This is a genomic window from Pseudomonas sp. S2_E02 (assembly GCF_054668355.1).
Genome location: NZ_CP162761.1, coordinates 5462844 through 5578186 on the forward strand (window position 1 = coordinate 5462844; position 115343 = coordinate 5578186).

Annotated in this window: 99 protein-coding genes and 3 tRNA genes (2 of these 102 cut by a window edge); 61 read left to right on the top strand and 41 right to left on the bottom strand. The window is 59.2% G+C overall.

Translation table 11 applies throughout. The features are described from left to right. The 6 genes from dnaJ to AB4O01_RS24400 all read left to right on the top strand — a co-directional run. Positions 1 to 71, top strand: partial view of a molecular chaperone DnaJ gene (gene dnaJ / locus AB4O01_RS24375; protein ID WP_016986506.1) — the 3' end only. Its footprint begins 1054 nt before the window's first position; the window shows 71 of its 1125 coding nt (coding positions 1055-1125); its start codon lies off the left edge, out of view; the stop codon is at positions 69 to 71. A 9-nt stretch (positions 72 to 80) separates the two neighbouring features. Continuing rightward, positions 81 to 887: a 4-hydroxy-tetrahydrodipicolinate reductase gene (gene dapB, locus AB4O01_RS24380; RefSeq protein WP_194933442.1), complete on the top strand. Its 807-nt coding sequence runs from the start codon at positions 81 to 83 to the stop codon at positions 885 to 887. Positions 888 to 1144: 257 nt separating this feature from the next. Beyond that, positions 1145 to 2281: a glutamine-hydrolyzing carbamoyl-phosphate synthase small subunit gene (gene carA / locus AB4O01_RS24385; RefSeq protein ID WP_007915228.1), complete on the top strand. Its 1137-nt coding sequence runs from the start codon at positions 1145 to 1147 to the stop codon at positions 2279 to 2281. Between the two features lie 125 nt (positions 2282 to 2406). Further along, positions 2407 to 5628, top strand: coding sequence for a carbamoyl-phosphate synthase large subunit (carB, locus tag AB4O01_RS24390; RefSeq protein ID WP_007915231.1), 3222 nt, complete (start codon positions 2407 to 2409; stop codon positions 5626 to 5628). Further along, positions 5625 to 6101, top strand: a complete 477-nt coding sequence (gene greA / locus AB4O01_RS24395; protein WP_003221530.1) for a transcription elongation factor GreA — start codon at positions 5625 to 5627, stop codon at positions 6099 to 6101. Before carB ends, greA begins: the two co-directional genes overlap by 4 nt. 28 nt (positions 6102 to 6129) lie before the next feature. Then, positions 6130 to 6534: an MFS transporter gene (locus AB4O01_RS24400; RefSeq protein ID WP_093435749.1), complete on the top strand. Its 405-nt coding sequence runs from the start codon at positions 6130 to 6132 to the stop codon at positions 6532 to 6534. A gap of 9 nt (positions 6535 to 6543) precedes the next feature. Here AB4O01_RS24400 and AB4O01_RS24405 read toward each other — a convergent pair whose 3' ends face one another. Continuing rightward, positions 6544 to 6852, bottom strand: coding sequence for a YhbY family RNA-binding protein (locus AB4O01_RS24405; protein WP_003221534.1), 309 nt, complete (start codon positions 6850 to 6852; stop codon positions 6544 to 6546). A gap of 101 nt (positions 6853 to 6953) precedes the next feature. Between AB4O01_RS24405 and rlmE the strand changes: the two genes are divergently transcribed. The 17 genes from rlmE to AB4O01_RS24490 all read left to right on the top strand — a co-directional run bounded on the left by rlmE (position 6954) and on the right by AB4O01_RS24490 (position 23025). Beyond that, positions 6954 to 7583, top strand: a complete 630-nt coding sequence (gene rlmE / locus AB4O01_RS24410) for a 23S rRNA (uridine(2552)-2'-O)-methyltransferase RlmE (RefSeq protein WP_007915237.1) — start codon at positions 6954 to 6956, stop codon at positions 7581 to 7583. 202 nt (positions 7584 to 7785) lie between these two features. Beyond that, complete coding sequence (gene ftsH / locus AB4O01_RS24415; RefSeq protein ID WP_016986501.1) at positions 7786 to 9693, top strand: ATP-dependent zinc metalloprotease FtsH; 1908 nt, start codon at positions 7786 to 7788, stop codon at positions 9691 to 9693. An 8-nt stretch (positions 9694 to 9701) separates the two neighbouring features. Beyond that, entirely contained in the window at positions 9702 to 10553 is an 852-nt protein-coding gene (gene folP, locus AB4O01_RS24420) for a dihydropteroate synthase (RefSeq protein ID WP_093435757.1), read from the top strand. Positions 10554 to 10569: 16 nt separating this feature from the next. Further along, the gene (glmM, locus tag AB4O01_RS24425; RefSeq protein WP_007915247.1) at positions 10570 to 11907 is read left to right on the top strand and encodes a phosphoglucosamine mutase; all 1338 of its coding nucleotides are present in this window, start codon (positions 10570 to 10572) and stop codon (positions 11905 to 11907) included. A gap of 65 nt (positions 11908 to 11972) precedes the next feature. Beyond that, positions 11973 to 12728, top strand: a complete 756-nt coding sequence (tpiA, locus tag AB4O01_RS24430) for a triose-phosphate isomerase (protein ID WP_016986498.1) — start codon at positions 11973 to 11975, stop codon at positions 12726 to 12728. Between the two features lie 4 nt (positions 12729 to 12732). Beyond that, positions 12733 to 13119 carry a preprotein translocase subunit SecG gene (gene secG, locus AB4O01_RS24435; RefSeq protein ID WP_016986497.1) on the top strand — a complete coding sequence of 129 codons (387 nt, stop codon included), beginning with the start codon at positions 12733 to 12735 and terminating at the stop codon, positions 13117 to 13119. Between the two features lie 21 nt (positions 13120 to 13140). Then, positions 13141 to 13226 (top strand) — tRNA-Leu (locus AB4O01_RS24440). Between the two features lie 97 nt (positions 13227 to 13323). Further along, positions 13324 to 13400 (top strand) — tRNA-Met (locus AB4O01_RS24445). Positions 13401 to 13539: 139 nt separating this feature from the next. Next, a complete protein-coding gene (gene rimP / locus AB4O01_RS24450; RefSeq protein ID WP_007915250.1) occupies positions 13540 to 13998 on the top strand; it encodes a ribosome maturation factor RimP in 459 nt (152 codons plus the stop codon). 47 nt (positions 13999 to 14045) lie between these two features. Next, the gene (nusA, locus tag AB4O01_RS24455) at positions 14046 to 15527 is read left to right on the top strand and encodes a transcription termination factor NusA (RefSeq protein ID WP_093435760.1); all 1482 of its coding nucleotides are present in this window, start codon (positions 14046 to 14048) and stop codon (positions 15525 to 15527) included. Between the two features lie 27 nt (positions 15528 to 15554). Beyond that, a complete protein-coding gene (infB, locus tag AB4O01_RS24460; protein WP_095119526.1) occupies positions 15555 to 18086 on the top strand; it encodes a translation initiation factor IF-2 in 2532 nt (843 codons plus the stop codon). A gap of 159 nt (positions 18087 to 18245) precedes the next feature. Next, positions 18246 to 18647 (top strand): 30S ribosome-binding factor RbfA, encoded by a 402-nt coding sequence (rbfA, locus tag AB4O01_RS24465; protein WP_093435767.1) that lies wholly within the window; start codon positions 18246 to 18248, stop codon positions 18645 to 18647. 4 nt (positions 18648 to 18651) lie between these two features. Beyond that, positions 18652 to 19569: a tRNA pseudouridine(55) synthase TruB gene (gene truB, locus AB4O01_RS24470; protein ID WP_093435771.1), complete on the top strand. Its 918-nt coding sequence runs from the start codon at positions 18652 to 18654 to the stop codon at positions 19567 to 19569. 143 nt (positions 19570 to 19712) lie between these two features. Continuing rightward, positions 19713 to 19982, top strand: a complete 270-nt coding sequence (gene rpsO, locus AB4O01_RS24475; RefSeq protein WP_003177875.1) for a 30S ribosomal protein S15 — start codon at positions 19713 to 19715, stop codon at positions 19980 to 19982. A gap of 193 nt (positions 19983 to 20175) precedes the next feature. Beyond that, positions 20176 to 22281, top strand: coding sequence for a polyribonucleotide nucleotidyltransferase (gene pnp / locus AB4O01_RS24480; protein WP_007915263.1), 2106 nt, complete (start codon positions 20176 to 20178; stop codon positions 22279 to 22281). A 127-nt stretch (positions 22282 to 22408) separates the two neighbouring features. Further along, positions 22409 to 22484: transfer RNA gene (locus tag AB4O01_RS24485), tRNA-Thr, on the top strand. Between the two features lie 241 nt (positions 22485 to 22725). Continuing rightward, the gene (locus AB4O01_RS24490) at positions 22726 to 23025 is read left to right on the top strand and encodes a DUF6388 family protein (RefSeq protein ID WP_016986493.1); all 300 of its coding nucleotides are present in this window, start codon (positions 22726 to 22728) and stop codon (positions 23023 to 23025) included. A 51-nt stretch (positions 23026 to 23076) separates the two neighbouring features. On the opposite strand, the gene nadC is transcribed toward AB4O01_RS24490, so the two are convergent. Continuing rightward, the gene (nadC, locus tag AB4O01_RS24495; RefSeq protein WP_077571044.1) at positions 23077 to 23925 is read right to left on the bottom strand and encodes a carboxylating nicotinate-nucleotide diphosphorylase; all 849 of its coding nucleotides are present in this window, start codon (positions 23923 to 23925) and stop codon (positions 23077 to 23079) included. A 386-nt stretch (positions 23926 to 24311) separates the two neighbouring features. Between nadC and AB4O01_RS24500 the strand changes: the two genes are divergently transcribed. From AB4O01_RS24500 to AB4O01_RS24520, 5 genes are all read left to right on the top strand, one after another. After that, positions 24312 to 26492, top strand: a complete 2181-nt coding sequence (locus AB4O01_RS24500; RefSeq protein ID WP_460089856.1) for a DUF1631 domain-containing protein — start codon at positions 24312 to 24314, stop codon at positions 26490 to 26492. A gap of 64 nt (positions 26493 to 26556) precedes the next feature. Further along, the gene (gene ampD, locus AB4O01_RS24505) at positions 26557 to 27117 is read left to right on the top strand and encodes a 1,6-anhydro-N-acetylmuramyl-L-alanine amidase AmpD (protein WP_460089857.1); all 561 of its coding nucleotides are present in this window, start codon (positions 26557 to 26559) and stop codon (positions 27115 to 27117) included. Beyond that, complete coding sequence (gene ampE / locus AB4O01_RS24510) at positions 27114 to 27953, top strand: regulatory signaling modulator protein AmpE (RefSeq protein ID WP_093435791.1); 840 nt, start codon at positions 27114 to 27116, stop codon at positions 27951 to 27953. The genes ampD and ampE overlap by 4 nt, the downstream gene beginning before the upstream one ends. A gap of 227 nt (positions 27954 to 28180) precedes the next feature. After that, positions 28181 to 30211, top strand: coding sequence for a methyl-accepting chemotaxis protein (locus AB4O01_RS24515; protein ID WP_460089858.1), 2031 nt, complete (start codon positions 28181 to 28183; stop codon positions 30209 to 30211). 243 nt (positions 30212 to 30454) lie between these two features. Continuing rightward, positions 30455 to 30844 carry a hypothetical protein gene (locus AB4O01_RS24520; RefSeq protein ID WP_093435799.1) on the top strand — a complete coding sequence of 130 codons (390 nt, stop codon included), beginning with the start codon at positions 30455 to 30457 and terminating at the stop codon, positions 30842 to 30844. On the opposite strand, the gene AB4O01_RS24525 is transcribed toward AB4O01_RS24520, so the two are convergent. Further along, positions 30845 to 31621, bottom strand: coding sequence for a TatD family hydrolase (locus AB4O01_RS24525; RefSeq protein WP_460089860.1), 777 nt, complete (start codon positions 31619 to 31621; stop codon positions 30845 to 30847). A 3-nt stretch (positions 31622 to 31624) separates the two neighbouring features. Beyond that, positions 31625 to 32620 (bottom strand): catabolite repressor/activator, encoded by a 996-nt coding sequence (gene cra, locus AB4O01_RS24530; RefSeq protein ID WP_093435805.1) that lies wholly within the window; start codon positions 32618 to 32620, stop codon positions 31625 to 31627. A 308-nt stretch (positions 32621 to 32928) separates the two neighbouring features. Here cra and ptsP point away from each other — a divergent pair, with 308 nt between their 5' ends. The 4 genes from ptsP (at position 32929) to AB4O01_RS24550 (ending at position 40202) form a co-directional block, all read left to right on the top strand. Beyond that, a complete protein-coding gene (gene ptsP, locus AB4O01_RS24535) occupies positions 32929 to 35790 on the top strand; it encodes a phosphoenolpyruvate--protein phosphotransferase (RefSeq protein WP_116256438.1) in 2862 nt (953 codons plus the stop codon). After that, positions 35790 to 36731: a 1-phosphofructokinase gene (pfkB, locus tag AB4O01_RS24540; RefSeq protein ID WP_093435812.1), complete on the top strand. Its 942-nt coding sequence runs from the start codon at positions 35790 to 35792 to the stop codon at positions 36729 to 36731. The genes ptsP and pfkB overlap by 1 nt, the downstream gene beginning before the upstream one ends. Positions 36732 to 36742: 11 nt before the next feature. Next, on the top strand, positions 36743 to 38476 hold the full coding sequence (locus AB4O01_RS24545) for a PTS fructose-like transporter subunit IIB (protein ID WP_460089861.1): 1734 nt from the start codon (positions 36743 to 36745) through the stop codon (positions 38474 to 38476). Between the two features lie 184 nt (positions 38477 to 38660). Beyond that, positions 38661 to 40202, top strand: a complete 1542-nt coding sequence (locus AB4O01_RS24550; protein ID WP_460089862.1) for an alkaline phosphatase D family protein — start codon at positions 38661 to 38663, stop codon at positions 40200 to 40202. Positions 40203 to 40440: 238 nt separating this feature from the next. Here the strand turns inward: AB4O01_RS24550 and AB4O01_RS24555 are convergent, their stop codons facing one another. Both AB4O01_RS24555 and AB4O01_RS24560 read right to left on the bottom strand, forming a co-directional pair. Further along, positions 40441 to 42969, bottom strand: a complete 2529-nt coding sequence (locus AB4O01_RS24555) for a PepSY domain-containing protein (RefSeq protein WP_460092313.1) — start codon at positions 42967 to 42969, stop codon at positions 40441 to 40443. A gap of 235 nt (positions 42970 to 43204) precedes the next feature. Then, entirely contained in the window at positions 43205 to 45526 is a 2322-nt protein-coding gene (locus AB4O01_RS24560; RefSeq protein WP_460089863.1) for a TonB-dependent receptor, read from the bottom strand. A gap of 207 nt (positions 45527 to 45733) precedes the next feature. Between AB4O01_RS24560 and AB4O01_RS24565 the strand changes: the two genes are divergently transcribed. Then, the gene (locus AB4O01_RS24565) at positions 45734 to 46414 is read left to right on the top strand and encodes a Fe2+-dependent dioxygenase (RefSeq protein ID WP_093435829.1); all 681 of its coding nucleotides are present in this window, start codon (positions 45734 to 45736) and stop codon (positions 46412 to 46414) included. Continuing rightward, positions 46411 to 47166, top strand: a complete 756-nt coding sequence (locus AB4O01_RS24570; RefSeq protein ID WP_460089864.1) for a tetratricopeptide repeat protein — start codon at positions 46411 to 46413, stop codon at positions 47164 to 47166. Before AB4O01_RS24565 ends, AB4O01_RS24570 begins: the two co-directional genes overlap by 4 nt. A gap of 270 nt (positions 47167 to 47436) precedes the next feature. Here AB4O01_RS24570 and AB4O01_RS24575 read toward each other — a convergent pair whose 3' ends face one another. The 5 genes from AB4O01_RS24575 to AB4O01_RS24595 all read right to left on the bottom strand — a co-directional run bounded on the left by AB4O01_RS24575 (position 47437) and on the right by AB4O01_RS24595 (position 52672). Beyond that, positions 47437 to 48600 (bottom strand): type III PLP-dependent enzyme, encoded by a 1164-nt coding sequence (locus AB4O01_RS24575; RefSeq protein ID WP_007915304.1) that lies wholly within the window; start codon positions 48598 to 48600, stop codon positions 47437 to 47439. Between the two features lie 635 nt (positions 48601 to 49235). Beyond that, entirely contained in the window at positions 49236 to 50393 is a 1158-nt protein-coding gene (locus AB4O01_RS24580) for an osmoprotectant ABC transporter ATP-binding protein OsmV (RefSeq protein WP_047291222.1), read from the bottom strand. Further along, positions 50390 to 51043 carry an ABC transporter permease gene (locus tag AB4O01_RS24585; protein ID WP_093435835.1) on the bottom strand — a complete coding sequence of 218 codons (654 nt, stop codon included), beginning with the start codon at positions 51041 to 51043 and terminating at the stop codon, positions 50390 to 50392. The genes AB4O01_RS24580 and AB4O01_RS24585 overlap by 4 nt, the downstream gene beginning before the upstream one ends. Before the next feature lie 12 nt (positions 51044 to 51055). Further along, a complete protein-coding gene (locus AB4O01_RS24590) occupies positions 51056 to 51961 on the bottom strand; it encodes a glycine betaine ABC transporter substrate-binding protein (protein WP_460089865.1) in 906 nt (301 codons plus the stop codon). A gap of 21 nt (positions 51962 to 51982) precedes the next feature. Next, positions 51983 to 52672, bottom strand: coding sequence for an ABC transporter permease (locus tag AB4O01_RS24595; protein ID WP_460092315.1), 690 nt, complete (start codon positions 52670 to 52672; stop codon positions 51983 to 51985). A gap of 357 nt (positions 52673 to 53029) precedes the next feature. On the opposite strand from AB4O01_RS24595, the gene AB4O01_RS24600 reads away from it, so the two are divergent. The 3 genes from AB4O01_RS24600 (at position 53030) to AB4O01_RS24610 (ending at position 57102) form a co-directional block, all read left to right on the top strand. Further along, on the top strand, positions 53030 to 54613 hold the full coding sequence (locus AB4O01_RS24600) for a peptide chain release factor 3 (RefSeq protein ID WP_093435841.1): 1584 nt from the start codon (positions 53030 to 53032) through the stop codon (positions 54611 to 54613). A gap of 865 nt (positions 54614 to 55478) precedes the next feature. Continuing rightward, positions 55479 to 56678 carry an MFS transporter gene (locus AB4O01_RS24605; RefSeq protein WP_460089867.1) on the top strand — a complete coding sequence of 400 codons (1200 nt, stop codon included), beginning with the start codon at positions 55479 to 55481 and terminating at the stop codon, positions 56676 to 56678. Between the two features lie 160 nt (positions 56679 to 56838). After that, complete coding sequence (locus AB4O01_RS24610; RefSeq protein WP_460089868.1) at positions 56839 to 57102, top strand: hypothetical protein; 264 nt, start codon at positions 56839 to 56841, stop codon at positions 57100 to 57102. A 213-nt stretch (positions 57103 to 57315) separates the two neighbouring features. On the opposite strand, the gene AB4O01_RS24615 is transcribed toward AB4O01_RS24610, so the two are convergent. The 10 genes from AB4O01_RS24615 to AB4O01_RS24660 form a co-directional block, all read right to left on the bottom strand. Further along, on the bottom strand, positions 57316 to 58296 hold the full coding sequence (locus AB4O01_RS24615) for a peptide ABC transporter ATP-binding protein (RefSeq protein ID WP_007917625.1): 981 nt from the start codon (positions 58294 to 58296) through the stop codon (positions 57316 to 57318). Beyond that, the gene (locus AB4O01_RS24620; protein WP_093435852.1) at positions 58296 to 59264 is read right to left on the bottom strand and encodes an ABC transporter ATP-binding protein; all 969 of its coding nucleotides are present in this window, start codon (positions 59262 to 59264) and stop codon (positions 58296 to 58298) included. The genes AB4O01_RS24615 and AB4O01_RS24620 overlap by 1 nt, the downstream gene beginning before the upstream one ends. A gap of 10 nt (positions 59265 to 59274) precedes the next feature. Further along, entirely contained in the window at positions 59275 to 60198 is a 924-nt protein-coding gene (locus tag AB4O01_RS24625) for an ABC transporter permease subunit (protein WP_134174556.1), read from the bottom strand. Between the two features lie 11 nt (positions 60199 to 60209). Continuing rightward, positions 60210 to 61220 carry an ABC transporter permease subunit gene (locus tag AB4O01_RS24630; protein ID WP_075947650.1) on the bottom strand — a complete coding sequence of 337 codons (1011 nt, stop codon included), beginning with the start codon at positions 61218 to 61220 and terminating at the stop codon, positions 60210 to 60212. 73 nt (positions 61221 to 61293) lie between these two features. After that, entirely contained in the window at positions 61294 to 62889 is a 1596-nt protein-coding gene (locus AB4O01_RS24635) for an ABC transporter substrate-binding protein (protein WP_093435859.1), read from the bottom strand. A 77-nt stretch (positions 62890 to 62966) separates the two neighbouring features. Then, on the bottom strand, positions 62967 to 64403 hold the full coding sequence (locus AB4O01_RS24640; RefSeq protein WP_123594510.1) for an OprD family porin: 1437 nt from the start codon (positions 64401 to 64403) through the stop codon (positions 62967 to 62969). 175 nt (positions 64404 to 64578) lie between these two features. Then, positions 64579 to 66177 (bottom strand): ABC transporter substrate-binding protein, encoded by a 1599-nt coding sequence (locus tag AB4O01_RS24645; protein ID WP_093435865.1) that lies wholly within the window; start codon positions 66175 to 66177, stop codon positions 64579 to 64581. A 301-nt stretch (positions 66178 to 66478) separates the two neighbouring features. Next, on the bottom strand, positions 66479 to 68104 hold the full coding sequence (locus AB4O01_RS24650; RefSeq protein ID WP_093435868.1) for an ABC transporter substrate-binding protein: 1626 nt from the start codon (positions 68102 to 68104) through the stop codon (positions 66479 to 66481). 260 nt (positions 68105 to 68364) lie between these two features. After that, positions 68365 to 69966: an ABC transporter substrate-binding protein gene (locus AB4O01_RS24655; RefSeq protein WP_460089870.1), complete on the bottom strand. Its 1602-nt coding sequence runs from the start codon at positions 69964 to 69966 to the stop codon at positions 68365 to 68367. Positions 69967 to 70512: 546 nt separating this feature from the next. Next, positions 70513 to 71658 carry an integrase core domain-containing protein gene (locus AB4O01_RS24660; protein ID WP_116256756.1) on the bottom strand — a complete coding sequence of 382 codons (1146 nt, stop codon included), beginning with the start codon at positions 71656 to 71658 and terminating at the stop codon, positions 70513 to 70515. Positions 71659 to 72223: 565 nt separating this feature from the next. On the opposite strand from AB4O01_RS24660, the gene AB4O01_RS24665 reads away from it, so the two are divergent. Further along, positions 72224 to 72580, top strand: coding sequence for a DUF6124 family protein (locus AB4O01_RS24665; RefSeq protein WP_099757991.1), 357 nt, complete (start codon positions 72224 to 72226; stop codon positions 72578 to 72580). Positions 72581 to 72751: 171 nt separating this feature from the next. On the opposite strand, the gene AB4O01_RS24670 is transcribed toward AB4O01_RS24665, so the two are convergent. Then, a complete protein-coding gene (locus AB4O01_RS24670) occupies positions 72752 to 73468 on the bottom strand; it encodes an SIMPL domain-containing protein (protein ID WP_016984326.1) in 717 nt (238 codons plus the stop codon). A 313-nt stretch (positions 73469 to 73781) separates the two neighbouring features. Here AB4O01_RS24670 and AB4O01_RS24675 point away from each other — a divergent pair, with 313 nt between their 5' ends. From AB4O01_RS24675 to AB4O01_RS24690, 4 genes are all read left to right on the top strand, one after another. After that, positions 73782 to 75044 (top strand): ATP-binding protein, encoded by a 1263-nt coding sequence (locus tag AB4O01_RS24675; RefSeq protein WP_093435878.1) that lies wholly within the window; start codon positions 73782 to 73784, stop codon positions 75042 to 75044. Beyond that, positions 75037 to 75597 carry a response regulator transcription factor gene (locus tag AB4O01_RS24680; protein ID WP_003221630.1) on the top strand — a complete coding sequence of 187 codons (561 nt, stop codon included), beginning with the start codon at positions 75037 to 75039 and terminating at the stop codon, positions 75595 to 75597. The genes AB4O01_RS24675 and AB4O01_RS24680 overlap by 8 nt, the downstream gene beginning before the upstream one ends. Positions 75598 to 75693: 96 nt before the next feature. After that, positions 75694 to 77421 (top strand): ABC transporter ATP-binding protein/permease, encoded by a 1728-nt coding sequence (locus tag AB4O01_RS24685; protein ID WP_093435882.1) that lies wholly within the window; start codon positions 75694 to 75696, stop codon positions 77419 to 77421. Positions 77422 to 77611: 190 nt separating this feature from the next. Then, positions 77612 to 78361, top strand: coding sequence for a FadR/GntR family transcriptional regulator (locus AB4O01_RS24690; protein WP_175559635.1), 750 nt, complete (start codon positions 77612 to 77614; stop codon positions 78359 to 78361). A gap of 3 nt (positions 78362 to 78364) precedes the next feature. Here AB4O01_RS24690 and AB4O01_RS24695 read toward each other — a convergent pair whose 3' ends face one another. Together AB4O01_RS24695 and AB4O01_RS24700 are read right to left on the bottom strand one after the other, a co-directional pair. Beyond that, on the bottom strand, positions 78365 to 78721 hold the full coding sequence (locus AB4O01_RS24695) for a hypothetical protein (RefSeq protein ID WP_460089871.1): 357 nt from the start codon (positions 78719 to 78721) through the stop codon (positions 78365 to 78367). Between the two features lie 152 nt (positions 78722 to 78873). Then, positions 78874 to 79254 carry a hypothetical protein gene (locus tag AB4O01_RS24700; protein WP_460089872.1) on the bottom strand — a complete coding sequence of 127 codons (381 nt, stop codon included), beginning with the start codon at positions 79252 to 79254 and terminating at the stop codon, positions 78874 to 78876. Positions 79255 to 79550: 296 nt separating this feature from the next. On the opposite strand from AB4O01_RS24700, the gene kdgD reads away from it, so the two are divergent. The 5 genes from kdgD (at position 79551) to AB4O01_RS24725 (ending at position 86217) form a co-directional block, all read left to right on the top strand. Then, positions 79551 to 80462, top strand: a complete 912-nt coding sequence (gene kdgD / locus AB4O01_RS24705; protein WP_093435890.1) for a 5-dehydro-4-deoxyglucarate dehydratase — start codon at positions 79551 to 79553, stop codon at positions 80460 to 80462. Positions 80463 to 80537: 75 nt separating this feature from the next. Then, a complete protein-coding gene (locus tag AB4O01_RS24710; RefSeq protein ID WP_099757994.1) occupies positions 80538 to 81983 on the top strand; it encodes an aldehyde dehydrogenase family protein in 1446 nt (481 codons plus the stop codon). Between the two features lie 100 nt (positions 81984 to 82083). Further along, positions 82084 to 83448, top strand: a complete 1365-nt coding sequence (locus AB4O01_RS24715; protein WP_034154459.1) for an MFS transporter — start codon at positions 82084 to 82086, stop codon at positions 83446 to 83448. An 11-nt stretch (positions 83449 to 83459) separates the two neighbouring features. Continuing rightward, the gene (garD, locus tag AB4O01_RS24720) at positions 83460 to 85013 is read left to right on the top strand and encodes a galactarate dehydratase (RefSeq protein ID WP_034154460.1); all 1554 of its coding nucleotides are present in this window, start codon (positions 83460 to 83462) and stop codon (positions 85011 to 85013) included. A 262-nt stretch (positions 85014 to 85275) separates the two neighbouring features. Next, on the top strand, positions 85276 to 86217 hold the full coding sequence (locus AB4O01_RS24725; RefSeq protein ID WP_099757996.1) for an AEC family transporter: 942 nt from the start codon (positions 85276 to 85278) through the stop codon (positions 86215 to 86217). 108 nt (positions 86218 to 86325) lie between these two features. Here AB4O01_RS24725 and AB4O01_RS24730 read toward each other — a convergent pair whose 3' ends face one another. The 6 genes from AB4O01_RS24730 to gatC all read right to left on the bottom strand — a co-directional run bounded on the left by AB4O01_RS24730 (position 86326) and on the right by gatC (position 91545). Next, complete coding sequence (locus tag AB4O01_RS24730; RefSeq protein WP_093435910.1) at positions 86326 to 86706, bottom strand: carboxymuconolactone decarboxylase family protein; 381 nt, start codon at positions 86704 to 86706, stop codon at positions 86326 to 86328. Then, the gene (locus AB4O01_RS24735; RefSeq protein WP_460089873.1) at positions 86703 to 87764 is read right to left on the bottom strand and encodes a calcium/sodium antiporter; all 1062 of its coding nucleotides are present in this window, start codon (positions 87762 to 87764) and stop codon (positions 86703 to 86705) included. Before AB4O01_RS24735 ends, AB4O01_RS24730 begins: the two co-directional genes overlap by 4 nt. A 46-nt stretch (positions 87765 to 87810) precedes the next feature. Continuing rightward, positions 87811 to 88185, bottom strand: a complete 375-nt coding sequence (locus AB4O01_RS24740) for a septal ring lytic transglycosylase RlpA family protein (protein ID WP_093435918.1) — start codon at positions 88183 to 88185, stop codon at positions 87811 to 87813. Positions 88186 to 88333: 148 nt separating this feature from the next. Next, entirely contained in the window at positions 88334 to 89779 is a 1446-nt protein-coding gene (gatB, locus tag AB4O01_RS24745; RefSeq protein WP_099757997.1) for an Asp-tRNA(Asn)/Glu-tRNA(Gln) amidotransferase subunit GatB, read from the bottom strand. A 10-nt stretch (positions 89780 to 89789) separates the two neighbouring features. Then, on the bottom strand, positions 89790 to 91241 hold the full coding sequence (gene gatA, locus AB4O01_RS24750) for an Asp-tRNA(Asn)/Glu-tRNA(Gln) amidotransferase subunit GatA (RefSeq protein WP_093435926.1): 1452 nt from the start codon (positions 91239 to 91241) through the stop codon (positions 89790 to 89792). A gap of 16 nt (positions 91242 to 91257) precedes the next feature. Next, positions 91258 to 91545, bottom strand: a complete 288-nt coding sequence (gatC, locus tag AB4O01_RS24755; RefSeq protein WP_007901429.1) for an Asp-tRNA(Asn)/Glu-tRNA(Gln) amidotransferase subunit GatC — start codon at positions 91543 to 91545, stop codon at positions 91258 to 91260. A gap of 211 nt (positions 91546 to 91756) precedes the next feature. Here gatC and mreB point away from each other — a divergent pair, with 211 nt between their 5' ends. From mreB to tldD, 8 genes are all read left to right on the top strand, one after another. Further along, on the top strand, positions 91757 to 92794 hold the full coding sequence (mreB, locus tag AB4O01_RS24760) for a rod shape-determining protein MreB (RefSeq protein ID WP_002555108.1): 1038 nt from the start codon (positions 91757 to 91759) through the stop codon (positions 92792 to 92794). A gap of 177 nt (positions 92795 to 92971) precedes the next feature. Next, entirely contained in the window at positions 92972 to 94078 is a 1107-nt protein-coding gene (gene mreC, locus AB4O01_RS24765) for a rod shape-determining protein MreC (protein WP_460092316.1), read from the top strand. After that, on the top strand, positions 94078 to 94569 hold the full coding sequence (mreD, locus tag AB4O01_RS24770; protein ID WP_034154468.1) for a rod shape-determining protein MreD: 492 nt from the start codon (positions 94078 to 94080) through the stop codon (positions 94567 to 94569). Before mreC ends, mreD begins: the two co-directional genes overlap by 1 nt. 37 nt (positions 94570 to 94606) lie before the next feature. Then, the gene (locus AB4O01_RS24775) at positions 94607 to 95203 is read left to right on the top strand and encodes a Maf family protein (RefSeq protein WP_460089875.1); all 597 of its coding nucleotides are present in this window, start codon (positions 94607 to 94609) and stop codon (positions 95201 to 95203) included. Positions 95204 to 95261: 58 nt separating this feature from the next. Next, positions 95262 to 96719 carry a ribonuclease G gene (rng, locus tag AB4O01_RS24780; RefSeq protein ID WP_034154470.1) on the top strand — a complete coding sequence of 486 codons (1458 nt, stop codon included), beginning with the start codon at positions 95262 to 95264 and terminating at the stop codon, positions 96717 to 96719. 75 nt (positions 96720 to 96794) lie between these two features. Then, on the top strand, positions 96795 to 100601 hold the full coding sequence (locus tag AB4O01_RS24785; RefSeq protein ID WP_460089877.1) for a YhdP family protein: 3807 nt from the start codon (positions 96795 to 96797) through the stop codon (positions 100599 to 100601). Positions 100602 to 100659: 58 nt separating this feature from the next. Next, a complete protein-coding gene (locus AB4O01_RS24790) occupies positions 100660 to 101520 on the top strand; it encodes a carbon-nitrogen hydrolase family protein (RefSeq protein ID WP_099758001.1) in 861 nt (286 codons plus the stop codon). A gap of 4 nt (positions 101521 to 101524) precedes the next feature. Beyond that, positions 101525 to 102967 carry a metalloprotease TldD gene (tldD, locus tag AB4O01_RS24795; RefSeq protein WP_034154473.1) on the top strand — a complete coding sequence of 481 codons (1443 nt, stop codon included), beginning with the start codon at positions 101525 to 101527 and terminating at the stop codon, positions 102965 to 102967. Positions 102968 to 103018: 51 nt separating this feature from the next. On the opposite strand, the gene yjgA is transcribed toward tldD, so the two are convergent. Beyond that, positions 103019 to 103543: a ribosome biogenesis factor YjgA gene (yjgA, locus tag AB4O01_RS24800; RefSeq protein WP_007915377.1), complete on the bottom strand. Its 525-nt coding sequence runs from the start codon at positions 103541 to 103543 to the stop codon at positions 103019 to 103021. A 108-nt stretch (positions 103544 to 103651) separates the two neighbouring features. On the opposite strand from yjgA, the gene pmbA reads away from it, so the two are divergent. From pmbA to AB4O01_RS24830, 6 genes are all read left to right on the top strand, one after another. Next, the gene (gene pmbA, locus AB4O01_RS24805) at positions 103652 to 104998 is read left to right on the top strand and encodes a metalloprotease PmbA (protein WP_093435945.1); all 1347 of its coding nucleotides are present in this window, start codon (positions 103652 to 103654) and stop codon (positions 104996 to 104998) included. Between the two features lie 251 nt (positions 104999 to 105249). Continuing rightward, complete coding sequence (locus AB4O01_RS24810) at positions 105250 to 105657, top strand: FagA protein (RefSeq protein ID WP_099758003.1); 408 nt, start codon at positions 105250 to 105252, stop codon at positions 105655 to 105657. After that, the gene (locus AB4O01_RS24815; protein ID WP_460089879.1) at positions 105638 to 107014 is read left to right on the top strand and encodes a class II fumarate hydratase; all 1377 of its coding nucleotides are present in this window, start codon (positions 105638 to 105640) and stop codon (positions 107012 to 107014) included. Before AB4O01_RS24810 ends, AB4O01_RS24815 begins: the two co-directional genes overlap by 20 nt. A gap of 27 nt (positions 107015 to 107041) precedes the next feature. Beyond that, positions 107042 to 107482, top strand: coding sequence for a hypothetical protein (locus AB4O01_RS24820; protein WP_016984162.1), 441 nt, complete (start codon positions 107042 to 107044; stop codon positions 107480 to 107482). A gap of 1 nt (position 107483) precedes the next feature. After that, positions 107484 to 108095: a superoxide dismutase gene (locus AB4O01_RS24825; RefSeq protein ID WP_116254665.1), complete on the top strand. Its 612-nt coding sequence runs from the start codon at positions 107484 to 107486 to the stop codon at positions 108093 to 108095. A gap of 30 nt (positions 108096 to 108125) precedes the next feature. Next, entirely contained in the window at positions 108126 to 109019 is an 894-nt protein-coding gene (locus AB4O01_RS24830) for a ZIP family metal transporter (protein ID WP_460089880.1), read from the top strand. Positions 109020 to 109113: 94 nt separating this feature from the next. Here the strand turns inward: AB4O01_RS24830 and AB4O01_RS24835 are convergent, their stop codons facing one another. From AB4O01_RS24835 to AB4O01_RS24880, 10 genes are all read right to left on the bottom strand, one after another. Continuing rightward, positions 109114 to 109389: an HPr family phosphocarrier protein gene (locus AB4O01_RS24835; RefSeq protein ID WP_186624820.1), complete on the bottom strand. Its 276-nt coding sequence runs from the start codon at positions 109387 to 109389 to the stop codon at positions 109114 to 109116. Between the two features lie 15 nt (positions 109390 to 109404). Continuing rightward, positions 109405 to 110262, bottom strand: a complete 858-nt coding sequence (gene rapZ / locus AB4O01_RS24840) for an RNase adapter RapZ (protein ID WP_038357533.1) — start codon at positions 110260 to 110262, stop codon at positions 109405 to 109407. Between the two features lie 2 nt (positions 110263 to 110264). Further along, complete coding sequence (gene ptsN, locus AB4O01_RS24845) at positions 110265 to 110729, bottom strand: PTS IIA-like nitrogen regulatory protein PtsN (RefSeq protein ID WP_093435969.1); 465 nt, start codon at positions 110727 to 110729, stop codon at positions 110265 to 110267. Between the two features lie 11 nt (positions 110730 to 110740). Next, positions 110741 to 111049, bottom strand: coding sequence for a ribosome hibernation-promoting factor, HPF/YfiA family (hpf, locus tag AB4O01_RS24850; RefSeq protein WP_116254663.1), 309 nt, complete (start codon positions 111047 to 111049; stop codon positions 110741 to 110743). 73 nt (positions 111050 to 111122) lie between these two features. Next, positions 111123 to 112616 (bottom strand): RNA polymerase factor sigma-54, encoded by a 1494-nt coding sequence (locus tag AB4O01_RS24855; protein WP_093435977.1) that lies wholly within the window; start codon positions 112614 to 112616, stop codon positions 111123 to 111125. A gap of 187 nt (positions 112617 to 112803) precedes the next feature. Beyond that, a complete protein-coding gene (lptB, locus tag AB4O01_RS24860; protein ID WP_008085069.1) occupies positions 112804 to 113529 on the bottom strand; it encodes an LPS export ABC transporter ATP-binding protein in 726 nt (241 codons plus the stop codon). After that, positions 113529 to 114074 carry a lipopolysaccharide transport periplasmic protein LptA gene (gene lptA, locus AB4O01_RS24865; protein ID WP_016984154.1) on the bottom strand — a complete coding sequence of 182 codons (546 nt, stop codon included), beginning with the start codon at positions 114072 to 114074 and terminating at the stop codon, positions 113529 to 113531. Before lptA ends, lptB begins: the two co-directional genes overlap by 1 nt. Continuing rightward, a complete protein-coding gene (gene lptC / locus AB4O01_RS24870; protein ID WP_038357537.1) occupies positions 114061 to 114633 on the bottom strand; it encodes an LPS export ABC transporter periplasmic protein LptC in 573 nt (190 codons plus the stop codon). Before lptC ends, lptA begins: the two co-directional genes overlap by 14 nt. A gap of 8 nt (positions 114634 to 114641) precedes the next feature. After that, complete coding sequence (locus AB4O01_RS24875) at positions 114642 to 115166, bottom strand: KdsC family phosphatase (protein WP_095049755.1); 525 nt, start codon at positions 115164 to 115166, stop codon at positions 114642 to 114644. Next, on the bottom strand, positions 115166 to 115343 hold the end of the coding sequence (locus tag AB4O01_RS24880) for a KpsF/GutQ family sugar-phosphate isomerase (protein ID WP_007912405.1). 797 nt of this gene lie beyond the right edge of the window; only the last 178 of its 975 coding nucleotides appear in the window; the start codon falls outside the window, past its right edge; its stop codon occupies positions 115166 to 115168. Before AB4O01_RS24880 ends, AB4O01_RS24875 begins: the two co-directional genes overlap by 1 nt.

A 115343-nucleotide genomic window follows, 5' to 3' on the forward strand; every position in this document is an offset into this window, starting at 1 on the left:
ACGACAATAGCCACTCGCCGAAAACCACCGGTTGGTTCGACGGCGTGAAGCGCTTCTTCGGCGATCTGTAAGGAGTCGGCATGCGACGTATAGCTGTGATGGGCGCTGCTGGGCGCATGGGCAAGATTCTGGTCGAGGCCGTGCAGCAGCGCGCGCCGCTGACCGGGTTGACCGCTGCCGTGGTTCGTCCGGGCAGCACGTTGATCGGCGTCGATGCGGGGGAGCTGGCCTCGCTGGGGCGTATCGGTGTGCCGCTGTCCGGGCATATCGAAGCCGTGGCTGAAGAGTTCGATGTGTTGATCGACTTCACGCTGCCGGAAGTGATGCTGAAAAACCTCGCGTTCTGCCGCAAGGCCGGCAAGGCCATGGTCATTGGCACCACCGGGCTGGATGCGGCGCAGAAGCAGGTGCTGGCCGACGCGGGCAAAGATATTCCGATCGTGTTCGCGGCCAACTTCAGTGTCGGTGTCAATCTGTCGCTGAAGCTGCTCGACATGGCGGCGCGCGTGCTGGGTGATGATGCGGATATCGAAATCATCGAAGCCCATCACCGGCACAAGATCGATGCGCCGTCGGGTACGGCGTTGCGCATGGGTGAAGTGATTGCCAGTGCGCTTGATCGTGATTTACAGAAAGTCGCGGTGTACGGTCGTGAGGGTCATACCGGCGCTCGTGAGCGTGAAACCATCGGTTTTGCCACTGTGCGTGGTGGTGATGTGGTCGGTGATCACACCGTGTTGTTCGCCTGCGAAGGTGAGCGCCTGGAGATCACGCACAAGGCGTCTAGCCGTATGACGTTCGCCAAGGGCGCGGTGCGTGCGGCGCTGTGGCTGGATGGTCGCGAGCCGGGTCTGTACGACATGCAAGACGTGCTCGACCTGCGTTGATACACTGCTGAACCCGGCGCAAACGCCCTGTTTGCGCTGGTTTTTCTCCGCTTGGCGACGACCTGTCGCATTCTCCGGCCTTTTCGGCTCTTTAGCGGTGGACCAAAAAAGCCTTTTTCTGTAAGCTACAGCTTTAGTGTGTCCACTAAAAGCGCGCAGAATAATTCAGTGAAGAAGCGGGGTGACGTGTCCATACGTCACTCCGCTTTTTTACAACCTGCGATCGCCCTTTCATGCGTTATTTACGGGAGGTCTTCTTGACTAAGCCAGCCATACTTGCCCTTGCTGATGGCAGCATTTTTCGCGGCGAAGCCATTGGTGCCGACGGTCAAACCGTTGGTGAGGTGGTGTTCAACACCGCAATGACCGGCTATCAGGAAATCCTTACCGATCCTTCCTACGCCCAACAGATCGTTACCCTGACTTACCCGCACATCGGCAACACCGGCACCACGCCGGAAGATGCCGAGTCCGACCGCGTCTGGTCCGCTGGCCTGGTTATTCGCGACCTGCCGCTGGTAGCGAGCAACTGGCGTAACACGATGTCCCTGTCCGATTACCTGAAAGCCAACAACGTTGTGGCAATCGCCGGTATCGACACCCGTCGCCTGACCCGCATCCTGCGTGAAAAAGGCGCACAGAACGGCTGCATCATGGCCGGCGACAACATCTCCGAAGAAGCGGCCATCGCCGCTGCGCAAGGTTTCCCGGGCCTGAAGGGCATGGATCTGGCGAAAGTCGTCAGCACCAAGACTCAATACGAGTGGCGCTCGACTGTCTGGGATCTGAAAACCGACAGCCACGCGACCATCGACGCTTCCGAGCTGCCTTACCACGTGGTTGCCTACGACTACGGCGTCAAGGTCAACATCCTGCGCATGCTGGTCGAGCGCGGCTGCCGCGTCACCGTGGTGCCTGCCCAGACTCCAGCCGCTGATGTGCTGGCACTGAAGCCGGACGGCGTGTTCCTGTCCAACGGCCCTGGTGATCCGGAGCCTTGCGACTACGCGATCAAGGCGATCAAGGAAGTCCTGGAAACCGAAATTCCGGTATTCGGTATCTGCCTCGGTCACCAACTGCTGGCACTGGCCTCCGGCGCCAAGACCCTGAAAATGGGCCACGGCCACCACGGTGCTAACCATCCCGTGCAGGATCTGGACACTGGCGTCGTGATGATCACCAGCCAGAACCACGGTTTCGCGGTAGACGAAGAAACCCTGCCAGCCAACGTGCGTGCGATCCACAAATCGCTGTTCGACGGCACCCTGCAAGGCATCGAGCGCACCGACAAGAGCGCGTTCAGCTTCCAGGGTCACCCTGAAGCGAGCCCGGGCCCGAACGACGTCGCGCCACTGTTCGACCGCTTCATCAACGAGATGGCCAAGCGACGCTAAGCGTTCGCCTTGAGACTGTAGAGAGAAGCCCTCGAGGGCGGCCCCGACACCGGTGGCCCCCTTGAGACTTCAGAAATCGATCAAGACGGCTTGCCGACTGACCTGCGGATTTGAGTGACAAACCCATGCCAAAACGTACAGACATTAAAAGCATCCTGATTCTCGGCGCTGGCCCGATCGTTATCGGCCAGGCCTGCGAATTCGACTACTCCGGCGCCCAGGCCTGTAAAGCCCTGCGCGAAGAGGGTTACCGCGTCATCCTGGTGAACTCCAACCCGGCCACCATCATGACCGACCCGGACATGGCCGACGCGACCTACATCGAGCCGATCAAGTGGCAGACCGTTGCCAAGATCATCGAAAAAGAGCGTCCGGACGCGGTGCTGCCAACCATGGGCGGCCAGACTGCTCTGAACTGCGCCCTGGATCTGGAGCGCGAAGGCGTTCTGGAGAAGTTCGGCGTAGAAATGATCGGCGCCAACGCTGACACCATCGACAAGGCTGAAGACCGTTCGCGTTTCGACAAGGCGATGAAATCCATCGGCCTGGCGTGCCCGCGTTCCGGTATCGCCCACAGCATGGAAGAAGCCAACGCGGTTCTCGAAACCCTGGGCTTCCCGTGCATCATCCGTCCGTCCTTCACCATGGGCGGCACCGGTGGCGGTATCGCGTACAACCGTGAAGAGTTCGAAGAAATCTGCGCCCGTGGTCTGGACCTGTCGCCGACCAAAGAGCTGCTGATCGACGAATCGCTGATCGGCTGGAAAGAATATGAAATGGAAGTTGTCCGCGACAAAAAGGACAACTGCATCATCGTCTGCTCGATCGAAAACTTCGACCCGATGGGCGTGCACACCGGTGACTCGATCACCGTAGCTCCTGCGCAAACCCTGACCGACAAGGAATACCAGATCCTGCGTAACGCCTCGCTGGCGGTACTGCGTGAGATCGGCGTCGAGACTGGCGGTTCCAACGTTCAATTCGGTATCTGCCCGAACACCGGCCGTATGGTCGTGATCGAAATGAACCCGCGTGTATCGCGTTCCTCGGCACTGGCTTCGAAAGCCACCGGTTTCCCGATCGCCAAAGTCGCGGCCAAACTGGCTGTGGGTTACACCCTCGACGAACTGTCGAACGACATCACCGGCGGCAAGACCCCGGCGTCCTTCGAGCCGTCGATCGACTACGTCGTCACCAAGCTGCCACGCTTCGCCTTCGAGAAGTTCGCCAAGGCTGACGCACGCCTGACCACGCAAATGAAGTCGGTCGGTGAAGTCATGGCCATCGGCCGTACCTTCCAGGAATCCCTGCAGAAAGCCCTGCGCGGTCTGGAAGTCGGCGTTTGCGGTCTGGACGAGAAGCTCGACCTGAGCAACCCGGAAAGCATGAGCGTGCTCAAGCGCGAACTGACCGTGCCGGGCGCCGAGCGTATCTGGTACGTGGCAGATGCTTTCCGCGCTGGCCTGTCGGTCGAAGACATCTTCGGCATGAACATGATCGACCCGTGGTTCCTGGTGCAGATCGAAGATCTGATCAAGGAAGAAGAGAAGGTCAAGACCCTCGGTCTGTCCGCTATCGACCGCGACCTGATGTTCAAGCTCAAGCGCAAAGGCTTCTCCGATCAGCGTCTGGCCAAACTGTTGGGCGTGACCGAGAAGAACCTGCGCACTCATCGCCAGAAGCTGGAAGTGTTCCCGGTCTACAAGCGCGTTGACACCTGCGCCGCCGAGTTCGCCACTGACACCGCTTACCTCTACTCCACCTACGAGGAAGAGTGTGAAGCTGCGCCGTCGGGTCGCGACAAGATCATGATTCTGGGCGGTGGTCCGAACCGTATCGGCCAGGGCATCGAGTTCGACTACTGCTGCGTTCACGCTGCTCTCGCCCTGCGCGAAGACGGCTACGAAACCATCATGGTCAACTGCAACCCGGAAACCGTTTCCACCGACTACGACACTTCCGACCGTCTGTACTTCGAACCGGTAACTCTGGAAGACGTGCTGGAAATCTGCCGCGTCGAGAAGCCGAAAGGCGTGATCGTCCAGTACGGCGGCCAGACTCCGCTGAAACTGGCTCGTGCCCTGGAAGCCGCTGGCGTGCCGATCATCGGCACCAGCCCGGACGCCATCGACCGTGCCGAAGACCGTGAGCGTTTCCAGCAAATGGTTGAGCGCCTGAATCTGCGTCAGCCGCCAAACGCCACCGTGCGCAGCGAAGACGAAGCTGTTCGTGCTGCCGCGAAGATCGGTTATCCGCTGGTGGTGCGCCCGTCCTATGTACTGGGCGGCCGTGCGATGGAAATCGTTTACAAGGAAGACGAGCTCAAGCGTTACCTGCGTGACGCGGTGCAAGTGTCCAACGACAGCCCTGTGCTGCTCGACCACTTCCTCAACTGCGCCATCGAAATGGACGTGGATGCGGTCTGTGACGGCAAAGACGTGGTGATCGGCGCGATCATGCAGCACATCGAACAGGCTGGCGTTCACTCCGGTGACTCCGCGTGCTCGCTGCCGCCGTACTCGCTGCCGGCGCACATCCAGGACGAGATGCGCGAACAGGTCAAGAAAATGGCTCTGGAACTGGGCGTTGTCGGCCTGATGAACGTGCAGTTGGCGCTGCAAGGCGAAGACATCTACGTCATCGAAGTCAACCCGCGCGCTTCCCGTACCGTACCGTTCGTGTCGAAGTGCATCGGTGTCTCCCTGGCCATGATCGCTGCCCGCGTGATGGCCGGTAAGACCCTGAAAGAAATCGGCTTCACCAAAGAAATCATCCCGAACTTCTATAGCGTGAAAGAGGCGGTGTTCCCGTTCGCCAAGTTCCCTGGCGTTGACCCGATTCTCGGCCCAGAGATGAAGTCGACCGGTGAAGTGATGGGCGTCGGCGACACCTTCGGTGAAGCATTCGCCAAAGCCCAGATGGGCGCCAGCGAAGTGCTGCCGACTGGCGGTACAGCATTCATCAGCGTGCGTGACGACGACAAGCCACTGGTTGCAGGCGTGGCCCGCGATCTGATCAACTTGGGCTTCGAAGTGGTAGCCACTGCCGGCACTGCCAAGCTGATCGAAGCCGCAGGTCTGAAAGTGCGCCGTGTGAACAAGGTGACCGAGGGTCGTCCGCACGTGGTCGACATGATCAAGAATGACGAAGTCACCCTGATCATCAACACCACTGAAGGTCGTCAGTCGATCGCTGATTCGTACTCCATTCGTCGTAATGCCTTGCAGCACAAGATTTACTGCACAACCACTATTGCTGCTGGCGAAGCTATCTGTGAAGCGCTGAAGTTCGGTCCTGAAAAAACCGTGCGCCGCTTGCAGGATCTACACGCAGGATTGAAGGCATGATCAAATACCCAATGACCGTCCAGGGCGCCAAAGCCCTGGAAGAAGAACACGCTCACCTGACCAAGGTCGTCCGTCCGAAGCTCAGCCAGGACATTGGTACGGCTCGCGAGTTGGGTGACTTGAAGGAAAACGCTGAATACCATGCTGCCCGCGAACAGCAAGGCATGGTCGAGGCGCGGATTCGTGATATCGAAGGCCGGATTCAGAATCAGGTCATCATCGATGTCACGACCATCCCGCACACCGGCAAAGTGATTTTCGGTACCACCGTCGAAATCGCCAATGTCGAGACTGACGAAAGCGTCACTTACCACATCGTGGGTGAGGATGAGGCTGACTTCAAACTTGGCAAGATTTCGGTCGGCTCGCCTTTGGCCCGTGCCTTGATTGGCAAGGAAGAGGGCGATGTGGTCGCCGTGAAAACGCCAAGCGGCGTGATCGAGTACGAGATTGTCGAAGTCCGTCACATCTGAAAAAGGGCGCCCGCTGCATGCGGGCGCCATGCTTTGGCAGCTGACCCAGATGCTTTGGGTTGGCGGTCTATGGCTGATTCATCTCGGTTTGCAGCCGGCGTTGGGCAAGATTGGCCTGGCACCGCTGCTGATCGATGAGGTGGCCAGTGCATTTGAAGTGCTGGTGGTAGGTTTTGCCGCCGTATGCGTTATTTTTCAGGCTTTGGTGCTGGTACAGGCCGAGGGCCTTGTCAGTCTATGGCGAGATTTTCGCGGTCAGGTGCTGCTGATGGCGTTGTATGCGTGTGCGATGTTTGTCGCAGTGCGTGTCGGCTGGCCGGATGCGCAGCGCTGGCAGGTCTTCAGTTATCTGGTTCTGGGTTTTTCCGGGCTGGTGCTGGTGATGCAGCCGGTGCCAGGATGGAGTGGCAGGGTGCGCGAAGCACACCCTTGACCTTTGTCATCACTTGAAGCGATGAACGTTCGACAGCTGCTTGTTGACGCTGAAGTTCTTGCGGTAAACCAGTGCCATCTTGCCGATGACCTGTACCAGGTCCGCTTTGCCGACCTTGCACAGTTCTGCGATATGCGCCAGGCGCGACTCGCGATCGAGGATGTTGAGCTTGATCTTGATCAGCTCGTGGTCCGCCAAAGCGCGTTCAAGTTCGGCTAAAACACCTTCAGTCAAACCGTTGTCAGCCACCGTCAAAACCGGTTTCAGGTGGTGGCCAATGGATTTGTACTGTTTCTTCTGCTCTGGAGTGAGCGGCATAATCTGACCCTTTCGTCTGGATTCTGTAAAATGGCGGCCATTTTACCCGAGGGCTCGTGGATCCGCCCAATTAATCACGACCCTAATCATCGAGGTGCCCAATGGCGCGTTCCAAGACAAGCCTTGGTTGGCTGAAACGACATGTCAACGATCCCTATGTGAAGCAAGCACAGAAGGATGGCTACCGCTCGCGTGCGAGCTACAAACTTCTGGAGATCCAGGAGAAATACAAGCTGATTCGTCCCGGTATGAGCGTTGTCGACCTGGGTGCGGCGCCCGGTGGCTGGTCGCAGGTGACTAGCCGGCTGATCGGTGGTCAGGGGCGTCTGATCGCCTCGGACATCCTGGAAATGGACAGCATTCCGGACGTGACTTTCATTCAGGGCGATTTCACCGAGGACGAAGTGCTCGGGCGGATTCTCGAAGCCGTGGGTAATTCGCAGGTGGACCTTGTGATTTCCGATATGGCCCCCAATATGAGTGGTACGCCTGAAGTGGATATGCCGAAAGCCATGTTCCTTTGCGAGTTGGCGCTTGATCTGGCGGAACGGATCCTCAAGCCGGGTGGAAATTTTGTGATCAAGATTTTTCAGGGCGAAGGGTTTGATGTTTACCTGAAGGACGCTCGCAAAAAGTTCGACAAGATCCAGATGATCAAACCAGACTCCTCTCGTGGCAGCTCACGTGAGCAATACATGCTGGCTTGGGGTTACCGCGGTCGTAGCGAGTAAAACGAGGTTTTTTGGTGGGGTGATAGGTTTTTCGTATTTCGCTCCGCGTGCATAAGCGAATATTGTGTAGAAAGTGTTTCACAAAGGGTTACAGACGGCGCCTGCCAGAGTTGTAGGTAATGTAGTAAGTTAGGCCGGTGAATATCATGCGAAGCGCGCGCCAGTAGCGGAGCTTGCTTCAGAGGGTAGTTAATTGAACGATATGGCAAAGAATCTGATCCTGTGGTTGATCATCGCGGCTGTCCTGGTGACGGTGATGAACAACTTCTCCAGCCCTAACGAGCCGCAGACCCTCAACTATTCCGACTTCATCCAGCAGGTCAAGGATGGCAAGGTCGAGCGCGTAGCCGTTGATGGTTATGTGATTACCGGCAAGCGCAATGATGGCGATAGCTTCAAGACCATTCGTCCGGCAATCCAGGACAATGGCCTGATCGGCGACCTGGTCGACAACCACGTTGTGGTTGAAGGCAAGCAGCCTGAGCAGCAAAGCATCTGGACTCAATTGCTGGTAGCCAGCTTCCCGATCCTGGTGATCATCGCGGTGTTCATGTTCTTCATGCGCCAGATGCAGGGCGGTGCCGGCGGCAAGGGCGGACCGATGAGCTTCGGCAAGAGCAAGGCGCGCCTGCTCTCCGAAGATCAGGTGAAAACCACTCTGGCTGACGTTGCCGGTTGCGACGAAGCCAAGGAAGAAGTCGGCGAGCTGGTTGAATTCCTCCGTGACCCGGGCAAGTTCCAGCGCCTGGGCGGTCGTATTCCTCGCGGTGTGCTGATGGTCGGTCCTCCGGGTACCGGTAAAACCTTGCTGGCCAAGGCGATTGCCGGCGAAGCCAAGGTTCCGTTCTTCACCATTTCCGGTTCTGACTTCGTCGAGATGTTCGTCGGTGTCGGTGCCAGCCGTGTTCGCGACATGTTCGAGCAGGCCAAGAAGCACGCTCCTTGCATCATCTTCATCGACGAAATCGACGCCGTCGGTCGCCATCGTGGCGCCGGCATGGGTGGCGGTCACGATGAGCGTGAGCAGACCCTCAACCAGTTGCTGGTTGAGATGGACGGCTTCGAAATGAACGATGGCATCATTGTTATCGCTGCAACCAACCGCCCAGACGTCCTCGACCCTGCGCTGCTGCGTCCGGGCCGTTTCGACCGTCAGGTTGTCGTTGGTCTGCCAGATATCCGTGGTCGTGAGCAAATCCTCAAAGTACACATGCGCAAAGTGCCAATGGGTGACGACGTCGCTCCGGCCGTTATCGCGCGTGGTACTCCGGGGTTCTCCGGTGCTGACCTGGCCAACCTGGTCAACGAAGCGTCTTTGTTCGCTGCACGTAGCGGCAAGCGCATCGTCGAAATGAAAGAGTTCGAACTGGCCAAAGACAAGATCATGATGGGCGCCGAGCGCAAATCCATGGTCATGTCCGAGAAAGAGAAACAGAACACCGCTTATCACGAAGCTGGCCACGCCATTGTCGGTCGCGTCGTGCCTGAGCATGATCCGGTCTACAAGGTATCGATCATTCCGCGCGGTCGTGCGCTGGGTGTGACCATGTTCCTGCCGGAAGAAGATCGTTACAGTCTGTCCAAGCGTGCGCTGATCAGCCAGATCTGCTCGCTGTACGGTGGCCGTATCGCTGAGGAAATGACCCTCGGTTTCGACGGTGTGACCACCGGCGCTTCCAACGACATTATGCGTGCTAGTCAGATTGCGCGGAACATGGTCACCAAGTGGGGCCTGTCGGAAAAACTCGGTCCGTTGATGTACGCCGAAGAAGAGGGTGAAGTGTTCCTCGGTCGCGGCGGTGGCGGTCAAGCTGCCAGCTTCTCCGGTGAGACAGCCAAGCTGATCGACTCCGAAGTGCGCAGCATCATTGATCAGTGCTACGGCACGGCCAAACAGATTCTCACGGACAACCGTGACAAGCTTGATGCGATGGCTGATGCGTTGATGAAGTATGAAACGATCGATGCTGAACAGATCGACGACATCATGGCGGGACGTACACCACGCGAGCCACGTGATTGGTCGGGGGGCACTGGTACACCACCACCTCCGGTGGTTCGTGACGAGCGTCCGGAAACACCGATTGGCGGTCCGGCTGCTGACGTTTAAGGTTTGAAATGACTTCTGTACAGTCCCTGACCCGGTTGCCTTGCGGCAACCGGGTTCTTGATTTGGCCCAGACGCATGTCATGGGTATTCTCAATGTCACCCCTGATTCTTTCTCCGACGGCGGCCAATACAGCCAGCTCGATGCGGCTTTGCGCCACGCCGAGGCTATGGTTGCAGCGGGTGCGACGCTGATTGATGTCGGTGGCGAGTCCACTCGCCCAGGCGCGCGCGCAGTGTCACCGCTCGAAGAGCTTGAGCGTGTGGCGCCGATCGTCGAGCTGATCAATCGCGAGTTGGATGTGATCATTTCGGTGGACACTTCTACGCCAGCCGTTATGCGCGAAACCGCACGATTGGGTGCCGGGTTGATCAACGATGTGCGGTCACTGCGGCGCGATGGCGCGCTGGATGCGGCGGCGGCTACGGGTTTGCCGGTGTGTCTCATGCATATGCTCGGTGAGCCTGGAGACATGCAGGACAATCCGCAGTATCAGGATGTCACGCGCGAAGTCGGTGATTTTCTAGCCGAGCGCATGGCGCAGTGTGCGGCGGCCGGTATTCCTGAGGGGCGGATCATTCTTGACCCGGGTTTCGGTTTCGCCAAAACCCTGCAGCACAACCTAAGCTTGTTCAAGCACATGGAAGCCCTCCATGCGTTGGGCCGGCCACTGCTTGTCGGTGTTTCCCGAAAAAGCATGATCGGGCAGGCCTTGAATCGTCCTGTCGGCGAGCGGCTGCATGGTGGTCTGGCACTGGCGGCGCTGGCATCGGTGAAGGGGGCGCGTATATTGCGCGTCCATGATGTAGCGGAAACGGTAGACGTGGTGCGCATGATCGCGGCCGTGGAATCAGCCGAATAAGAATGATGGAGCAGTTATGAGCAAGAAATACTTTGGTACTGACGGCATTCGTGGTCGAGTCGGTGAATACCCGATTACTCCTGACTTCATGCTCAAGCTCGGCTGGGCTGCCGGCATGGCGTTCCGCAAAATGGGCGCTTGCAAGGTGCTGGTCGGCAAGGACACGCGGATTTCCGGTTATATGTTCGAGTCGGCACTTGAGGCTGGTCTGACATCGGCGGGGGCTGATGTGATGTTGCTGGGTCCTATGCCGACGCCGGCCATTGCCTATCTGTCGCGTACGTTTCAGGCTGAGGCCGGTATCGTGATCAGTGCCTCGCACAATCCGCATGACGATAACGGCATCAAGTTCTTCTCCGGTAAAGGCACCAAGCTGCCGGATGAGCTGGAGCTGATGATTGAAGAGCTGCTCGATACCCCGATGACTGTGGTCGAATCGAGCAAGATCGGCAAAGTGTCGCGAATCAACGATGCATCAGGTCGCTACATTGAGTTCTGCAAAAGCAGTGTGCCAACCGGAACCAGTTTTTCCGGTCTCAAGATCGTTATCGACTGTGCGCACGGTGCGACCTATAAGGTGGCTCCGAGTGTCTTCCGCGAGTTGGGGGCAGAAGTCGTCGTGCTGTCAGCGCAGCCAAACGGTCTGAATATCAATGAAAACTGCGGCTCGACCCATATGGGTCAGTTGCAGGCTGCGGTGCTCGCCGAGCATGCCGACCTGGGTATCGCTTTCGATGGTGATGGTGATCGGGTGCTGATGGTCGATCACACTGGCGCCATCGTCGATGGTGATGAATTGCTGTTTATCATCGCTCGTGATCTGCATGAGCGGGGCAAATTGCAGGGCGGTGTCGTTGGTACCCTGATGAGTAATCTGGGGCTGGAACTCGCGCTGGCGGATCTTTCGATTCCATTTATTCGTGCCAATGTCGGCGACCGTTACGTGATTGCCGAGTTGCTTGAACGCAACTGGCTGGTCGGCGGAGAAAACTCGGGGCATATCGTTTGCTTCAATCACACCACGACCGGTGATGCGATCATCGCTGCGTTGCAGGTGCTGATGGCGCTGAAGGCCCGTAATGAAGGTTTGGCGCAAACCCGCCAGGCATTGCGCAAGTGCCCTCAAGTACTGATCAATGTGCGTTTTGGTGGTGGCGAAAGTCCGCTGGAGCACCCGGCTGTCAAGGAGGCCAGTGCGCGCGTCACCCAGGCAATGGCGGGACGCGGGCGCGTGCTTTTGCGCAAGTCCGGGACAGAGCCTCTGGTGCGGGTAATGGTCGAAGGCGAGGATGAAACCCAGGTTCGCAACTACGCCGAAGAGCTGGCAAAACTGGTAACTGAAGTTTCTGCCTGATACGGCTTGCAAGCCATGATTGTGTTGGGTAACATCTGCGCCCACTTTGACCGACGAGGTACAGCATGCGTCGCCCTATGGTAGCTGGTAACTGGAAGATGCACGGTACCCGCGCCAGCGTCGCTGAGCTGATCAACGGCCTTCGTCATCTGGCCTTGCCAAGCGGTGTTGATGTCGCGGTATTCCCGCCTTGCTTGTATATCAATCAAGTGATTGATGGCTTGAAAGGCAAATCGATTTCGGTCGGTGCGCAGAATTCTGCGGTGGAATCCATGCAAGGTGCATTGACCGGTGAGATTGCACCGAGTCAGTTGGTGGATGCAGGTTGTTCCCTTGTGCTTGTCGGGCACTCCGAACGCCGCCAGATAATGGGCGAGCGAGATGGGATGCTGAATCGCAAGTTTGCAGCGGCACAGGCATGTGGCTTGATTCCGGTGTTATGTATAGGGGAAACCCTTGAACAACGCGAAGCTGGAAAAACTCTTGAGGTTGTCGGGCGTCAGCTGGGCAGCATCATCGAGGAGCTGGGTGTAGGTGCTTTTGCCAAGGCAGTCATCGCTTACGAGCCTGTCTGGGCCATTGGTACCGGACTGACTGCAACGCCTCAACAGGCTCAGGATGTGCATAAAGCCATTCGCGAGCAGTTGGCGGCAGAGAATTCTGAAGTCGCACGAGGTGTGCGCCTTCTATACGGCGGCAGCGTGAAGGCGGCCAATGCGGTCGAACTGTTCGGCATGCCGGATATCGATGGGGGGCTCATTGGTGGAGCTTCCCTGAATGCAGATGAGTTCGGTGCGATCTGTCGCGCCGCGGGAAACTGAAAAAATGCTGGAAACAGTCGTAGTCGTTTTTCATCTGCTGGGTGCATTGGGCGTAGTTGCTCTGGTTTTGCTGCAGCAGGGTAAGGGTGCGGACGCTGGCGCGTCTTTCGGAGCAGGTGCTTCAAATACTGTGTTCGGAAGCCAAGGTTCCTCTACCTTTCTTAGTAAGTTTACTGCTATACTTGCCGCCGGTTTCTTCATAACCAGCTTGGGGTTAGGTTACTTTGCTAAAGAGAAGGCTCATCAGCTGACTCAGGCAGGTCTCCCAAATCCAGCAGTGTTGGAAGTGCCTAAGCAACAACAACCGGCTTCTGATGATGTCCCGGTGCTTCAAGAGCAAAAGTCGGCTACTCCAGCGACTGACGTACCTCCAGCTCAAGAGCAGAAGTAAGAAGGGTTTCAACGTAGTTTTGCCGAGGTGGTGGAATTGGTAGACACGCAACCTTGAGGTGGTTGTGCCCATAGGGTGTAGGGGTTCGAGTCCCCTTCTCGGTACCAATTAGTCAGGAGAGCCCGCTGTTGCGGGCTTTCTTGCAGGTGGAAGGTTACATTGACCCTATAAGGGATCGGTCGTATACTTCCGCCCCAGCTTTGTCGCGGGGTGGAGCAGTCTGGTAGCTCGTCGGGCTCATAACCCGAAGGTCGTCGGTTCAAATCCGGCCCCCGCAACCAGTTTAAGGAGCCCCTTTTAAGGGGCTTTTTGTTAGCTGGACACTTTCAACGCCGCTGTTCGACGGCGTTTCAAGGATGGGCGTTAAGCCCATTTTTTTATTTTGCAAAGCATGCACATATCATGCACTAGGGGGTTCAGGTGTCGAGCAAGCTAGAAGAGTTGCAGGCCTTGCTGGCCCCGGTGGTCGTGGCCCTGGGCTATGAATGCTGGGGTATCGAGTTTTCGGCTCAGGGTCGTCACTCGATGTTGCGCGTTTATATCGATAAAGAGGGTGGCGTGCTGGTGGACGATTGCGCCATTGTCAGCCGTCAGATCAGCGGTGTACTGGATGTTGAAGATCCAATTTCCGTTGAATACACCCTCGAAGTTTCCTCGCCTGGCATGGAGCGCCCACTGTTCACTCTTGAGCAGTTTGCAAAATTTGCCGGTGAACAAGTGAAGATCAAGCTGCGCTCGCCTTTTGAAGGTCGACGCAACTTTCAGGGCCTTCTGCGCGGTGTAGAAGAACAGGATGTCGTGGTGCAGGTAGACGACCATGAGTTCCTGTTGCCGATCGATATGATCGACAAGGCCAACATTATTCCCAGTTTTGACTGAGACGCGGATCCCGCGGATCCAATGGCTTGCGAAAGGCGAGGCGTACGATGAGCAAAGAAGTACTGCTGGTTGTTGAGTCGGTATCCAATGAAAAGGGCGTACCGGCAAGCGTAATTTTTGAAGCGCTGGAGCTGGCTCTGGCCACTGCTACCAAAAAGCGTTTTGAAGACGAAGTAGACCTGCGTGTGGAGATTAATCGCCACACCGGTTCTTACGAAACTTTCCGTCGCTGGACGGTCGTTGAAGAGAATGATCTCGACGATCCGGCCATCGAAACCTGGCCAACCAAGGTTGCTGAAACGCATCCTGGCGCCAAGGTTGGCGACGTCGTTGAAGAAAAGATCGAATCCATCGAGTTCGGCCGCATCGCTGCACAGACTGCCAAGCAGGTCATCGTGCAGAAAGTTCGCGAAGCCGAGCGCGCTCAAGTGGTCGACGCCTATCGCGAGCGCCTGGGAGAAATCATCTCCGGCACCGTGAAAAAAGTCACCCGCGACAACGTGATCGTCGATCTGGGTAACAACGCTGAAGCGTTGCTGGCCCGTGAAGACATCATTTCTCGCGAAACTTTCCGTGTCGGCGTGCGCCTGCGTGCGCTGCTCAAGGAAATCCGCACCGAGAACCGCGGCCCGCAGCTGATCCTGTCGCGTACCGCGCCGGAAATGCTGATCGAGCTGTTCCGCATCGAAGTGCCGGAAATTGCCGAAGGCCTGATCGAAGTAATGGCAGCGTCCCGTGATCCGGGTTCGCGCGCCAAGATCGCCGTCCGCTCCAAGGACAAACGCATCGACCCGCAGGGCGCTTGCATTGGTATGCGCGGTTCGCGCGTCCAGGCAGTGTCGGGCGAGTTGGGCGGTGAGCGTGTTGATATCGTCCTGTGGGATGACAACCCGGCTCAGTTCGTGATCAACGCCATGTCCCCGGCTGAGGTTGCGGCAATCATCGTTGACGAAGATGCCCATGCAATGGACATCGCCGTTGGCGCAGACAATCTGGCTCAGGCCATCGGTCGAGGTGGTCAGAACGTGCGTCTGGCGAGCCAGTTGACTGGCTGGACCCTGAACGTGATGACCGAATCGGACATCCAGGCTAAGCAGCAAGCAGAAACCGGCGACATCCTGCGCAACTTCATCGACGAGCTGGAAGTCGACGAAGAACTGGCTCAGGTGCTGGTAGATGAAGGCTTCACCAGCCTGGAAGAGATTGCCTACGTACCGTTGGAAGAAATGCTCAACATCGACGGCTTTGACGAAGATATCGTCAACGAGCTTCGCGCTCGTGCCAAGGATCGTTTGTTGACCAAAGCCATCGCTACTGAGGAAAAGCTGGCAGACGCCCATCCGGCCGAAGACCTGCTCTCGCTTGAGGGTATGGACAAGGATTTGGCGATGGAACTGGCGGTGCGCGGCGTAATTACCCGCGAAGACCTGGCCGAGCAGTCTATTGACGACCTGCTCGACATCGACGGCATTGACGATGATCGTGCCGGCAAGTTGATCATGGCCGCCCGAGCCCACTGGTTCGAGTAATTAGGCGCGGCCTGAGGAGAGAAGTGCATGACGCAAGTCACGGTGAAACAACTGGCCGATGAGGTCAAAACACCGGTAGAGCGCCTGTTGCAGCAGATGCGTGAGGCAGGTCTGCCGCACACCGCCGCCGAAGAAAATGTGACTGACAGTGAGAAGCAGTCCCTGCTGACTCACTTGAAAAGCAGCCACAAGGCGAAAGTGGAAGAACCACGCAAGATCACGCTGCAGCGTAAAACCACCAGCACCCTGCGTGTTGCTGGCAGCAAAAGCATCAGCGTTGAAGTCCGCAAGAAGAAAGTTTTCGTACAGCGCAGCCCGGAAGAAATCGAAGCCGAGCGCAAGCGTGAACTGGATGAGCGTCGCGCAGTAGAAAATGCTGCCCGTCAGAAGGCTGAAGAAGAAGCCAAGCAACGCGCCGAAGTAGAAGCGCGTAATCAGCCTGCTGCTGCGCAGAACGCTACCAGCGACGCCGTTGCGGCGCCGGCTGCAGTTGCCGAACCTGTTCGCGAAAGCGCACCGGTGGTTGCCGCTGCTCCAGCTCCGTCTGCTGACGTTCGCAACAAGCAGAACGAACAGCGCCGTCCGGACAAGCCACGTGCTGACGATAACAATCGTCGCAGCGGTGGCGGTGATGGCGAGCGCAAAAACGCTCCGCATCGCGCCTCGGTCAAAGAAAAAGCGCCGGCTCCACGCGTGGCACCACGCACTACCGACGAAGAAAGCGATGGCTTCCGTCGTGGTGGTCGCGGCAAGGCCAAGCTGAAGAAGCGCAACGCACACGGTTTCCAGAGCCCAACCGGCCCTGTCGTGCGTGATGTGCAGATCGGCGAGACCATCACTGTTGGCGATCTTGCCAATCAGATGTCGGTCAAGGCTGCTGAAATCATCAAGTTCATGTTCAAACTGGGTACTCCAGCGACCATCAACCAGGTGCTTGATCAGGAAACTGCTCAACTGGTAGCCGAAGAACTGGGCCACAAAGTGACCCTGGTCAGCGACACCGCCCTGGAAGATTCCCTGGCCGAGTCCCTGAAGTTTGAAGGTGAGTCGTTCTCCCGTGCGCCAGTCGTGACCGTAATGGGCCACGTTGACCACGGTAAAACGTCCCTGCTCGACTACATCCGTCGTGCCAAGGTAGCTGCTGGCGAAGCCGGCGGTATTACTCAGCACATCGGTGCATACCACGTTGAAACCGAACGCGGCATGGTCACCTTCCTCGACACCCCGGGTCACGCCGCGTTTACCGCAATGCGTGCTCGTGGTGCCAAGGCGACCGACATCGTGATCCTGGTGGTTGCAGCGGACGACGGCGTGATGCCGCAGACCATTGAAGCTGTTCAGCACGCTGTAGCGGCTGGCGTTCCACTGGTTGTAGCAGTGAACAAAATCGACAAGCCGGGCGCCGATCTCGATCGCATCCGTAGCGAACTGTCGGTTCACGGCGTGACTTCCGAAGAGTGGGGCGGTGATACGCCGTTCGTTCCGGTTTCGGCGAAAGTCGGTACTGGCGTGGACGAGTTGCTTGAAGCCGTTCTGCTGCAAGCTGAAGTTCTCGAACTGAAAGCAACTCCATCGGCTCCTGGCCGTGGCGTTGTGGTTGAATCGCGTCTCGACAAAGGTCGTGGCCCGGTGGCTACCGTTCTGGTTCAAGACGGTACCCTGCGCCAAGGCGACATGGTTCTGGTCGGTTCGAACTATGGCCGCGTGCGTGCCATGCTCGACGAGAACGGCAAGCCAATCAAAGAAGCCGGTCCATCCATCCCTGTCGAGATCCTCGGCCTGGACGGTACCCCGGACGCTGGCGACGAGATGAGCGTGGTTGCTGACGAGAAGAAAGCCCGTGAAGTGGCTCTGTTCCGTCAAGGCAAGTTCCGCGAAGTCAAACTGGCTCGCGCTCACGCCGGCAAGCTGGAAAACATCTTCGAAAACATGGGTCAGGCCGAGAAGAAGACGCTCAACATCGTCCTCAAATCCGACGTCCGTGGTTCGCTGGAAGCGTTGAACGGTGCCTTGAATGGCCTGGGCAACGACGAAGTTCAAGTGCGCGTAGTCGGCGGCGGCGTCGGTGGTATCACCGAGTCCGACGCTAACCTGGCACTGGCCTCCAACGCTGTACTGTTCGGCTTCAACGTGCGTGCCGATGCTGGCGCACGGAAGATCGTCGAGCAGGAAGGTCTGGACATGCGTTACTACAACGTGATCTACGACATCATCGAAGACGTCAAGAAAGCCCTGACCGGCATGCTCGGCAGCGATGTTCGCGAGAACATCCTGGGTGTGGCCGAAGTGCGTGACGTGTTCCGTTCGCCGAAGTTTGGCGCGATCGCAGGCTGCATGGTGATCGAAGGTGTTGTGCACCGTAACCGTCCGATCCGTGTACTGCGTGAAGACATCGTTATCTTCGAAGGCGAGCTGGAATCCCTGCGCCGCTTCAAGGATGACGCTTCCGAAGTACGTGCCGGCATGGAATGCGGTATCGGCGTGAAGAGCTACAACGACGTCAAAGTCGGCGACAAGATCGAAGTCTTCGAGAAGGTTCAGGTTGCTCGCAGCCTCTAACTCGCACACTTCAGGAGCCGTGATGGGCTGCCGTACTCAACGGTGCGGCGCATCACCCGGACTCTAAACGCAACGCCCGGTCTGGCTTTTGTCAGGCCGGGCGTTTGCCGCTTTCAGACCTTGCGGGTTTCACCGCAGGGCAGTAACAGGTAACAAATCATGGCAAAAGAATACAGCCGTACCCAACGTATCGGCGATCAGATGCAGCGTGAGCTGGCCCAACTGATCCGTCGCGAAGTCAAAGATCCACGCGTGGGTCTGGTCACCATTACCGCTGTGGAAGTCAGCCGTGACGTCGGTCACGCCAAGATTTTCATTACCGTGATGGGCCAGGACAACGCTGAAGATATCGCGCAAAGCATCAAGGTGCTCAACGCCGCCGCAGGTTTCCTGCGCATGCAGCTGGCCCGTGAAATGAAGCTGCGCAGCGTGCCGCAATTGCACTTCCACTACGACGAATCCGTTGTCCGTGGTGCGCACCTGTCGGCGCTGATCGAGCGTGCCGTGGCTGAAGACAATCAGCATCCGGTCGTTGCTGAACCTGAAGACACCAAGGAGTAATTCGGTGGCTCAGGTCAAACGTATCCGTCGTAATGTCAGCGGCATCATCTTGCTCGACAAACCGTTGGGGTTCACCTCCAACGCTGCGTTGCAGAAGGTCCGCTGGCTGCTCAATGCCGAGAAGGCCGGTCACACCGGTAGCCTAGACCCACTGGCCACCGGCGTTTTGCCGTTGTGCTTCGGTGAGGCCACCAAGTTCTCGCAATACCTGCTCGATTCCGACAAGGGTTATGAAACCCTGGCGCAACTGGGCAAGACCACCACCACGGCAGATGCCGAAGGTGAGGTTTTGCAGGAGCGCCCGGTGACCGTTGGTCGCGCCGATGTCGAAGCGGTTCTGCCGAAATTTCGCGGGCAAATCAGTCAGATACCGCCGATGTACTCGGCGCTCAAGCGTGATGGCCAGCCGCTGTATAAGCTGGCTCGTGCAGGCGAAGTAGTGGAGCGCGAACCGCGTTCTGTTACTATTGCGCGCTTGGAATTACTGGCCTTCGAAGGCGATACTGCGCGTCTTGCGGTGGATTGCAGCAAGGGCACCTATATTCGCACCCTGGTGGAGGATATCGGTGAGCAACTCGGTTGTGGTGCGTACGTCGCTGAATTGCGTCGTACCCAGGCCGGGCCTTTCACCCTGGCGCAGACGGTTACCCTCGAAGAGCTTGAAGCAGTACATGCCGAAGGCGGCAACGAAGCGGTTGATCGCTTCCTGATGCCATCGGACAGCGGCCTGCTGGATTGGCCGTTGCTGCACTTCTCGGAAGCGAGTGCGTTCTACTGGCTCAACGGCCAGCCGGTACGTGCCCCGGATGCTCCGAAGTTCGGCATGGTACGGGTACAGGATCACAATGGTCGCTTCATCGGTATCGGTGAAGTGAGCGAAGACGGGCGCATTGCACCACGTCGACTGATTCGGTCGGAATGACCGAAACCGGTCTGTGTCAAAGCAGGCTGGCGAGGGTGGCTGTTAACAGGCACGGTCACTACTCATTTATAGATACAGGGATTTGTCCCTGGCCTGTTGAAGCTGTTTCCCTGAAACAGTTTCCTGATAAAAAGGATTGCCTCATGGCTCTCGACGTTCAAGAAAAAGCTCAAATCGTTGCTGACTACCAGCAAGCTGTTGGTGACACTGGTTCGCCAGAAGTGCAAGTTGCACTGCTGACCCACAACATCAACAAGCTGCAAGGTCACTTCAAGGCCAACGGTAAAGATCACCACTCCCGTCGTGGTCTGATCCGCATGGTAAACCAGCGTCGCAAGCTGCTGGACTACCTGAAAGGCAAGGATCTGGGTCGTTATCAGACTCTGATCGGTCGCCTGGGTCTGCGTCGCTAATCAGCGATTGCGCTATGAGGTTGGTTGTCTGTCGGACGTCTGCGGTTTACCGCTGGCGGCTTGCAGGCTCCCAGCCTCAAGTTTTATCTGGATACACGTTTTACCCCGGACAACGGTTGGGCCGATTCCCGACATTGCCCAAGAATTCGCAAGAAACCAGTTCCCCCAAGAGCCACAAAGAAGGTAGGACACCGTGAACCCGGTAATCAAAAAATTCCAGTTCGGTCAATCGACCGTTACCCTCGAGACTGGCCGTATCGCCCGTCAGGCCTCCGGCGCAGTATTGGTCACCGTTGACGACGACGTCAGCGTATTGGTGACTGTAGTCGGCGCAAAACAAGCCGATCCGGGCAAGGGCTTCTTCCCTCTGTCCGTTCACTACCAGGAAAAGACTTACGCTGCCGGTAAGATCCCTGGTGGTTTCTTCAAGCGTGAAGGCCGTCCTTCCGAGAAAGAAACCCTGACTTCCCGACTGATCGACCGTCCGATCCGTCCACTGTTCCCTGAAGGCTTCATGAACGAAGTGCAGGTTGTCTGCACCGTCGTTTCCACCAGCAAGAAAACCGATCCGGACATCGCTGCGATGATCGGTACCTCGGCTGCCCTGGCCATCTCGGGCATTCCGTTCGACGGCCCGATCGGCGCCGCTCGTGTAGCTTTCCACGAAAGCACCGGCTACCTGCTGAACCCGACTTACGAGCAGCAAGCTGCTTCGAGCCTGGACATGGTCGTTGCCGGTACTTCCGACGCCGTACTGATGGTTGAATCGGAAGCCAAAGAGCTGACCGAAGACCAGATGCTGGGCGCGGTACTGTTTGCTCACGACGAGTTCCAGGTGGTGATCAACGCCGTTAAAGAACTGGCTGCCGAAGCTGCCAAGCCGACCTGGACCTGGGCGCCTGCGCCAGAAGCCACCGAACTGCTGGGCGCTATCCGTGCCGAGTTCGGCGAAGCGATCTCCCAGGCTTACACCATCACCGTCAAGGCCGACCGTTACGCGCGTCTGGGCGAGCTGAAGGATCAAGTCGTTGCCAAGCTGTCCGGTGAAGAAGGCCAGCCTTCGTCCAGCGAAGTCAAAGCCGCTTTCGGCGAAATCGAATACCGCACCGTTCGCGAAAACATCGTTAACGGCAAGCCACGTATCGACGGTCGCGACACCAAAACCGTACGTCCGCTGAACATCGAAGTCGGCGTTCTGCCGAAGACTCACGGTTCGGCGCTGTTCACCCGTGGTGAAACCCAGGCTCTGGTCGTTGCAACACTGGGTACTGCCCGTGACGCACAACTGCTGGACACCCTGGAAGGCGAGAAAAAAGACCCGTTCATGCTGCACTACAACTTCCCTCCGTTCTCGGTGGGCGAGTGTGGTCGCATGGGTGGTGCTGGTCGTCGTGAAATCGGTCACGGCCGTCTGGCCCGTCGTTCGGTTTCGGCCATGCTGCCAGCCGCTGACGTGTTCCCGTACACCATCCGTGTAGTTTCGGAAATCACCGAATCCAACGGTTCGAGCTCGATGGCTTCCGTTTGCGGCGCTTCCCTGGCCCTGATGGATGCTGGTGTGCCGATGAAGGCGCCGGTTGCCGGTATCGCCATGGGTCTGGTTAAAGAAGGCGAGAAGTTCGCCGTCCTGACCGACATCCTTGGTGACGAAGACCACCTGGGCGACATGGACTTCAAAGTAGCCGGTACCGCCAAAGGCGTTACTGCGCTGCAGATGGACATCAAGATCAAGGGCATCACCGAAGAGATCATGGAAATCGCTCTGGGCCAAGCCCTGGAAGCGCGCCTGAACATCCTCGGTCAGATGAACCAGATCATCGGCCAGTCGCGTACCGAACTGTCGGCCAACGCTCCGACCATGATCGCGATGAAAATCGACACCGACAAGATCCGTGATGTTATCGGTAAAGGTGGCGCGACCATCCGTGCGATCTGCGAAGAAACCAAGGCATCGATCGACATCGAAGACGACGGTTCGATCAAGATCTTCGGCGAAACCAAGGAAGCGGCTGAAGCAGCACGTCAGCGCGTTCTGGGTATCACCGCTGAAGCCGAGATCGGCAAGATCTACGTCGGCAAGGTTGAGCGCATCGTCGACTTCGGCGCATTCGTCAACATCCTGCCGGGCAAGGACGGTCTGGTGCACATCTCGATGCTGAGCGACGCTCGCGTAGAGAAAGTGACCGACATCCTGAAAGAAGGCCAGGAAGTGGAAGTGCTGGTACTGGACGTGGACAACCGCGGCCGTATCAAGCTGTCCATCAAAGACGTGGCAGCGGCCAAGGCTTCGGGCGTTTAATCACCCCCAGGCTTTAGCGCAATGAAAATGCCCCGCCGTGAAAACGGCGGGGCATTTTTTTGTCTGCCAGAAAAGGTCAAGGTACAAAGTTGCCGGAGCCCGAGACCGGTGCTAGGTTTAGCCCACCGCCCGTGTAGCTCAGCCGGTAGAGCAGCGCACTCGTAACGCGAAGGTCGCAGGTTCGATTCCTGTCTCGGGCACCACCTTCTTGATCACTCTCACTTATCCCCATGTGGATTTATGTTCCGCAGGTCAGCTTTTTGTGGGAGAGATGTAAAGACCCGTGTAATTCGTCATGCAAACGTCCTATATTCGGTGCCTGCATGAGCATCGCTTAGCAGTTTTCAGATGATCCCGAATGGTTCCGAAGGCCGGTCAATCCGCGTCAGAGAGATCCTTGATGATCCAGATCCATCCTCCATTCCTAAGATCAGCGAGAACGCCATGACCGAATTAACTCAAGAGCAACGTCACGTACAGGCGCTGGAAAAGTACAAACTCGACGCCCCGCAGCTGTTGGAAGAGATCAAGGATCTCAGTCCCGATGATCAGAAAGATCAGATTCAGTGGGCCTTCGAAGACGAGGCTGAAGCCCAGGGCCTGCAGCCGTGGGAGCTGACACTCAAGTACACGAGCACGCCGGAGGAGTTCGAGGCGCAGCGCCTTGTGCTGCACAAAGAGGCGGCCGAAGTGCTGGGTGTCGATTGGGAAGAGTACTGCGAGATGAATAATCTGGTGGTCTGAAACAAAAACGCCAGCCTCAACCGGGCTGGCGTTTTTTATTGCGCGCAGTATTCAGAGACTGAGGCGCATCGATAGGTCCACCGCTTTGACATCCTTGGTCATCGCGCCAATCGAGATGTAATCCACGCCGGTCTCGGCAATCGGCAGCAACGTGCTTTCGTTGATGCCACCGCTGGCTTCCAGCTTCGCCTTGCCGCCGTTCAGGCGCACGGCTTCGCGCATGTCATCCAGGCTCAGCTCGTCGAGCATGATGATGTCGGCGCCGGCGGCCAGAGCCTCTTTCAGCTCATCCAGACTTTCCACTTCGACTTCCACCGGTTTTCCCGGCGCAATCTTGTGCGCGGCGGCAATGGCTTGTGGAATGCCACCGCTGGCGGCGATGTGGTTTTCCTTGATCAGGAACGCGTCGTACAGACCGATGCGATGGTTATGGCAGCCACCGCAGGTCACCGCGTATTTCTGCGCCAGACGCAGGCCCGGCAGGGTTTTGCGGGTGTCGAGCAACTTGACCTGAGTAGCGCCGACGAAATCGGCCAGGTATTGCGCGCGAGTCGCCACACCCGACAGCAGTTGCAAGAAGTTCAGCGCACTGCGTTCCCCGGTCAGCAGCGAACGGGCCGGCCCTTCCAGATGAAACAGCGGCTGATTGGGTTTCACCCGCTCGCCATCGACCACTTGCCAGTGCACCGCAACCCGTGGATCGAGCTGACGAAACACGGCATCGACCCACGCCGTGCCGCAGATGACGGCGGCATCGCGGGTGATGATGGTGGCTTTGGCCAGACGTTCGGCCGGGATCAGTTGCGCGGTGATGTCGCCGCTGCCGATGTCTTCGAGCAACGCACGGCGCACGTTGGCTTCGATTTCGGCGGTCAAATCGGCGAGACGTAGATTCGGCATAACGGGCTCCACAAACAAAGTGGTTCGATTATAGGGGCATGGCGCGAGCCAACCCAAGGCGAGAACGCGCGTGCTTGCCTGCATCCGGTCGATTTTCTTTGAGTAAAACGCGCCCGGACAGGGTCATTGAGAGGGCATAGGGGAAACCCTGACGACTATGGCGCCGTGGGCAAGTTATGAAAGATAATCCGCCTTGCATTTGACGTCATAGCTTTGACGTGCAATGCGGCCGAAGTTGTTGAGACCTGTGGGAGCGAGCTTGCTCGCGAAAGCGCAGTGTCAGTCACCAACCATGTCACTGACAGATCGCCTTCGCGAGCAAGCTCGCTCCCACAGGAGGCTTATGTTGCAAGTGACCGAACGAATCACCGTTTAAGGAGGCTTGGATGCACAACGACGGGAAAGTGGTGCCTTTGCACAAGGGCGCTACCGATCAGGCGAATCACTCGCCGCTCGCCCGCCTGCCTGTGATTCTGCTTCAGGTTCGCGACAAGGCTGCCCAGCAACTGCGCCACGGCTTGCAGGAGCTGTTCGATAACGCTGACGACACGCTGTTCGAAATGGCCGACCGTGCGCGCAACGATGTCGAGCAGAATATCTTTTTCGAAGCCATGCGCGACTTGCGCCTCAAGCGCAAAAACATCGAGCGTGGCTTCCTTGAGCAATTTTTCGAAGCCTTCGTCGGCCTGACGCAATACGATCCCACGCACAACACGCTGCCGCACGCCCTGATCTACGACGAGCTGGCACCGCGCAGCGACGACATGGAGCGCAGCGTGGCGGTCGAGACCATGGTCGGTCGCGTGCTCAAGCGTGACGGCTTCGCCCTCGATCAACTGACCGCGCGCCTTAACGCGCTGCTCGGCAACACCCTCGACGATCAGCACAACCCGCTCGGCCCGGCGCGGCTCTGCGAGTTTTTCCTCCAGGCCGGGCGTAATCTGGGCGTGGAAATCAAGGTCAAGCTGATCCTGCTCAAACTGTTCGAGCGCTATGTATTGGCCGACACCGAGCAGCTTTACGCCGAAGCCAATCAATTGTTGCTCGCCACCGGTGTGTTGCCCGAGTTGAAAGCGGCCCCTGCACGTCGCGCAATTGATCGTGCGATCGCCAATGTGCACAGCGAGGAACGCGACGACACGCTGCCCGTCGACGAAGGCGTGCAGGAGGTTTTCGCCGCGTTGCAGCAGTTGCTCGCGCAGGTGCGCGGCAGTGTCGCGCCGACGCTGGAACCCAGCGTCGCGGCGCAACCGATTTCCTCCCGCGACCTGTTGCGTCTGCTCTCGCACTTGCAACAGTACGTGCCGGCGCTGGCGGCGCAGGATGACTTTGATCTGCGCAATCAGCTCGAACAACTGTTGACCCGGGTCAGCGTCAGAAGCGGCAAATCGCGGATCGTCGGCGATGCGGACGAAGACGTGATCAACCTGATCGCGATGGTCTTTGACTGCATTCTTGAAGACCGCAATGTGCCGGATTCGCTCAAGGCGCTGATCGCCCGGTTGCAGATCCCGATGCTCAAGGTCGCGGTACTCGACAAGAGTTTCTTCAGCCGCAGCACCCATCCGGCGCGGCGCCTGCTCAACGAAATCGCCGCGGCGGCCATGGGCTGGGGCGATTGCGACGGTGAGGCACGCGACAGCTTGTACCTGCGTATCGAACAAGTGGTGCAGCGCCTGCTCAACGATTTCGTCGACGACCCGGCGATTTTCTCCGAGTTGCTGGCTGACTTTCTCGCCTTCACCAGCGATGAACGCCGCCGCAGCGAACTGCTTGAACAGCGCCTGCGTGACGCCGAAGAGGGGCGAGCGAAAACCGAACTGGCGCGGCGCCGGGTCGAACGCGCGTTGAATCAAGCGCTGCTGGGCAAGACCCTGCCGCCGACCGTGGTCACCTTCGTCCAGGACGCCTGGAGCAAAGTACTGCTGCTGACGTGCCTTAAACATGGCGATCAGTCCGCTGAATGGCAGGCCGATGTGCAGACCATGGAGCAGTTGATCTGGAGTGTGCAGCGCCATGACGACGCTGAATCCAGCCTGCGCTTGCTGGCGCTGGTGCCGGGCTTGCTCAAGGCACTGCGTGATGGTCTGAGCAGTTCGGCGTTCGATCCGTTCGCCACCAGCGAGTTTTTCAGTGAGCTGGAAGCCTTGCATGTGCGGGTGCTGGAGCGCTCCGAGCAGGCCGAGCAGGCTTTGCCCATGGTGGAGGTGTCGCAACAGATCATCCTGCAAACCGCTGATGAAGGCAGCGCGGCGTTGACCTCGGTACGTTTGCCTCACGACGCCGTCGGTCTGCGCCAGGTCGAGCAACTGCGTCTTGGCAATTGGGTGGCGTTTCAGGAAGACGATGAAAACAGTCTGCGCTGCAAACTCGCGGCCATCATCGAAGTCACCGGCAAGTATGTATTTGTCGATCGCACCGGGATGAAGGTGCTGGAGCGCAGCCGCATTGCACTGGCCTTGGAATTCGAGCGCGGAGCGGTGCGTGCGCTGGACGACACCTTGTTGTTCGATCGCGCGCTGGAGTCGGTGCTGGGCAATCTGCGACGACTCAATCACGGCAAGTGATCGCGCGTCGGGGGCCGATCACGGCATACTGGGCGCCAACACAGTCGGCGTTGAAGGAATCGGTATGCAGTTGGATCCCGCTAGCGGGTGGTGTCACGGGGTGCAGGTCTGCCCATCGCCCAACTTCAATGAGCGCCCAGCGGGCGAAATTTCCCTGTTGGTCATCCACAACATCAGCCTGCCGCCGGCGCAGTTCGCCACGGGCAAGGTGCAGGAATTTTTCCAGAATCGTCTGGATGTCACCGAACATCCCTATTTTGCAGGGATTGCTGACCTGCGCGTCTCGGCGCATTTTCTGATTGAACGTGACGGCAAGGTCACCCAGTTTGTCTCCTGTCTTGAGCGAGCGTGGCATGCCGGCGTCTCGGTCTTCGATGGACGAGAAACCTGTAACGATTTTTCCGTGGGCATCGAGCTCGAAGGTACCGATGATCTGCCGTTCACCGACGCGCAGTATCAGGCGTTGACGGCGTTGACCCGCCAGTTGCAAAGCGCATTTCCGGCCATCACCGGCGCCCGCATTTGTGGGCACAGCGACATAGCACCCGGGCGTAAGACCGATCCTGGCCCGGCATTCGACTGGGCGCGTTACCGCGCGGCCCTGGCACAAGAGGAAGGACAATGAGTTTTCTGGTGTTACTGCTGGCGTTGTGGATCGAGAAGTTTTCGGCCCTGCGTCATCGGGTTCAACGCGATGGCGGATGGATCCGCGAACTGAACAAACTCGAAACCAGCACGCGCCTGGCCAGACAGCCCTGGCTGGTGCTGACGATTCTGGTGCTGTTTCCGGTGGCGCTGCTGGCGTTGTTGCTCTTGGTACTGGAGCCTGTGGCCTACGGCTTGCTGGCCTTGCCGGTGCATTTGCTGGTGGTGATTTACAGCTTGGGGCGCGGCGATTTGCTCGGCGGTCTCGGGCCGTTCCGTGATGCCTGGCGACGTGAGGATTTGCAAGCCGCAGCGCATGTGGCCAAGCGCGATCTGGATATTTGCGCCGACAGCGGCGAGCAGTTGCTTGAAAGCGTGCAGGGGCATCTGCTGTGGCAGGCCTATCAGAGCTTTTTTGCGGTGATCTTCTGGTATTTCGTGCTCGGCCCGGTGGCGGCTTTGGCGTATCGCCTGTTGGCGCTGGCGCAGGAGCACGGCCAGAACCCGGCGCTGGTCGAGCGCGCGGCGCAACTGCGGCATGCCTTTGACTGGCTGCCGGTACGCTTGCTGGCGGCGAGCCTGGCGCTGGTCGGCAATTTTGTCGCGGTCAGTCGGGTGATGCTGCATGAACTGCTGAACTGGAACATCAGCGCTGCGCAATTGATCAACCGGGTCGGTCTGGCGGCGGGCGAGATTCCACCTCCCGTGGTCGGGCCGGACGGCATCAACACCCTCGATTGCCTGTGGGAATTGCTCTTGCGCGCGGCGGTGCTGTGGTACGCCGGGTTTGCCTTGTGGACCGTCTTGATCCACTGATTTCATTGATTTAAACAAAGATCCGAAGATCGCAGCCTGCGGCCGCTCCTACACAGGGATTGTGTATTTCCTGAAGGAGCTGCCGCAGGCTGCGAGGTTTTTTCGTTAACCTTAAGTTACAAAACCTCCCTCCGATTTGAGCTATACAGAGATGGCGCTCGATAGTGGCTATCTGCTGTCGCCCCGCGCCTGCCAATAAAAACAAGAAAAACCAAGGGAGACTTCCAGTGAAGAGCTTGCTCTATCCCGCCGTCTCGCTGATGAACCGTCTGAGCTTCGGCATGAAGTTCAGCCTGATCAGCGTGCTGTTTCTGGTGCCGATGCTGGTGACCAATTTTTATCTGGTGCGCGATTCCTATCGCGAATTCCAGGGCACTCGGGTCGAGCTGCAAAGCCTTGATCTGCTGGGCAGTAGCCTGGCCCTGCGTCGGGATCTGGAAACGCTCAACAATCTGGTACAGATCAACGTCACCCTCGGCCAGTCCGGCAAGGCCGGGAATATCGAGGCGCAAATCACTACGCTCGAACAAGCGGTTCTGGCACGCCTGCAAGGGCTGACGGCGATGACCGACGATCCAGAGCAGATTCAGGTCTTCGACGGTAAACGCGATGAAATGATTGCCGCGTTCAAGGCCCAGCAAGCGGAAAACTCACTGCAGAGCAAAAGCGCGTTGATCAGCAAAGTGCTCGCCAGTGCGCAGATTTTCAGCCAGATCATCACCAGTCAGGCCGGCCTGAGCCGCGACAACCAGAGTGATATCCGTCAGCTCAGCGAACTGGTCACCCTGATCACCCCGACCGTCACGCAAACCCTTGGCGAAGGTCGGGCCATGGGCTCGTATTCATTGGGCCAGGGTTTTCTCAACAGTTCTTCGAGTACGCGTTTCGATGAGTTGCTGGTGCAGATCGAAAAACTCCAGGCCGAGTACGCGCTGAAACTGCAGGACGCCCTCGGCTCGAGCAAAGCCGCGCGGGATAACCTCAGCACGGCGGCCGAGAGCAGCAAGGCCTCGCTGAAGCAGTCTAGCGAACTGTTCGAGGAACAGGTGGTGATGGCCGACACCCTCGATGCGCCTTGGCAGGCGTTTTACGATCAGATCACCGCGCTGATCGACAGGACTTACCAGCTCAACGAAGCCACGTTGAAATTTCTCGACACGCAATTGCAGCAGCGTCTGGCGCAGAACCGCACACACATGGTCTTGCAGGCGGTGGCGCTGTCGGTGGTGTTCGTGCTGATTTTCTACCTCTACGGCGGTTTCTACGCCTCGACCCGCACCACACTGAAACGCCTCGGGGCGATGATGGACAAGGTCGCGGCCGGCGACATGACGGTCAACTTCAAAGCCAATAGCCGCGATGAGCTGGGCGAGTTGGGCGAAGTCTTCAATGGCACGGTGAGGAAGATTCACGACTTGATCGAGCGCGTAGGTCAGACTGTCGCTGAGGTCGAGCGCCAGGCCGGGCAGGTTGAAAACGTCTCTGCGCAGAGCAATCAGGCGGTCGCCGGGCAACGCACGCAGATCGAGCAAGTGGCGACGGCGATGAACCAGATGTCGGCGACTTCACTGGAGGTGGCACGCAGTGCGGCGGCAGCGGTGAGCAGCGCCCATAGCGTCAATGACGAGACCATCAGTGGCCGTGGCTTGGTCGAGTCGCAGCAGGGCAGCATTGCCGCGCTGGCCAGCGAAATCGATCAGTCGGTGCTGGTGATCAACCAGTTAGCCAGCGACAGCCAGTCGATCAGCCGCGTACTGGAAGTGATCAAGAGTATTGCCGAACAAACCAACCTGCTGGCGCTCAACGCTGCGATTGAAGCGGCGCGTGCCGGCGAGCAGGGACGCGGTTTTGCCGTGGTCGCCGACGAAGTGCGCACGCTGGCCAAACGCACTCAGCAATCAACTGAAGAAATCGAACAGATGATCGCCAAGCTGCACGGCGGCGTCGGGGCGGCCGTGAAAGCCATGGGCGTCAGCCATCAGATGGCCAATGGCACGGTGGGGCAGTCGGAAAAAGTCCAGCAGGCGCTGGAAAACATCCTTGGTGCGGTCGGTATGATCGTCGATCAGAACCAGCAGATCGCCGCTGCGGTTGAACAGCAAACGGCGGTGGCCCATGACATCGATCAGAACATTGTCGAGATCAACCGTGCCGGCGAGCGTACGGCGCAAGGTGCGCACCAGACCGAAGACGCCAGCCGGGCGCTGTCAGCCCAGGTCGTTGAGCTTAAACAACTGATCAGCGCCTTCCGCGTCTGAGGCTCGCACGAAAAACTGTGGGAGCCTGCTCGCGAATGCAATCTGTCAGTGACATCTCTGTCACCTGATACACCGCCTTCGCGAGCAGGCTCGCTCCCACAGGGTTTTGGGTTTTGTCAGAACCCTTTGTAGTACTTCTTCACTTCCGGCCGTAAGCCCAATCCTGTTTCCCTCCAGGCTCTGGCATTTCCCCATCAATGAGCCAGTATCCATACCCAATCGTTCGCATAGAGGATGTCGCTCATGTCTGCCGCAACCTTGGGGGTTCTGGGCCGTTGCGCTCATTGCCAGACCACGCTGCTGCTCAAACCCTGGCAGCTCAATGCCATCTCGATCAATGAACCGTTTACCTGCGAGCATTGCCAGAAAGCGCTGGAGCTGCGATGCCCGCAACAGATCAAGCGCTTCAAGTCGCTCGACTCTCTGGCGCTGCTGCGTTTCAGTGCTTCGTTGACGGTGTGCACCGCGCTGCTGGTGGCGCTGGTGATGGAATGGGTGGGACTGCTTAGCGTCACTGAGCAACTGAACGCGTCACTGATCACGATCTTTGTGTACTTCGTGGTCGTCCGTTACGCGCGCCAGCGGCAACACCTGACGCTGATTCTGGAGGCCGCCAAGGCGCACGCCGACTGATTACCAGCCGAATACTTCGCAGCTGTTGGCGGTACTGGCCGTGGCCAGTTGTTGCGGGCTGATATTCATCAGTCCGGCCAGCGCCTCGCAGATCGCCGGCAAATGCGCCGGGCTGTTGCGCTGACCGGGAAACATCGCAGGTGCCATGTCCGGTGAATCGGTTTCCAGCACAATCGAATCCAGTGGCAGTTCCGCCAGCACCCGATGCATGCGCAACGCTTGTGGCCAGGTCGGTGCGCCGCCGAGGCCCAGTTTGAAACCGAGTTTGATGTATTCCCGCGCCTCTTCACGGCTGCCGGCAAAGGCGTGGATGATCCCCGCGCGTTTGAGCTTGAAGCGCTTGAGCGTCGCGATCACCGCCGCGTGGCTGCGTCGCACATGGATCAGCGCCGGCAACTGAAAGTCTGCGGCCAGTTGCAGTTGCGCCTCGAACAGCGCCTGTTGCCGCTCGCGGTCGAGGGTTTCGATGAAATAATCCAGACCGATCTCGCCCACCGCACACAACTGTCGATGACCATGCAGCCGGGTCAGCCAATCACCGAGTGTCGACAAATCTTCGGGTCGATGCTGATCGAGATACACCGGGTGCAGGCCGAATGCCGCGTACAAATCGACATCGCTCTGCACCAGATCCCACACCCGTTGCCAATTGCCCTCATAGACGCCCAGCACGACCATCCGCCGCACCCCGTGCGCGCGGCTTTCGGCGAGCAACGCTAAGCGATCGGCGTCGAAGTCGGGGAAGTCGAGGTGGGTGTGGCTGTCGATCAGCTCCACGGTTCAGTCCCGGTGAATACGCTGCTTGAAGGTTCGCGCGATGGCCTGCACGCCAGGCTTGTACTCCGACTGCTCGACCGCCGCCAGGGCCAGTTCCAGCGCCTTGTCGGCGATCAACTGGTGCTGCTGGGCCATGGCATTGACCGGCAGCGGCAGGAAATCCAGCAACTGCGTATCACCGAAGGTGCCGAGGCGCAGCGGCCGCGATTTCAGCGGGAAGTCATGCAGCGCATCGAACACGCCTTGCAGCAGCACGTAGGACGTTGTCACCAGCGCATCCGGCAAATGTCCCAGACGCTGCAGGAGTTCTTCCATCAATTGCTTGCCGCATTCGCGACTGAAGGATTCGGCGTGTTCGACCAGCACTTCGCCTTTGAAGTCGACCAGCGCCTCTTTGAAACCGGCGGCACGCTCCTGGCTGATGCTCAGTTCCGGGCGCGCACCGAGCAGCACGATCTGCTTCGGTTGCGGATCGAGCAGGCTCTGGGTCAGGTGCAGGCTGGCTTCGCGGTCGTCACTGATCACCGAGCAGAAATGCTCGGGTTCCATGACCCGGTCGATGGCGATGATCGGCAGACCTTTGGCCTGCAACTGGCGGTAACTGTCATCGCCGGCCGGAAGGCAACTGGCGACGATCAGCGCATCGCAGCGGCGCGCCTTGAACAGTTGCAGCAACTGCCGCTCGCTGTCCGGCGCATCGTCGGAGCTGGCGATCAGCAATTGATAGCCGCGTGCTCGCGCACCTTGCTCGAGCAGCTTGGCGATCCGCGCGTAACTGGGGTTTTCCAGATCCGGCAGAATAAAGCCCAGCGTGCGCGTGTGCCGACTGCGCAGCCCGGCCGCTTGTGGGTTTGGCGTAAAGCCGTGCAGATCGACCACTGCGCGCACCCGCTCGACGGTGGCGGTGCTGATGCGTTGCTGTTCGGCCTTGCCGTTGATGACGTAGCTGGCGGTGGTCACGGACACTCCGGCCAACCGCGCGATATCACTGAGTTTCAACCCGGGATTTCCTTGTTTTTTCGAGCTTGCCGCGACATTTTCGCCAATCCTACCCGATTAGGGCAGGCGACTATTGTCGCAGCGCATCCGACAAGTTGGACTTCAAGGATGGGACATTATCGAGTAACGTGCCGATCAATCTAGATTAAACGTTTCAGCAAGCGTATTTTCTACGTTTTAGACGTCTTTGGCCGGTTCTGCCGTGAAACCGCCAAAACTGCCGCTGAAAAGCAAAGCGGTAAAGCGCCTAAGCTGCAAACCATCCAAAACAATACCTGGCACTCATAAAGCGCCAAAAAGGAGATCGCATGCTCGAGCTCACTATAGAGCAGATATCCATGGGCCAATCGGCTGTGGATAAACCCGCTGCCCTGCAACTACTCGCCAATCACCTGGTGGCCGATGGTCTGGTTGCTGACGGTTACCTCGCTGGATTGCAGGCACGGGAAGCCCAGGGCTCGACCTTTCTCGGTCAAGGTATTGCCATTCCCCACGGAACGCCGCAAACCCGTGATCAGGTGTTCGCCACTGGCGTGCGCCTGATGCAGTTCCCGGAAGGCGTGGATTGGGGCGATGGCCAGATCGTTTATCTGGCGATTGGCATCGCCGCCAAATCCGACGAACACCTGCGCCTGCTGCAACTGCTGACCCGCGCCCTCGGCGAGACCGATCTGGGCCAGGCTCTGCGTCGTGCCAGTTCCCCCGAAGCGCTGCTGAAATTGCTGCAAGGCGCACCGCAAGAGCTGGCGCTGGATGCACAGATGATCGGCCTCGGCGTGTCGGCTGACGATTTCGAAGAACTGGTTTGGCGTGGCGCACGTCTGTTACGGCAGGCCGATTGTGTGAGCAACGGTTTTGCCGGTGTGTTGCAGCAGGTCGAAGCGCTGCCGCTGGGCGATGGCCTGTGGTGGCTGCACAGCGAGCAGACCGTGAAGCGTCCGGGCCTGGCGTTCGTGACGCCGGACAAACCGATGCGCTACCTCGGTCAGCCGCTCAGCGGTCTGTTCTGTCTGGCCAGCCTTGGCGAAGCGCATCAGGCGTTGCTTGAACGTCTTTGCGCGTTGCTGATTGAAGGTCGCGGCCATGAGCTGGGCCGCGCCACCAGCAGCCGTAAAGTCCTTGAAGTGCTCGGCGGTGAATTGCCCGCCGATTGGCCGAGCGCACGCATTGCCCTGGCCAACGCCCATGGTTTACACGCGCGCCCGGCGAAGATCCTTGCGCAACTGGCGAAGAGTTTTGATGGCGAAATTCGTGTGCGCATCGTCGACGGCCAGGACAGCGCCGTGTCGGTGAAGAGCTTGAGCAAACTGCTCAGCCTCGGCGCCCGTCGCGGTCAGGTGTTGGAGTTGATCGCGGAACCGAGCATCGCCGCTGACGCCTTGCCGGCACTCTTGGCCGCGATCGAAGAAGGCCTTGGCGAAGAAGTCGAGCCGCTGCCAGCCGTAAGCCAGCAGCGCGAGGTCATTGCCGACATCGCCGAAGTGCTGATCGCCCCGGCGTCCGGCGCTCAGTTGCAGGCGATCCCGGCAGCCCCTGGCATTGCCATCGGGCCTGCGCATATTCAGGTTCAGCAAACCATCGATTACCCGCTGCGCGGCGAGTCTGCCGCCGTTGAGCGCGAACGTCTCAAGCAAGCGCTCAGCGACGTGCGCGGTGACATTCAGGGCCTGATCGAACGCAGCAAAGCCAAAGCCATCCGCGAGATCTTTATCACCCATCAGGAAATGCTCGACGATCCGGAACTCACCGATGAAGTCGACACCCGCCTCAAGCAAGGCGAAAGCGCCGAAGCGGCGTGGATGGCGGTGATCGAAGCGGCGGCCAAACAACAGGAATCGCTACACGACGCGTTGCTCGCCGAACGGGCGGCGGACCTGCGTGACGTCGGTCGTCGCGTGTTGGCGCAACTGTGTGGCGTGCAAACTCCGAGCGAGCCTGAGCAACCGTACATTCTGGTGATGGACGAGGTCGGTCCGTCCGATGTCGCACGGCTGGATCCGGCGCGCGTGGCGGGGATTCTCACCGCGCGCGGCGGCGCCACGGCGCACAGTGCAATCGTTGCGCGTGCTCTCGGGATTCCAGCGCTGGTCGGCGCTGGCGCAGCGGTGTTGTTGCTGGCGCCGGGCACACCGTTGCTGCTCGACGGCCAACGCGGTCGCCTGCACGTCGACGCCGATGCGGCGACCCTGCAACGCGCCACCGAAGAACGCGACACCCGTGAGCAACGCTTGAAGATTGCCGCCGAACAACGCCATCAACCAGCACACACCACCGATGGCCACGCGGTCGAAGTGTTCGCCAACATCGGCGAAAGCGCGGGCGTGATCAGTGCGGTGGAGCAGGGCGCCGAAGGCATTGGCCTGCTGCGTACCGAACTGATTTTCATGGCCCATCCGCAAGCGCCCGACGAAGCCACGCAAGAAGCCGAATACCGCCGCGTCCTCGATGGCCTCGCCGGTCGTCCGCTGGTGGTGCGCACGCTGGATGTCGGCGGCGACAAACCGCTGCCGTATTGGCCGATTGCCAAAGAAGAAAACCCGTTCCTCGGTGTGCGCGGTATTCGCCTGACCCTGCAACGTCCGCAGATCATGGAAGCGCAATTGCGCGCCCTGCTGCGTTCGGCGGACAACCGTCCGCTGCGGATCATGTTCCCTATGGTTGGCAGCGTCGAAGAGTGGCGTCAGGCCCGCGATATGACCGAACGTCTGCGCCTGGAAATCCCGGTTGCTGATCTGCAACTGGGGATCATGATTGAAGTGCCGTCCGCCGCTCTGCTCGCGCCGGTATTGGCCAAGGAAGTCGACTTCTTCAGCGTCGGCACCAACGACCTGACCCAGTACACACTGGCCATCGACCGTGGTCACCCGACCCTGTCGGCGCAGGCGGATGGCTTGCACCCGGCGGTGCTGCAACTGATCGACATCACCGTGCGCGCGGCCCATGCCCACGGCAAATGGGTCGGCGTCTGCGGTGAGCTGGCGGCAGATCCGCTGGCGGTGCCGGTGCTGGTCGGCCTCGGTGTCGATGAACTCAGCGTCTCCGGACGCAGCATTGCCGAAGTCAAGGCACGCATCCGAGAACTCAGCCTGACCCAGGCGCAAACCCTTGCTCAACACGCCCTGGCCGTGGGCAGCGCGAACGAAGTGCGCGCATTAGTGGAGGCCCTGTAATGGCCAAGATTCTTACCCTGACCCTCAATCCGGCGCTCGACCTCACCGTCGAACTGCCACGCCTGGAGGCGGGTCAGGTCAATCGCAGCGACGAGATGCACACCCACGCTGCCGGCAAAGGCGTGAATGTTGCGCAAGTGCTGGCCGACCTCGGCCATCAACTGACGGTCAGCGGCTTTCTCGGCGAAGACAATCTGCAAGCGTTCGAAACCCTGTTCGCCAAGCGTGGTTTTGTCGACGCGTTTATCCGCGTGCCGGGCGAGACGCGCAGCAACATCAAAGTCGCTGAACAGAGTGGCCGCATCACCGACATCAACGGCCCTGGACCGGTGGTCGATGCCGCCGCGCAGCAAGCGTTGCTCGATCGACTGGTGCAGATTGCACCGGGTCACGATGCGGTAGTGGTAGCTGGCAGTTTGCCGCGTGGCGTGACGGCGCAGTGGTTGCGCGAGTTGATCGAACGGCTCAATCAGCTCGGTCTGAAAGTCGCTCTCGACAGCAGCGGCGCAGCACTGCGCGAAGCTTTGAAAGCCAGTCCATGGCTGATCAAACCGAACACCGAAGAACTCGCCGACGCGCTCGGTTGCGACGTGGTTTCCCACGCGGCGGAAGCGCAAGCAGCGGCGCGCTTGCATGCGCAAGGTATCGAGCACGTGGTGATTTCTCACGGTGCTGATGGCGTGAACTGGTTCAGCGTCGGTTCGGCACTGCACGCCACGCCACCGAAGGTCAGCGTTGCCAGCACGGTCGGTGCTGGTGATTCGCTGTTGGCCGGCATGCTCCACGGTTTGCTCAGCGCCGACACACCTGAACAAACCCTGCGCACGGCCACCGCAATTGCGGCGATGGCGGTGACCCAGATCGGTTTTGGCATCAACGACGCGGCGCAACTGGCGCAGCTCGAACAGGGCGTGCGCGTGCGTCCCCTGACAGAACAATAAGAGGGTTTGTCATGAAATTAGCCATTGTTACGGCTTGCCCGAACGGCATGGTCACCAGTGTGCTGTGCGCGCGTCTGCTCGATGCGGCGGCTCAGCGTCAGGGCTGGAGCACCAGCGTTGAAGTGGTCGATGCAGCGCACCCTGAGCGCGAATTGTCGGCTGCGACGATTGCCGCGGCCGAGTGGGTTTTGCTGGTCGCCACAGGCGCGATCGACATGACGCGTTTTGTCGGCAAACGGGTGTTCCAGATCGCCCCGGCGCAGGCGTTGCAAGATGTCGAAGCGGTGCTGCGTCGGGGCGCTGAAGAGGCTGCCGTTTACGTCGCCAGCGAGGCTGAACCGGTAACTGATGCGCCGCGAGCACCACGCATCGTCGCCATCACTGCCTGCCCGACCGGTGTCGCGCACACCTTCATGGCCGCTGAAGCCTTGCAGCAAACCGCTAAGCGCCTGGGCTATGACTTGCAAGTCGAAACCCAAGGCTCGGTGGGCGCGAAAACCCCGTTGAGCGTGGCGGCGATTGCCGACGCAGACGTGGTGCTACTGGCGGCGGATATTGAAGTCGCCACCGAGCGTTTCGCCGGCAAGAAGATCTATCGCTGCGGTACCGGGATTGCGTTGAAACAGTCCGAAGCCACGCTGAAAAAAGCCTTGGCCGAAGGCGCTGTGGAAAGCGCCGCGAGCGACGACAAGGCACCGGCCAGGCAAGAGAAAACCGGCATCTATAAACACCTGCTGACCGGCGTGTCATTCATGTTGCCGATGGTCGTGGCCGGCGGTTTGATGATCGCGCTGTCGTTCGTCTTCGGCATCACCGCGTTCAAGGAAGAAGGCACGTTGGCCGCTGCGCTGATGCAGATCGGCGGTGAGACGGCGTTCAAGTTGATGGTGCCGTTGTTGGCCGGTTACATCGCTTATTCGATCGCCGACCGTCCGGGCCTGGCGCCGGGGATGATTGGTGGTTTGCTTGCCAGTACGCTGGGCGCCGGGTTTATCGGCGGCATCATCGCCGGGTTTATCGCCGGTTATGCGGCCAAGGCTATCAGTCGATATGTCGCCTTGCCGCAAAGTCTCGAAGCGCTGAAGCCGATTCTGATCATCCCGTTGTTCGCCAGCCTGATCACCGGTCTGGTGATGATTTACGTGGTCGGTAAACCGGTCGCCGGCATGCTCGGTGCGCTCACGCATTTCCTCGACAGCATGGGCACCACCAACGCGATTCTGCTCGGTGTGCTGCTCGGTGGCATGATGTGCGTCGACCTTGGCGGGCCGATCAACAAAGCCGCGTACGCGTTCTCGGTAGGTCTGTTGGCGTCGCAGAGTTATGCACCGATGGCCGCGACCATGGCCGCAGGGATGGTGCCGCCGATTGGTCTGGGCATCGCCACATTTATCGCGCGGCGCAAATTTGCCCAGACTGAACGCGAGGCCGGCAAGGCTGCCTTCGTGCTGGGGCTGTGCTTTATCTCCGAAGGGGCGATTCCGTTTGCCGCGAAAGATCCGTTGCGGGTGATCCCGGCGAGCATCGCCGGTGGCGCGCTGACCGGTGCGTTGTCGATGTACTTCGGCTGCAAACTGATGGCGCCGCACGGTGGCTTGTTTGTGCTGGCGATTCCGAATGCGATCAATCATGCGTTGCTGTATTTGCTGGCGATTGTCGCGGGGAGCCTCTTGACCGCCGTTGTCTATGCGACGGTCAAACGCCCGGAGGCCGTTGAGCTGGCGCTGGAACCGGCGAAGGCTTAACTGGCACCACAAAACCCTGTGGGAGCGAGCTTGCTCGCGAAAGCGGTGTGTCATCGAAGAAGATTTCGACTGATAGCACGCATTCGCGAGCAAGCTCGCTCCCACATGGGTTGTGTGGTGTGTCTGGTGTCATTTCCGAGTCATGTGAGCGTGCTTAAGTTTTCCTTTTTTCAGGGAGAACACCATGAGCGATTTCAACCCCGGTCGCCGGCGTGTCATGCAAGTCGTTGGTGCCGGTCTGCTGATGCCAAGCCTGGCGCCGGCGGTGATTGCGTCGGTCAAGGATCGCCCGCAGTTGACCGACGGCGTGCAGTCCGGCGACCTGCAAGGCGACCGCGCGATGATCTGGAGCCGCAGCGATCGCCCCGCGCATATGGTGGTCGAGTGGGACACCCGCAGCCAGTTTCGTCACCCGCGCCGGGTGGTCTCGGCGCTGGCCGATGCCCGCAGCGACTTCACCGCCCGCGTTGAACTGACCGGGCTGCCCGCCGATCAGGCGATTTTCTATCGGGTGTATTTCAAGGACGCGCGCACCGGCGTCGCCAGCGAACCGTGGTTGGGTCACCTGCGCAGCGCTCCGACGGCGCGGCGCAATATTCGTTTCGTCTGGAGCGGCGACACCGTCGGCCAGGGCTTCGGCATCAACCCGGACATCGGCGGCATGCGCATCTATGAAGCCATGCGTCTGCGCCTGCCGGACTTCTTTATCCACAGCGGCGACACCATCTACGCCGACGGCCCGGTACCCGCGCAGCTCACCACGGAAAACGGTCGCATCTGGCGCAACCTCACCACCGAAGCCAAGAGCAAAGTCGCGCAGACCCTCGACGATTATCGCGGCAATTACCGCTACAACCTGATGGACGAAAACATTCGCCGCTTCAACGCCGAGGTGCCGCAGATCTGGCAGTGGGACGACCATGAAGTGGTCAACAACTGGTCGCCGGGCAAGCAGCTTGATGAGCGCTACCAGGAGAAAGATATCCACACCCTGGTCGGGCGTGCACGCAAGGCGTGGCTGGAATATTCACCGATGCGTTTGCAGGCCGCTGACGGTGGCGGGCGGATTTATCGCAAGTTGAGTTATGGGCCGATGCTCGATGTGTTCGTGCTCGACATGCGCAGTTATCGCGGCGCCAATGACGACAACCTCGGCGCGGCGAAACCGTTCCTGGGGCGTGAGCAACTGAACTGGCTCAAGCGCGGCTTGAAGAAATCCAAAGCCCAGTGGAAGGTCATTGCCGCCGACATGCCGATCGGTCTGGGCGTGCCGGATGGTGAGGTCAGTCCGGGTGTGGCGCGTTGGGAAGCGGTGGCTAACGGTGATCCGGGACCGGCGCAGGGGCGCGAGGTGGAAATCGCCGAATTGCTCGGCTATCTGCGTGCGCAGCAGGTGCGCAATTTTCTCTTCCTGACGGCAGATGTGCATTACTGCGCGGCGCATCACTATCACCCGGATCGGGCGGCGTTTCAGGATTTCGAACCGTTCTGGGAGTTTGTCGCCGGGCCGCTGAACGCCGGGAGTTTCGGGCCTAATCCACTGGATAAAACCTTTGGCCCGGAGGTTGTTTTCGAGAAGGCGCCGCCGGCGCAAAACACTTCGCCGTTTGCCGGGTTTCAGTTTTTTGGCGAGGTGAATATTGAAGGGGGGAGTGGGGAGATGAGCGTGGTGTTGCGGGATTTGAATGGGGTGGCGGTTTTTGAACAGAAGTTGCAGCCGGTTTGAAGATCAAAAGCTAACCCTCATCGGAACGCCGCCCGCCCAGCCCTCTCCCAGAGGGAGAGGGGGCTGACCGAGGTGTCTGAAGAGGTACGTCGACCTGAAAGACCGTATCGATTATGAGATTGGATACAAAGCCTTTCTCGATTATGGATTCGGTGAAGCACGTTCAGGTCGGCGTATTGCGTGAATCTCCCCCAATCAGTCCCCTCTCCCTCCGGGAGAGGGCTAGGGTGAGGGGCTTTTAATAGACATCACGCCGATATCGACCCTGCTCAATCAACCGCTCCACTTGGGCTGCCCCGAGAATGTCGTTAAGCACCTGATCAACCCCCGAAGCCATCCCCTGCAAGCTGCCACAGATATAAATAACCGCCCCGTCCGCCAGCCAGTTCTTCAACTCTGCAGCCGACTCACGCAAGCGATCCTGCACATAAACCTTCTCAGCCTGATCCCGCGAAAACGCCAGATCCAGCCGCTCCAGATCACCATTGATCAACCACTCTTCCAGCTCCGCGCGACAGAGGAAATCGTGTTCACGATTGCGCTCGCCAAACAGCAACCACTGGCGCTGTTGACCATCGGCAATCCGTGCCTTGAGCAAGCTGCGCAGTCCTGCGATGCCGGTGCCGTTGCCCAAAAGAATCATCGGCACTGGTTCGTTCGGCAGATGGAAGCCACTGTTGCGTCGAACCCGCAAACTGATGCTGCCGCCCACAGGCGCGTGCTCAGTCAGCCAGCCGGAACCGATGCCCAGGGTGCCGTCGGCATGCTGTTCCTGACGCACGATCAACTCCAGCACGCCGTCGGCGGCAATCGAGGCGATCGAGTATTCGCGCATGGCCAGCGGCACCATCGCGTCGACCAGCGATTGCGCATGCAGACCGACCAGATGTGCACGGTGCTCGGGCAATTGCCGCGAGGCCAGCGCGACTTCCAGCGGCTCGTCGAGGCCGTTGATTTTCACGGTGGTTTCGCCACGAATGCCGAGGCCGTCGAGGAAGTGTTCGATGGCCCACGGGCAGTTGCGCGGCAGCACTTCGACCAGATCACCGGCCAGCCAACTGCTGGTGTTCGGTGCGCTCAGGCCCAACAAGTAAACCGGCGCACCGCTGCTGTCCGGGTTCATCAGTTCGCGGCGTACCAGCGTCCAGTTGTCGTAACTCGGTGCTTGCCAGGTATCCACGGGCGCTTGCCCCGTAAGCAGGCCAAGTTGGGTTTGCCAATGGCGCAGGGCATAGGGATCACCGCTATCGACTTCCACCGGCGCGAACAATGTCTTGCCGCCGTGCTCCGCCAACCATTGGTGCAGGCGTTTGGCGAAACCACAGAAGTGCTGATATTGACGATCGCCGAGACCGAGCACCGAGTAATTCAGACTGTCGAGGGCTGCCGCTTTGCCCAGCACTTTGCGCTCGAATCCGCGCGCGCTGTCCGGCGCTTCGCCGTCGCCGAACGTGCTCACCACAAACAGCGCGTTGTTCGATTCACGCAGATCCTGCTCGCTGACATTCGCCAGCGGCTGCACCTTCACCGGCAGTCCGGCAGCCTGCAATTGGCCGGCGGTCTGCCATGCCAGTTGCTCGGCGAAACCGCTCTGGCTAGCGAAACCGATCAGCCATGCCGAAGCATCGCCGCCCGGTTGTGCAAGGCCTTGGCGGGCATCCTTGATCTGTTTTTTCTTGCGCCGACGGTCGAGGTACAGCAGCCAGCCGGTGATGAAGAACAGCGGCATGCACACTGCCGCGAGGGTAATGATGATCCGTCCGACCAGGCCGAAATAGCTGCCGACGTGCAGCGCATAAATGCTGGTCAGCAGTTGCGCCTTGAAGCTCTTGTCGGCGTAACGGTCGACGCGTTTGACCAGACCCGTGGCCGGGTCGAGAGTGATCTGGTTCAACGCGCGATCGTGCGGCGAGCTGTCGAGCAGGTAGAACACGGTCGCCGGTTGGCCAGCGATGGCTGGCATGCGGATGTTGTACGCGGCCAGACCCGGGCCGGCGGCGCTGTAGATGCTGCTCCACATCGCCGCGTAATCGGCTGTCGGCGCAGGGCCTTCCGGTGCCGGGCCACGACCACCGCGCCCGCGTTCGTTTTGCGGGGCATCGGAGAGCAATTTGGTCAGGCCTTTGTTGTACCACTCGTACGACCACGACAACCCGGTCAGGGCCAGTAGCAGATACACCAACAAGCACCATGTACCGGCTACCGAATGCAGGTCCCAGTTGAAGGCGCGGCCCTTTTTCTTCCAGTCCAGCGTTAGCCACACGCGCCAGCTGTGCCACTGCCGTGGCCAGCGCAGATACAAACCAGAGAGGCAGAAAAACAGCAGGATCAGCGTGCAGGCGCCAGTGATGTTGCGCCCGGTATCGCCCATGGCGAGGAAACGGTGCAGTTGCAGCATCAGGCCGAAGAAATCCTGGCCGACCGCGTCGCCCATGAACTCGGCGGTGTACGGGTCGAAGTAGCGCATCTCGCCGCGACGTTCACCCTTGGGCGGGGTGAAGAACACCTTGGCGGCATTGCCGCTGTCGGTCTCGACCCAGAGCATCGAGACTTTTTTCCCCGACGTGGCTTCGATGCGCTCGACCAGTTCGACGGGCGGCAAGACACCGGCGACTTGTTTTTCTACCTGCAGGACGGAGGGATTCAGCGCCCGCAGGATTTCGTCCTGAAACGAATAGGCCGCGCCGGTGATGCCCATCAACGCCAGCACCAGGCCTGCGGTGATGCCAAAAAACCAGTGCAACTGGAACAGGGTTTTCTTCAACACGTCACTCGCCGTCCATTCGGAAATTGTCTTCACGGCGCGCATTATGCCGTGGGTTATCGAGAAGCGTTCTTTATTACGCACAAAAGCCCCGTTCAATGGAATGAACGGGGCCAAGCCTTGCGGCGCATACCTTGTGGGAGCGAGCCTGCTCCCGAAGGCGTCGTGTCAGTCAGCCTCTACTTGACTGACCCAGCGCTTTCGCGAGCAAGCTCGCTCCCACAGGTTTCCACATCGGTCAGAAGTGGAAGTTGGTGCTCAACAGTGCCGTACGGCCCGCCGCCTGGTTGGCGAAGTGGGTCGAGAAGGCTTTGTCGTAGTAGGTTTCGTTGGTCAGGTTCTGCACGTTGAGTTGCAGGTCCACGTTCTTGGTCAATTTGTACGCAGCCATCGCGTCGTAGCGAACATACGAGTCAACCATGGTGGTGTTGGCCACGCTGCCGTACACATCGTCGACGTAGAACGCGCCGCCACCGAGGGTCAGCTTCGGCGTGACCTGGTAAGTGGTCCACAGGCTGGCGCTGTTTTTCGGCGTGTTAGGCAGTTCGTTGCCGTCGTTGGCCTTGCCCAGCGGGCCGCCGTCGACTTGTTCGCTGTCCATGAAGGCGTAACCGGCGAACACTTGCCACTTGTCAGTGATCTTGCCGCTGGCCGAGAGCTCGACACCTTGCACGCGGGTCTTGCCGGCGTTTTCGTACGACGTGGTGTCGACTTGCACACGAGCGTTTTCTTTCTCGGTGCGGAAGATGTCAGCGGTCAGCGACAGGCGATCGTTGAGCAGATCCCACTTGGTGCCGATTTCATAGTTCTTGGTGGTTTCCGGCTCCATGTCGCTGCTCAGCAGGTTGCCGCTGCGATCCGGGGTGCCGCCCAACGGGTTGCCTTCCTGACCTTCGCCCAAGGTGTTGCCCGGTGGCGTGGCCGAGGTGGCGTAGGAGGCGTAGATGCTGCCGTTTTCCGCAGGCTTGTAGACGACGCCGAACTGACCGGTGACGAACTCGCTGGTGTCATCGCCCTTGGACGTGGTGGTGCCAGCGGCGTTGTAGGTCTTGTAGTCGGTGTCGAAGTGGTCGTAACGCAGGCCCATGTTCACCAGCCACTGCTCATTCAGTTCCAGCGTATCGAACACGTACAGCGCGTAGGTGTTGGCCTGGGTGTCGGTGCCGGCGTAGTTGCGCGAGATCGCGCCGTTCCACGGATCGTTCGGGTTCGGGTTCGACAGCGAGGTGCAGTTGTAGTTACTCGACGCGCCGATCATCGACGGCGTGCAGTTGCTGCTCGCGGCCACATTAGTGGTGCGCGGCGTGGTGTCGGTGTTGACGTTGTACGAAGACTTCTGGCTTTCCTCACGGGTGTATTCGACGCCGGTGGAGAAGCTGTTCTTGAAGCCGGCGACGTAGAAGTTGCCGAACAGATCAGTCTGGTTGGTGGTGGTCTCGGTGTTGCTCACCCGAGTATTGGCCCGGCGCCAGACCGTGCCGTTGTTGACGTTGCCTTTACTGTCGTCCGGCTGGGTCAGGATGTAATCCTGCATGCTGCTGCCGTGACGCAGGGTGTTCTTGATCGTCAGCGAATCGCTCAGGTCATGCTCGATGGCGAAGGTCGCGGTGTCAGTGCGGCCCTTGCGGAAGTCACGATCCAGACCGTAGAAATTGCTGTGGTCACCGCCAGCGTAAGGCTTGTCCGGATTGGATTTGGTGCGTGCAGCGGAGCCACCGGCTGGAATGGTGTACGGCACGCCCGAGTCCGGGGTGTCGTTGCTTTCGAGATGGTAGTAGTCGAGGTTGACGCGGGTGTCGGTGCCCAGGCCAAACGCCAGGGACGGGGCGATACCCCAGCGGTCGTAATCGACTTTGTCGCGACCGGCGACATTGCTCTCGTGGCTCATCAGGTTCAGACGGCCGGCGGCGGTGTCGCTGAACTGGTAGTTGCCGTCGAGGGTGTAGCGTTGGGTCTGGTCGGAGCCCCAGGTGAAGCCGCCGTCGAACGAATTGCCCAGGTGCGCTTTCTTGCTCACCAGGTTGATGCTGCCGCCCGCTGCGCCACGACCGCCGATGGCGGAGTTCGGGCCCTTGCTGACTTCAATGTTTTCCACGGCGAAGATTTCGCGGCTTTGCGAACCGGTGTCGCGCACGCCGTCGAGGTAGGTGTCGCCCTGCGCGTCGAAACCACGAATGAACGGACGGTCGCCCTGTGGATTGCCGCCTTCACCGGCGCCGAAGGTGATGCCCGGCACGGTGCGCAGCGCGTCCTGCATGTTCAGGGCGCCGGTGTCTTTGAGCACTTGTTGCGGAATAACGGTGACCGAGCGCGGTGTATCGACCAGCGGCGCGGTGTACTTGGGCGAGGAGGCTTTTTCGACCTGATAGGACGTCGAATCCTGGGCTTCGCCGGTGATGGCGGTGGCGTCCAGGGCGATGGCATTGCCGGTGGCTTTGCTGTCGGTTTTTTCAGCGGCGAACACCATCTGGCCAGCGGAGCCGGCGGTGATAGCCACACCGATTGCAGAGGCGAGCAGACGTGGTGAACTGACCGGTAATTGTGCGTGTTGACGTGCCATTTTTATTCCCCTCCCCAAGGATTTGAGGCGGCGGAATATAGGGTAAACAGTTATTCGTATCAATTGCGAAACATTGTTATTCGCACTGAATTTACATTCTTTACAATTTAACCTTACGGTTTTTGCCAGTTCATTCGTCTCCCGGGTTTTACACAGTCAATAAGAATCAATACCATTGCCGCCTCTTTGCCATCAGGTGACATCGCCATGCTGCTGCACATCCCCGGACTGTTCGCAAAAGACGAAGTGCAGCGCATTCGTGAGGCGCTAGAGCAGGCCGATTGGGCCGATGGCAAGATCACCGCCGGCTTTCAGTCGGCCAAGGCGAAGCACAATTTGCAGCTGCCCGAAGGCCATCCGCTGGCCAAAGAGATCGGCGCAGCGATGCTGGAACGTTTGTGGAAAAACCCACTGTTCATGTCCGCCGCGTTGCCGCACAAAGTCTTCCCGCCGTTAGTGAACTGTTACACGGCCGGTGGCAGTTTCGATTTCCACATCGATAACGCCGTGCGCCAACCCAAGGGCAGCATCGAGCGGGTGCGCACCGATCTGTCGGCGACGCTGTTCTTCAGCGAGCCCGAGGATTACGACGGCGGCGAGCTGGAGATCCAGGACACCTTCGGCACGCAACGGGTGAAGTTGCCGGCCGGCGACATGGTTTTGTACCCCGGCACCAGCCTGCATAAGGTCAACGCGGTCACGCGTGGCGCGCGTTATGCGTCGTTCTTCTGGACACAAAGTCTGGTGCGTGAAGATAGCCAGCGCGCGCTGTTGTTCGAGATGGACGGGGCGATTCAGCAACTGAGTCAAGACCTGCCTGATCACCCGTCACTGATTCGCCTCACCGGCACGTATCACAACTTGCTCCGTCGCTGGGTCGAGGTATGAGTTTCCTGCTGCGCCGCGAGGAAATCCTCAGCGGCGAACAACTCAGCGTCATGCTCGGCGAAAGCCCGGCCCGTGCTGCGCAGGCGATTTTGCTCGCGGCGGGTGAGGGCGAAGTAGAGGCGCAGGCGTTGCTTGGGCAAATCCTGCTCGACGGCCTAGGCATCGCCCAGGATCAAACGCTGGCGCTGCGCTGGTTCGGCATCGCTGCCGGGCGTGGGCACCTGATGGCGCGCAACATGCTCGGGCGTTGTCATGAGCATGGTTGGGGCATTGCGGCGGATGCGTCGGTTGCTGCGCAGCATTATCGGATCGCAGCGAATGCCGGACTGGATTGGGCGATGTACAACCTCGCCAATCTGCTGGCGACCGGGCGGGGAGTGGAGGTGGATCATCTGCAGGCGCTGGCGCTGTATCGCCGCGCGGCTGAACTGGGCCATGCGAAATCGATGAATCTGCTGGGGCGGTATCTGGAAGAGGGGCTGGTGTGCCCGGCGGATCCGGTTGCGGCGCGCGATTGGTATCGGCGTTCGGCCGACGGTGGGGATTTTCGTGGGCAGTTCAGTTTCGCTGCAGTTTTAGCGGATGAGGGGCGGATTGATGAGGCGGTCGATTGGCTTGAGAGAGCTTTGGCCGGCGGCAATCTGAATTTTCTGCGGGTGGCGAGTCAGACGCTGTCAGGTGCGACAGATCCCAGGATTCAGGGGATGGCTGCTCAGTTCGCGCTTCGATGCACAGACTTGCAGCGCGTCTGAATTCGCAAAGCCCTCACCCTAACCCTCTCCCAGGGGGAGAGGGGACTGACCGCGTCGTTCTGGCGCTATACATCGACCTGAGATATCCAGTCGAACTCAATTTTGAAAGCTTACACATCGGCTCCCTCTCCCTCGGGAGAGGGCTGGGGTGAGGGGCCTCGGTCTCAAGTACCCGGCAAAACTTCAAGCCGAACGCACAGACACAAAAAAGCCCATGACACGTCATGGGCTTTTCACTTGCAGCTAGCAGCTTGAAACTCGCAGTTGCTCTTACACGTAAAACGACTTCAGCGGCGGGAAGCCATTGAACTCAACTGCGCTGTAACTGGTGGTGTACGCACCAGTCGACAGCCAGTACAGACGATCACCGATCGCCAGGTTCAACGGCAGACCGTACTTGTAGTTCTCGTACATGATGTCGGCGCTGTCGCAAGTCGGGCCGGCGATGACCACTTCTTCCATCTCGCCTTTTTTCTCGGTCCAGATCGGGAACTTGATCGCTTCGTCCATGGTTTCGATCAGGCCGGAGAACTTGCCCACATCGGTATACACCCAACGCTCGACGGCGGTGCGCGACTTGCGTGCAACCAGTACCACTTCGCTGACCAGAATACCGGCGTTGGCAATCAGCGAACGGCCCGGCTCGAGAATGATTTCCGGCAGGTCATCACCGAAGTCTTCTTTCAGGAATCGGATGATTTCTTCGGCGTAGGTTTCCAGGCTGTTGGTGCGGGTGATGTAGTTGGCCGGGAAGCCACCGCCCATGTTGATCAGCTTCAGGTGGATGCCGTCTTCTTCTTTCAGGCGTTCGAAGATCACTTTGACCTTGGCAATCGCGGCGTCCCAAACGCTGATATCGCGTTGCTGCGAGCCGACGTGGAAGGAGATGCCGTAAGGCACCAGGCCGAGGTCGCGAGCGAGGATCAGCAGGTCCATGGCCATGTCGGTCTGGCAGCCGAATTTGCGCGACAGTGGCCAGTCAGCCGTGGTCGAGCCTTCGGTGAGGATGCGCACATAGACTTTCGAACCCGGGGCCGCCTTGGCGATGTTGCGCAGGTCAGCTTCGGAGTCGGTGGAGAACAGACGCACGCCCTTCTCGTAGAAGTAGCGGATGTCCTTGGATTTCTTGATGGTGTTGCCGTAGCTGATACGGTCCGGGCTGACGCCACGATCCATTACCTTGTCCAGCTCGTAGATCGAGGCGATGTCGAAGCTCGAACCTTTTTCTTTGAGCAGGTCGATGATCTCGACAGCCGGGTTGGCTTTGACCGCGTAGTAGACCTTGGCGAATTCGAAACCGGCGCGCAGGTCATCGTAGGCCTGGGCGATCATCGCGGTGTCGATCACCACGAACGGGGTTTCCTGTTTGTCGGCGAACGCCTTCATTTTGTCGAATGTAGCGCGCGCGAAATAGTCTTCGACCTGGATCGACATGCTGGGAACTCCTACTGGCAAACTAAGTTAAACAATGGGTGCAAATGAACGCCCTCCGTATCCCCACTTTGGTTCGCCTACTTCCCAAGGCATGTCGCCGAAAGCAAAAAGGCCACGGGTGGTTTTACCCTTGGCCTTGCTGTCTCGTCGTCAGTACTTGAGCCGGATGGATCGTTTCCAGCATGGACGTTCGGCGCGAACTTTAGGGCGTGAGGGGCGTGAGATCAACTAAAAATGTCGCGTTTTTGCACGCTTCTGACGTACGTCGCGTTCATCACTCTTTGTAGCCGACCGAGATGACGGGCAGATGTTCCCCGGGAATTTTCCAGTGTTAAAAATACCTGCACGTTCGTGGATTTTGTCGGCGAAGTCGTGGGTAAGTGTGATGGCTGCAACTTCGGCGACGTTGGCCACGAGAGGAAGGAGAGAGGGGGATTTTGGTTGTTTGGAAGGCTGTCCAGAGCATGCTGCCTGGTTCTCAGGTGTTGAGATTCTTTTCCGCCTGATGAGTGAAGAAAAAATCACCCGGATCCTGTGGGAGCGAGCTTGCTCGCGAAGGCATTTTCACAGTCGACATCGTTGTTGACTGATATTGCGCTTTCGCGAGCAAGCTCGCTCCCACAGGTTGTGTATTTTTAGGCGACTACCGCTTCAGCCGGCGAGACGATGTTGGTCTTCATCCCGCGCGAACGACCCGAACTCAGATAAGCCGCAATCGACTCCTGCGTCACCTCGCCAAGGAACACCCGCTCGGCATCCATCACCGGCAGCCACGAACGGTTGAACTCGTACATCCGCGACAGCAGGATGCGCAAATGCTCGTCGTACGCGGCGGTGGCGTTGAACTCACGCAGGAACTGCGCGCACGTGCCGGTCTGACGGTGCAGATCGCGACGACGCACATAACCCAGCGCCTTGTTCTCGGCACAGGTGACCACCACGTAGCGACGGTCATGCTCATCCATCAATTCCAGCGCATCGGCCACCGGGGTTTCCGGGCTCACCGATGGCGCGTTGTCCGCCGCATCTTCAGCCTTCACCAACAGCAGGCGCTTGAGCGTGCTGTCCTGGCCGACGAAGTTGCTGACAAAATCGTCCGCCGGATGCGCCAGCAGCGTGTCCGGGTGATCGATCTGCAGCAGTTTGCCGGCGCGGAAGATCGCGATCTTGTCGCCGAGTTTGATCGCTTCGTCGATGTCGTGGCTGACCATGATCACGGTCTTGTTCAGCGCGCGCTGCATTTCGAAGAACTCGTTCTGGATCATCTCGCGGTTGATCGGGTCGACCGCACCGAACGGCTCGTCCATCAACAATAACGGTGCATCCGCCGCCAGTGCGCGGATCACACCGATGCGCTGTTGCTGACCACCGGACAATTCGCGCGGATAGCGATGCAGATACTGCTTGGGCTCCAGCTTGATCATGCTCATCAACTCGCGGGCGCGGTCGTGGCATTTCTGTTTGTCCCAGCCGAGCAGTTTCGGCACGACCACGATGTTCTCTTCGATGGTCATGTTCGGGAACAGGCCGATCTGCTGGATCACGTAGCCAATGTTGCGACGCAGGGTCACTTCGTCGAGATCGGTGGTGTCTTCGCCGTTGATGAGGATCTTGCCCGAAGTCGGTTTGATCAGGCGGTTGATCATCTTCAGCGTGGTGCTTTTGCCGCAACCCGAGGGCCCGAGGAACACACAGATTTCGCCTTCATTGACGGTCAGGCTTACCGAATCCACAGCTTTGACGTCTTTGCCGTTGCTTTGGAAGGTCTTGCTGAGATTTTGAAGTTCGATCATTTCAGGAGTCCTTTTGGAGTCAGCGAGCGTTGCAGCCACTGCAAAACGAGGTCGGCGAAAATCGCCAGAAGACTGACCAGCAGCGCGCCGACGATCAGCATCGACATGTCACTGCGGCTGATGGAAGCGAGGATCAACACACCGAGGCCGCCGGCGCCGATGGTCGCGGCGATGGTCATCACGCCGATGTTCATCACCACGGCGGTGCGTACGCCGGCGAGGATCACTGGCACCGCAATCGGCAACTCGACCATGCGCAGGCGCTGGCCGAAGGTCATGCCGATGCCGCGTGCTGCTTCACGGATGCCCGGTTCCACGCCAGTGAGGGCGAGGTAGGTGTTGCGCATGATCGGCAGCAGTGAATAAAGGAACACGGCGGTGATCGCCGGCATCGGCCCGAGGCCCTGGCCGAACTTGGAGTAGAACGGCAACAGCAGACCGAACAGGGCAATCGACGGCACGGTCAGCAGCACCGTGGCGCTGGCCTGCAACGGCCCGGCAAGGGGCGGAAAGCGGGTCATCAGAATGCCCAGCGGCACGCCAACGACAATCGCCAGGGTCACGGCGATGCCGACCAGGGTGATGTGCTGCCAGGTCAGGTGCATCACCTGCTGCCAGTCGAGGTGGGAAAAGGCGTTCAGAAATTCCATGACTTTTCCTCCTTAATCAAGTGGGTGCTGGCGCAGAAAATCGGCGGCAACTTTCGATGGGCTCTCGTGATCGACGTCGACCCGCGCGTTGAGCTGGCGCATGGTTTCGTCATCGAACAGTTCGGCTAATGGCTTGAGTTGCTCGGCCAGTTGCGGGTGCGCGTCGAGGTAAGCCTGACGCACCACCGGTGCGGCGGTGTAGTCGGGGAAGTAATGCTTGTCGTCTTCCAGCAGTTTCAGGCCGAAGGCGTTGAGGCGACCGTCGGTGGTGTAGACCAGACCGGCGAACACCTGACCGTTGCGCAATGCCGTGTAAACCAGCCCGGCATCCATCTGGCGGATATTTTTGCGGGTCAGGTTCATGCCGTAGAGATCGACCATGCCGATCAGACCGTCGGAGCGGTTGGCAAACTCGGTGTCCAGCGCCACCAGATGATTGGTCTTGGCCTCGGCGCGCAGCACTTCGTTCAACTGGCTGATGTTGTTGATCTGCGGATATTCCTCGGCGACCTTTTCAGGGAGGGCGAGGGCGTAGGTGTTGCTGAATTTCGACGGGGTCAGCCAGACCAGGCCTTTTTTCGCGTCGAGTTCTTTTACCCGGGCGTAGGACTGGGCGCTGTCGAGTTTTTCAGTGACATGGTTGTAGGCCACCAGCGACACGCCGGTGTATTCCCAAAGCATGTCCAGTTGTCCGCTTTCGTGGGCGCTGCGGGCGAGGTTGCTGCCCAGACCGCCGGTAATCTGCGCGTCGTAACCTTTGCTGCGCAGGTATTGCGCGGTGATTTCGGCGAGCAGGGTTTGCTCAGTGAAGACTCGGGCGCCGAGGCGGATAACCGGTTTTTCAGCGGCTTGGGCGACACCTGCGAACAGCAGGATGCAGCCCACTATCAATCCCAAAGACGAGCTAAATCGTTTCATAAATATTCCTTCGCAAAAGCCTTAAGACGGGCGCAAACCGCGTTCCAGCCAGAGACGGCTGGCGAGGGTGACGACGCCATCGAGCAGCAAGGCCAGCAGCGCGGTGCACGCGGCGCCGAGCAGCAGTTGCGGCTGATTGTTCAGGGCGATGCCAGGGAAAATCAGGCTGCCGAGGCTGTTGGCGCCGATCAGGAACGCCAGCGGCGCGGTGCCGACGTTGATTGCCAGCGCCACGCGCACACCACCGACGATGATCGGCACGGCGTTGGGCAATTCGACTTTCCACAGCACCTGGCGCTGGGTCATGCCGATGCCGACGGCCGCTTCTTTCAGCGAACCCTGGACATTTTTCAGGCCTTCGTAGGTGTTGCGCACAATCGGCAGCAACGAAGCGAGGAATAAAGCAAAGATCGCCGGGCCACTGCCAATGCCGAGGACGCCCAGGGCAATCGCAAGCACGGCCAGCGGTGGCACGGTGTTGCCGATATTGAAGATTTGCATGAAGCGTTCAGCGCGACCGACCATGGTCGGACGACTGAGGAAGATGCCGGCGGGGATGCCCACGACAAGGGCGGCCAGCATTGAAGCGAGGACGAGAATCAGATGAGCTTGCAGGTAAAACAACAAATCGTCGCGGTAGTGTTCGATCGTGTTGATGCCGATCCAGTGGACCAGCAGGGCCAGGAGCGCGATCACCACCGCACCTCCCATCAGCCCTTTGCCATAGCGGATAGCCACAGGCGGACTCCTTTTTTTGTAGTCGGCGAGCGCAGTCCCGTGTGGCATGCCATACATGGCTGCCGGGAGAGTCGTTCGCGAAAAGTAGCCGTTTTTCAAAGCCGATAAAGCGGTCTGAAAGCGAGCCATGAGCGCAGCCTCGTCAGGCTAACTTGCTGATTTTTCAGCCCCTGACGAAAATTCGTAACAGGGGATGGACGTCTCCGGGCTTTAAAAGGTTCCCATCTGCGGCAGCATTTGGCCACCCTTAATGTGCTCAACGGTTCGGTTATTGCATCGAGTTGGGCTATAATCGCGGCCCTTTTTTGAATCACCGCCAGGCGATTTCCCATGACCAACCAGGCCGCCGAAGTCGCGAAACGCCGCACTTTCGCCATTATTTCCCACCCCGATGCCGGTAAAACCACGATCACCGAAAAGCTCCTGTTGATGGGCAAGGCGATTGCAGTGGCCGGTACGGTGAAATCCCGTAAATCCGATCGCCATGCGACATCCGACTGGATGGAGATGGAGAAGCAACGGGGTATTTCCATTACCACGTCGGTCATGCAGTTCCCGTATCGCGAACACATGATCAACCTGCTCGACACCCCGGGCCACGAAGACTTCTCCGAAGATACCTACCGCACCCTGACAGCGGTGGACTCGGCATTGATGGTCCTCGACGGCGGTAAAGGTGTAGAGCCACGGACGATTGCGCTGATGGACGTCTGCCGTCTGCGTGACACGCCGATCGTCAGCTTCATCAACAAACTCGACCGTGACATCCGCGACCCGATCGAACTGCTCGACGAGATCGAAGCCGTTCTGAAGATCAAGGCTGCGCCGATCACCTGGCCGATCGGTTGCTACCGTGACTTCAAGGGCGTGTACCACCTGGCTGACGACTACATCATTGTCTACACCGCCGGTCACGGTCACGAACGCACCGAAACCAAAATCATCGAGAAGCTCGATTCCGACGAAGCCCGCGCGCATCTGGGCGACGAGTACGACCGCTTCATCGAGCAGCTGGAACTGGTGCAGGGCGCCTGCCATGAATTCAACCAGCAGGAATTCCTCGACGGTCAACTGACCCCGGTGTTCTTCGGTACGGCACTGGGCAACTTCGGTGTTGACCATGTACTCGACGCCGTCGTTGATTGGGCGCCGCGTCCGCTGGCCCGTGTCGCTAACGAGCGTACCGTTGAGCCGGTGGAAGAGAAGTTCTCGGGCTTCATCTTCAAGATCCAGGCGAACATGGACCCGAAACACCGCGACCGTATCGCCTTCATGCGCATTTGCTCCGGCAAGTACGAGAAAGGCATGAAGATGCGCCATGTGCGTACCGGCAAGGACGTGCGCATCGGCGATGCCCTGACGTTCTTCTCCTCCGAGCGGGAACAGCTTGAAGAAGCCTTTGCCGGCGACATCATTGGTTTGCACAACCACGGCACGATCCAGATTGGCGATACCTTCAGTGAAGGTGAAACCCTCGGTTTCACCGGTATTCCGCACTTTGCGCCGGAGCTGTTCCGTCGTGTGCGTCTGCGTGATCCGCTGAAGTCCAAGCAGTTGCGTCAGGGTCTGCAGCAACTGGCTGAAGAGGGCGCGACGCAGGTGTTTTTCCCGGAGCGCAGCAACGACATCATTCTGGGCGCCGTCGGTGTGCTGCAGTTTGATGTGGTCGCCAGCCGTTTGAAGGAGGAATACAAGGTTGAGTGCTCGTACGAGCCGATTACTGTGTATTCCGCGCGCTGGATCGATTGCAGCGACAAGAAGAAGCTTGAGGAGTTTTCCAACAAGGCTGTGGAGAACCTGGCGGTCGATGGCGGTGGTCACCTGACTTACCTTGCGCCGACGCGGGTTAACCTGGCGTTGATGGAAGAGCGTTGGCCGGATGTGAAATTCCGGGCGACGCGTGAGCATCATTAAGTTCTGAATTGGTTTGTCCGAAGCCCTCTAGGTGTATGCCTAGGGGGCTTTTTTTTGCTTTGGTTTTGGGGGGATATCCGTTTTTGGGTGATGGCGGCTTAGGGTTCCGCCCTTACGGCGGGTCACTTTTTACAAACGCCTAAAAAGTAACCAAAAACGCTTGCTCCTACGTACGGCCCGCTCGCTGGGGCTCGGGGTTCCTTCGCTGCGGGATCGATCCGGGCGCAGCGTCTCCGGTTTGCTTCGCTGCACCTACTCCCGCTGTGTTTGGCTGCGCCAAACGGTCGCTGCGCTCCCACGCCCGGATCAATCCCTCCACTCAGCCTTCCGACGTCGCCCTACAGATCAAGATCAAGATCAAGATCAAAAGCAGGCGAGCTGACACTCGGCCTATTGAGTGGTGAAGAGCACGGCGTGGTCGGCTTTGGATTTGTGTTGGATTTGCCCCTCACCCCAGCCCTCTCCCGAGGGAGAGGGGGCCGATTTGTGTGTTTTTCAAAGCCTCAGTTCGACGCGGTATCGCACGTCGGCGTAGCTCTCCCAAACACTGCAGTCAGTCCCCTCTCCCTCCGGGCGGTCCGACGTTTCGGGAGGGCTAGGGTGAGGGGCTTTTGATCTGTTTCAGAATCTGAGCTCGACTCGGTATTGCACGTCGGCGTAGCTCTCGTAATCACTGCGGTCAGTCCCCTCTCCCTCCGGGAGAGGGTTAGGGTGAGGGGCTTTTGATCTTCGGTACGGTTTTATCGCGCGCAATGGCTGTAGGACGACTCGGTTTTTTGTGGTCTCGATGTTCTTGAACGCGACAACCCGCCTGCTGACCGTTAGTGTTCCAGCTCCACGCACGTCGCTTTGAGAGGTCAATGGAATGACGAGTCGGCTGACTCACCTGCTACGGCTGAACGGCTATTTCGGCGTGATGGCCTGGGTGCTCGCGGCGCTGTTGTTCATCAATCGCTTGAGCAGCATGGTCAAGCTGTTCATGGCGTTGTACCTGCGTCAGGAGCTGGGGCTGGCGATCGAGACGGTTGGCTGGTTGCTGTCGGCGTACGGCGCGGGTTTGCTGCTGGGGTCGATGCTCGGTGGCTGGCTCAGTGATCATGTGCGCACGGCGCGGCTGACGGCGGCGCTGTTCTTTGTTTCGGTGTGGGTGCTGATCCTGCTGGGGCTGGTGACGCAGGTGCCGTTGCTCGCTGCATTGTTGTTGCTCAGTGGGGCCATCGATGGGGCTATTCGCACGCTGCATCAGCGGCTGATCATGGAGTATTGCGAGGTGACGCAGCGCTCGCGTGCGCAGGCGTTGAGTCGGGTTGCGCGCAACCTTGGGATGGCCGCCGCCGGTGTGGCGGGCGGGGTGTTGGCGCAGACCGATTTTCGCTGGGTGTTTTTCGGTAGCGCGGCGATGACGTTGTTGGCGCTGCTCTGGTTTGTTCGTACCACGTGGCAGCGTCCGGTGCTGATCAATGAAGAGTCATCGATAGTCGGCGCCGGTGGTCCGGGTGTGCCGTATCGCGACAAACCGTTTCTCTGGTTGCTGGCAGCGACGGCCGTGCTCGGCATCGCGTTCGACACGGTCTACAGCACGCTGGGCAATTACCTGCGTGATTACTATCACTTGAGCACCGAGGCGATCGGCTGGCAGTTCGGCCTCAATGCGTTGCTGGTGATCGCCCTGCAGATTCCGCTGTCGCACTGGGGCGAGCGTTGGGGGATGCGCCGGCAAATGCTGCTCGGCAGTGTGTTGCTGGCCTGCGGACTCGGTATGTTGCCGTTCGGCTCCGGGCTGTTTTACGTCTGCCTGTCGACGCTGATCTGGACCTTGGGCGAGGCCTTTTTCATGCCGCCGCTGAATGTGCTGGCCATGCGTTTTGCCCAAGGCGGTAAAAGCGGTCAGTACTTCGGCCTGTTCTTTATGAGCTGGAGCGCCAGTGCGCTGTTGTCACCGGTACTCAGTGGCCAGTTGTACGGTCATTTCGGCGGCCACAGTGTGTGGCTGGCGAGTACGCTGATGGTGTTGATTTCCATGCCGTTGACGTGGCAGGCCACGCGATCACGCGGCGGCGCTTAGCTGTTGCGGCTATGAGCATTATTCGAAAACTGTCTTTCCATGAAGGGCATTTCTGCCTGCTCCTTAGCGTCCTATCTGGTGAACCCGATGGATCGGAACTAGATTTCACACAGCGCCAGTCAGGCACGAATGTCTCACCTGAAAAAGGATGGAGTCAGCTATGAAAAGCAGGTTGCTACGGGTTTTATTGCTGTTGAAAGTGATGGTCATGCTGTCCCTCGGCACCGCGACGGCCTGGGCCGAGTGCGAGGATCACGATTCTCAGGCCTTCAACGGCCAGGTCGGGCACAGCGGCTTGATGCTGGCCAAGTCTGAGTCCGAGCCGGGCGATCAGGACCAGGGCGGCAGCGCCGATGATGACGACTCGACCACTGATGAGCCGGACACTGATGATCCGGATGACGAAGGCGATGGCCAGACGTAAATCGCAGACAAAAGAAAACCCCTTCTGCCTCGACTGATGCGCAATCGGGGGGGAAGGGGTTTGGTTAACACGTCACTTTCTTTGAAATGCGATCCCTGTGGAAGCGAGCTTGCTCGCGAAAGCGGTGTATCAGGCGACATCTATGTTGAATGATTCAATGCCTTCGCGAGCAAGCTCGCTCCCACAGTGTTTTGTATCGCTCTCCAGTTTTGCTTACGCCGCGCCGTCGAGGAACTGCTCGGCGTAGTGGCAAGCCACCTGTCGGCTATCGAGCTGGCGCAAGGCTGGTTCTTCAGTGCTGCAACGCTCGGTCGCGTACGGGCAGCGCTTGTGGAAAGCGCAGCCCGGTGGCGGGTTCAGCGGGTTAGGCAGTTCGCCGACGATCTTGATTTTCGGCTTGTTCGGGTCCGGGTGAATGGTCGGGGTCGCCGACAGCAGCGCCTGGGTATATGGGTGCAACGGACGCTCGTAAATGTCGTTCTTCGGACCCAGTTCCACCGGGCGACCGAGATACATCACCATCACGTCGTCGGCCACGTGTTGCACCACCGCAAGGTTGTGCGAGATGAACACGTACGCAGTGTTGAACTCCTGCTGCAGATCCATGAACAGGTTCAGCACCTGCGCCTGAATCGACACGTCCAGTGCCGAGGTCGGTTCATCCGCCACCAGCACTTTCGGTTGCAGCATCATGGCGCGAGCCAGGGCGATACGCTGACGCTGACCGCCGGAGAACATGTGCGGATAGCGCTGGTAGTGCTCAGGGCGCAAGCCGACCTGCTTCATCATCGCCTGGACTTTCTCGCGACGCTCGGCGGCGGAGAGGTTGGTGTTGATCAGCAGCGGTTCGCCGAGCTGGTCACCGACTTTCTGCCGTGGGTTCAACGACGCGTATGGGCTTTGAAAGACCATCTGCACGTCTTTGCGCAGTTGCTTGCGCTGGGCCTTGTCGGCGCCGGCGACTTCCTGGCCGGCGATTTTCAAGGATCCGGAAGACGGATCTTCAATCAGCGTCAACGCACGGGCGAGGGTGGATTTGCCGCAGCCCGACTCGCCAACTACGGCGAGGGTCTTGCCGGCTTCCAGTTCGAACGACACGCCGTTCAGGGCGCGCACGGTCGCATGGCCCTTGAACAGGCCACGGGAGACTTCGTAGTGACGGGTCAGGTCGCGGGCGGTAAGTACGACGGCCATTACGCCACCTCCTGGTTCAGCGGGAAGAAGCAGCGGGCGAGGCTGTGGCTTTTCGGATCAAGGCCTGGACGCTGCGCGCGGCAGCTGTCCTGCACGTACGGGCAGCGCGGCGACAGCAGGCAGCCCTGCGGACGATCGTAGCGGCCCGGGACGATGCCCGGCAGGGTCGACAGGCGTGCGGCGCCGAGGCTGTGCTCGGGAATCGCCTTGAGCAGCGCTTCGCTGTACGGGTGTGCCGGGATGTCGAACAGTTGCGGCACCTGACCGACTTCAACGGCTTGGCCGGCGTACATCACGCAGACGCGCTGGGCGGTTTCGGCCACGACCGCGAGGTCGTGGGTGATCAGCACCAGGCCCATGTTCTGTTCTTTCTGCAACGCCAATAGCAGATCCATGATCTGCGCCTGAATCGTTACGTCCAGAGCAGTGGTCGGTTCGTCGGCGATCAGCAGTTTCGGTTCGCCGGCAATCGCCATGGCGATCGCAACGCGCTGGCTCATACCGCCGGACAGTTGATGCGGGTAGGCGTCCATACGGCTGGCGGCGCCCGGGATTTCGACTTTTTCCAGCAGTTCGATCGCACGTTTGCGGGCTTGCTTGCCGGACATTTTCAGGTGCAGACGCAGCACTTCTTCGATCTGGAAACCGACGGTGTAGCTCGGGTTCAGCGCGGTCATCGGGTCCTGAAAGACCATCGACAAGTCTTTGCCGACGATTTGCCGACGCTGACGGTTGCTCAGCTTGAGCATGTCTTTGCCGTCAAAGCTGAGCGAGTCGGCGGTGACGATGCCGGGGTGCTCGATCAGGCCCATCAGCGCCATCATGGTCACGGATTTACCCGAACCCGACTCGCCAACGATGGCCAGTACTTCGCCTTTGTCGACTTTCAGGTCGAGGCCATCGACCACCGGGGTCGCGGTCTTGTCGCCGAAGCGAACGTTGAGATTCTTGATTTCTAGCAGTGACATGGGAATCTCCTCAGGCGGCGTTCTTGAGTTTCGGGTCCAGCGCATCGCGCAGACCGTCGCCCATCAAGTTGATTGCCAGCACGCTGAGCAAAATGGTCAAACCAGGCAGGCTCACCACCCACCAGGCGCGTTCGATGTAGTCACGGGCCGAGGCCAGCATGGTGCCCCACTCAGGGGTTGGCGGTTGTACGCCAAGGCCGAGGAAGCCCAACGCTGCGGCATCGAGAATCGCCGACGAGAAGCTCAGGGTCGCCTGCACGATCAGCGGCGCCATGCAGTTGGGCAACACGGTGATGAACATCAGACGTGGCAGACCGGCACCGGCCAGGCGCGCGGCGGTCACGTAGTCGCGGTTCAGTTCGCCCATCACCGCGGCACGGGTCAGACGCACATAGGACGGCAGCGAAACCACAGCGATAGCGATCACGGTGTTGATCAGGCCAGGGCCGAGGATGGCGACGATCGCCACCGCCAGCAGCAGCGACGGCAGGGCCAGCATGATGTCCATCAGACGCATGATGGTCGGGCCAATCATCTTCGGGAAGAAACCGGCGAACAGACCGAGCAGGATCCCCGGAATCAGTGACATCACCACCGACGACAAACCGATCAGCAGCGACAGGCGCGAACCCTGGATCAGACGCGACAGCAGGTCTCTACCCAGTTCATCGGTGCCGAGCAGGAACTGCATCTGCCCGCCTTCCAGCCACGCCGGCGGCGTCAGCAGGAAGTCGCGGTATTGCTCGCTCGGGTTATGCGGCGCAACCCACGGCGCGAACAGCGCGCAGAAGATGATCAGCAGCATGAACATGAGGCCGGCAACTGCGCCCTTGTTCTTGGAGAAGGCTTGCCAGAATTCTTTGTACGGCGACGGGTACAGCAGACTTTGATCCGCGTTGGCGGCGGTGGCTACTGAGGATGTTGGAGTGCTCATGGTTATTGACCTCAGCGCTGATGACGGATGCGTGGGTTGGCAAAGCCGTAGAGGATGTCCACTACGAAGTTGACCAGAATCACCAGGCAGGCGATTAACAGGATGCCGTTTTGCACAACCGGGTAGTCCCGGGCGCCGATGGCTTCGATCAGCCATTTACCGATGCCGGGCCAGGAGAAAATCGTTTCGGTCAGAACCGCACCGGCCAGCAGGGTGCCGACTTGCAGGCCGACCACGGTGAGTACCGGAATCAGTGCGTTACGCAGACCGTGCACGAACACCACGCGCGACGGCGACAGGCCTTTGGCCCTGGCGGTGCGGATGTAGTCTTCACGCAGCACTTCGAGCATCGACGAACGGGTCATTCGCGCGATCACCGCCAGCGGAATGGTGCCGAGGACGATGGCCGGCAGGATCAGGTGATGCAGGGCATCGAAGAAGGCGCCAACGTCATCGGCCAGCAGCGTGTCGATCAGCATGAAACCAGTGCGCGGCTCGATGTCATAGAGCAGGTCGATGCGCCCGGAAACCGGGGTCCAGCCCAGGCTCACCGAGAAGAACATGATCAGGATCAGGCCCCACCAGAAGATCGGCATCGAATACCCCGCGAGGGAGATGCCCATCACCCCGTGGTCGAACAGAGATCCTCGCTTGAGTGCCGCGATCACCCCGGCCAGAAGCCCGAGAATGCCGGCGAACAGCAGGGCGGCCATGGACAGTTCCAGGGTCGCCGGGAAGAGGGAGGTGAACTCGGTCCATACGCTTTCACGCGTGCGCAGGGATTCGCCGAGATCGCCGTGAGCCAGTTTGCCGATGTAGTCCAGATACTGGGCATACAGCGGCTTGTTCAGACCTAGGCGTTCCATTGCCTGAGCGTGCATTTCGGGGTCGACCCGACGTTCGCCCATCATCACTTCCACGGGGTCGCCCGGAATCATGCGAATCAACGCGAAAGTCAGCAAGGTGATGCCGAAAAACGTGGGGATCAACAACCCCAGTCGGCGGGCAATAAAACTAAACATCGTGTGTGGTACCTCATCAGCCGGTTAGGCGTGCCCGGCATCCCTGGGGTCAGGGACGCCGGGAGTTTCTTATCTACTTCACCTGGGTAGTGGCGAAGTTATTAGTGGTGAGAGGGCTGATGTGATAGCCCTCTACGTTGTTACGCATTGCAGTAAACATCCTGGTGTGGGCCATGCTGATCCATGGCTGATCCTGATTAAACAGCACTTGCGCCTGTTCGTAGAGCTTTGCGCGTTCGGCCGGATCTACTTTAGCCCGTGCTTCATCCAGCAGTGCCTGGAATTTCTCGTTGCACCAGCGAGCGTAGTTCTCGCCATTTTTTGCCGCTTCGCAACTGAGCATAGGCGTCAGGAAGTTATCCGGGTCGCCGTTGTCGCCCGCCCATCCGGCCGAGACCATATCGTGTTCGCCGGCCTTGGCGCGTTTAAGCATTTCGCCCCATTCCATCACGCGAATGTCGATCTTGATCCCGACTTTCGCCAGGTCAGCCTGCATCATTTGCGCGCCGAGCATCGGGTTGGGGTTGGTCGGACCGCCACCGTTGCGGGTAAACAGGGTAAACACGGTGCCTTCCGGAACCCCGGCTTCCTTGAGCAGCTTGCGGGCGGCATCGAGGTCACGTGGCGGGTTCTTCAGGTCGTGGTTATAGCCGAGCAGGGTCGGCGGGTACGGGTTGACCGCGACCGACGCATTGCCTTTGCCGAACAGCGCGTTGACATAGGCTTCCTTGTCAAAGGCGATATCGATGGCTTTGCGCACGCGCACGTCACTCATGTACTTGTGCTGGGTGTTCATGGCGACGTACGAGACGGTCATCGCGTCGAGCTCATCGACTTTCAGGTTGCTGTCTTTCTTGATGCTCGGGATGTCATCCGGCTTCGGATACAGGGCGATCTGGCACTCGTTGGCCTTGAGCTTCTGCAGGCGCACGTTGTTGTCGGTGGCGATCGCCAGGATCAGCGCGTCAGCCGGCGCCTTGCCACGGAAGTAATCCGGGTTGGCCTTGAAACGCACCTGCGCGTCTTTTGCATAACGCTGGAAGATGAACGGGCCGGTGCCGATCGGCTTGTTGTTCAAGTCACCTGTCTTGTTGGCCTTGAGCAATTGGTCGGCGTATTCGGCCGGGTAGATCGAGGAGAACGCCATCGCGATATCGGCCAGGAACGGCGCTTCGCGGCGGGTCAGGGTGAACTTGACCGTGTTGTCGTCGACTTTCTCGACATTCTTCAGCAGTTCCTTGAAACCCATGCTTTCAAAGTACGGGAAGCCCACGCTCGACAGTTTGTGCCACGGGTGATTCGGGTCCAGTTGACGCTGGAAGCTCCAGACCACGTCGTCGGCGTTCATGTCGCGGGTCGGCTTGAAGTATTCGGTAGTGTGAAACTTGACGCCTTTGCGCAGGTGGAACGTGTAGGTCAGGCCGTCTTCGCTGATGTCCCAGGACTCGGCGAGTGCCGGGATCACTTCAGTGGTGCCGGGCTTGAAGTCAGCCAGGCGGTTGAAGATGGTTTCGGCCACAGCGTCCGCCGTGACTGCAGTTGTGTACTGGACCATATCGAAGCCTTCCGGGCTGGCTTCGGTGCAGACCACCAAGGGTTTGGCCGAGACGCCAACAGCGACACTCAGCAACGCAGCCGCGATGGCCGCACGTAGGGGAAGCATTTTCATCGATAACCCTCTGCAATCGGTTGAAGACAAAAAGCCGAACGGCCGACTCATCATGAGTCAGCCGTCGGCTGGCGTTTTTACAGGATGTTGAATGGAATCGTGGTTACGAGACGGAACTCGTTGATGCTGCCGTCGGACTGGAATTCGCTTGCACGGTGCGCGGTGTAAGTGCCGCGAATGGTGGTGGCTTTCAGAGGACCGCTTTGTACGGCATAGGTCGCCCCGATACCGTATTCATAGTGGTGTTCGCCATCCTGTTCCTGGATGCCGTCATAACCCTTGCCTGCCACGCCTTTGTTGCCGTTGTAGTGGGTGCCGTCGATGCCCCAGCCACGCGCCTGGTAGATGTTGAACTTCAGGCCTGGAACGCCGTATTCAGCCATGTTGATGGCGTAGGAAACCTGGAAGGATTTCTCGTTCGGGCCGTTGAAGTCCGACAGCAGGGAGTTGGCCAGGTAGATGCCGTTGGTTTCGTGCAGGTAGTCGAAGTACTCGTTACCGTTCACTTGCTGGTAGGAGAAGGTCAGGTTGTGGGCCTGGTGAGTCAGGCCGAACGACAGCGAGTAAGTATCGTTGTCGATATCGCCCAGCAGCTTTTTGCCTTCATCCACGGTCTTGTAGTAGTTCAGGCCGGTGGTCAGGGCGAGGACACTGCTGTCACCCAATTCATGGGTGGCACCGAAGTAGTACTGGTTCCACAGGTCTTCGACCTGAGTGCCCCACAGGCTGGTTTTCAGGCTTTCGAGCGGCTGATACGTGATGCCGGCGGTATTTACGTGGTCGGATTCGACACGGCCGTTGGCATATTCAGCACGGAATTTCTGCAGGCTTTGTTCCGAGCGTGGCGAAACACGGTCGAAAGTGGCCAGGTCGAAAGACAGGTTGTTCAGTTCTTCACTGTGCAGGGAAATACCTTCGAAACTCGATGGTAGTGCACGGTTACCGATCACGTCGACTTGCGGGCTGCTGAAGCCCATGCGGCCGGCGGTCAGAGTGGTGTTGGAAACCCGGGCCTTGATGTTGGCCAGGCCCAGCTTGCTCCACTGATCGACCGCATCACCGCTGCCCTTGTGCGTCAGCGTACGGTTGTTACCCGACGCCGTGCCAGTTTTTGGCGCGCCACCGTTACCGGCCGCGAGGTTCTCGCGGTCACGCTCCAGTGCGATCGCGTTATAGGCTGCCACTTCAGTGCTGAAACCTACGGTGCCCTCGGTGAAGCCCGAGTTGTACTTGACGATGGTGCCCTGAACCCAGTTGATCCGGCGGTCGGTTTCGGCCAGCGAACCATTCTTCTTGTAGGCGAACTTGCCGCCGCGCTTCAGTTGTTCGTTGGCGTACCAGTTACGCGTCGTACCGGTAATCGACTGTCCTTCGACGAAGCCGGTTGCTTCAGCCTGGGCGCTCTTGGTGTTGACGGTCACCGGAGTGAATGCCTGACTCTGGGTTTCCGCATAAGCCGTGGCGGTGATGCTGCTGATGGCCAGGGCCAGTATCGCGGTGCTGCTCAGTTTCATGGGTGAAGCTCCTTTACTTTCTTTTTATGCCGGCTTTTTTTGGTATGCCGGTTATTGGTTTAGAACTCGTTCACACATCGCAAACGTTTGCCAGAAGCCGGATTGGCGAATTTCGGCAAAGCGCTTGCGTGAGGGGCTAGACAGCGCCCCCCAGCATTGCGGCTAATCGTCTGGTTTAATCGATACCGACACCCGAGAACACGTTGCGACCGAACGGGCTGACTTTGAAACCCTCGATCCTGGCGCTTAACGGTTGGTTGACCGTCGAGTGGGCGACAGGCGTGATCGGCACTTGCTGTTTAAGCAATTGCTGAGCCTGTTTGTAGAGCACGGTGCGTTGGTCACGGTCAGTGACGACCTTGGCCTCTTTGATCAGCTTGTCGTAAGCCGGATCGCACCACATGGAATAGTTGTTGCCGCCAATGGCATCGCAGCTGTACAGCGTGCCGAGCCAGTTGTCCGGATCCCCGTTGTCACCGGTCCAGCCGATCAGGCTGACGTCGTGCTCGCCGTTCTTGGTGCGCTTGATGTACTCGCCCCATTCATAGCTGACGATCTTCACTTTCAGTCCGATCTTGGCCCAGTCCGCCTGGAGCATTTCGGCCATCAGTTTGGCGTTCGGGTTGTACGGGCGCTGCACCGGCATCGCCCACAGGGTGATCTCGGTGCCTTCTTTGACACCGGCAGCCTTGAGCAGCTCTTTGGCTTTTTCCGGGTTGTAGGCGGCGTCTTTGATGCTGTCGTCGTAGGACCACTGGGTCGGCGGCATGGCATTCACGGCCAGTTGGCCGGCGCCCTGATAAACAGCGTTGAGAATCCCTTGTTTATTCACCGCCATGTCCAGCGCCTGACGCACTTCGAGCTGGTCGAATGGCTTGTGGCGAACGTTGTAGGCGATGTAGCCGAGGTTGAAACCCGGCTTGGAGATCAATTGCAGTTTCGGATCGGCCTTCAGCGCTTCAACATCGGCAGGGCGCGGGTGCAGGGTGATCTGGCACTCGCCGGCCTTGAGCTTCTGCACGCGCACCGAGGCGTCGGTGTTGATCGCAAAGATCAGGTTATCGAGTTTGACTCGGCTCGGATCCCAGTAATGTTGATTACCGGTGTAACGAATGTTCGAGTCTTTCTGATAACTCTTGAACACGAACGGCCCGGTGCCGATCGGTTTCTGGTTGATGTCGCTTGGCTTGCCTTCGGCCAGCAGCTTGTCGGCGTATTCGGCGGACAGAATGGCGGCGAAGCTCATGGCGATGTTCTGGATGAACGCGGCGTCGACGCTGTTGAGCGTGAACTCCACGGTCAGCGGCCCGGTCTTCTCGACCTTGGCGATGTTCTTGTTCAGGCTCATCCCGTTGAAATACGGGAACTCGGTTGGATAAGCCTTACGGAAAGGTTGTTGCGCATCGAGCATGCGATTAAACGTGAACAGCACGTCGTCGGCGTTGAAATCGCGAGTTGGCTTGAAGTACGGCGTTGTATGAAATTTCACACCTTCACGCAGGTGAAAGGTGTACTTGAGACCATCCTCGGAAATGTCCCACTTGGTCGCCAGACCGGGTACGACATTGGTCGCGCCTTTTTCGAACTCGACGAGACGGTTGTAGATCGGTTCGGCGGCGTCGTTATCGGTCGCTGTTGTGTACTGCGCGGTATCGAAACCGGCCGGGCTGCCTTCAGAGCAGAACACCAGGCTTTTGCTGGCGGCGAAACTGGCGGACGAGGCGGCCAACAGGCCGGCACCCAGCAATGCGGAATAAATCAAGGTATGGCGCATGACGCTCCCTCTTTTTTTAGTGTTGTTCAATGCACCGTCACCTCATCCAGAGACGTTTTGGTTGCATCGAGCTCAATCCAGTACGTACGGCAAACCGGTGGCCCACGCAGACACTGGTCAGTACCCGACGGTAGGGGCCGCGGTTCTGGCAGTAAATGCGTAAATGCCTTAAATCTCGTAGGAAAAGGCGACGCGTCCTATACCTCTGCGGTAATCCGCAGCGGAATTGGTTGTAGGCAATTTCCTAACTTCTCGGCAGGTAAAACAACGGCGACGTTATAAACGTCGCCGCTGCAGTGCCTTATTTGCTGACGCTGACGCCGTAGAAGGAGTTCAAGCCGAATGGGCTGATCTTGAAATCCTGCACGTTGGCGCGCATGGGTTGGTACACCGTCGAGTGAGCGATAGGTGTCATCGGGACTGCATCTTTGAGGACGTGTTGCGCCTCTTTGTACAGTTCGGTGCGCTTGGCCTGGTCGGTTGTACGCTTGGCTTCTTTGACGAGGCCGTCGAACTTCTTGTCGCACCACTTGGAGAAGTTGTTGCCGCTGAGCGAGTCGCAGCCGAACAGCACGTTCAGCCAGTTGTCCGGATCACCATTGTCACCGCTCCAGCCAATGATCATGGCCTGGTTCTCGCCACCTTTGGAACGCTTGATGTACTCGCCCCATTCGTAGCTGGTGATCTTCACTTTCAAGCCGATCTTGGCCCAGTCGGACTGGAGCATTTCAGCCATCAGTTTGGCGTTCGGGTTGTACGGACGCTGCACCGGCATCGCCCACAGAACGATTTCGGTACCTTCCTTGACGCCAGCTTCCTTCAGCAGTTGCTTGGCTTTCTCAGGATCGTACTTGGCGTCCTTGATGGTGGTGTCGTAAGACCACTGGGTCGGCGGCATGGCGTTAACGGCCAGTTGGCCGGCGCCCTGGTAAACCGAGTCGATGATCTGTGGCTTGTTGACGGCCATGTCCAGCGCCTGACGTACACGCAGGTCGGCCAGCGGGTTGGCTTCGTTGCTGCCCTTGACCTTGTCCATCACGTTGTAGGCGATGTAACCCAGGTTGAAACCGGCCTGGTCAGGCATCTTCAGGGTCTTGTCTTCTTTCAGCGCTTTCAGATCGGCCGGACGCGGGAACAGGGTGACCTGGCACTCGTTCTTTTTCAGCTTCTGAATACGCACCGACGGGTCGGTGGTGATGGCGAAGATCAGGTTGTCGATCTTCACATCCTCAGGCTTCCAGTAATCCTTGTTGCCGGTGTAACGGATGTTGGAGTCTTTCTGATAGCTCTTGAACACGAACGGACCAGTGCCGATCGGCTTCTGGTTGATGTCGGCAGCTTTGCCTTCTTTCAGCAGCTGCGCTGCGTACTCGGCGGACTGTACCGAGGCGAAGCTCATCGCCATGTTCTGGATGAACGCCGCGTCGACTTCTTTCAGAGTGAACTTGACGGTGTGGTCGTCGACTTTATCGATCTTGGTGATGTTGGTGTCCATCCCCATGTCGGTGAAGTACGGGAATTCGGTCGGGTACGCCTTACGGAACGGGTCATCCTTGTTAATCATGCGATTGAAGGTGAACAGCACGTCGTCGGCGTTGAACTCACGAGTCGGCTTGAAATACGGGGTGGTGTGGAACTTGACGCCTTCACGCAGGTGGAAGGTGTAAGTCAGGCCGTCATCGGAGATGTCCCACTTGGTCGCCAGACCAGGAATCACGGCGGTGCCGCCGCGCTCGAACTGGGTCAGGCGGTTGAACATGGTTTCGGCTGAGGCGTCGAAGTCGGTTCCGGTGGTGTACTGGCCTGGGTCGAAACCGGCCGGGCTGCCTTCGGAGCAGAACACCAGGTTAGTCGCAGCGGATGCGAAAGGTGCGGAGGCTAACAAGCCTGCGCCGACTAAAAACGGAATGACCGCGTGTTTAAGCATGTTGGCCTCATGATTTGTTGTCATTTTTTAGTTGTGAGGTACGACCTCGTGAGTCGTGCCTGCGGATACTTATGCAGGGGCCATACCCATTGCAAGATCCAGAACGACTGCCGGCCACAAAGCGTGGCACGAACGTACCTTAATGTCGCATCTGTATAACTTCTGACGCATTTGACCGTTTGCGGGTGGTTTTTACGGTGCAAATGAAGCCCCAAAACGGTGCATTGGTCACGTTGTGCGCGCCGCCTTGGGGCTTGGTGTTACTTATTTATACCCACGCCATAGAAGGGGGTAAGACCGAACGGGCTGATCCGGAAGTCAGTGACTTCCTTGCGCAGCGGCTGGAACACCGTGGAGTTGGCAATAGGTGTGATCGGCACCTGCTGTTTGAGGATCAGTTGCGCCTGTTGATACAGTTTTACCCGTTGATCTTTGTCGGTGGCCAACTTGGCCTGTTGCACCAGTTTGTCGTAGGCCGGATCGCACCATTTGGCGTAGTTGCTGCCTTTTACCGCCGCGCAGCTGTAGAGCACGCCCAGCCAGTTGTCCGGGTCACCGTTGTCACCCGTCCAACCATAAATCATGGCGTCGTGTTCGCCATTTTTCGCGCGTTTGATGTACTCGCCCCATTCGTAGCTGACGATGTTGGCCTTGATACCTATTTTTTCCCAATCCTGCTGGATCATCTGCGCCGACATCCGCGCATTCGGGTTTGAGGCGCGTTGCACTGTCATCGCCCAAAGGTTGATGGTTGTACCCGGCGCAACCCCTGCTTCTTTCAGTAGCACCCGCGCTTTTACCGGGTCGTAGGGAGCGTCCTTGATGTTCGGGTCATACGACCATTGCGCCGGCGGCAAGGCGTTTTGGGCCAGTTGGCCGGCGTTTTGGTAGACGGCTTTGATGATTGCCGGTTTGTCGATGGCCATGTCCAGCGCCTGCCGCACCTTGAGCTGGTCGAGTGGCGCGTGGGTGGTGTTATAGGCGAGGAAGCCGAGGTTGAAACCGGCCTGCTTGAGCACACGCAAGTTCGGGTCTTTTTCCATCACTTCGATATCGGCCGGGCGTGGGTAGCCGCTGACCTGGCATTCGCCGGCCTTGAGTTTTTGCAGGCGCACGGCGGCGTCCGGGGTGATCGAGAAAATCAGGTTGTCGATCTTCACGTCTTCGGGTTTCCAGTAGGCCGTGTTGGCGGCGTAGCGGATTTGCGAGTCCTTTTGGTAGCGCTTGAACACGAACGGGCCGGTGCCGATCGGTTTCTGGTTGAGGTCGGCGGCTTTGCCTTCCTTCAACAGTTGCGCGGCGTATTCGGCTGATTGCACCGAGGCGAAGCTCATGGCGAGGTTTTGCACGAACGCGGCGTCGACGTTGTTGAGGTTGAAGCGCACGGTTTGCTCGTCGAGTTTTTCTAACGATTTGATTGTGGTGTTGAGGCCCATGTCGGTGAAGTAGGGGGATTCGGCGGGGTAGGCCTTGCGGAAGGCGTTATCCGGGTCGAGGAGGCGCTGGAAGGTGAAGAGCACGTCGTCGGCGTTGAAGTCTCGGGTCGGTTTGAAGTAGTCGGTGGTGTGGAATTTTACGTTTTGGCGTAGGTGGAAGGTGTATTGCAGGCCGTCGCTGGAGACGTCCCATTTTGTCGCCAGGCCGGGTTCGATGTCGGTGCCGCCGCGTTTGAATTGGGTGAGGCGGTTGAAGACGGTTTCGGCGGAGGCGTCGAAGTCGGTGCCGCTGGTGTATTGGCTGGGGTCGAAGCCTGCGGGGCTGGCTTCGGAGCAGTAGACCAGGGTTGTGGCGGCGTTTGCCAGCGGGGCTATGGTTGTTAGTGCGAGGGTGATTAATAGTGGTTTTAGAGTGAATCTTGGCATGGAGTCCCCGCGGAGATTGGAGGTGGTGGTTTTTTGAGGGTAGCGGGGATTTGGGGGTGTTCGGAAATATCGTTTTTCCTGTTGGAGTGTCTATCTCGGTATATGTAGGGGCTTTTTTGGGTACATATCCGTTGCTGCGGTAACGGCTGCTTAGGTTTTCGCCCTGACGGCGACTCACTTTTTTTCAAACGCCAAAAAAGTAAGCAAAAAACGCTTGCTCCTACGTTTGGCCCGCTCGCTGGGGCTCGGGGTTCCTTCGCTGCGGGATCGATCCGGGCGTAGCGTCTCCGGTTTGCTTCGCTGCACCTACTCCCGCTGTGTTTGGCTGCGCCAAACGGTCGCTGCGCTCCCACGCCCGGATCAATCCCTCCACTCAGCCTTCCGACGTCGCCGGTGGGTCAAGATCAAAAGCAGGCGAGCTGACACTCGGCCTATTGAGTGGTGAAGAGCGGGGCGTGGTCGGCGTTGGATTTGTGGTGGATTCGCCCCTCACTGTAGAGACCGGTACATCCTTTACAAATTAGACCGGGGACATCGTTTACACCTTTACAGGCTTGAAACGCGTTTGGCGCCTCTTTCAAGCCTGCCTAAACAGTGGCTGCAAAGGTACAGTTCCCAAGCGTCATCAGCCACTTCCTTCAACGCGATGTCCTCTCCAATTAGAGCCTCTCCTAGAAAAATCAGCTGTCCTTTCCATTTAATTTCCCCATTTGACCGAACCTTACGTACTTCAACATCGGAACCGTATTCAAGCGCAGGCAAGTAACCGGGATAAGCGCGTATCGACGGGCGATAGACAGATGCCGGCGGTTTCATGCCCAGCGCGGTGTGCGGTCGGTGGTGGTTGAAGTCTTGGATGAAATCCTGAAAAGCCAGCTGCTGGCGCACCAGGTTTTCCGCCGGTGGCACTGCTGCCTTTAGCGTTCGATGCATCCGTTCATGTCGACCATTTTGGTCGGGACGGCCAGGTGTAATCGTTTCGACATGGATTCCGAGCCTGATGAACCAAACCGATAACTTCGAAAGTCGCGCCAGACCTGTCGACGCAAAAGGAGCGCCATTATCAGTGCGGATCACATCCGGCAGCCCATATTCTCGAAAAGCCCACTCGAAGCCTTCCCGCGTCGGCGCTCCGTGCGTACTGGGCAAAGCGCGACAGACGAATAAAAAGCGGCTCATCTGATCGGTAATGGTCAGCGGATAGCACCAATTACCGTCCTGCATTTTGAACTGCCCTTTGTAATCAGCACACCAAGTCTGGTTGGGCGCGTCGACCGGACGCAAATGTGTTGGAGCACGGGGACGCGGGGGATAGGGCCGTCGCGCCACCACCAAACCAGCTTTCTTCAACCACTCCCCGGCGGTACTCGCCGCCGGCCATTGGATATGCGGATCGGAATCGCGCAGGCGACCAATGATCTGCTTGGGTCCCCGATCGGGATGTTCGTTTTTCTTGGCCAGCAACTTGGCGATGATTTCATCGGAAGTTTGGTGAGGGCAATTCAGCGGCTTACGCGACTGCTCTTTCAAGCCATCCACGCCCAACGCTGCATACCGTTCCAGCCACTTGTCGATGGTTGGACGACTGACGCCATACCGCCGGCTTAATTGGCTTTTGGTGTAGCTGCCGCTGAGCCAATCGCTAATTAACTTCACTCGTTGATCCATTGGGGACTCTTGTTTCCAGGGCATGGTCAGCACCTCCTGACCATGATTGATACCTGTAAACCATGTCCCCGGTCTCAAACGTAAAGGATGTACCCGGTCTTTACCCACCCCAGCCCTCTCCCGGAGGGAGAGGGGGCCGATTTTTGTGTTTTTCAAAGCCTCAGTTCGACGCGGTATCGCACGTCGGCGTAACTCTCCCAAACACCACGGTCAGTCCCCTCTCCCTCTGGGAGAGGGCTAGGGTGAGGGTTGGCTTTTGGCTGTTTAAATCTGATGCAAATAACCAGAACCTTCCCACAAGGTTTTCAGGTTGTCCGTCGGACGTGCGCTCTTTAGGCTCTGGGTGTCGCTGAAAACTCAGCGATCGGGAGGTGAGATTCCCGGTTATTGAATTTGGAAACCTGCACAAGCCCCTCCATAATCGCCGCCAGCTCATGCTGTCAGCAGTTTTTATGGCGGCTATGTACGGGCGGACTTTTGTCCGGCCGGGTTGGTTTCCTTACCGGTAATCTCACTCCGTGCATAGTTGCCACCTCATTTCTCGAGTGAGATCGGAAATGAATGGCGTCAGTTCATAAGGAAATTTTCCATGGATAAATTGATACCTGACCCACCCCTCGATACCCCACTCGAAGACGCCATCCGCGCCGAAGACCAGATCAAAACCCGCGAAGCCATCAAACGCGCCCTGGATTTCTACCTCAGCCCCGACCCGGTCAAACCCCGGCAGCCCAGCACGATGTTCCTGATCCAGCCGAACATCGACACCGAAAGCCTGCTGGCGCATGCCTGTGAGTCACTGGCGTCGGCGAACACGTTAACCGGTAACTTTGCCGATCAACTGGGCCGGCCCGAGCGCAATACGGCGTTGGCGATTCAGCAGATCATCATGCTGGCCGAGCTGGCGGTGAATCGGGCGCTGGATCGGGTTGATCCACAGACCTGAGACCGCGTTATCGTTCTTCGCGAGCAAGCTCGCTCCCACAGGTGGAATGCATTTCAAACTGTGGGAGCGAGCTTGCTCGCGAAGACGGTGGTTCATCCACAGCAAATCCCAGGCACAAAAAAACCGCCGATCATTCACCGATCGGCGGTTTTTCATTCAGCGCAAATCAAATCACTGCATCAACACTTCAATCGAGCCATCTGCCGTCATGCTCACCTGGCTGGTGCCCGCTTCAACTTCCGGCGTCACTGGCGCCGAATCCATCGCCGCCGCTTTCATCATCATCGGTGCGCGCAGGTACGGTTGTGGATAACCGTTGCTGTTGAGGTTCAGGTTGACGATTTTGTAACCCTTGCCGCCCAGTGCGTCGGTGGCCAGTTGGGCGCGGGCCTTGAAGGCGGTCACTGCTTCTTTGAGCAACTGGTCTTCACTGGATTTGCGGGTCGGGTCGGCGATGGCGAAGTCCATGCCGCCCATTTTCAGGTCGCCCAGCAGTTCGCCGGTGAGTTTGGACAGGGCGGCGAAGTCGGCGCTTTCCAGACGCAGTTCCGCGCGCTCACGCCAGCCGGTGATTTTCTGGCCTTTGGTGTCGTAGATCGGGTAACTGTTGCGGCTACCCTGGCGCAGGGTGATGTCTTTGACTTGCTTGGCCTGGGCCAAGGCCTTGTTCATGGTGGTGCTGACGTCGGCGGCGAGTTTGGCCGGGTCGGTGTTTTGTTCTTCGGTGTAGAGGGTGACGATCATCAGGTCGCGGGCGACTTCCGTGCTGACTTCGGCGCGCAGGGAAATCTGGTTGTAGTGCAGCTCATCGGCGGCCAGGGCCGGAAGGCTGGCGATGCTGCCGACGGTCAGGGCGAGAAGGGCGGCGCTGCGGCGAAATGTGTGCATGAAAGCTCCTTGATGAGGGCGCAGGTGATGGTTCGGGGGCCTGCGTGAAACCATCAGACTCTAGCTTTTATGATCCGGTTCGCCCAGTTACAACTTCTATACAGATGGCCGGGGCTGCTGCGCAGCCTTCGCGAGCAGGCTCGCTCCCACCTTTGAATGCGTTCCCCTGTGGGAGCGAGCCTGCTCGCGAAGGCGTTCTTATAGCCGCCGCAAATATTTTCGCCATGTGGTCGTTTGCCGCACTTTCGCCTCTCAAGGGCGCGGCTTGGTTATACTCCGTGCGATCCGCCTGGAGCGCTCATCAGGAGAGCTCATGCTCGCCCCCGTACAACTGACATCCGCCACTCGCCAGAACCTCTGGCGGCTGACTTTCATCCGCACCCTGGTGCTCGCCGCGCAGGCTGGCTCCGTAGGCCTGGCCTACTGGCTGCAATTGTTGCCGTTGCCGTGGGTGCAACTGGCGATGACCCTTGGCTGCTCGACGCTGCTTTGCGTGTTCACTGCCGTGCGTTTGCGCACTTCGTGGCCGGTGACCGAACTCGAATATGCGCTGCAACTGGCCTGTGATCTGGTGATCCACAGTGCGCTGCTGTACTTCTCCGGTGGTTCGACCAACCCGTTTGTTTCCTACTACCTGGTGCCGCTGACCATCGCTGCCGTGACGCTGCCGTGGCGTTATTCGGTAGTTCTCTCCGGTATCGCATTGGCGCTGTACACCGTGATGCTGACGCGTTTCTATCCGCTGGAAACCCTGCCGGTGGCCCGCGAGAACCTGCAGATCTACGGCATGTGGCTGAGCTTTGCGCTGGCCGCTGCGGTGATCACCTTCTTCGCCGCACGCATGGCCGAGGAGCTGCGCCGTCAGGAAGAGTTACGCGCGATCCGCCGTGAAGAAGGCCTGCGCGATCAGCAATTGCTCGCCGTCGCCACCCAGGCCGCTGGCGCTGCCCATGAACTCGGCACGCCGTTGGCGACCATGAGCGTGTTGCTCAAGGAAATGCAGCAGGACCATCCCGACCCGATGTTGCAGGATGATCTGAAGGTGCTGCAGGATCAGGTCAAACTTTGCAAGGAGACCTTGCAGCAACTGGTGCGGGCCGCCGAGGCCAACCGGCGTCTGGCTGTCGAGATGCAGGACGTCACCGACTGGCTCGACGAAGCGCTGAATCGCTGGCACCTGATGCGTCCGGAGGCCAGTTATCGCTTCCACCGTCTCGGCCAAGGCACCGTGCCGCGCATGGCGCCGCCGCCGGATTTGACCCAGGCCTTGCTGAATCTGCTCAACAACGCCGCCGACGCCTGCCCGGAAAACCTCAAGGTGACCCTGGACTGGGACGCGGAAACCGTGACCATCAGCATCCGTGACCACGGCGCCGGTGTGCCGCTGGCCATCGCCGAACAGATCGGCAAACCGTTTTTTACCACCAAGGGCAAAGGTTTCGGCCTGGGCCTGTTTTTGAGCAAGGCCAGCGTGACACGCGCCGGCGGCTCAGTGAAACTCTATAGTCATGAGGAAGGCGGCACGCTCACCGAGCTGCGCCTGCCTCACGGCGCCCGAGGAGACCAACATGAGTGACGAAATCCAAGTCGAAGGCGAAGAGCTGCCGCATTTGCTGCTGGTCGATGACGACGCAACGTTCACCCGAGTAATGGCCCGTGCCATGGCTCGCCGTGGCTTTCGCGTCAGCACCGCAGGTTCTGCCGAAGAAGGCCTGACCATCGCCCAGGCCGATCTGCCTGATTACGCCGCGCTCGACCTGAAAATGGACGGCGATTCCGGTCTGGTGCTGCTGCCCAAGCTGCTGGAGCTGGACCCGGAAATGCGCGTGGTGATCCTCACCGGTTACTCGAGCATTGCCACCGCGGTCGAAGCGATCAAGCGCGGCGCCTGCAATTACCTGTGCAAACCCGCCGATGCCGACGACGTGCTGGCCGCGCTGCTGTCCGAACACGCCGACCTCGACAGTCTGGTGCCGGAAAACCCGATGTCGGTCGACCGCCTGCAGTGGGAACACATCCAGCGCGTGCTCACCGAGCACGAAGGCAATATCTCCGCCACTGCCCGCGCCTTGGGCATGCACCGCCGCACCCTGCAGCGCAAACTGCAGAAGCGCCCGGTTCGTCGCTGAACCTGCGCTGAACGACTATCGCCAGCCCTCGCGATAAAACGCACCGATCATCTATGATCGGTGCGTGTCTGTTCTTTTCTATATCGAGCCTTATCCATGAATCAGAACGCTGAATATTCCGCGGTCAACGATGCTGTGCGCGGGCAGTTTTTTCGCAAGGTTTGGGCGATGATCACGCCTTACTGGCGCAGCGAAGAGAAGGGCAAGGCCTGGACGCTGCTGATTGCCGTGATCGCGCTTACGCTGTTCAGCGTATGGATCGCGGTGTGGCTCAACAGTTGGTACAAGGATTTTTACAACGCCTTGCAGAAGAAGGACGAGGCGGCCTTCTGGCAGTTGATCCTGTATTTCTGCGGTATCGCGGCGGTGGCGATTCTCGGCTCCGTGTATCGCCAGTATCTGACGCAAATGCTGACCATCCGCTGGCGTGCCTGGCTCACCGAAAAGCATTTCACCCGGTGGCTGGAGCACAAGAACTACTACCAACTGGAGCAGGGTGGCTATACCGATAACCCGGACCAGCGGATCTCCGAAGACCTTAATAAATTCACGGCCAACACACTGGCCCTTGGCTTGGGTCTGATCCGCACAGTCGTCAGTCTGGTGTCGTTCTCGATCATCCTGTGGGGCGTTTCCGGAAGCATTGAGGTGTTCGGTTTCACGGTTCCCGGTTACATGTTCTGGTGTGCATTGGTGTACGCGGTGATTGGTAGTTGGCTGACGCATTTGATTGGCAGGCGTCTGATCGGTTTGAACAACAACCAGCAACGTTTTGAAGCCGACCTGCGTTTCTCGATGGTGCGGGTTCGCGAGAATGCAGAGAGTATCGCCTTGTACAACGGCGAACCGAATGAAAACCGGCGCCTGAGTAACCGTTTCGGGCTGGTCTGGCACAATTTCTGGGACATCATGCGGGTGTCCAAGCGGCTGACGTTTTTTACCTCGGGTTATGGGCAGATCGCGATCATTTTTCCGTTCATGGTGGCGGCCCCACGGTACTTCAGCGGCAAAATCGAACTCGGTGAGCTGATGCAAATCAACTCGGCCTTCGGCAATGTGCAAGAGAACTTCAGCTGGTTCATCAGTGCTTATCAGGATCTGGCAGAGTGGCGCGCTACGTGTGACCGGTTGCTGAGTTTCCGCAATGCGATGAGCAACAACGAAGAACGCACCCCGGCCATCGATGTGCAGAATCAGGGCAGCGAATTGAAGGTGCACAACCTCGGTCTGGATCTGGCCGATGGTCGCCATCTGTTGACCAGTGCCGACATGACTGTGGAACCCGGCGAGCGGGTTATGCTCAGCGGCCGTTCTGGAAGCGGCAAGTCGACGCTGCTGCGGGCGATGGGGCATTTGTGGCCGGCGGGGCACGGCAACATTCGTTTGCCGGCGGCGCGGTATCTGTTCCTGCCGCAGAAACCGTATCTGCCGATCGGCACTCTGCGCGAGGCGTTGAGTTATCCACAGCCGGGCGACAGTTACGCGCCGGAGCGTTATGCACAAGTGCTGGAAACCTGCCGCTTGCCGCATCTGATTGGGCGACTGGACGAGGCCAATCACTGGCAACGCATGCTCTCGCCGGGTGAGCAGCAACGACTGGCTTTCGCCCGTGCGTTGCTTTACGCACCGCAGTGGCTGTACATGGATGAGGCGACTTCGGCGATGGATGAAGAGGATGAAGCGACGCTTTATCAGGCGCTGATCGATCAGTTGCCGGGGCTGAGCATTGTCAGCGTTGGCCATCGCAGCAGCTTGAAACGCTTCCATCCACGGCACGTGCGGATCGACAGCGGGCACTTGGTTGAACAGACCGTGACTGCCTGATCACCGTTAAACCCCTGTAGGAGTGAGCCTGCTCGCGATAGCGTTGGGTCAGTCACATTGATGCTGAATGTGCGGACGTCATCGCGAGCAGGCTCACTCCTACATAAAGCGATGTAAACCGGAAAGTGATCGTACAACCCGCTTGAGCTATCATGCCCCCAAGCCGAATTTTCGAGACAAGATGCACACCATGGAAAACCTGATCGACACCCCGCGTCTCCCGCGCAAGCGCCGCAGCCTGGCCCAGGAACTGGTGACGGTGCTGAGCGAGCAGATCCGCGATGGCCTGCTCAAACGCGGTGACAAACTGCCTACCGAGTCGGCGATCATGGAAGCCCATGGCGTCAGCCGCACCGTGGTGCGCGAGGCGATTTCCCGTTTGCAGGCGGCCGGTCAAGTTGAGACCCGCCACGGCATCGGCACGTTTGTGCTCGACACGCCAAGCCCGAGTGGTTTCCGCATCGACCCGGCCACTGTCGTCACCCTGCGTGATGTTCTGGCGATTCTCGAATTGCGCATCAGCCTCGAAGTCGAATCTGCCGGCCTTGCCGCGCAACGTCGCAGCGCCGAGCAACTGGCGACCATGCGCGCCGCCCTTGATGCGCTCAACGAAAGCGCTGCCCATGCCAGTGATGCTGTTGCTTCGGACTTTGCCTTCCATCTGGAAATCGCGCTGTCCACCGGCAACCGTTACTTCACCGACATCATGACCCACCTGGGCACCAGCATCATTCCGCGTACGCGGCTGAATTCGGCACGCCTGGCCCATGATGATCAGCAGCACTACATGAGCCGCCTGAGCCGTGAGCACGAAGAAATCTACGACGCGATTGCCCGTCAGGATTCCGATGCAGCGCGTGCGGCGATGCGTCTGCACCTGACCAACAGCCGTGAAAGACTGCGCCAGGCTCATGAAGAGGCGCAGGCGCAGCGGGGCTGAGGGTTAAGGCTCCAGTTTGAATTTGGCTTGAGAAGAGATCACTTCAATACCAGACGGTTTGGTGATTTTGTACGTTAAGGTGGCTTGTTCACCCGCTACCGCACCTACTGCAAACGCTCTCTTCGGGATCGCAAACGCAATGGGCTTCCCGACATGTTGATGAGTAATAGCGATTGCTCCGCTAGTCCAGGAAGTCCCTTGAGTTCTCTTGAGGAACAACTCGATTTGGTCTCCTGCCAACGCGCCATGGCCGTTAGGTACTTTGGCATCTGTCGGGTCGGAAAGTTGGCTAATGCGGACTGTGCCGTTTTCGGCTTGCTTGAGAGTCGGGGCTGGCAAGGTTTGAGTTTGTGCGTTCATGGTCAAGATCCGTCTATTAAGCTTTAGGTTATCGAAGGCGCCGGCGCATTGATGTCACCCGCGCGCTTCTATTTAAGAAGCGCGAAGCCCTCTTACACACCTGTAAGAAATACCAGTTCCGACGAACGGTAACCGCTCCCGCACGACAAGGTTCAGCCCTCAATCCGCAACCTCAACACCTCCGAAAACGGCTCCATACTCGACTCATCGCAAAACTTGTAGCGCAGTTCAATCTCCCTGTTCAGGTACGGACGGAGCACTTCTTTAGGCAACTGCAACTCGATCCCCGTCAGTTTTTCCATCTCGTCTTCAGCATCGTCCCAAGTGCCGGTGTTCACTTCTTCGCCTGCCCATTCCGGCTCTTGCGGGTCGTCGCCGAGAATCGGGTAGACGCTCCAGTTCGCCGGGAAGTCGCTGGAATCCGGGACGAGTGCGGTCAACACATCGGGCAGTGTCGATAGCTGAAGCGTGAGGATGTCGGAGGACGAAGCGGCGATTTGCGAAAGGGTCGGGGCAGCGTAATTCGTGGACATTTCGGTTTCCTTCGGTGGTCCGCCACGATCCTTCGTGGCAGTCGTCGCACCTTACCCGGCGTGGTAGCTGCGCTCAGTAAACGAATCTTGACCAGACATTTCTGCAATGTAGCCCAGTAAAAACAGGCCTTTACGCTGATTCGCCATTTGGCTTAAACACTTTTGTCCGACAAAAAACCACCCACAACGATGAAATGCAGTTGACGGTTATCTTTTAAGTTGTACGATGACCTACAACTTCAGCGAAGGCTGAACGGACCAATCACAAAAAACGTTGCTACCAGGGTGTTCGAATAATGAATCCACAAGAACTGAAGTCCATCCTCTCTGCCGGCCTGCTGTCCTTCCCGGTGACCGATTTCAACGCGCAGGGCGATTTCAACCGCGCGGGCTACATCAAACGCCTGGAATGGCTGGCTCCGTATGGCGCTTCAGCCTTGTTCGCCGCCGGCGGCACCGGTGAGTTCTTCTCCCTGGCCGCCAGCGAATACTCGGAAATCATCAAGACTGCCGTCGACACTTGCGAAACCAGCGTGCCGATCCTCGCCGGTGTCGGTGGTTCGACCCGTCAGGCCATCGAATACGCTCAGGAAGCCGAGCGTCTGGGCGCCAAAGGCCTGTTGCTGCTGCCGCACTACCTGACCGAAGCCAGCCAGGACGGTGTTGCTGCTCACGTTGAAGCCGTGTGTAAATCGGTCAACATCGGCGTGGTCGTCTACAACCGCAACGTTTGCCGCCTCAACGCGCCGCTGCTGGAACGTCTGGCCGAGCGCTGCCCGAACCTGATCGGCTACAAGGACGGCCTGGGTGATATCGAGTTGATGGTGTCGATCCGTCGCCGCCTCGGTGATCGCTTCAGCTACCTGGGTGGTCTGCCGACCGCCGAAGTCTACGCCGCTGCCTACAAGGCGCTGGGCGTGCCGGTTTACTCCTCGGCGGTGTTCAACTTCATCCCGAAAACCGCGATGGACTTCTACCACGCGATCGCCCGTGAAGATCACGCCACTGTCGGTAAGATCATCGACGACTTCTTCCTGCCTTACCTCGACATCCGCAACCGCAAGGCCGGTTACGCCGTGAGCATCGTCAAGGCAGGCGCGAAAATCGCCGGCTATGACGCAGGCCCGGTGCGGGCGCCGCTGACCGATCTGACTGGCGAAGAGTACGAAATGCTCGCCGCGCTGATCGACAAGCAAGGTGCGCAGTAACACCCGATAAAAGCGAGGCCGCTGAGCAATCAGCGGCTTTTTGCGTGAAGGCTTTGAGATGTGAGGGCTGCCCCTGTGACAACTGCAAAACGCTACGACAACTACATCAACGGTGAATGGATTGCCGGTGCCGACTACTCGGCCAACATCAACCCTTCGGAACTGAGTGACACCATCGGCGACTACGCCAAGGCTGATCTGACTCAGGTTCACGCCGCCATCGACGCCGCCCGCGCCGCGTTCCCGGCGTACTCGACTTCGGGCATTCAGGCCCGTCACGATTCGCTGGATAAAGTCGGCAGCGAAATTCTCGCCCGTCGCGAAGAGCTCGGCACCCTGCTGGCCCGGGAAGAGGGCAAGACCCTGCCCGAAGCCATCGGTGAAGTGACCCGCGCCGGCAACATCTTCAAATTCTTCGCCGGTGAATGCCTGCGCTTGTCCGGCGACTACGTGCCGTCGGTGCGCCCGGGCGTCAACGTTGAAGTGACTCGCGAAGCGCTGGGCGTGGTCGGTCTGATCACCCCGTGGAACTTCCCGATCGCGATTCCTGCGTGGAAAATCGCCCCAGCCCTGGCCTACGGCAACTGCGTGGTATTGAAACCCGCCGATCTGGTTCCGGGCTGTGCCTGGGCATTGGCGGAAATCATCTCCCGCGCCGGCTTCCCGGCTGGCGTGTTCAACCTGGTGATGGGCAGCGGTCGCGTGGTTGGCGATGCGTTGGTGCAGAGCCCGAAAGTCGACGGCATCAGCTTCACCGGTTCTGTCGGCGTGGGTCGTCAGATCGCCGTTAACTGCGTGTCGCGTCAGGCGAAAGTGCAGCTGGAAATGGGCGGCAAGAACCCGCAGATCATTCTCGACGACGCCGACCTCAAACAAGCGGTCGAGCTGTCGGTGCAGAGCGCGTTCTACTCCACCGGTCAGCGTTGCACGGCTTCCAGCCGCTTGATCGTCACTGCCGGGATTCACGACAAGTTCGTTGAAGCCATGGCCGAGCGCATGAAGTCGATCAAGGTCGGCCACGCGCTGAAATCCGGTACCGATATTGGTCCAGTGGTTTCGCAAGCGCAGCTGGAACAGGACATGAAGTACATCGACATCGGCCAGTCCGAAGGTGCGCGTCTGGTCAGCGGCGGCGGTCTGGTGACCTGCGACACCGAAGGCTACTTCCTCGCGCCAACGCTGTTTGCCGACAGTGAAGCGTCGATGCGCATCAGCCGCGAAGAAATCTTTGGCCCGGTGGCCAACATCGTTCGCGTGGCTGATTACGACGCGGCGCTGGCGATGGCCAACGACACCGAGTTCGGTCTGTCGGCGGGTATTGCGACCACCTCGCTGAAGTACGCCAACCACTTCAAGCGTCACTCGCAGGCCGGGATGGTGATGGTCAATTTGCCGACCGCTGGCGTCGATTACCACGTTCCGTTCGGTGGCCGTAAAGGTTCATCCTATGGCTCACGTGAGCAAGGCCGTTATGCGCAAGAGTTCTACACGGTCGTGAAGACCAGTTACATCGGTTCCTGATAAGGCAATACCCCTGTAGGAGCAGCCTTCGGCAGCTCCTACAGGGAAGACCAAAGAAGATTCACCCGCGCATAAAAATAATCAGTGGGAGTACATCTACATGCAATCGTCCAAGCCGACTCACGTCCGCTATTTGATCCTGCTCATGCTGTTTCTGGTGACCACGATCAACTACGCCGACCGCGCCACGATCGCCATCGCCGGCTCCAGCCTGCAAAAAGATCTGGGCATTGACGCGGTTACCCTCGGCTATATCTTCTCCGCATTCGGTTGGGCCTACGTGGCCGGGCAAATCCCCGGTGGCTGGCTGCTCGATCGCTTCGGCTCGAAAAAAGTCTATGCCCTGAGCATTTTCACCTGGTCGCTGTTCACCGTGCTGCAAGGCTTTGTCGGTGAGTTCGGCATGTCCACGGCGATCGTTGCGCTGTTCATGCTGCGCTTTCTGGTCGGTCTGGCTGAAGCGCCGTCGTTCCCCGGTAATGCGCGCATCGTGGCGGCATGGTTCCCGACCGCCGAGCGCGGTACGGCTTCGGCGATCTTCAACTCGGCGCAATACTTTGCCACCGTGTTGTTCGCTCCGCTCATGGGCTGGATCGTTTACTCCTTCGGCTGGGAACACGTGTTTATCGTCATGGGCGTGTTCGGCATCGTCTTCTCTGGCATCTGGCTGAAGGTTATCCACAGCCCGCGTCAACACCCGCTGGCCAACGAAGCGGAAGTGCAGTTCATTGCCGACAACGGCGGCATGGTCGACATGGACGTCAAGCAAGGCAAAAAAGCCGATGGTCCGAAATGGGATTACATCCGTCAGTTGCTGACCAACCGCATGATGCTCGGTGTGTATCTGGGTCAATACTGCATCAACGGCATCACCTATTTCTTTCTGACCTGGTTTCCGGTGTACCTGGTGCAAGAGCGTGGCATGACCATTCTCAAGGCCGGTTTCATCGCCTCGTTGCCGGCCATCTGCGGCTTTATCGGCGGCGTGCTCGGCGGGGTAATTTCCGATTACCTGCTGCGCAAAGGCCACTCGCTGACCTTCGCCCGCAAGGCACCGATCATCGCTGGCCTGCTGGTTTCCAGCAGTATCGTCGCCTGCAACTATGTTGATGTGGAATGGATGGTGGTTGGCTTCATGGCTCTGGCCTTCTTCGGCAAAGGCGTTGGCGCACTCGGTTGGGCAGTGGTCTCCGACACTTCGCCAAAACAGATCGCCGGCCTGAGCGGTGGCCTGTTCAACACTTTCGGCAACATCGCTTCGATTACCACGCCGATCGTGATTGGCTACATCATCAGCTCCACTGGCTCGTTCAAATGGGCGCTGGTGTTTGTCGGTGCCAACGCACTGGTGGCGGTGTTCAGCTACCTGGTCATCGTTGGCCCGATCAAACGCGTGGTCCTCAAAGAGCCGCCAACCAATGGCGGTACTGAAGCCACCGGTAAATTGTCTCAAGCGCATTCCTGAGGAGCGGCGTCATGCAGTTGATTGAACATTCCGACTCGCCGCGCCACATCCGCCTGCACGAGCGGGACAATGTGGTGGTTGTGGTCAACGACCAGGGCGCACCGGCCGGCACTGAGTTTGCCGATGGCCTGGTGACGCTGGAATTTGTGCCGCAGAGCCACAAGGTCACCCTCGAAGATATTCCCGAGGGCGGCCAGGTGATTCGCTACGGTCAGGTGATTGGCTACGCGTTGCAGCCTATTCGCCGTGGCAGTTGGGTCAAGGAAGATCAACTGCGCATGCCGACCGCGCCGCCGCTGGACAGCCTGCCGCTGTCCACCGAGGTGCCGGACGCGCAGGCACCGCTGGAAGGCTTCACGTTCGAGGGTTATCGCAACGCTGACGGTACCGTCGGCACGCGCAATATTCTCGGCATTACCACCACGGTGCAGTGCGTCACCGGCGTGCTCGATCACGCGGTGAAACGCATCAAGGAAGAACTGCTGCCGAAGTACCCGCATGTCGATGACGTGGTGGCGCTGACTCACAGTTATGGCTGCGGCGTGGCGATCACTGCCACTGACGCCTACATCCCGATTCGTACCGTGCGCAACCTGGCGCGCAACCCGAACCTCGGTGGTGAAGCGCTGGTGATCAGTCTGGGCTGCGAGAAGTTGCAGGCCGGGCAGGTCATGCACGAGGACGATGCTTCGGTGGATCTCAGCGATCCATGGCTGTATCGCTTGCAGGATTCCAGTCACGGTTTCACCGAGATGATCGAGCAGATCATGGCGCTGGCCGAAGTCCGTTTGAAGAAGCTCGACCAGCGCCGCCGCGAAACCGTGCCGGCCTCCGAGTTGATCCTGGGTATGCAGTGCGGCGGCAGCGATGCGTTTTCCGGAATCACCGCCAACCCGGCGCTGGGCTACGCCTCGGATTTGCTGTTGCGGGCAGGGGCGACGGTGATGTTTTCCGAAGTCACCGAAGTGCGCGATGCGATTTACCTGCTGACATCGCGCGCCGAAAGCAAAACCGTCGCCGAGGAACTGGTGCGCGAGATGGACTGGTACGACCGATACCTGGCCAAGGGTGAAGCGGATCGTAGCGCCAATACCACGCCCGGCAACAAGAAGGGCGGGCTGTCGAACATTGTCGAGAAGTCGCTGGGGTCGATCGTCAAGTCCGGTAGCAGTGCGATTAATGGCGTACTCGGCCCGGGCGAGCGGTTCAAGCAGAAGGGGCTGATTTTCTGCGCGACGCCGGCCAGTGATTTTGTTTGTGGGACGTTGCAGTTGGCGGCGGGGATGAACCTGCATGTGTTCACCACCGGGCGGGGTACGCCGTATGGGTTGGCGATGGCGCCGGTGGTGAAGGTCTCGACGCGTACGGAGTTGGCGCAGCGCTGGCCGGATCTGATCGATATCGACGCCGGGCGGATTGCTACCGGGCGGGCGACCATCGAGGAGTTGGGTTGGGAGCTGTTCCACTATTATCTGGATGTGGCGAGCGGCAAGCAGCAGACGTGGGCGGAGAAGCACAAGCTGCATAACGACATTACGTTGTTCAATCCGGCGCCGATTACTTGATGGTTTGGGGGTGGGTCAAAAGCTACCCTCACCCCAGCCCTCTCCCGGAGGGAGAGGGGGCCGATCCGGAAATATTTAAGAAGTACATCGACCTGAAAGTGCTTTGCCGAATCCATAATCGACTCGGTCTTGCAGGTCGATGTATGACACAAGACACCTCGGTCAGTCCCCTCTCCCTCGGGGAGAGGGTTAGGGTGAGGGGCTTTTCAAGCTTTTGGCTTATCATTAGCCCCCTAACGACGCTCACCCAAGGCTCCCCGGCATGCTGGCAATCTTCCTCGAAACCCTGAACATCACCGCGCCGGTGTTTGCCATGCTGTTTCTCGGTGTGCTGCTCAAGCGCATCGACTGGATCAACGACAACTTCATCCACACGGCCTCGTCGCTGGTGTTCAACGTCACCATGCCGGCGCTGCTGTTCCTCGGCATTCTGCATGCCGACCTGCACGCCGCGTTGCAGCCGTCCCTGCTGATCTACTTCTCCCTCGCCACCCTGGTGAGCTTCGCCGTGGCCTGGGGCTGGGCGATTTTCAAATGCCCGCGTGAAGATCGCGGCATCTACACCCAAGGCGCGTTTCGCGGCAATAACGGCGTGATCGGTCTGGCACTGGCGGCGAGCATGTACGGCGATTACGGGATTTCCCTCGGGGCGATTCTCGCGGCGCTGGTGATCCTGTTTTACAACACGCTGTCGACCATCGTGCTGGCGGTGTACAGCCCGGTGATCAAATCCGATCCGTGGAGCATCTGCAAAAGCGTGTTCAGCAATCCGTTGATCATCAGCGTGATTGCGGCGGCGCCGTTTGCCTATTTCAAGATCGGTTTGCCGGGTTGGCTGGAAACTTCCGGCCAGTATCTGGCGCAGACCACCTTGCCATTGGCGCTGATCTGCATTGGCGGCACGTTGTCGCTGGCGGCATTGCGCAAGAGCGGTAGCATGGCGCTCAGCTCCAGCCTGGTGAAGATGATCGGTCTACCGGTGCTGGCGACGCTGGGGGCGTGGTTGTGGGGCTTTCGCGGGGCGGAGCTGGGGATTCTGTTTCTGTACTTCGGCAGCCCGACGGCGGCGGCGAGTTTTGTCATGGCCCGGGCGGCGCAGGGCAATCATGAGCTGGCGGCGGCGATCATTGTGTTGACCACGTTGATGGCGGCGATTACCACCAATATCGGGATCTTTGTTTTGCAATGGGGTGGGTGGATCTAGCCTGAATCTTGGGTTGCTCTCCCGGGCCTCTTCGCGAGCAAGCTCGCTCCCACATTTGAAATGCATTCCAATGTGGGAGCGAGCTTGCTCGCGAAGGCGTCAGTTCAATCACACAGGCTTCTGGTAGGTATCGATCACTTCCTGAGCTGCACGAAACGCATCGATCGCCGCCGGCACGCCGGCATACACTGCGCAATGCAGCAGCGCCTCACGAATCTCGTCGACCGTGCAGCCATTGTTCAGCGCGCCGCGCACATGGCCTTTCAACTCTTGCGGGCACTTCAACGCGGTCAGCGCGGCGAGGGTGATCAGGCTGCGGGTTTTCAGCGGCAGACCTTCGCGATTCCACACGCCACCCCAGGCATGTTCATTGACGAAATCCTGCAACGGCTGGGTGAATTCGGTGGCGTTGCCCAGCGCGCGATCAACAAACGCATCGCCCATTACCTGGCGGCGGACTTCAACCCCGGACTTCTTCGATTCGGTCATGGCATATCCCTCTTGTGGTGTTGGCGGCGCCAGGCGCGGATCGACGTGAACAGCAGGAACGTCAACAGCGTCGGCAAGACATAAAACAGCATCAGCCGCTCAAGCTTGCCGGCCAGCGGCATGCCGGTGGTGAACGACACCACGTGCAGTCCGTACGCCAGGTACAAACCGAGCAACAGCAAACCTTCGGCGCGCGTCACGCGGTAGCCGGAATAGAACACCGGCAGGCACAGTGCGGCGACGCCGAGCATCACCGGCAGGTCGAAATCCAGCGCGTTCGGGGACACCGACAGCGGCGTCGGTGCGATCAATGCGGTCAGGCCGAGCACCCCGAGCAGGTTGAACAGGTTGGCGCCGATCACGTTGCCGACGGCGATGTCGCGTTGTCCGCGCAAGGCTGCGATCAATGACGTAGCCAGTTCCGGCAGCGACGTGCCGACGGCGACCACAGTCAGGCCAATCACTCGCTCGGAGAATCCCAGGTCGGTGGCCACCACGACAGCGGCGCCCAGCAGCAGATGCCCGGCAAACACCAGCATCGCCAGACCGATAACGATCATCAACAGGCTGCTGAACCACGAGGCATGCGCCGTTTCAGGATGTTCCGAATGCGGTCGCGTCGAATGCCGTGACTGGCGCAGCAGTAAACCGAGATACAGCGCCAAAGCCGCCAACAACAGGATGCCGTCGAAGCGCCCGATCTCTTCATTCCATGCCAGCACGAATACCAGCAGGCTGGCACCGATCATCAGCGGAATATCCAGGCGCACCAGTTGCCGCGAGACGCGCAGAGGAATGATCAGCGCGGAAAGCCCGAGGGTGACAAGGATGTTGAAGATGCTGCTGCCGACCACACTGCCGACGGCGATGTCCGGGTTATGCGCCAGCGCCGCTTGCAGGCTCACGGCCATTTGCGGTGCGCTGCTGCCGAGGGCGACGAGGGTCAGGCCGATGATCAGCGGTCGCACATGCAGGCGTGCTGCCAGACGTACCGCTGCGCGCACCATCAGTTCGGCGCCGAAGATCAGCAGGCACAGGCCAGCGAGCAGTTCGATCACGCTGATCAGGGGTAAATCGGCTAATCCGAAAATGGTCAGCGCTCCATCAGTCGTCGAGGGCCTGCACGCGAACCCGCGCGGTGCCGCTGCGCAGCATGCCGAGTTGTTCGGCGGCCTCGCGGGACACATCGATCAGGCGTCCACGGGTATGCGGGCCACGGTCGTTGATGCGGACCACAACAGATTCATCGTTTTTCAGGTTGGTGACCTTCACCCGTGTGCCAAAGGGTAGCTGGCGGTGGGCGGCGGTCAGGGAATTCTGGTTGAACGGCTCGCCACTGGCGGTCCGTTTACCGTGGTGCTTGGCACCGTAATAAGAGGCGACACCGGTCTGGTCGTAACCGTGCGGGTCGATGATATCGGTGCTGGCGCAACCGGCCAGCAAGGAGAGCAGGGCGAAAAGGCTGAGCAGACGCTTCATTCAAGGTTTCCCAAAAACAAATGTAGGAGTGAGCCTGCTCGCGATAGCGCAATGTCAGACACCGGAAAAGTGACTGTCAAATCGCTATCGCGAGCAGGCTCACTCCTACAGGGGATGGAGCCAGGCTGTTTGTCTGGCTCCATTTTCATCAGCCTTCGAGCTTGCTTTTCAGCAGTTCGTTCACTTGCTGCGGGTTGGCTTTGCCTTTCGACGCTTTCATCGCCTGACCGACAAAGAAGCCGAACATCTTGCCGCGTTTGGCTTCATCCGCCGCACGATACTGTTCAACCTGCTCGGCGTTGGCCGCGAGCATTTCGTCCAGCACTGCAGAGATCGCGCCGCTGTCGGTAACCTGTTTCAGGCCACGTTTCTCGATGATTTCGTCCGCGCTGCCTTCACCGTTGGCCATCGCTTCGAACACCACTTTGGCGATCTTGCCGGAGATGGTGTTGTCCTTGATGCGCTGTAGCATGCCGCCCAGCAGTTCAGCGGAAACCGGCGACTCGTCGATGTCCACGCCTTGCTTGTTGAGCAGGCTGCCCAACTCGACCATCACCCAGTTCGCCGCCAGTTTCGCGTCGCCGCCGATGGCTGCAACTTTCTCGAAGTAGTCCGCTTGCTCACGGCTGGTGGCCAGCACGTTGGCGTCGTAGGCCGACAGACCGAACTGGCTCTGGAAGCGCTCGCGTTTCTGCGGTGGCAGTTCCGGCAGGGTGGCGCGCACCTCGCCGAGGAACGACTCTTCGATGACTACGGGCAGCAGGTCCGGATCGGGGAAGTAACGGTAGTCGTTGGCTTCCTCTTTCGAACGCATCGGACGGGTCTCGTCCTTGTTTGGATCGTACAGACGGGTCTGCTGGATCACTTTGCCGCCGTCTTCGATCAGCTCGATCTGACGCTGGATCTCGGTGTTGATTGCCTTCTCGATGAAGCGGAACGAGTTGACGTTCTTGATCTCGCAGCGCGTGCCGAACTCAACCTGACCTTTCGGGCGTACCGATACGTTGCAGTCGCAACGCAGCGAACCTTCGGCCATGTTGCCGTCGCAAATACCCAGGTAACGCACCAGTGCGTGGATCGCCTTGACGTAAGCCACGGCTTCCTTGGCGCTGCGCATGTCCGGCTCGGAGACGATTTCCAGCAGCGGTGTGCCGGCACGGTTCAGGTCGATGCCGGTGGCACCGTTGAATTCTTCGTGCAGGCTCTTGCCGGCGTCTTCTTCCAGGTGCGCGCGGGTGATGCCAACACGCTTGACCGTGCCGTCTTCCAGGGCGATGTCCAGGTGGCCCTTGCCGACGATCGGCAACTCCATCTGGCTGATCTGGTAGCCCTTCGGCAGGTCCGGGTAGAAGTAGTTTTTACGGGCGAACACGTTGTGCTGACCGATCTCGGCGTCAATCGCCAGACCGAACATCACCGCCATGCGCACCGCTTCCTGGTTCAGTACCGGCAGAACGCCGGGCATGCCCAGGTCGATCAGGCTGGCCTGAGTGTTCGGCTCGGAACCGAACGTGGTGGAACTACCGGAAAAGATTTTCGACCGGGTAGTGAGCTGAGTGTGAATCTCCAGCCCGATCACGACTTCCCATTGCATGTGTGTCTCCTCAGAAGCCGGTTGGGGTGCGGGTGTGCCAGTCAGTGTTGAGCTGATACTGGTGGGCAACGTTCAACAGGCGACCTTCCTGGAAATACGGCGCGAGCAACTGCACGCCCACCGGCAGACCGTCGACAAAACCGGCCGGCATCGACAGGCCCGGCAGGCCCGCGAGGTTGGCGGTGATGGTGTAGACGTCTTCCAGATAGGCAGCGACCGGGTCGCTGTTCTTGGCGCCGAGTTTCCAGGCCGGGTTCGGCGTGGTTGGGCCGAGGATGATGTCGACCTCATTAAAGGCAGCCATGAAGTCGTTCTTCACCAGGCGACGGATCTTCTGCGCTTTCAGGTAGTAGGCGTCGTAGTAACCGGCGGACAGCGCGTAGGCACCGACCATGATCCGGCGCTGCACTTCCGCGCCGAAGCCTTCGCCACGGGAGCGCTTGTACAGGTCGATCAGGTTTTCCGGGTTCTCGCAGCGATGGCCGAAGCGCACGCCGTCGAAACGCGACAGGTTCGAGGAAGCCTCTGCCGGGGCGATCACGTAGTACGCAGGAATTGCGTGCTGCATGTTCGGCAGGCTGATTTCCTTGATCACCGCACCGAGCTTCTGCAGCTCTTTAATGCTGTTCTGGATCAGCTCGGCGATGCGTGGGTCGAGACCGGCGCTGAAGTATTCCTTCGGCACGCCGATGCGCAGGCCTTGCAGCGAGTCGCCCAGGCTGGCGGAGTAATCCGGAACCGGCTCATCGATGCTGGTGGAGTCGTTCTGATCGAAGCCAGCCATACCTTGCAACAAAATTGCGCAGTCTTCGGCGGTGCGCGCCAACGGCCCGCCCTGATCGAGGCTGGAGGCGTAAGCGATCATGCCCCAGCGCGAAACACGACCGTAGGTCGGTTTCAGGCCGGTGAGGTTGGTGAAGGCTGCCGGCTGACGGATCGAACCGCCAGTGTCGGTGGCCGTGGCCGCAGGCAACAGACGAGCGGCTACTGCCGCCGCCGAACCGCCGGACGAACCGCCCGGCACGTGTTCCAGGTTCCACGGGTTTTTCACCGCGCCGTACCAGCTCGACTCGTTGGCCGAACCCATGGCGAATTCGTCCATGTTGGTCTTGCCCAGGGTCACCGCGCCGGCAGCCGCCAGCTTCGCGACCACGGTGGCGTCGTACGGGGCTTTGAAGTTGTCGAGCATCTTCGAGCCGCAGCTGGTGCGAATGCCCTGGGTGCAGAACAGGTCTTTGTGAGCGATCGGCGCACCGAGCAGGGCGCCGCTCTCACCGTTGGCGCGGCGTGCATCGGCGGCTTTCGCCTGCTCGAGCGCCAGCTCTTCGGTGAGGCTGATGAAACTGTTGAGCTGCGGATCGAGCTGGGTGATGCGCGCCAGCAGGACTTTGGTCAGCTCTTCGGAGGAAAACTTTTTATCGGCGAGACCGCGGGCGATCTCGGCCAGAGTCATTTGATGCATTGCAGGCTCTTTCCCTTTAGTCGATGACTTTCGGAACCAGATACAGGCCGTTTTCGACCGCTGGTGCGATGGACTGGTAGGCCTCGCGGTGATTGGTCTCGGTCACAACGTCGGCGCGCAGGCGCTGACTGGCTTCCAGCGGGTGGGCCAGAGGCTCGATTCCGTCGGTATTAACAGCCTGCATTTCGTCGACCAGACCGAGAATGCTGTTGAGAGCGGAAGTAATGTGTGGAAGATCGGCATCATTGAGGCCAAGGCAGGCCAGATGAGCGATTTTTTCCACGTCGGAGCGTTCTAGCGCCATCGGGATTCTCCTGTGGAAAACAGAACGGACGGCGTCCGTGTGTTAGATTGTCGGAACACTACCGCACTTCTACGGTCATAAGGCCGCGATTGTGGGGCTTGGTGCACAGAAAAGCGGCCAATTTAACATATTGGCGCCTTGCCCAAAATCCCTGTCGTTGTTAGAGTTTGCCGCACTTTTTTACCCACGCGTTGCCTAGGGTCCCTTTCCCATGTTCAAGAAACTGCGTGGCATGTTTTCCAGCGATCTTTCCATTGACCTGGGCACTGCCAACACCCTTATTTACGTGCGCGAGCGCGGTATCGTCCTGAATGAGCCATCGGTTGTGGCCATTCGGACACACGGTAACCAGAAAAGTGTCGTTGCTGTCGGCACCGAGGCCAAGCGCATGCTCGGCCGTACGCCGGGCAACATTGCTGCCATTCGTCCGATGAAAGACGGCGTGATCGCCGACTTCAGCGTCTGCGAAAAGATGCTGCAATACTTTATTAACAAGGTTCACGAAAACAGCTTTCTGCAGCCTAGCCCTCGTGTGCTGATCTGCGTTCCATGCAAATCCACCCAGGTTGAGCGTCGCGCCATCCGTGAATCGGCCCTTGGTGCCGGTGCCCGTGAAGTATTCCTGATCGAAGAGCCAATGGCCGCTGCGATCGGTGCCGGCCTGCCGGTCGAAGAAGCGCGCGGTTCGATGGTCGTGGATATCGGTGGTGGTACCACTGAAATCGCGCTGATCTCCCTGAACGGTGTGGTGTATGCCGAATCCGTCCGCGTTGGCGGCGACCGCTTCGACGAAGCGATCATCACTTACGTGCGTCGTAACTACGGCAGCCTGATCGGTGAATCCACCGCTGAGCGCATCAAACAGGAAATCGGCACGGCCTACCCGGGCGGCGAAGTTCGCGAAGTCGACGTTCGCGGTCGCAACCTGGCCGAAGGCGTTCCACGCGCATTCACCCTGAACTCCAACGAAGTGCTGGAAGCTCTGCAAGAGTCCCTGGCAACCATCGTTCAGGCTGTGAAAAGTGCTCTGGAGCAATCGCCGCCGGAACTGGCTTCCGACATCGCCGAGCGTGGCCTGGTGCTGACCGGTGGTGGCGCGCTGCTGCGTGATCTCGACAAGTTGCTGGCCCAGGAAACCGGTCTGCCAGTGATCGTTGCCGAAGATCCGCTGACCTGTGTGGCTCGCGGCGGTGGCCGTGCATTGGAAATGATGGATAAGCACACCATGGACCTGCTCTCGAGCGAATAAGTCGCCGAGTGCAATACGTGGGTGAGCGCGCAGGCAGCACTTTGCAGTGCTGCCTGTTGGCGTTTATCTTCTGTCAGTCTTCATCCAGGCCGGTTTGATGCCGTATGAATAAACAGAACATTTGCCTGGGAGGAGCGGCTTATTAAACCGCTTTTCGCCAAGGGCCCTTCGTTGGGCGTGCGCCTGTTGGTGCTGGCCGTGCTATCGATCGCGCTGATGGTGGTCGATGCCCGCTTTGACCTGCTCAAGCCTGCGCGCAAGCAAGCGTCGCTGGTGCTGATGGATGCCTACTGGATCACAGACCTGCCGGGTCGCTTGTGGGAAGGTGTCGCCAGCCAGTTCGGCAGCCGCACCGAGCTTGTCGCCGAAAACGAAAAACTCAAGACCGAAAACCTGCTGTTGCAGGGCCGCATGCAAAAGCTTGCCGCCCTTACCGAGCAGAACGTTCGGCTGCGCGAGTTGCTCAATTCTTCTGCACTGGTCAACGAAAAGGTCGAAGTGGCCGAGTTGATCGGTATGGACCCCAACCCGTTCACCCATCGCATCATCATCAATAAAGGTGAGCGCGACGGCGTGGTGCTCGGTCAGCCGGTGCTCGATGCGCGTGGCCTGATGGGCCAGGTGGTCGAGTTGATGCCTTACACCTCGCGCGTGTTGCTGCTCACTGACAGCACACACAGCATTCCCGTACAGGTCAATCGCAACGGGCTGCGGGCGATTGCCAGCGGCACCGGCAACCCTGAGCGCCTGGAATTGCGCCACGTCGCCGACACGGCGGATATCAAGGAAGGCGACCTGTTGGTCAGTTCCGGCCTTGGCCAGCGTTTCCCGGCAGGCTATCCGGTCGCGACCGTGAAGGAAGTGATCCACGATTCCGGTCAGCCGTTTGCCATCGTCCGCGCCGTGCCGACCGCCGCGCTGAACCGCAGCCGCTACATGTTGCTGGTGTTCAGCGACAACCGCACCGCCGAAGAGCGTGCCAACGATGCGGCGCAAGCGCAGGAAAATCTTGATGCTTTTGGCGGCGGCCCGATTATTCCGGCCACTGTACCGAAAACCGTGACCCCGCCTGCCGCAGCGGCTACGACGCCCGCGACGCCTGCCGCACCGACCGCCGCCGCTAGCGCCACACCGGCCAAACCCGCGGCAAGCAAACCGCCAGCGGCTGCCAAACCACCGGCAGCGACGCCAGCGGCGGCCAAACCTCCAGCTGCCCAGCCGGCTGCGCGACCTGCGGCCAAACCGCCAGTCAACGCACCAGCGACAACCGGGAGACAAGAATAATGGTCGGGGCTACCGCATCGCGTAACGGCTGGATTGTCTGGCTGACGTTTGTTGTCGGCATACTCCTGAGCGTGTCGCCATTGCCGATTTTCATGGAAATCCTGCGCCCGCTATGGCTGGCCTTGCTCCTGACATTCTGGGCTTTGTATATGCCGCACACAGTGGGCATGGTCACGGCGTTTTGCCTGGGCCTGGCCGAAGACGTGCTGCAGGGCGATCTGCTCGGTCAGAACGCGCTGATCCTGACACTGATCACCTTCCTCGTATTGTCATTGCAACAACGCCTGCGGATGTTCCCGATGTGGCAACAATGCCTGGTGATTCTGGTGATCTTCGGCCTCGCGCAACTGGTGCAACTGTGGCTCAGTGCCTTGACCGGTAACCGTCAACCAACCCTGGCGCTGGTACTTCCGGCGCTGGTCAGCGCCTTGCTCTGGCCTTGGGTCAGCTTTGCCCTACGCGGATTGCGCCGACGCTACAAAATCAATTGAACCGGTGAAGTTGGGCACTGAACAGGGAGATGTTTTGATGAAGCCGCTTTACCTCGCCTCCGGATCGCCGCGTCGGCGTGAATTGCTCACGCAGATCGGCGTTCCGTTCTCCGCCATCAGTGCGGATATCGACGAAACCCCATCACCCGAAGAGTCGCCCTCGGCCTATGTCGAACGCTTGGCGCGCGGCAAAGCCGAGGCCGGACGCCGCACGGTCGTGTCCACTCAGCCATTCTGCGTGCTGGGTGCTGACACTGCCGTGGTGCTGGACGGCAAAATTCTGGGCAAACCGGTGGACGAAGCCGATGCATGCGCCATGCTGATGATGTTGTCCGGCAAGGAGCATGAAGTGCTGACCGCCATCGCCGTGCTTGAAGACGAGCGCTGCGAGTCGCGGGTGGTGCGCAGTCTGGTGCGGTTTCGCGCGATCAGCATTGAGGAAGCGGCCGCTTACTGGGCCAGTGGCGAGCCACGGGACAAGGCCGGTGGTTATGGCATTCAGGGGCTCGGCGCGGTGTTTGTCGCGGGCCTCAATGGCAGTTACTCGGCGGTGGTCGGGTTGCCGATTTGCGAAACCGCAGAACTGTTAGGCCATTTCGGCATACCCTGTTGGCAAAACCTGAACGCGCAATAAGCGTCGTACGAATCCAGATGCGGCCATTATCGTGAACACGCCTGAACGAGATCCTGCCATGAGTGAAGAGATTCTGATCAACATCACGCCGATGGAGTCGCGCGTGGCGGTGGTCGAAAACGGTGTGCTGCAAGAAGTCCACGTTGAGCGCACACAAAAGCGCGGGATTGTCGGCAACATCTATAAAGGCAAGATCGTCCGCGTGCTGCCGGGTATGCAGGCAGCGTTTGTCGACATCGGCCTGGACCGCGCGGCATTCATTCACGCCGCCGAAATTTCTCTACGTGAAGGTCCTGCGGTCGAAAGTATCAGCGCGCTGGTGCACGAAGGCCAAAGCCTGGTGGTGCAAGTCACCAAGGACCCGATCGGTTCCAAAGGCGCGCGCTTGACCACGCAGCTGTCGATACCTTCGCGTTATCTGGTGTACATGCCGCGCACCGCCCACGTCGGCATCTCGTTGAAGATCGAAGACGAAGCCGAGCGCGAACGCCTCAAGCAGGTGGTCAGCGATTGCGTGGCCAAAGAAGGCATCAAGGAGGCCGGTGGTTTCATTCTGCGCACCGCCGCCGAAGGCGCTGGCGCCGATGAAATCCTCATGGACATCCGTTACCTGCGGCGCCTGTGGGACCAGATCAACGAGCAGATCAAAACCATCTCCGCGCCTAGCGTGATTTACGAGGACCTCGGTCTGGCGCTGCGTACGCTGCGTGACCTGGTCAACCCGAAGATCGAGAAGATTCGCATCGATTCCCGGGAAACCTTCCAGAAAACCACGCAGTTCGTCGCCGAACTGATGCCGGAAATCGCCGATCGTCTGGAACACTACCCGGGTGAACGACCGATTTTCGACCTCTATGGTGTCGAAGACGAAATCCAGAAAGCCCTCGAACGCAAGGTGCCGCTGAAATCCGGTGGCTATCTGGTGGTGGATCCGGCGGAAGCCATGACCACCATCGACGTGAACACCGGAGCTTTCGTCGGCCATCGCAACCTCGAAGAAACCATCTTCAAGACCAATCTCGAAGCGGCCACCGCGATCGCCCGGCAAATGCGCCTGCGCAACCTGGGCGGGATCATCATCATCGACTTCATCGACATGGAAGATGAAGAGCATCAACGCCAAGTGTTGCGCACCCTGGAAAAACAGCTGGAGCGTGATCACGCCAAGACCAACATCATCGGCATCACCGAGTTGGGCCTGGTGCAGATGACCCGCAAGCGTACCCGCGAAAGTCTCGAACAGGTGCTGTGCGAGCCGTGCAGCAGTTGTCAGGGGCGTGGCAAACTCAAGACTGCGGAAACCATCTGTTACGAGATCTTCCGCGAGATCCTCCGTGAAGCGCGCGCCTATCAGGCCGAGGGTTATCGGGTGTTGGCGAACCAGAAAGTGGTGGATCGCTTGCTTGACGAAGAATCCGGTAACGTCGCCGAGCTTGAAGGGTTTATCGGTCGCACCATACGCTTCCAGGTGGAAACCATGTATTCCCAGGAACAATATGACGTGGTGCTGCTCTGATCCCCTGCGTCACTTTTATTCCACCGCGGCTGGCCTCAGCTTTTCGCAGTATTTTTGCCATGGGAGCCAACTGACATGGAGCGTCTGACACGCATTCTGGCCACACTCACCCGCTGGGGGCTGGGCCTGTGCGCGTTGGTTCTGGTGTTGATGGCGTTGTACGTCAGTCTCGGTCGTGAGCTGACCCCGCTGGTGGCCGAATATCGCGCCGACATCGAAGACAAGGCGAGTGCCGCCCTCGGCATGCCGTTGCAGATCGGCGAACTTGAAGGCAACTGGAGCGGTTTTGCGCCGATCCTGCTGGCCCATGATGTGATGGTCGGCGCTGGCGCCAATGCGTTGCGTCTGGATCGAGTGCGCGCGGTACCGGATCTTTGGGCCAGCTTGTTGGCGCGCGAAGTGCGCATTGCCCATCTTGAACTCAACGGCCTGAAAATCAGCCTCAAGGAAGCCGAGGACGGCAGTTGGGCGCTGGAAGGTCTGCCGGTGCAGCACGATCAGCCGCTCGACCCGCAGCAACTGTTCAATCGTTCGCAAATGATTCAGCAACTGTCGTTGCTCGACAGTCAGGTAACTTTGCAACCGCTGGATCACGCGCCGCTCACCCTCACCTATGTCGGCCTCAATCTGAAAACCGGCGCCAGCCGTCAACGGCTCGATGCGCGTTTGACCTTGCCGGATGGCCAGCCCGTTGCACTGAGCCTGCGCACGCGGATTCGCCCGGAGCAATGGCAGGACAGTGTGGTGGACGGTTATGCCAGCCTGCCGCAAAGCGACTGGTCGAAGTGGCTGCCAGAACGTCTGACCCAGCAATGGAATTTTTCCGAGATCAAAGCCGGTGGCGAACTTTGGGTCAATTGGGCCAAGGGCACACTGCAGAGTGCCGCGTTACGCTTGAATGCTCCGCAACTGACTGGCGCCTATGCCGATCGCAAGCCGATCCAGATCAATAATCTGGCGCTTAATGCCTACTACGAGAACAGTGATGAGGGTGCGACCATTACCCTCGATTCACTGGCGATGAGTTTCGGCGAAAACCGTTGGGAGTCTCATGTCCAACTGAAGCAGACGCGCGCAACCGACAAGGTGGAAGAGCTCTGGCACTTGCAGGCGGATCGTCTCGATCTGACTCCGATCACCCCGGTGCTCAATGCGTTGGGGCCGTTGCCGCAAGGTTTCGCCACGGCCGTTGACCATCTGAAAGTCACCGGTGGGCTGCGCAACGTGCTGCTGGATTTTCGCCCCAATGCCACCGATGGCAACAAATTCAGTTTCGCCACCAATCTGGACAATGTTGGTTTCGATGCCTATCACGGCGCTCCGGCAGCACGAAACGTCAGTGGTAGCCTCAGCGGTAACCTGGACGGTGGCGAGTTGCGCATGGACAGCAAGGATTTTGTCCTGCACCTCGACCCGATTTTCGCCAAGCCATGGCAGTACATTCAGGCCAATGCGCGGCTGACCTGGAAGCTCGACAAAGACGGCTTCACCCTGATCGCTCCGTACCTGAAGGTGCTTGGCGAGGAAGGCAAGATTGCCGGCGATTTCCTGATACGCCTGCATTTCGACCATAGCCAGGAAGACTACATGGACCTGCGGGTCGGTCTGGTCGATGGCGACGGTCGCTACACGGCCAAGTACCTGCCTCAAGTGCTCAGCCCGGCGCTCGACGAGTGGCTGCGTACGGCCATCCTCAAAGGTGCAGTCGATCAGGGCTTCTTCCAGTATCAGGGCTCGCTGAGCAAAAATGCCGGGGAGGCCGATCGCAGTATCAGTCTGTTCTTCAAAGTGCACGACGCTGAACTGGCGTTCCAGCCGGGCTGGCCGCACGTAAGCAAGGTCAGTGGCGATGTGTTTATCGAAGACAGTGGTGTGCGGATCGTGGCCGACAAGGGCCAGTTGCTCGACACTCAAGTCAGCGATGTCTTCGTCAATATTCCCCATGTGCCGGCCGGACAACATACGCATATGTTCCTCGATGGCGCCTTTGCCGGTGGGTTGGGGGATGGCTTGAAGATTCTTCAGGAAGCGCCGATCGGCACCGGTGAGACCTTTGCCGGATGGGAAGGGGCGGGTGATCTGCAAGGCAAGCTCAAACTGGACATCCCGCTGGACAAGGGCGGCGACCTGCCGAAGATTCTGGTCGACTTCAAAACCGCCAATGCGCGCCTGAAACTCGCCGAGCCGAAGCTTGAGCTGACCCAACTCAAGGGTGATTTCCGCTTTGACAGCGCCAAAGGACTCAGCGGGCAGAACATCGCCGCGCGGGCGTTCGACAAACCGGTGACCGCGCAGATCTTCGCTGATGGCAGCCCCGGCAAGCTCAAGACCCGGGTTGCCGCATCCGGTCAGGTCGAAGTGAAGAAACTCACCGACTGGCTGGGCGTGACGCAACCATTGCCGGTTTCCGGGACCATTCCTTATCAGTTGCAATTGAATCTGGACGGCGCCGACAGCCAGTTGATGGTCAGTTCCAGCATGAAGGGTGTGGCGGTGGATCTGCCGGCACCGTTCGGTATGGCGGCAGATGTCGGACGCGATACCGTGTTCCGTATGACTTTGCAGGGGCAGGAGCGACGTTATTGGGTCAACTACGACCAACTGGCCAATTTCACCTTCGCGGCACCGCCGAGCAATTTTGCCGAGGGCCGTGGCGAATTGTTCCTCGGTGCCGGCGAAGCGGTGCTGCCGGGCGCCAAAGGCTTGCGGGTTCGCGGGGTGCTCTCGGAACTGGACGTCGCGCCGTGGCAGGATCTGGTGAACAAATACGCCGGGCAGGATCCGGGCGGCAGCGCCAAGCAATTGCTCAACAGTGCTGATTTCAAAGTCGGCAAGCTCACGGCACTCGGGACCACGCTGGATCAGGCATCGGTGCAGGTCAATCGCAAACCAGGCGCATGGAATCTGGCTCTCGATAGCCAGCAGGCCAAGGGCTCGGCGAGCCTGCCGGACGCCAAGGGCGTGCCGATTGCGGTGAATTTGCAGTACGTGAAACTGCCAGCGCCGGACCCGACGGTACAGGCTGACGAAAATTCGCCAGACCCGTTGGCGTCGGTCGATCCGACGAAGATTCCGGCGCTGGACATCACCATCAATCAACTGTTTCTCGGGCCGGATCTGGTCGGCGGCTGGTCGCTCAAAGTGCGACCGACCGCGAAAGGCATCGCCCTGAACAACCTCGATATGGGCCTCAAAGGCATCCTGTTGCAGGGCAACGGCGGCTGGGAAGGTGCGCCGGGGGCGACCAATAGCTGGTTCAAGGGCCGGATTGGCGGCAAGAATCTCGCCGATGTCCTCAAGGGTTGGGGCTTTGCGCCGAGCGTGACCAGCGAAGAATTTCATATGGACGTCGACGGCCGTTGGCCGGGCTCGCCGGCCTGGCTGGCGACCAAGCGCTTCTCCGGCACTCTTGATGCGTCGTTGAACAAAGGTCAGTTTGTTGAAGTGGAGGGCGGTGCGCAGGCGTTGCGAGTGTTTGGCCTGCTTAACTTCAACTCCATCGGCCGGCGTCTGCGTCTGGACTTCTCCGATCTGTTCGGCAAAGGCTTGAGCTACGACCGGGTCAAAGGCCTGTTGGTGGCAAATAACGGTGTGTATGTCACCCGTGAACCGATTCGCCTGACCGGTCCTTCGAGCAACATTGAGCTGGACGGTACGCTGGATCTGGTCGGTGATCAGGTGGACGCCAAGTTGCTGGTGACCTTGCCGGTGACCAACAACCTGCCGATTGCGGCGCTGATCGTCGGCGCACCGGCGGTCGGCGGCGCGTTGTTCCTGATCGACAAGCTGATCGGTGACCGCGTGGCGCGCTTTGCCAGTGTGAAATACACCGTCAAAGGCCCATGGAAAGAGCCGAAAATCACCTTCGACAAGCCTTTTTGAACAGCCAGCCACTGAACCGATGGAGTAGCATGGCCGCATATCTCTTGCGGAGTTCGCCATGTCTTTAGCGGTGATTCAAATGGTCAGCCAGAGCGACGTGCTGGCCAATCTGGCCCAGGCCCGGCGCCTGCTCGAACAGGCAGCGGCCGGTGGCGCGAAGCTGGCGGTGCTGCCGGAAAACTTCGCCGCCATGGGCCGTCGCGACATCGCTGATATCGGCCGCGCCGAAGCATTGGGCGAAGGGCCGATCCTGCCGTGGTTGAAACAGACCGCCCGCGACCTCAAGTTATGGATAGTGGCCGGCACCTTGCCGTTGCCTCCAGTGGATCAGCCGACGGCCAAAGCCAACGCCTGCTCGCTGCTGGTCAATGAGCATGGCGAAATCGTTGCACGCTATGACAAGTTGCATTTGTTCGATGTGGATGTGGCGGACAATCGCGGCCGTTATCGCGAATCCGATGACTATGCTTATGGCAGTGGCGTTGTCGTTGCCGATACGCCCGTGGGGCGAGTCGGTCTGACCGTGTGTTACGACTTGCGCTTTCCCGAGCTGTACAGCGAATTACGTGCCGCCGGTGCCGAGTTGATTACCGCACCGTCAGCCTTTACTGCGGTGACCGGCGCAGCGCATTGGGATGTGCTGATTCGCGCACGCGCCATCGAGACACAGTGTTATGTGCTTGCCGCAGCACAAGGCGGAACCCATCCGGGACCGCGAGAAACGTTCGGCCATGCGGCAATCATCGACCCGTGGGGCCGGGTGCTGGCGAGTCAGGATCAAGGCGAAGCGGTGTTGTTGGCCGAGCGCGATAGCAATGAACAAGCGTCCATCAGGGCGCGAATGCCGGTGACGCGTCATCGGCGGTTTTTCTCGCAGGGCGCACAGCGGCCTGCCTCAGAACACGAATTTAAGGCGTAAACCTATGAGCGAGTTGTTGTCCTCAGTCAGTGATCACCTGTTGGCGCCCGGCGGCGTGACGATCGAGAGCCTGCAAGGCGTGCTCGGCGACCTGGCCGGCCCCGGCATCGACGCCGCCGACCTGTATTTCCAGGGCCAGATTTCCGAATCCTGGGCGCTGGAAGACGGCATCGTCAAGGAAGGCAGCTTCAACCTTGATCAGGGTGTCGGCGTGCGCGCGCAGTCCGGTGAGAAAACCGGTTTTGCCTACAGCAACGCAATCACCCTTGAAGCCCTCGGTGCAGCGGCCCGTGCCGCGCGTTCGATCTCCCGGGCCGGGCAGAACGGCACAGTCCAGGCGTTTACCACTCAAGATGTTGCACAGTTATACGCGCCGGATAACCCGCTGGAAGTGTTGAGCCGCGCCGAGAAAGTCGAGCTGCTCAAGCGCATCGATGTCGCCACCCGCGCACTTGACCCGCGTATCCAGCAGGTCAGCGTCAGCATGGCGGGTGTGTGGGAGCGGATTCTGGTGGCGTCCACCGACGGCGGTCTGGCCGCCGATGTGCGTCCACTGGTGCGTTTCAACGTCAGTGTGATCGTCGAACAGAATGGCCGTCGCGAGCGTGGCGGGCATGGCGGCGGCGGGCGTACCGACTACCGCTATTTCCTCGCCGAAGATCGCGCCATGGGCTACGCCCGTGAAGCGTTGCGCCAAGCGCTGGTAAATCTGGAAGCGATTCCTGCACCGGCCGGTACGTTGCCGGTGGTGTTGGGTTCGGGCTGGTCCGGTGTGCTGTTGCACGAAGCCGTCGGCCACGGTCTCGAAGGCGACTTCAACCGCAAGGGCAGTTCGGCCTACAGCGGCCGCATGGGCGAAATGGTTGCCTCGAAACTTTGCACTATCGTCGATGACGGCACCTTGAGCGGCCGTCGCGGTTCGCTGAGCGTCGACGACGAGGGCACCCCGACCGAGTGCACCACGCTGATCGAAAACGGCGTACTCAAGGGCTACATGCAGGACAAGCTCAATGCGCGTCTGATGGGCGTGGCCCGCACCGGTAATGGTCGTCGTGAATCCTACGCGCATCTGCCGATGCCACGCATGACCAACACTTACATGCTCGGTGGCGAAAGCGATCCGGCAGAAATCATCGCGTCGGTGAAGAAGGGCATCTACTGCGCCAACCTCGGCGGCGGTCAGGTCGATATCACCAGCGGCAAGTTTGTGTTCTCCACCAGCGAGGCGTACCTGATCGAAGACGGCAAGATCACTGCGCCGGTCAAAGGCGCGACGTTGATCGGCAACGGCCCCGAGGCGATGAGCCGGGTGTCGATGGTCGGTAACGATCTGGCGCTGGACAGCGGTGTGGGCACGTGCGGCAAGGATGGGCAATCGGTGCCGGTAGGTGTAGGTCAGCCGACGCTGAAAATCGATGCGATCACCGTGGGTGGCACGGGCGCATAAGAGGAGGTGGAGCTTCGGGTGGCGCGCAGGGCGACCACCCGGTGGCGAATATCAACGCAGACCGCGTTGAGTCTCGTCCAGCTCACGGATGTACTTGAAGATCTTGCGGCTGGAAGCAGGAGGTTTGTTTTGCGCAACCTCGTGCTGAGCCTGACGGATCAGGGAACGCAGTTGCTGGCGATCGGCGTCCGGATACTCGACGACGAATTTTTCCAGCACGGCATCGTCGCCCGCGATCAGGCGATCACGCCAGCGTTCGAGATTGTGGAAACGCTCGTTGTACTGACGAGTCGAGGCATCGAGTTGATCGAGCAAGGTCAGAATTGCGTCAGTGTCCTGATCGCGCATCAGTTTGCCGATGAACTGCAAGTGCCGTTTACGCGCGATGTTCGCGGTGTGCTTGGGCGCATCGGCCAACGCCCGGCGCATAGCGTCGGTCAGCGGCAGTTTTGCGATCAAGTCTGGCTTGAGTGTTGTCAGGCGCTCGCCGAGGTCAACCAGAGCATGCAGCTCGCGTTTGACCTGAGATTTGCTTTTTTCTCCCGTATCGAGGGAGTCGTCGTAAGAATCAACCATGGTGGCAGTCCGCAAAGAAACGCCGCCATGATAACCAGTCGGGGGCCGCTTGTCCGGCCCGGTCGCTCGATGACCCCAGCCGAAAGCAGAATTTGAGTGGAGATGAGCATGAGTGCAGTTCAAAGCGTCGGCCCGCAGGCATTGCCGGCACTGCAGGAACAAGTCGAGCAGATCATCGCCGAAGCCAAGCGTCAGGGCGCCAGTGCCTGCGAAGTCGCGGTGTCGCTGGAGCAGGGACTGTCGACGTCGGTGCGTCAGCGCGAAGTCGAAACGGTCGAATTCAACCGCGATCAGGGCTTTGGCATCACCCTGTATGTGGGCCAGCGCAAAGGCTCGGCCAGCACGTCGGCGACCGGTCCGGATGCGATTCGCGAAACCGTCGCTGCCGCACTGGCAATCGCCAAACACACTTCCGAAGACGAAGCCTCGGGCCTGGCCGATGCGGCGTTGATGGCCAAGGAACAACACGATTTCGACCTGTTCCACGAGTGGGACATCACCCCGGAGCAGGCCATCGAGAAGGCCTTGCTCTGTGAAGCGGCGGCATTCGACGCCGATGCGCGGATCAAGAATGCCGACGGCACCACCCTCAGCACTCATCAGGGCTGCCGCGTGTACGGCAACAGCCACGGTTTCATTGGTGGCTACGCATCGACGCGGCACAGCCTGAGTTGCGTGATGATTGCCGAGGCCGATGGCCAGATGCAGCGCGATTACTGGTATGACGTAAACCGTCAGGGCACTTTGCTCGCGGATCCGGTAAGCATCGGCCAGCGTGCTGCGCAACGGGCGGCGAGCCGTCTGGGCGCGCGCCCGGTGCCGACTTGCGAAGTGCCGGTGCTGTTTTCCGCAGAACTGGCGGGTGGTCTGTTTGGCAGTTTCCTCTCGGCGGTGTCCGGTGGCAGCCTGTATCGCAAGTCGTCCTTCCTTGAAGGCACCCTGGGGCAGAAGCTGTTCCCGGAATGGCTGACCATCGATGAGCGTCCGCACCTGATGCGCGCGATGGGCAGTGCTTCCTACGACGGTGATGGTCTGGCGACGTATGCCAAACCGTTCGTCGAAAAGGGCGAGCTGGTGTCGTACATCCTCGGCACGTACTCCGGACGTAAACTGGGTATGCCGAGCACGGCCAACGCAGGCGGCGTACACAACCTGTTCGTCACCCATGGCGATGAAGACCAGGCTGCACTGTTGAAGCGCATGGGCCGTGGCTTGCTGGTCACCGAATTGATGGGCCATGGCTTGAACATGGTCACCGGCGACTATTCGCGCGGGGCGGCGGGTTTCTGGGTCGAGAATGGCGAAATCCAGTTCGCCGTGCAGGAGGTGACCATCGCCGGCAACATGCGCGATATGTTCAAGCAGATCGTCGCGGTCGGTAATGATCTGGAGCTGCGCAGCAACATTCGCACCGGTTCGGTGTTGATCGAGCGGATGACTGTCGCGGGCAGCTAAACCCCGGCCGTCAGACACAAAAGGCGCGCCACCTCATCGGGTGGCGCGCCTTTTTTATTGGCTCCATACAAAACCAATGTGGGAGCGAGCCTGCTCGCGAAAGCGATTTCACGGCCGACCGCAGTGGTGAGCGGCACGAAGCCTTCGCGAGCAGGCTCGCTCTCACAATGAGATCTGCATGGTTCGACGCTCTTGTTTTGGTTCTCATTATCATCTAATAATAAATCTCATTATCGGATGAGCCCCGGATCATGAGTTCTGCCTTGCACGAGCAGCCGTACCTCGAAAGCTGGCGCTGGATGAGTCGCCAGATCCGTTGCGCGATGGATCCCGACGAACCGCGCCTGATCGAACACTATCTGGCCGAGGGCCGGTATCTGGCCTGTTGTACGGCGACTTCTCCCTGGACCATCGCTGAAACCTCCTTCCATCTGCTGCTCGACACGGCCACCGACATCGCCTTGCCGTGGCATTGGCGCAGCTTCTGTCTCGATCAAGCCTGGCGTCCACTGCGTGAAATGGAGCGCCTGTCCCTGTGCAAATGCCGGCTCCAGCGTTGGCAACGCTATACCTGGCAGCTCGCCACCTGCGAACTGCTGCCCTCGATTCCTCTTATTGAACTGGTGCAAGGATTTTCAGATGACCAAGACACGTATTGAGCGCGACAGCATGGGCGAACTGCAGGTGCCGGTGGACGCTCTCTACGGCGCGCAAACCCAGCGCGCGGTGGATAACTTCCCGATTAGCGGCAAACCGATGCCGACGCAATTCATCCGCGCGCTGATCCTCGCCAAAGCCGCCGCCGCCCGCGCCAACGTTGAACTCAACCAGATCAGCGCCGCGCAGGGCAAAGCCATCAGCGACGCCGCGCAAGGCTTGCTCGAAGGCGACTTCATGCCGCATTTCCCGGTGGACATCTTCCAGACCGGTTCCGGCACCAGTTCCAACATGAACGCCAACGAAGTGATCGCCACCCTGGCCAGCCGTCTGCTCGGCGAGCCGGTCAACGCCAACGATCACGTCAACTGCGGCCAGAGCAGCAACGACATCATCCCGACCACCATTCACGTCAGTGCTGCGCTGGCCCTGCACGAACAACTGCTGCCGGCGCTGCTGCACCTGGTGCAAGTGATCGAGCACAAAGCCACGCACGTACATCGCCACGTCAAAACCGGCCGCACGCATTTGATGGACGCGATGCCAGTGCGCATGAGCCAGGTACTGAACGGTTGGGCGCAGCAGCTCAAGGCCAACATCAGTCATCTGCAGGATTTGCTGCCAAGCCTGCAATCCCTGGCGCAGGGTGGCACGGCGGTCGGCACCGGGATCAACGCGCATCCTGAATTCGCCGCACGTTTCAGCCGCCAGTTGAGTCAATTGACCGACGTGGAATTCACCCCGGGCAAGGATCTGTTCGCGCTGATCGGCTCGCAGGACACCGCCGTCGCCGTCTCCGGCCAGCTCAAGGCCACTGCGGTGTCGCTGATGAAAATCGCCAACGACCTGCGCTGGATGAACTCAGGCCCGCTTGCCAGCCTCGGTGAAATCGAACTCGAAGCCCTGCAACCGGGCTCGTCGATCATGCCGGGCAAAGTCAATCCGGTGATCCCGGAAGCCACCGCCATGGTTGCCGCGCAGGTGATCGGCAACGATTCGGTGATCACCATTGCCGGTCAGTCGGGCAATTTCGAACTGAACGTTATGCTGCCGATCATCGCGCAGAACCTGCTGAGCAGCATCGAGCTGCTGGCCAATTCCAGCCGCTTGCTCGGCGACAAAGCCATCGTCAGCTTCAAGGTGAACGAGTCGCGCCTTAAAGAAGCGTTGTCGCGCAACCCGATTCTGGTGACCGCGCTCAACCCGATCATCGGTTACCAGAAAGCCGCCGAAATCGCCAAGCAGGCCTACAAGGAAGGCCGTGCGGTAATCGACGTCGCCCTGGAACACACCGACCTGTCGCGCAGCCAACTGGAAGAGTTGCTCAACCCCGAGAAACTCACCGCCGGCGGCGTGTAAACCCTGCAACCGCTTTGGAGGCTCACCATGGAGCACTGGAAACGCACGATCGAACGGGCCAATCGCTGCTTCATGCTCGGCGAACTGATCGACGCCCGTGAGGCTTACCTGCAAGCCCTGGCCCTGGCGCAAGTGTTGTTCGAACGCTGGGCGGATGCCGACGAAGCGGTGGCGGCTTGCGTCATCTCCCACCACAACCTGGCCGATCTGCACTTGCGCCTGAATCAGCCGGAGGAGAGCGCCGAATACCTCTGCGCCATCCATCAACGCTTGTTGCAGACCATGCAGGACGAACGTCAGCGCCTGGCCTTGCGTGAAGCGGCGCTGCGCCAGAGCAGCAAGACTTACGTCGAGCTGTTGAATTTCATCAGCGAGCACGGTGAATACCCGCGCACCCAACGCCTGCTGCATCCGGATACCGGCAATGCGCGCCGCGCGCCGGCCCCCCATCACCATGGAGTCCATTGAAATGGCTTTTACCTTGCCTGCCTTGCCTTACGCCTACGACGCGCTCGAACCGCACATCGATGCGCAGACTATGGAGATTCACTACACCAAGCATCACCAGACCTACATCAACAACCTCAACGCCGCCGTAGAAGGCACTGAATACGCCGAATGGCCGGTAGAAAAACTGGTCGCCAGCGTCAAGGATCTGCCGGAAAAACTCCGTGCGGCAGTGATCAATCAGGGCGGCGGTCACGCCAATCACTCGCTGTTCTGGGAAGTCATGGTGCCAAGCGGCGGCGGCAAACCGGACGGCGCGTTGGCCAAAGCCATCGATGAACAATTGGGCGGCCTCGACAGTTTCAAGGAAGCCTTCACCAAAGCCGCGCTGACCCGCTTCGGTAGCGGCTGGGCCTGGCTGAGCGTGACCCCGGAGAAAAAACTGCTGGTGGAAAGCAGCGGCAACCAGGACAGCCCCTTGATGAACGGCAACACGCCGATTCTCGGTCTCGATGTCTGGGAGCACGCCTACTACCTGCGGTATCAGAACCGTCGGCCGGAATACATCAACGCCTTTTATAACGTGATCAATTGGCCTGAAGTCGCTGCGCGTTATCAGGCTGCGCTGGTTTAAGTCTTCTATAAAAACAATCCAAGGCTGACTATGGGCACTGAAACGCTGGCGATCGGAAGTGGGCGTATGTTTCGTTACGCAGTGGGATCGCTGTTGCTGTTGGCGGGCATGACTTTGCTGGTCGCCCACGGACTGGAATGGCTGAATCTCGAGCCGAGGCTGTTGCGGGCGTTGCAGGGCGGCGCGATCTGCGCCCTCGGCACGGCGCTCGGGGCTGTGCCAGTGCTGGTGATCCGGCGGATGCCGCAGACACTCAGTGATACCTTGCTGGGTTTTGGTGCCGGGGTGATGCTGGCGGCGACGGCGTTTTCGCTGATCGTGCCGGGCATTGCTGCCGCCGAAAGCCTCGGACTGACACCGTGGGGTGCCAGCGGCCTGATCTGCTTCGGCATCATGCTGGGTGCGTTCGGGCTGTATCTGGTCGATCGCAAGGTTTCCGGCGCGTCCCCGGAAATGCTCGTCGGCACCGTCGAGCATCCGGTGATTCCACCACGGATCTGGCTGTTCGTGTTCGCCATCATTGCCCATAACATCCCTGAAGGCATGGCCGTCGGCGTTTCTGCTGGCGGCGGCATGCCGGATGCGGACAGCCTGGCCATGGGTATCGCTTTCCAGGATGTCCCGGAAGGTCTGGTGATTGCGCTGGTGTTGGCCGGGGCGGGGATGTCGCGGGTCAGGGCGTTTCTGATCGGCGCGGCGTCAGGTCTGGTCGAACCGGTGTTTGCGTTGTTATGTGCGTGGCTGGTCAGTCTTGCGCAGGTGCTGTTGCCATTAGGACTAGCTCTGGCGGCGGGGGCGATGTTGCTTGTGGTGACCCATGAAGTGATTCCCGAGTCGCGACGCAATGGTCATGACAAACTGGCCAGTCTTGGCCTGTTGATCGGGTTTTGTCTGATGATGGTGATGGATACGGCGTTGGGTTGAAGCAGAGCAAAAGACCGCAGCCTGCGGCAGTTCCTACAGGGAACGTATTCCAATGCAGGAGCTGCCGCAGGCTGCGATGTTTTGACTTTGGCTGTCAGCCGCCTTCGTCGAAGTAGTTGTTGATCAACGCCACCAGCGCATCCAGCGCCTCCTGATCCTTTTCACCTTCGGTACTCAGATAGATCTTGGTGCCCTTGCCAGCAGCCAGCATCATCATCGCCATGATGCTTTTGCCATCAACCGTGGTCTCTGGTGTACGGCCCACTCTGATCGTGCAATCCGGATACTGCCCGGCCACCCCGACAAACTTGGCCGATGCGCGGGCATGCAGGCCCAGCTTGTTGATGATTTCGATTTCCAGAGCAGGCATCGCGGTGTGAATCCTTTAAGTGAGGTCGCGGTGGCGAACCTGGACGTTCTTCAGGGTTTTCTGCAGGGCCTGACCCAGACGTTCGGTCAGGTAGACGGAGCGGTGATGCCCGCCGGTGCAGCCAATGGCAATGGTGACGTAAGCGCGGTTGCTCGCGGCGAAGCGTGGCAGCCACTTGTGCAGGTAGGTGAAGATGTCCTGAAACATTTCTTCGACCTCCGGCTGTGCCGCCAGGTATTCAGCCACCGGCGCATCGAGACCCGATTGCGCGCGCAGTTCCGGCTTCCAGTACGGATTGGGCAGGCAGCGCACATCGAACACCAGGTCCGCATCCACCGGCATGCCGCGCTTGAAGCCGAAGGACTCGACCAGAAATGCGGTCCCCGGCTCCGGCTGGTTCAGCAGACGCAGCTTGATGGAGTCGCGCAACTGGTACAGGTTCAGATTGGTGGTGTTGATCTTCAGGTCCGCGAGGTCGGCAATCGGGCCGAGCAGGGCGGTTTCATCCTGGATCGCCTCGGCCAGTGAGCGGTTGGCGTTGCTCAGCGGGTGACGACGGCGGGTTTCGGAGAAACGCTTGAGCAGGGTTTCTTCGTCGGCGTCCAGATACAGGACGTCGCACTGGATGTGTTTGGCCCGGACATCTTCAAGCAGTTCGGGAAAGCGTGTCAGGTGGCTCGGCAGGTTGCGCGCATCGATGGACACGGCTACCAGCGGCTGCGCCAGTTCCGTGTGAATCAGCGCGCGTTCGGCCAGTTCCGGCAGCAAGCCTGCGGGCAGGTTGTCGATGCAGTAATAGCCGTTGTCCTCAAGGACATCCAGAGCCGTACTTTTACCCGAGCCGGAACGGCCGCTGACGATGATCAAGCGCATGATTAGTGCCCGTTCTGCTCGTCCAGGACAACCTGATACAACGCTTCATTGCTTGGAGCGCTGCGCAGTTTTTCACGCACTTCCTTGCGATCGAGCATGCTGGCGATCTGGCGCAGCAGCTCCAGGTGCGCATCGGTGGCAGCCTCCGGGACCAGCAAAACAAACAGCAGGTCAACCGGTGCGCCGTCAATGGCGTCGAAATCAATCGGAGCATCAAGGTGCATCAGCGCACTGATCGGTGCTGTGCAACCCTTGAGGCGGCAATGGGGAATGGCGATGCCGTTACCAAAACCGGTGGAACCGAGTTTTTCACGGGCAATCAGTGCCTCGTAGACATCTTGCATCTCCAGATCCGCCACTTCGCGGGCGATCAGGTTGGCAATTTGTTCGAGGGCTTTCTTTTTACTGCCGCCCGGCACGTTCACGAGGGAACGGCCGGGGGTCAGGATACTTTCAAGTCGGATCATGGAATGGGGGGTTATCGACCGGTCGCGCCCTGGAGGAGGCTTTGGGTCTTTTCCTTATGCTTTTTGAGTTGGCGATCCAGCTTGTCGGTCAGCAGGTCAATGGCGGCATACATGTCGTCATGCTCGGCATTGGCAACCACTTCTCCGCCGGGAATATGCAAGGTGGCTTCGATTTTCTGCTTCAGCTTTTCGACGCACATCGTGACTTGCACGTTGGTGATCTTGTCGAAATGGCGCTCCAGTCGTTGGAGTTTTTCCTCGATGTAGGAACGCAGAGGTTGGGTCACTTCCAGTTGGTGTCCACTGATGTTGACTTGCATACAGCTTCTCCTTCGTTGCCAGTGCATAAAGCGGCAGGCTGGATAGCCTGCCACTGGAACGCTGTAACGTGGCTTACATCAACCGCTTGCGTTCGCTCGAAGGCGCGATCCCGAGGGATTCGCGGTACTTGGCGACGGTGCGGCGAGCCACCTGAATGCCTTGTGCCTCCAGTAAACCAGCGATCTTGCTGTCACTCAACGGCTTTTTCTGATTTTCCGCGGCAACCAGTTTTTTGATGATCGCGCGGATCGCCGTGGACGAGCATTCGCCGCCTTCGGAGGTGCTGACGTGGCTGGAGAAAAAGTATTTCAGTTCATAAATACCGCGCGGGGTATGCATGAATTTCTGTGTGGTCACCCGGGAAATGGTCGATTCGTGCATGCCGACCGCTTCAGCGATGTCGTGCAGAACCAACGGTTTCATGGCCTCGTCGCCGTACTCCAGAAAACCGCGCTGATGCTCGACGATCTGGGTGGCTACTTTCATCAGGGTTTCGTTGCGGCTCTGCAGGCTCTTGATGAACCAGCGGGCTTCCTGCAACTGATTGCGCATGAAGGTGTTGTCGGCGCTGGTGTCGGCACGGCGGACGAAACCGGCGTACTGGGCGTTGACGCGCAGACGCGGCACCGATTCCTGATTCAGCTCGACCAGCCAGCGCTCGTTGTCCTTGCGCACGATGACGTCAGGGACAACGTATTCGGCTTCAGTGGATTCGATTTGCGAGCCAGGGCGCGGATTGAGGCTTTGCACCAGTTCGATGACCTGGCGCAGCTCGTCTTCCTTGAGCTTCATGCGGCGCATCAACTGGCTGTAATCGCGGCTGCCGAGCAGGTCGATGTAATCGCTGACCAAACGTTTCGCTTCAGCCAGCCAAGGCGTCTTGGCGGGTAGCTGACGCAATTGCAGCAGCAGGCATTCACTAAGGTTGCGCGCGCCGATACCAGCAGGTTCGAATTGCTGAATGCGGTGCAGGACGGCTTCGATTTCATCGAGTTCGATGTCGAGTTCCGGATCGAACGCCTCGAGGATTTCTTCGAGGGTTTCGTCCAGGTAGCCCTGATTGTTGATGCAATCGATCAGGGTGACGGCGATCAGGCGATCGGTGTCGGACATCGGTGCCAGGTTCAGTTGCCACAGCAGGTGGCTTTGCAGGCTCTCGCCGGCGGACGTGCGGGTGGTGAAGTCCCATTCGTCGTCATCGCTGCTGGGCAGGCTGCTGGCGCTGGTCTGATAGACGTCTTCCCAGGCGGTATCGACCGGCAGTTCGTTGGGGATACGCTCGCTCCAGTCACCTTCCTCCAGGTTGTCCACCGTCGGCGCGGTTTCCTGATACGAGGGTTCCTGGATCTCGGTGTTGGGCTTCTGTTCGGCGTTGTCGGCCATAGGGTCGGAATTGTCGAAGTCTTCGCCTTCTTCCTGGCGTTCGAGCATCGGATTGGATTCCAGAGCCTCCTGGATTTCCTGTTGCAGATCCAGGGTCGACAATTGGAGCAGGCGGATGGCCTGTTGCAGCTGCGGTGTCATCGTCAGCTGCTGGCCCATTCTCAAGACTAGCGATGGTTTCATGGCAGGGGCTTAACACCTTATTCGCCGGCGCTATGCGCCATCCACTACAGGGCGCCGGGGCGCCAAACTTAAGCAAATTATATGCCTGAAACTGAAGTGTTTGCCTAGAGCGCTGTAACAATTAAAGCGTATTAATTCCTGCTTGAATCGATACAGCGCCCGGGCGGCGCACCGGGCACTGTTACGCTTACAAGCGGAACTCGTGGCCCAGATACACTTCCTTGACCAGATCGTTGGCCAGGATGGTTTCTGCATCGCCTTCGGCGATCAGTTGACCATCGTTGACGATGTAAGCGGTTTCGCAGATGTCCAGCGTCTCACGGACGTTGTGGTCGGTGATCAATACACCGATGCCCTTGGCCTTGAGGTGGTGGATGATCTGCTTGATGTCGCCGACCGAGATCGGATCGACACCGGCGAACGGTTCGTCGAGCAGGATGAATTTCGGTGCCGTTGCCAGCGCGCGAGCGATTTCCACCCGGCGACGTTCACCACCGGACAGGCTCATGCCAAGGTTGTCGCGGATGTGGCTGATGTGGAATTCCTGCAGCAGGCTTTCCAGCTCCTTGCGACGGCCGGCCTTGTCGAGCTCCTGACGGGTCTCGAGGATGGCCATGATGTTGTCGGCCACCGACAGTTTTCGGAAGATCGACGCTTCTTGCGGCAGATAGCCGATACCGGCCTTGGCGCGACCGTGCATCGGCTGGTGGCTGACGTCCAGATCGTCGATCAGCACGCGACCCTGATCGGCCTGTACCAGGCCGACGATCATGTAGAAGCACGTGGTCTTGCCGGCACCGTTCGGGCCGAGCAGGCCGACGATCTGGCCGCTGTCGATCGACAGGCTGACGTCACGCACGACCTGGCGGCTTTTATAGGCCTTGGCCAGGTGCTGAGCTTTCAGAGTTGCCATTACTGGGTTTTCTCGTCGGTTTTCTTCTTCGGCTGGATCACCATGTCGATGCGCGGACGCGTTTCGGTGACCTTGCTGCCGGTAGCGCGACCAGCGCTGGCCAGTTTCTTCACGGTGTCGTAGACGATTTTCTCGCCCTGAGTGACGTTGCCGTCTTTGTCGACGACCTTGGCCTTGTCGATCAGCACGACGCGGTTTTGCTGGGCATGGTATTGAATCGTCACGCCGTAGCCTTGAACCGGTTTGGTGTCGCCCTGGGTTTGCAACTGCTCGAAATAAGCCAGGTTGCCCACGGAGGTCACCACGTCGATATCTCCATTCGGCGCGCGAGTCATGGTGACGGTGTTGCCTTTAACGATCATCGAACCTTGGGTGATGATCACATCACCTTTATAGGTGGCGATGCCGTTCTTGTCGTCCAGTTGGGCGTCGTCGGCCTGAATGCGGATAGGTTGCTGCTGATCGTTCGGCAGAGCCCAGGCGCTCACGCTTCCCAGTGCTGCGCCCAGACTGAGCAAAATAGGGAGGGTTTTAACGAGCCTCATACTGTCCTCTTACGTTCGATAGCAGGTGTATCCTGCTTTCCTTCAGGTACGCTTTCATTCCAACGCCAGTCGATACACCGCCAGCGCCGTCGATTCTAACGGGTTGCTCGGTCTGCGCATATTCCTGCTGCGGGAACACGGTCATGCGAGTGGACGTGATCAGGATGTCACGCTTCTTTTCATCGGTGCGCGCAACGCGTACCGAGTCGATCAGTTCGACTTCGGTGCCGCCTGAGTTCACTTCACCGCGCTCACTGGTAACGTGCCACGGAAATTCTGTTCCGCGATACATGTTCAGGTCGGGTTTGGTCACGAGCGTGACGTCGGTTGCCTTCACGTGCTCGGCTTTTTCGGACGTCATCTCATACTGCACCTTGCCATCCGGCAGGTATTGCAGGGTATGCGTGTTGGTTGCATACCAGTCGATAGGCGTTTCAACCGAGGTGACCGGTGGTTTGTCGAGAAAGCGTTCCGGGCTGATATTCCAATAGCCGACCGCTGCGAAAATCGCAGCGATGCAGCCGAACAGCAGGAAGTTACGAAATTTTTTGCTGAACATGGTTTGGCTCACAGGTACGCGGCGTTGGCCGCATCGAGGCGGCCCTGGGCGCGCAGGATCAATTCGCAGAATTCGCGGGCGGCGCCTTCGCCACCACGGGCGCGGGTAACGCCATGGGCGTGTTCGCGGACGAAATCGGCAGCGTTGGCCACGGCCATGCCCAAGCCTACCCGGCGAATCACCGGCAGGTCGGGCAGATCGTCACCGAGGTAGGCGACTTCTTCATAGCTTAGGCCCAGTTGCGCAAGCAGGCCGTCGAGCACGACCAGTTTGTCTTCACGGCCCTGAAACAGGTGGGGAATCCCCAGGTTTTTCGCTCGACGTTCAACGACGGGTGTCTTGCGGCCGCTGATGATAGCGGTCTGCACGCCGGCGTTCATCAGCATTTTGATGCCTTGACCGTCGAGGGTGTTGAAGGTCTTGAACTCGCTGCCGTCTTCAAGGAAGTACAGGCGCCCGTCGGTGAGGACGCCGTCGACGTCGAAAACCGCCAGTTTGATCGCTTTGCCGCGTTGCAGCAGATCGTTGCTCATTACATGACTCCTGCGCGCAGCAGGTCGGAGAGGTTGAAGGCGCCGACCGGGCGATCTTCCTCGTCTACGACTACCAATGCGTTGATTCGGTGATCTTCCATGATTTTCAGGGCTTCGGCGGCCAGCATTTCCGGGCGGGCAGTCTTGCCGTGGGCCGTCATTACCTGGTCGATGGTG

Excerpts from the sequence above, each read along its gene's own strand:
- dapB (WP_194933442.1), top strand. The coding sequence starts at position 81 with ATGCGACGTATAGCTGTGATGGGCGCTGCTGGGCGCATGGGCAAGATT.
- carB (WP_007915231.1), top strand. The coding sequence starts at position 2,407 with ATGCCAAAACGTACAGACATTAAAAGCATCCTGATTCTCGGCGCTGGC.
- greA (WP_003221530.1), top strand. The coding sequence starts at position 5,625 with ATGATCAAATACCCAATGACCGTCCAGGGCGCCAAAGCCCTGGAAGAA.
- AB4O01_RS24400 (WP_093435749.1), top strand. The coding sequence starts at position 6,130 with ATGCTTTGGCAGCTGACCCAGATGCTTTGGGTTGGCGGTCTATGGCTG.
- AB4O01_RS24405 (WP_003221534.1), bottom strand. The coding sequence starts at position 6,852 with ATGCCGCTCACTCCAGAGCAGAAGAAACAGTACAAATCCATTGGCCAC.
- rlmE (WP_007915237.1), top strand. The coding sequence starts at position 6,954 with ATGGCGCGTTCCAAGACAAGCCTTGGTTGGCTGAAACGACATGTCAAC.
- ftsH (WP_016986501.1), top strand. The coding sequence starts at position 7,786 with ATGGCAAAGAATCTGATCCTGTGGTTGATCATCGCGGCTGTCCTGGTG.
- folP (WP_093435757.1), top strand. The coding sequence starts at position 9,702 with ATGACTTCTGTACAGTCCCTGACCCGGTTGCCTTGCGGCAACCGGGTT.
- glmM (WP_007915247.1), top strand. The coding sequence starts at position 10,570 with ATGAGCAAGAAATACTTTGGTACTGACGGCATTCGTGGTCGAGTCGGT.
- tpiA (WP_016986498.1), top strand. The coding sequence starts at position 11,973 with ATGCGTCGCCCTATGGTAGCTGGTAACTGGAAGATGCACGGTACCCGC.
- secG (WP_016986497.1), top strand. The coding sequence starts at position 12,733 with ATGCTGGAAACAGTCGTAGTCGTTTTTCATCTGCTGGGTGCATTGGGC.
- nusA (WP_093435760.1), top strand. The coding sequence starts at position 14,046 with ATGAGCAAAGAAGTACTGCTGGTTGTTGAGTCGGTATCCAATGAAAAG.
- infB (WP_095119526.1), top strand. The coding sequence starts at position 15,555 with ATGACGCAAGTCACGGTGAAACAACTGGCCGATGAGGTCAAAACACCG.
- rbfA (WP_093435767.1), top strand. The coding sequence starts at position 18,246 with ATGGCAAAAGAATACAGCCGTACCCAACGTATCGGCGATCAGATGCAG.
- rpsO (WP_003177875.1), top strand. The coding sequence starts at position 19,713 with ATGGCTCTCGACGTTCAAGAAAAAGCTCAAATCGTTGCTGACTACCAG.
- AB4O01_RS24490 (WP_016986493.1), top strand. The coding sequence starts at position 22,726 with ATGACCGAATTAACTCAAGAGCAACGTCACGTACAGGCGCTGGAAAAG.
- nadC (WP_077571044.1), bottom strand. The coding sequence starts at position 23,925 with ATGCCGAATCTACGTCTCGCCGATTTGACCGCCGAAATCGAAGCCAAC.
- AB4O01_RS24500 (WP_460089856.1), top strand. The coding sequence starts at position 24,312 with ATGCACAACGACGGGAAAGTGGTGCCTTTGCACAAGGGCGCTACCGAT.
- ampD (WP_460089857.1), top strand. The coding sequence starts at position 26,557 with ATGCAGTTGGATCCCGCTAGCGGGTGGTGTCACGGGGTGCAGGTCTGC.
- ampE (WP_093435791.1), top strand. The coding sequence starts at position 27,114 with ATGAGTTTTCTGGTGTTACTGCTGGCGTTGTGGATCGAGAAGTTTTCG.
- AB4O01_RS24520 (WP_093435799.1), top strand. The coding sequence starts at position 30,455 with ATGTCTGCCGCAACCTTGGGGGTTCTGGGCCGTTGCGCTCATTGCCAG.
- ptsP (WP_116256438.1), top strand. The coding sequence starts at position 32,929 with ATGCTCGAGCTCACTATAGAGCAGATATCCATGGGCCAATCGGCTGTG.
- pfkB (WP_093435812.1), top strand. The coding sequence starts at position 35,790 with ATGGCCAAGATTCTTACCCTGACCCTCAATCCGGCGCTCGACCTCACC.
- AB4O01_RS24545 (WP_460089861.1), top strand. The coding sequence starts at position 36,743 with ATGAAATTAGCCATTGTTACGGCTTGCCCGAACGGCATGGTCACCAGT.
- AB4O01_RS24550 (WP_460089862.1), top strand. The coding sequence starts at position 38,661 with ATGAGCGATTTCAACCCCGGTCGCCGGCGTGTCATGCAAGTCGTTGGT.
- AB4O01_RS24560 (WP_460089863.1), bottom strand. The coding sequence starts at position 45,526 with ATGGCACGTCAACACGCACAATTACCGGTCAGTTCACCACGTCTGCTC.
- AB4O01_RS24565 (WP_093435829.1), top strand. The coding sequence starts at position 45,734 with ATGCTGCTGCACATCCCCGGACTGTTCGCAAAAGACGAAGTGCAGCGC.
- AB4O01_RS24570 (WP_460089864.1), top strand. The coding sequence starts at position 46,411 with ATGAGTTTCCTGCTGCGCCGCGAGGAAATCCTCAGCGGCGAACAACTC.
- AB4O01_RS24575 (WP_007915304.1), bottom strand. The coding sequence starts at position 48,600 with ATGTCGATCCAGGTCGAAGACTATTTCGCGCGCGCTACATTCGACAAA.
- AB4O01_RS24580 (WP_047291222.1), bottom strand. The coding sequence starts at position 50,393 with ATGATCGAACTTCAAAATCTCAGCAAGACCTTCCAAAGCAACGGCAAA.
- AB4O01_RS24585 (WP_093435835.1), bottom strand. The coding sequence starts at position 51,043 with ATGGAATTTCTGAACGCCTTTTCCCACCTCGACTGGCAGCAGGTGATG.
- AB4O01_RS24590 (WP_460089865.1), bottom strand. The coding sequence starts at position 51,961 with ATGAAACGATTTAGCTCGTCTTTGGGATTGATAGTGGGCTGCATCCTG.
- AB4O01_RS24595 (WP_460092315.1), bottom strand. The coding sequence starts at position 52,672 with ATGGGAGGTGCGGTGGTGATCGCGCTCCTGGCCCTGCTGGTCCACTGG.
- AB4O01_RS24600 (WP_093435841.1), top strand. The coding sequence starts at position 53,030 with ATGACCAACCAGGCCGCCGAAGTCGCGAAACGCCGCACTTTCGCCATT.
- AB4O01_RS24605 (WP_460089867.1), top strand. The coding sequence starts at position 55,479 with ATGACGAGTCGGCTGACTCACCTGCTACGGCTGAACGGCTATTTCGGC.
- AB4O01_RS24610 (WP_460089868.1), top strand. The coding sequence starts at position 56,839 with ATGAAAAGCAGGTTGCTACGGGTTTTATTGCTGTTGAAAGTGATGGTC.
- AB4O01_RS24615 (WP_007917625.1), bottom strand. The coding sequence starts at position 58,296 with ATGGCCGTCGTACTTACCGCCCGCGACCTGACCCGTCACTACGAAGTC.
- AB4O01_RS24620 (WP_093435852.1), bottom strand. The coding sequence starts at position 59,264 with ATGTCACTGCTAGAAATCAAGAATCTCAACGTTCGCTTCGGCGACAAG.
- AB4O01_RS24625 (WP_134174556.1), bottom strand. The coding sequence starts at position 60,198 with ATGAGCACTCCAACATCCTCAGTAGCCACCGCCGCCAACGCGGATCAA.
- AB4O01_RS24630 (WP_075947650.1), bottom strand. The coding sequence starts at position 61,220 with ATGTTTAGTTTTATTGCCCGCCGACTGGGGTTGTTGATCCCCACGTTT.
- AB4O01_RS24635 (WP_093435859.1), bottom strand. The coding sequence starts at position 62,889 with ATGAAAATGCTTCCCCTACGTGCGGCCATCGCGGCTGCGTTGCTGAGT.
- AB4O01_RS24640 (WP_123594510.1), bottom strand. The coding sequence starts at position 64,403 with ATGAAACTGAGCAGCACCGCGATACTGGCCCTGGCCATCAGCAGCATC.
- AB4O01_RS24645 (WP_093435865.1), bottom strand. The coding sequence starts at position 66,177 with ATGCGCCATACCTTGATTTATTCCGCATTGCTGGGTGCCGGCCTGTTG.
- AB4O01_RS24650 (WP_093435868.1), bottom strand. The coding sequence starts at position 68,104 with ATGCTTAAACACGCGGTCATTCCGTTTTTAGTCGGCGCAGGCTTGTTA.
- AB4O01_RS24655 (WP_460089870.1), bottom strand. The coding sequence starts at position 69,966 with ATGCCAAGATTCACTCTAAAACCACTATTAATCACCCTCGCACTAACA.
- AB4O01_RS24660 (WP_116256756.1), bottom strand. The coding sequence starts at position 71,658 with ATGCCCTGGAAACAAGAGTCCCCAATGGATCAACGAGTGAAGTTAATT.
- AB4O01_RS24665 (WP_099757991.1), top strand. The coding sequence starts at position 72,224 with ATGGATAAATTGATACCTGACCCACCCCTCGATACCCCACTCGAAGAC.
- AB4O01_RS24670 (WP_016984326.1), bottom strand. The coding sequence starts at position 73,468 with ATGCACACATTTCGCCGCAGCGCCGCCCTTCTCGCCCTGACCGTCGGC.
- AB4O01_RS24675 (WP_093435878.1), top strand. The coding sequence starts at position 73,782 with ATGCTCGCCCCCGTACAACTGACATCCGCCACTCGCCAGAACCTCTGG.
- AB4O01_RS24680 (WP_003221630.1), top strand. The coding sequence starts at position 75,037 with ATGAGTGACGAAATCCAAGTCGAAGGCGAAGAGCTGCCGCATTTGCTG.
- AB4O01_RS24685 (WP_093435882.1), top strand. The coding sequence starts at position 75,694 with ATGAATCAGAACGCTGAATATTCCGCGGTCAACGATGCTGTGCGCGGG.
- AB4O01_RS24690 (WP_175559635.1), top strand. The coding sequence starts at position 77,612 with ATGGAAAACCTGATCGACACCCCGCGTCTCCCGCGCAAGCGCCGCAGC.
- AB4O01_RS24695 (WP_460089871.1), bottom strand. The coding sequence starts at position 78,721 with ATGAACGCACAAACTCAAACCTTGCCAGCCCCGACTCTCAAGCAAGCC.
- AB4O01_RS24700 (WP_460089872.1), bottom strand. The coding sequence starts at position 79,254 with ATGTCCACGAATTACGCTGCCCCGACCCTTTCGCAAATCGCCGCTTCG.
- kdgD (WP_093435890.1), top strand. The coding sequence starts at position 79,551 with ATGAATCCACAAGAACTGAAGTCCATCCTCTCTGCCGGCCTGCTGTCC.
- AB4O01_RS24715 (WP_034154459.1), top strand. The coding sequence starts at position 82,084 with ATGCAATCGTCCAAGCCGACTCACGTCCGCTATTTGATCCTGCTCATG.
- garD (WP_034154460.1), top strand. The coding sequence starts at position 83,460 with ATGCAGTTGATTGAACATTCCGACTCGCCGCGCCACATCCGCCTGCAC.
- AB4O01_RS24725 (WP_099757996.1), top strand. The coding sequence starts at position 85,276 with ATGCTGGCAATCTTCCTCGAAACCCTGAACATCACCGCGCCGGTGTTT.
- AB4O01_RS24730 (WP_093435910.1), bottom strand. The coding sequence starts at position 86,706 with ATGACCGAATCGAAGAAGTCCGGGGTTGAAGTCCGCCGCCAGGTAATG.
- AB4O01_RS24740 (WP_093435918.1), bottom strand. The coding sequence starts at position 88,185 with ATGAAGCGTCTGCTCAGCCTTTTCGCCCTGCTCTCCTTGCTGGCCGGT.
- gatB (WP_099757997.1), bottom strand. The coding sequence starts at position 89,779 with ATGCAATGGGAAGTCGTGATCGGGCTGGAGATTCACACTCAGCTCACT.
- gatA (WP_093435926.1), bottom strand. The coding sequence starts at position 91,241 with ATGCATCAAATGACTCTGGCCGAGATCGCCCGCGGTCTCGCCGATAAA.
- gatC (WP_007901429.1), bottom strand. The coding sequence starts at position 91,545 with ATGGCGCTAGAACGCTCCGACGTGGAAAAAATCGCTCATCTGGCCTGC.
- mreB (WP_002555108.1), top strand. The coding sequence starts at position 91,757 with ATGTTCAAGAAACTGCGTGGCATGTTTTCCAGCGATCTTTCCATTGAC.
- mreD (WP_034154468.1), top strand. The coding sequence starts at position 94,078 with ATGGTCGGGGCTACCGCATCGCGTAACGGCTGGATTGTCTGGCTGACG.
- AB4O01_RS24775 (WP_460089875.1), top strand. The coding sequence starts at position 94,607 with ATGAAGCCGCTTTACCTCGCCTCCGGATCGCCGCGTCGGCGTGAATTG.
- rng (WP_034154470.1), top strand. The coding sequence starts at position 95,262 with ATGAGTGAAGAGATTCTGATCAACATCACGCCGATGGAGTCGCGCGTG.
- AB4O01_RS24785 (WP_460089877.1), top strand. The coding sequence starts at position 96,795 with ATGGAGCGTCTGACACGCATTCTGGCCACACTCACCCGCTGGGGGCTG.
- AB4O01_RS24790 (WP_099758001.1), top strand. The coding sequence starts at position 100,660 with ATGTCTTTAGCGGTGATTCAAATGGTCAGCCAGAGCGACGTGCTGGCC.
- tldD (WP_034154473.1), top strand. The coding sequence starts at position 101,525 with ATGAGCGAGTTGTTGTCCTCAGTCAGTGATCACCTGTTGGCGCCCGGC.
- yjgA (WP_007915377.1), bottom strand. The coding sequence starts at position 103,543 with ATGGTTGATTCTTACGACGACTCCCTCGATACGGGAGAAAAAAGCAAA.
- pmbA (WP_093435945.1), top strand. The coding sequence starts at position 103,652 with ATGAGTGCAGTTCAAAGCGTCGGCCCGCAGGCATTGCCGGCACTGCAG.
- AB4O01_RS24810 (WP_099758003.1), top strand. The coding sequence starts at position 105,250 with ATGAGTTCTGCCTTGCACGAGCAGCCGTACCTCGAAAGCTGGCGCTGG.
- AB4O01_RS24815 (WP_460089879.1), top strand. The coding sequence starts at position 105,638 with ATGACCAAGACACGTATTGAGCGCGACAGCATGGGCGAACTGCAGGTG.
- AB4O01_RS24820 (WP_016984162.1), top strand. The coding sequence starts at position 107,042 with ATGGAGCACTGGAAACGCACGATCGAACGGGCCAATCGCTGCTTCATG.
- AB4O01_RS24825 (WP_116254665.1), top strand. The coding sequence starts at position 107,484 with ATGGCTTTTACCTTGCCTGCCTTGCCTTACGCCTACGACGCGCTCGAA.
- AB4O01_RS24830 (WP_460089880.1), top strand. The coding sequence starts at position 108,126 with ATGGGCACTGAAACGCTGGCGATCGGAAGTGGGCGTATGTTTCGTTAC.
- AB4O01_RS24835 (WP_186624820.1), bottom strand. The coding sequence starts at position 109,389 with ATGCCTGCTCTGGAAATCGAAATCATCAACAAGCTGGGCCTGCATGCC.
- rapZ (WP_038357533.1), bottom strand. The coding sequence starts at position 110,262 with ATGCGCTTGATCATCGTCAGCGGCCGTTCCGGCTCGGGTAAAAGTACG.
- ptsN (WP_093435969.1), bottom strand. The coding sequence starts at position 110,729 with ATGATCCGACTTGAAAGTATCCTGACCCCCGGCCGTTCCCTCGTGAAC.
- hpf (WP_116254663.1), bottom strand. The coding sequence starts at position 111,049 with ATGCAAGTCAACATCAGTGGACACCAACTGGAAGTGACCCAACCTCTG.
- AB4O01_RS24855 (WP_093435977.1), bottom strand. The coding sequence starts at position 112,616 with ATGAAACCATCGCTAGTCTTGAGAATGGGCCAGCAGCTGACGATGACA.
- lptB (WP_008085069.1), bottom strand. The coding sequence starts at position 113,529 with ATGGCAACTCTGAAAGCTCAGCACCTGGCCAAGGCCTATAAAAGCCGC.
- lptA (WP_016984154.1), bottom strand. The coding sequence starts at position 114,074 with ATGAGGCTCGTTAAAACCCTCCCTATTTTGCTCAGTCTGGGCGCAGCA.
- lptC (WP_038357537.1), bottom strand. The coding sequence starts at position 114,633 with ATGTTCAGCAAAAAATTTCGTAACTTCCTGCTGTTCGGCTGCATCGCT.
- AB4O01_RS24875 (WP_095049755.1), bottom strand. The coding sequence starts at position 115,166 with ATGAGCAACGATCTGCTGCAACGCGGCAAAGCGATCAAACTGGCGGTT.